93 protein-coding genes, 1 tRNA gene and 1 pseudogene are annotated in these 101,963 nt (G+C 71.6%); 54 read left to right on the top strand and 41 right to left on the bottom strand.

The window, feature by feature from the left end:
- Positions 1-4: 4 nt before the first annotated feature.
- The 7 genes from ACFQS1_RS29695 to ACFQS1_RS29665 form a co-directional block, all read right to left on the bottom strand.
- Positions 5-901, bottom strand: coding sequence for a ThiF family adenylyltransferase (locus tag ACFQS1_RS29695; RefSeq protein ID WP_378974736.1), 897 nt, complete (start codon positions 899-901; stop codon positions 5-7).
- Entirely contained in the window at positions 898-1,455 is a 558-nt protein-coding gene (locus tag ACFQS1_RS29690; RefSeq protein ID WP_378974734.1) for a ubiquitin-conjugating enzyme family protein, read from the bottom strand. The genes ACFQS1_RS29695 and ACFQS1_RS29690 overlap by 4 nt, the downstream gene beginning before the upstream one ends.
- A gap of 2 nt (positions 1,456-1,457) precedes the next feature.
- Positions 1,458-2,432, bottom strand: coding sequence for a hypothetical protein (locus tag ACFQS1_RS29685; RefSeq protein WP_378974732.1), 975 nt, complete (start codon positions 2,430-2,432; stop codon positions 1,458-1,460).
- A 162-nt stretch (positions 2,433-2,594) separates the two neighbouring features.
- Positions 2,595-3,674, bottom strand: a complete 1,080-nt coding sequence (locus ACFQS1_RS29680) for an SAVED domain-containing protein (RefSeq protein ID WP_378974730.1) — start codon at positions 3,672-3,674, stop codon at positions 2,595-2,597.
- Between the two features lie 400 nt (positions 3,675-4,074).
- Positions 4,075-4,146, bottom strand: a tRNA-Arg gene (locus tag ACFQS1_RS29675).
- A gap of 49 nt (positions 4,147-4,195) precedes the next feature.
- Positions 4,196-4,861, bottom strand: coding sequence for a DUF305 domain-containing protein (locus ACFQS1_RS29670; RefSeq protein WP_378974727.1), 666 nt, complete (start codon positions 4,859-4,861; stop codon positions 4,196-4,198).
- Positions 4,861-5,658: a DUF3105 domain-containing protein gene (locus ACFQS1_RS29665; protein WP_378974725.1), complete on the bottom strand. Its 798-nt coding sequence runs from the start codon at positions 5,656-5,658 to the stop codon at positions 4,861-4,863. The genes ACFQS1_RS29670 and ACFQS1_RS29665 overlap by 1 nt, the downstream gene beginning before the upstream one ends.
- A gap of 86 nt (positions 5,659-5,744) precedes the next feature.
- Between ACFQS1_RS29665 and argS the strand changes: the two genes are divergently transcribed.
- The 5 genes from argS to thrC all read left to right on the top strand — a co-directional run bounded on the left by argS (position 5,745) and on the right by thrC (position 11,605).
- Entirely contained in the window at positions 5,745-7,409 is a 1,665-nt protein-coding gene (gene argS / locus ACFQS1_RS29660) for an arginine--tRNA ligase (RefSeq protein WP_378974722.1), read from the top strand.
- A 3-nt stretch (positions 7,410-7,412) separates the two neighbouring features.
- Entirely contained in the window at positions 7,413-8,798 is a 1,386-nt protein-coding gene (gene lysA, locus ACFQS1_RS29655; protein ID WP_378974720.1) for a diaminopimelate decarboxylase, read from the top strand.
- A gap of 14 nt (positions 8,799-8,812) precedes the next feature.
- Entirely contained in the window at positions 8,813-10,105 is a 1,293-nt protein-coding gene (locus tag ACFQS1_RS29650; protein ID WP_378974754.1) for a homoserine dehydrogenase, read from the top strand.
- A 3-nt stretch (positions 10,106-10,108) separates the two neighbouring features.
- On the top strand, positions 10,109-10,480 hold the full coding sequence (locus ACFQS1_RS29645) for a VOC family protein (protein WP_378974717.1): 372 nt from the start codon (positions 10,109-10,111) through the stop codon (positions 10,478-10,480).
- A gap of 75 nt (positions 10,481-10,555) precedes the next feature.
- Positions 10,556-11,605 carry a threonine synthase gene (gene thrC, locus ACFQS1_RS29640; protein ID WP_378974714.1) on the top strand — a complete coding sequence of 350 codons (1,050 nt, stop codon included), beginning with the start codon at positions 10,556-10,558 and terminating at the stop codon, positions 11,603-11,605.
- Here the strand turns inward: thrC and ACFQS1_RS29635 are convergent.
- Positions 11,591-12,043 carry a MarR family transcriptional regulator gene (locus ACFQS1_RS29635; protein ID WP_378974711.1) on the bottom strand — a complete coding sequence of 151 codons (453 nt, stop codon included), beginning with the start codon at positions 12,041-12,043 and terminating at the stop codon, positions 11,591-11,593. The two genes, thrC and ACFQS1_RS29635, sit on opposite strands and share 15 nt — an antisense overlap.
- A gap of 121 nt (positions 12,044-12,164) precedes the next feature.
- Here ACFQS1_RS29635 and ACFQS1_RS29630 point away from each other — a divergent pair, with 121 nt between their 5' ends.
- The 6 genes from ACFQS1_RS29630 (at position 12,165) to ACFQS1_RS29605 (ending at position 22,107) form a co-directional block, all read left to right on the top strand.
- On the top strand, positions 12,165-15,413 hold the full coding sequence (locus tag ACFQS1_RS29630) for an efflux RND transporter permease subunit (RefSeq protein WP_378974708.1): 3,249 nt from the start codon (positions 12,165-12,167) through the stop codon (positions 15,411-15,413).
- Between the two features lie 70 nt (positions 15,414-15,483).
- Positions 15,484-16,725, top strand: a complete 1,242-nt coding sequence (locus ACFQS1_RS29625) for an MFS transporter (protein WP_378974706.1) — start codon at positions 15,484-15,486, stop codon at positions 16,723-16,725.
- Between the two features lie 17 nt (positions 16,726-16,742).
- Complete coding sequence (thrB, locus tag ACFQS1_RS29620; RefSeq protein ID WP_378974704.1) at positions 16,743-17,654, top strand: homoserine kinase; 912 nt, start codon at positions 16,743-16,745, stop codon at positions 17,652-17,654.
- Between the two features lie 331 nt (positions 17,655-17,985).
- Positions 17,986-19,995 (top strand): transcription termination factor Rho, encoded by a 2,010-nt coding sequence (gene rho, locus ACFQS1_RS29615; protein ID WP_378974701.1) that lies wholly within the window; start codon positions 17,986-17,988, stop codon positions 19,993-19,995.
- A 134-nt stretch (positions 19,996-20,129) separates the two neighbouring features.
- Positions 20,130-21,296 carry a nitric oxide synthase oxygenase gene (locus ACFQS1_RS29610; protein WP_378974699.1) on the top strand — a complete coding sequence of 389 codons (1,167 nt, stop codon included), beginning with the start codon at positions 20,130-20,132 and terminating at the stop codon, positions 21,294-21,296.
- Between the two features lie 418 nt (positions 21,297-21,714).
- On the top strand, positions 21,715-22,107 hold the full coding sequence (locus tag ACFQS1_RS29605; RefSeq protein WP_378974696.1) for a VOC family protein: 393 nt from the start codon (positions 21,715-21,717) through the stop codon (positions 22,105-22,107).
- Here ACFQS1_RS29605 and ACFQS1_RS29600 read toward each other — a convergent pair.
- The 3 genes from ACFQS1_RS29600 to ACFQS1_RS29590 form a co-directional block, all read right to left on the bottom strand.
- Positions 22,097-22,810: a class I SAM-dependent methyltransferase gene (locus ACFQS1_RS29600; protein ID WP_378974693.1), complete on the bottom strand. Its 714-nt coding sequence runs from the start codon at positions 22,808-22,810 to the stop codon at positions 22,097-22,099. The two genes, ACFQS1_RS29605 and ACFQS1_RS29600, sit on opposite strands and share 11 nt — an antisense overlap.
- A complete protein-coding gene (locus tag ACFQS1_RS29595; RefSeq protein WP_378974691.1) occupies positions 22,810-23,331 on the bottom strand; it encodes an RNA ligase family protein in 522 nt (173 codons plus the stop codon). The genes ACFQS1_RS29600 and ACFQS1_RS29595 overlap by 1 nt, the downstream gene beginning before the upstream one ends.
- Before the next feature lie 98 nt (positions 23,332-23,429).
- Positions 23,430-24,323 carry a phosphatase domain-containing protein gene (locus ACFQS1_RS29590; RefSeq protein ID WP_378974688.1) on the bottom strand — a complete coding sequence of 298 codons (894 nt, stop codon included), beginning with the start codon at positions 24,321-24,323 and terminating at the stop codon, positions 23,430-23,432.
- A 231-nt stretch (positions 24,324-24,554) separates the two neighbouring features.
- On the opposite strand from ACFQS1_RS29590, the gene rpmE reads away from it, so the two are divergent.
- Entirely contained in the window at positions 24,555-24,779 is a 225-nt protein-coding gene (gene rpmE / locus ACFQS1_RS29585; RefSeq protein WP_378974685.1) for a 50S ribosomal protein L31, read from the top strand.
- Positions 24,780-24,848: 69 nt separating this feature from the next.
- Entirely contained in the window at positions 24,849-25,940 is a 1,092-nt protein-coding gene (gene prfA, locus ACFQS1_RS29580) for a peptide chain release factor 1 (protein ID WP_378974683.1), read from the top strand.
- On the opposite strand, the gene ACFQS1_RS29575 is transcribed toward prfA, so the two are convergent.
- From ACFQS1_RS29575 to ACFQS1_RS29565, 3 genes are read right to left on the bottom strand one after another with little or no spacing between them, the layout of a single operon-like run.
- Positions 25,924-27,246, bottom strand: a complete 1,323-nt coding sequence (locus ACFQS1_RS29575) for an outer membrane protein assembly factor BamB family protein (RefSeq protein ID WP_378974680.1) — start codon at positions 27,244-27,246, stop codon at positions 25,924-25,926. The two genes, prfA and ACFQS1_RS29575, sit on opposite strands and share 17 nt — an antisense overlap.
- A complete protein-coding gene (locus ACFQS1_RS29570; RefSeq protein ID WP_378974678.1) occupies positions 27,243-28,535 on the bottom strand; it encodes an outer membrane protein assembly factor BamB family protein in 1,293 nt (430 codons plus the stop codon). Before ACFQS1_RS29570 ends, ACFQS1_RS29575 begins: the two co-directional genes overlap by 4 nt.
- Positions 28,532-30,037: a GGDEF domain-containing protein gene (locus tag ACFQS1_RS29565; RefSeq protein WP_378974676.1), complete on the bottom strand. Its 1,506-nt coding sequence runs from the start codon at positions 30,035-30,037 to the stop codon at positions 28,532-28,534. Before ACFQS1_RS29565 ends, ACFQS1_RS29570 begins: the two co-directional genes overlap by 4 nt.
- A gap of 80 nt (positions 30,038-30,117) precedes the next feature.
- On the opposite strand from ACFQS1_RS29565, the gene prmC reads away from it, so the two are divergent.
- Genes prmC through ACFQS1_RS29545 form a run of 4 tightly spaced genes read left to right on the top strand, consistent with a single transcriptional unit; the run spans position 30,118 to position 33,211 of the window.
- Positions 30,118-30,987: a peptide chain release factor N(5)-glutamine methyltransferase gene (prmC, locus tag ACFQS1_RS29560; RefSeq protein WP_378974674.1), complete on the top strand. Its 870-nt coding sequence runs from the start codon at positions 30,118-30,120 to the stop codon at positions 30,985-30,987.
- Between the two features lie 37 nt (positions 30,988-31,024).
- The gene (locus ACFQS1_RS29555) at positions 31,025-31,669 is read left to right on the top strand and encodes an L-threonylcarbamoyladenylate synthase (protein WP_378974751.1); all 645 of its coding nucleotides are present in this window, start codon (positions 31,025-31,027) and stop codon (positions 31,667-31,669) included.
- Position 31,670: 1 nt separating this feature from the next.
- Complete coding sequence (locus ACFQS1_RS29550; protein WP_378974672.1) at positions 31,671-32,264, top strand: arsenate reductase/protein-tyrosine-phosphatase family protein; 594 nt, start codon at positions 31,671-31,673, stop codon at positions 32,262-32,264.
- Positions 32,261-33,211, top strand: coding sequence for an L-threonylcarbamoyladenylate synthase (locus ACFQS1_RS29545; protein WP_378974670.1), 951 nt, complete (start codon positions 32,261-32,263; stop codon positions 33,209-33,211). The genes ACFQS1_RS29550 and ACFQS1_RS29545 overlap by 4 nt, the downstream gene beginning before the upstream one ends.
- Here ACFQS1_RS29545 and ACFQS1_RS29540 read toward each other — a convergent pair.
- Positions 33,204-34,655, bottom strand: a complete 1,452-nt coding sequence (locus tag ACFQS1_RS29540; protein ID WP_378974668.1) for an SDR family oxidoreductase — start codon at positions 34,653-34,655, stop codon at positions 33,204-33,206. The genes ACFQS1_RS29545 and ACFQS1_RS29540 overlap by 8 nt on opposite strands.
- Positions 34,656-34,731: 76 nt before the next feature.
- Here ACFQS1_RS29540 and ACFQS1_RS29535 point away from each other — a divergent pair, with 76 nt between their 5' ends.
- The 14 genes from ACFQS1_RS29535 to ACFQS1_RS29470 all read left to right on the top strand — a co-directional run bounded on the left by ACFQS1_RS29535 (position 34,732) and on the right by ACFQS1_RS29470 (position 46,483).
- Positions 34,732-36,021: a serine hydroxymethyltransferase gene (locus ACFQS1_RS29535; RefSeq protein WP_378974666.1), complete on the top strand. Its 1,290-nt coding sequence runs from the start codon at positions 34,732-34,734 to the stop codon at positions 36,019-36,021.
- Positions 36,018-36,434, top strand: a complete 417-nt coding sequence (locus ACFQS1_RS29530) for a hypothetical protein (RefSeq protein WP_378974664.1) — start codon at positions 36,018-36,020, stop codon at positions 36,432-36,434. The genes ACFQS1_RS29535 and ACFQS1_RS29530 overlap by 4 nt, the downstream gene beginning before the upstream one ends.
- Before the next feature lie 210 nt (positions 36,435-36,644).
- A complete protein-coding gene (locus ACFQS1_RS29525; protein WP_378974662.1) occupies positions 36,645-36,878 on the top strand; it encodes an AtpZ/AtpI family protein in 234 nt (77 codons plus the stop codon).
- Between the two features lie 30 nt (positions 36,879-36,908).
- The gene (gene atpB, locus ACFQS1_RS29520; RefSeq protein ID WP_378974660.1) at positions 36,909-37,685 is read left to right on the top strand and encodes a F0F1 ATP synthase subunit A; all 777 of its coding nucleotides are present in this window, start codon (positions 36,909-36,911) and stop codon (positions 37,683-37,685) included.
- A gap of 91 nt (positions 37,686-37,776) precedes the next feature.
- The gene (locus ACFQS1_RS29515; protein WP_378974748.1) at positions 37,777-38,001 is read left to right on the top strand and encodes an ATP synthase subunit c family protein; all 225 of its coding nucleotides are present in this window, start codon (positions 37,777-37,779) and stop codon (positions 37,999-38,001) included.
- A 35-nt stretch (positions 38,002-38,036) separates the two neighbouring features.
- Positions 38,037-38,600 (top strand): F0F1 ATP synthase subunit B, encoded by a 564-nt coding sequence (locus tag ACFQS1_RS29510; protein ID WP_378974657.1) that lies wholly within the window; start codon positions 38,037-38,039, stop codon positions 38,598-38,600.
- Complete coding sequence (locus ACFQS1_RS29505) at positions 38,600-39,421, top strand: F0F1 ATP synthase subunit delta (protein WP_378974655.1); 822 nt, start codon at positions 38,600-38,602, stop codon at positions 39,419-39,421. Before ACFQS1_RS29510 ends, ACFQS1_RS29505 begins: the two co-directional genes overlap by 1 nt.
- A gap of 87 nt (positions 39,422-39,508) precedes the next feature.
- Entirely contained in the window at positions 39,509-41,158 is a 1,650-nt protein-coding gene (gene atpA, locus ACFQS1_RS29500; protein ID WP_378974653.1) for a F0F1 ATP synthase subunit alpha, read from the top strand.
- 2 nt (positions 41,159-41,160) lie between these two features.
- Positions 41,161-42,090 carry a F0F1 ATP synthase subunit gamma gene (locus tag ACFQS1_RS29495; protein ID WP_378974650.1) on the top strand — a complete coding sequence of 310 codons (930 nt, stop codon included), beginning with the start codon at positions 41,161-41,163 and terminating at the stop codon, positions 42,088-42,090.
- Positions 42,090-43,532, top strand: coding sequence for a F0F1 ATP synthase subunit beta (gene atpD / locus ACFQS1_RS29490; protein ID WP_378974648.1), 1,443 nt, complete (start codon positions 42,090-42,092; stop codon positions 43,530-43,532). The genes ACFQS1_RS29495 and atpD overlap by 1 nt, the downstream gene beginning before the upstream one ends.
- A 114-nt stretch (positions 43,533-43,646) precedes the next feature.
- On the top strand, positions 43,647-44,762 hold the full coding sequence (locus tag ACFQS1_RS29485) for an LCP family protein (protein ID WP_378974645.1): 1,116 nt from the start codon (positions 43,647-43,649) through the stop codon (positions 44,760-44,762).
- Positions 44,763-44,864: 102 nt separating this feature from the next.
- The gene (locus ACFQS1_RS29480; protein WP_378974643.1) at positions 44,865-45,146 is read left to right on the top strand and encodes a F0F1 ATP synthase subunit epsilon; all 282 of its coding nucleotides are present in this window, start codon (positions 44,865-44,867) and stop codon (positions 45,144-45,146) included.
- A gap of 9 nt (positions 45,147-45,155) precedes the next feature.
- Positions 45,156-45,626 (top strand): DUF2550 domain-containing protein, encoded by a 471-nt coding sequence (locus tag ACFQS1_RS29475; RefSeq protein WP_378974640.1) that lies wholly within the window; start codon positions 45,156-45,158, stop codon positions 45,624-45,626.
- 62 nt (positions 45,627-45,688) lie between these two features.
- The gene (locus tag ACFQS1_RS29470) at positions 45,689-46,483 is read left to right on the top strand and encodes a PhzF family phenazine biosynthesis protein (RefSeq protein ID WP_378974638.1); all 795 of its coding nucleotides are present in this window, start codon (positions 45,689-45,691) and stop codon (positions 46,481-46,483) included.
- Between the two features lie 84 nt (positions 46,484-46,567).
- On the opposite strand, the gene ACFQS1_RS29465 is transcribed toward ACFQS1_RS29470, so the two are convergent.
- Positions 46,568-46,975 (bottom strand): VOC family protein, encoded by a 408-nt coding sequence (locus ACFQS1_RS29465; protein WP_378974635.1) that lies wholly within the window; start codon positions 46,973-46,975, stop codon positions 46,568-46,570.
- Positions 46,951-47,523, bottom strand: a complete 573-nt coding sequence (locus ACFQS1_RS29460; protein WP_378974633.1) for a cob(I)yrinic acid a,c-diamide adenosyltransferase — start codon at positions 47,521-47,523, stop codon at positions 46,951-46,953. The genes ACFQS1_RS29465 and ACFQS1_RS29460 overlap by 25 nt, the downstream gene beginning before the upstream one ends.
- Positions 47,524-47,565: 42 nt before the next feature.
- Here ACFQS1_RS29460 and murA point away from each other — a divergent pair, with 42 nt between their 5' ends.
- Positions 47,566-48,852, top strand: a complete 1,287-nt coding sequence (murA, locus tag ACFQS1_RS29455; protein WP_378974746.1) for a UDP-N-acetylglucosamine 1-carboxyvinyltransferase — start codon at positions 47,566-47,568, stop codon at positions 48,850-48,852.
- A 17-nt stretch (positions 48,853-48,869) separates the two neighbouring features.
- On the opposite strand, the gene ACFQS1_RS29450 is transcribed toward murA, so the two are convergent.
- The gene (locus ACFQS1_RS29450) at positions 48,870-49,226 is read right to left on the bottom strand and encodes a hypothetical protein (protein WP_378974630.1); all 357 of its coding nucleotides are present in this window, start codon (positions 49,224-49,226) and stop codon (positions 48,870-48,872) included.
- Positions 49,227-49,354: 128 nt separating this feature from the next.
- Between ACFQS1_RS29450 and ACFQS1_RS29445 the strand changes: the two genes are divergently transcribed.
- Together ACFQS1_RS29445 and ACFQS1_RS29440 are read left to right on the top strand one after the other, a co-directional pair.
- Entirely contained in the window at positions 49,355-50,203 is an 849-nt protein-coding gene (locus tag ACFQS1_RS29445; RefSeq protein ID WP_378974628.1) for a 3-hydroxyacyl-CoA dehydrogenase family protein, read from the top strand.
- A gap of 91 nt (positions 50,204-50,294) precedes the next feature.
- Positions 50,295-50,606: a hypothetical protein gene (locus ACFQS1_RS29440; protein WP_378974626.1), complete on the top strand. Its 312-nt coding sequence runs from the start codon at positions 50,295-50,297 to the stop codon at positions 50,604-50,606.
- 1 nt (position 50,607) lies between these two features.
- Here the strand turns inward: ACFQS1_RS29440 and ACFQS1_RS29435 are convergent, their stop codons facing one another.
- Genes ACFQS1_RS29435 through ACFQS1_RS29410 form a run of 6 tightly spaced genes read right to left on the bottom strand, consistent with a single transcriptional unit; the run spans position 50,608 to position 57,550 of the window.
- Complete coding sequence (locus ACFQS1_RS29435; protein ID WP_378974623.1) at positions 50,608-51,423, bottom strand: ABC transporter permease; 816 nt, start codon at positions 51,421-51,423, stop codon at positions 50,608-50,610.
- Positions 51,413-52,246 carry an ABC transporter ATP-binding protein gene (locus ACFQS1_RS29430; RefSeq protein WP_378974620.1) on the bottom strand — a complete coding sequence of 278 codons (834 nt, stop codon included), beginning with the start codon at positions 52,244-52,246 and terminating at the stop codon, positions 51,413-51,415. Before ACFQS1_RS29430 ends, ACFQS1_RS29435 begins: the two co-directional genes overlap by 11 nt.
- 22 nt (positions 52,247-52,268) lie before the next feature.
- Positions 52,269-53,033, bottom strand: coding sequence for a hypothetical protein (locus tag ACFQS1_RS29425; RefSeq protein ID WP_378974617.1), 765 nt, complete (start codon positions 53,031-53,033; stop codon positions 52,269-52,271).
- Entirely contained in the window at positions 53,020-55,566 is a 2,547-nt protein-coding gene (locus tag ACFQS1_RS29420; RefSeq protein WP_378974743.1) for an FtsK/SpoIIIE domain-containing protein, read from the bottom strand. The genes ACFQS1_RS29425 and ACFQS1_RS29420 overlap by 14 nt, the downstream gene beginning before the upstream one ends.
- Before the next feature lie 35 nt (positions 55,567-55,601).
- On the bottom strand, positions 55,602-56,927 hold the full coding sequence (locus tag ACFQS1_RS29415) for a hypothetical protein (RefSeq protein WP_378974615.1): 1,326 nt from the start codon (positions 56,925-56,927) through the stop codon (positions 55,602-55,604).
- An 8-nt stretch (positions 56,928-56,935) separates the two neighbouring features.
- The gene (locus tag ACFQS1_RS29410; RefSeq protein WP_378974612.1) at positions 56,936-57,550 is read right to left on the bottom strand and encodes a DUF4126 domain-containing protein; all 615 of its coding nucleotides are present in this window, start codon (positions 57,548-57,550) and stop codon (positions 56,936-56,938) included.
- A 47-nt stretch (positions 57,551-57,597) separates the two neighbouring features.
- On the opposite strand from ACFQS1_RS29410, the gene nucS reads away from it, so the two are divergent.
- On the top strand, positions 57,598-58,257 hold the full coding sequence (nucS, locus tag ACFQS1_RS29405) for an endonuclease NucS (protein ID WP_378974610.1): 660 nt from the start codon (positions 57,598-57,600) through the stop codon (positions 58,255-58,257).
- A gap of 378 nt (positions 58,258-58,635) precedes the next feature.
- Here nucS and ACFQS1_RS29400 read toward each other — a convergent pair whose 3' ends face one another.
- From ACFQS1_RS29400 to ACFQS1_RS29390, 3 genes are read right to left on the bottom strand one after another with little or no spacing between them, the layout of a single operon-like run.
- A complete protein-coding gene (locus tag ACFQS1_RS29400; RefSeq protein ID WP_378974608.1) occupies positions 58,636-60,141 on the bottom strand; it encodes a DUF6297 family protein in 1,506 nt (501 codons plus the stop codon).
- Complete coding sequence (locus ACFQS1_RS29395) at positions 60,138-60,782, bottom strand: ABC transporter ATP-binding protein (RefSeq protein WP_378974606.1); 645 nt, start codon at positions 60,780-60,782, stop codon at positions 60,138-60,140. Before ACFQS1_RS29395 ends, ACFQS1_RS29400 begins: the two co-directional genes overlap by 4 nt.
- Before the next feature lie 9 nt (positions 60,783-60,791).
- The gene (locus ACFQS1_RS29390) at positions 60,792-62,285 is read right to left on the bottom strand and encodes an aldehyde dehydrogenase family protein (RefSeq protein WP_378974604.1); all 1,494 of its coding nucleotides are present in this window, start codon (positions 62,283-62,285) and stop codon (positions 60,792-60,794) included.
- Between the two features lie 52 nt (positions 62,286-62,337).
- Here ACFQS1_RS29390 and ACFQS1_RS29385 point away from each other — a divergent pair, with 52 nt between their 5' ends.
- Positions 62,338-62,661 carry a hypothetical protein gene (locus ACFQS1_RS29385; RefSeq protein WP_378974601.1) on the top strand — a complete coding sequence of 108 codons (324 nt, stop codon included), beginning with the start codon at positions 62,338-62,340 and terminating at the stop codon, positions 62,659-62,661.
- Between the two features lie 50 nt (positions 62,662-62,711).
- Positions 62,712-63,539 (top strand): alpha/beta hydrolase, encoded by an 828-nt coding sequence (locus ACFQS1_RS29380; protein WP_378974599.1) that lies wholly within the window; start codon positions 62,712-62,714, stop codon positions 63,537-63,539.
- Here the strand turns inward: ACFQS1_RS29380 and ACFQS1_RS29375 are convergent.
- The 4 genes from ACFQS1_RS29375 to mce form a co-directional block, all read right to left on the bottom strand.
- Positions 63,499-64,734, bottom strand: coding sequence for an AI-2E family transporter (locus ACFQS1_RS29375; RefSeq protein WP_378974741.1), 1,236 nt, complete (start codon positions 64,732-64,734; stop codon positions 63,499-63,501). The genes ACFQS1_RS29380 and ACFQS1_RS29375 overlap by 41 nt on opposite strands.
- Positions 64,680-66,095: a coiled-coil domain-containing protein gene (locus ACFQS1_RS29370; protein WP_378974597.1), complete on the bottom strand. Its 1,416-nt coding sequence runs from the start codon at positions 66,093-66,095 to the stop codon at positions 64,680-64,682. The genes ACFQS1_RS29375 and ACFQS1_RS29370 overlap by 55 nt, the downstream gene beginning before the upstream one ends.
- A gap of 242 nt (positions 66,096-66,337) precedes the next feature.
- Entirely contained in the window at positions 66,338-67,627 is a 1,290-nt protein-coding gene (locus ACFQS1_RS29365; protein ID WP_378974595.1) for a DivIVA domain-containing protein, read from the bottom strand.
- Between the two features lie 231 nt (positions 67,628-67,858).
- On the bottom strand, positions 67,859-68,338 hold the full coding sequence (gene mce / locus ACFQS1_RS29360) for a methylmalonyl-CoA epimerase (RefSeq protein WP_378974592.1): 480 nt from the start codon (positions 68,336-68,338) through the stop codon (positions 67,859-67,861).
- A 47-nt stretch (positions 68,339-68,385) separates the two neighbouring features.
- Between mce and ACFQS1_RS29355 the strand changes: the two genes are divergently transcribed.
- On the top strand, positions 68,386-69,567 hold the full coding sequence (locus tag ACFQS1_RS29355; RefSeq protein ID WP_378974590.1) for an acetyl-CoA C-acetyltransferase: 1,182 nt from the start codon (positions 68,386-68,388) through the stop codon (positions 69,565-69,567).
- A gap of 52 nt (positions 69,568-69,619) precedes the next feature.
- Positions 69,620-70,573, top strand: coding sequence for a methylmalonyl Co-A mutase-associated GTPase MeaB (gene meaB, locus ACFQS1_RS29350; protein WP_378974588.1), 954 nt, complete (start codon positions 69,620-69,622; stop codon positions 70,571-70,573).
- A gap of 6 nt (positions 70,574-70,579) precedes the next feature.
- Here the strand turns inward: meaB and ACFQS1_RS29345 are convergent, their stop codons facing one another.
- Positions 70,580-71,188, bottom strand: coding sequence for a PadR family transcriptional regulator (locus tag ACFQS1_RS29345; RefSeq protein WP_378974586.1), 609 nt, complete (start codon positions 71,186-71,188; stop codon positions 70,580-70,582).
- A 53-nt stretch (positions 71,189-71,241) separates the two neighbouring features.
- Between ACFQS1_RS29345 and ACFQS1_RS29340 the strand changes: the two genes are divergently transcribed.
- From ACFQS1_RS29340 to ACFQS1_RS29325, 4 genes and pseudogenes are all read left to right on the top strand, one after another.
- Positions 71,242-72,441, top strand: a complete 1,200-nt coding sequence (locus ACFQS1_RS29340; protein ID WP_378974584.1) for an FAD-dependent oxidoreductase — start codon at positions 71,242-71,244, stop codon at positions 72,439-72,441.
- A 42-nt stretch (positions 72,442-72,483) separates the two neighbouring features.
- Positions 72,484-74,157 carry an acyl-CoA mutase large subunit family protein gene (locus ACFQS1_RS29335; protein ID WP_378974582.1) on the top strand — a complete coding sequence of 558 codons (1,674 nt, stop codon included), beginning with the start codon at positions 72,484-72,486 and terminating at the stop codon, positions 74,155-74,157.
- 158 nt (positions 74,158-74,315) lie between these two features.
- Positions 74,316-75,263 (top strand): tetratricopeptide repeat protein, encoded by a 948-nt coding sequence (locus ACFQS1_RS29330; RefSeq protein ID WP_378974580.1) that lies wholly within the window; start codon positions 74,316-74,318, stop codon positions 75,261-75,263.
- A 12-nt stretch (positions 75,264-75,275) separates the two neighbouring features.
- A pseudogene (locus ACFQS1_RS29325) lies at positions 75,276-76,200 on the top strand (arginase family protein); the annotation flags it as partial.
- A 791-nt stretch (positions 76,201-76,991) separates the two neighbouring features.
- Here the strand turns inward: ACFQS1_RS29325 and ACFQS1_RS29320 are convergent.
- A complete protein-coding gene (locus ACFQS1_RS29320; protein ID WP_378974578.1) occupies positions 76,992-78,920 on the bottom strand; it encodes a penicillin-binding transpeptidase domain-containing protein in 1,929 nt (642 codons plus the stop codon).
- Positions 78,921-79,104: 184 nt separating this feature from the next.
- Between ACFQS1_RS29320 and ACFQS1_RS29315 the strand changes: the two genes are divergently transcribed.
- Positions 79,105-84,087: an NAD-glutamate dehydrogenase gene (locus ACFQS1_RS29315; RefSeq protein ID WP_378974575.1), complete on the top strand. Its 4,983-nt coding sequence runs from the start codon at positions 79,105-79,107 to the stop codon at positions 84,085-84,087.
- A 37-nt stretch (positions 84,088-84,124) separates the two neighbouring features.
- Positions 84,125-86,452 (top strand): heavy metal translocating P-type ATPase, encoded by a 2,328-nt coding sequence (locus ACFQS1_RS29310; RefSeq protein WP_378974573.1) that lies wholly within the window; start codon positions 84,125-84,127, stop codon positions 86,450-86,452.
- Between the two features lie 373 nt (positions 86,453-86,825).
- Here the strand turns inward: ACFQS1_RS29310 and ACFQS1_RS29305 are convergent, their stop codons facing one another.
- The 4 genes from ACFQS1_RS29305 to ACFQS1_RS29290 all read right to left on the bottom strand — a co-directional run bounded on the left by ACFQS1_RS29305 (position 86,826) and on the right by ACFQS1_RS29290 (position 90,116).
- The gene (locus tag ACFQS1_RS29305; RefSeq protein WP_378974571.1) at positions 86,826-87,536 is read right to left on the bottom strand and encodes a TetR/AcrR family transcriptional regulator; all 711 of its coding nucleotides are present in this window, start codon (positions 87,534-87,536) and stop codon (positions 86,826-86,828) included.
- Positions 87,517-88,101, bottom strand: coding sequence for a thiol-disulfide oxidoreductase DCC family protein (locus ACFQS1_RS29300; RefSeq protein ID WP_378974568.1), 585 nt, complete (start codon positions 88,099-88,101; stop codon positions 87,517-87,519). Before ACFQS1_RS29300 ends, ACFQS1_RS29305 begins: the two co-directional genes overlap by 20 nt.
- 40 nt (positions 88,102-88,141) lie before the next feature.
- The gene (locus tag ACFQS1_RS29295) at positions 88,142-88,582 is read right to left on the bottom strand and encodes a hypothetical protein (RefSeq protein WP_378974566.1); all 441 of its coding nucleotides are present in this window, start codon (positions 88,580-88,582) and stop codon (positions 88,142-88,144) included.
- 85 nt (positions 88,583-88,667) lie between these two features.
- The gene (locus tag ACFQS1_RS29290; RefSeq protein WP_378974563.1) at positions 88,668-90,116 is read right to left on the bottom strand and encodes a glycoside hydrolase family 3 N-terminal domain-containing protein; all 1,449 of its coding nucleotides are present in this window, start codon (positions 90,114-90,116) and stop codon (positions 88,668-88,670) included.
- 175 nt (positions 90,117-90,291) lie between these two features.
- Here ACFQS1_RS29290 and ACFQS1_RS29285 point away from each other — a divergent pair, with 175 nt between their 5' ends.
- The 3 genes from ACFQS1_RS29285 (at position 90,292) to ACFQS1_RS29275 (ending at position 93,450) form a co-directional block, all read left to right on the top strand.
- Positions 90,292-91,482 (top strand): ROK family transcriptional regulator, encoded by a 1,191-nt coding sequence (locus ACFQS1_RS29285; RefSeq protein ID WP_378974561.1) that lies wholly within the window; start codon positions 90,292-90,294, stop codon positions 91,480-91,482.
- A gap of 35 nt (positions 91,483-91,517) precedes the next feature.
- A complete protein-coding gene (locus ACFQS1_RS29280) occupies positions 91,518-92,336 on the top strand; it encodes an ABC transporter ATP-binding protein (RefSeq protein ID WP_378974558.1) in 819 nt (272 codons plus the stop codon).
- 202 nt (positions 92,337-92,538) lie between these two features.
- Positions 92,539-93,450, top strand: coding sequence for a ribokinase (locus ACFQS1_RS29275; RefSeq protein ID WP_378974738.1), 912 nt, complete (start codon positions 92,539-92,541; stop codon positions 93,448-93,450).
- On the opposite strand, the gene ACFQS1_RS29270 is transcribed toward ACFQS1_RS29275, so the two are convergent.
- Positions 93,447-93,911, bottom strand: a complete 465-nt coding sequence (locus ACFQS1_RS29270) for a DUF6232 family protein (protein ID WP_378974556.1) — start codon at positions 93,909-93,911, stop codon at positions 93,447-93,449. The two genes, ACFQS1_RS29275 and ACFQS1_RS29270, sit on opposite strands and share 4 nt — an antisense overlap.
- Before the next feature lie 138 nt (positions 93,912-94,049).
- Here ACFQS1_RS29270 and ACFQS1_RS29265 point away from each other — a divergent pair, with 138 nt between their 5' ends.
- The 4 genes from ACFQS1_RS29265 to ACFQS1_RS29250 all read left to right on the top strand — a co-directional run bounded on the left by ACFQS1_RS29265 (position 94,050) and on the right by ACFQS1_RS29250 (position 99,054).
- Positions 94,050-94,823, top strand: coding sequence for an enoyl-CoA hydratase/isomerase family protein (locus tag ACFQS1_RS29265; protein ID WP_378974553.1), 774 nt, complete (start codon positions 94,050-94,052; stop codon positions 94,821-94,823).
- A gap of 40 nt (positions 94,824-94,863) precedes the next feature.
- Positions 94,864-95,673, top strand: coding sequence for a hypothetical protein (locus tag ACFQS1_RS29260; protein WP_378974551.1), 810 nt, complete (start codon positions 94,864-94,866; stop codon positions 95,671-95,673).
- Positions 95,674-95,700: 27 nt separating this feature from the next.
- Entirely contained in the window at positions 95,701-97,338 is a 1,638-nt protein-coding gene (locus ACFQS1_RS29255) for an Hsp70 family protein (RefSeq protein WP_378974549.1), read from the top strand.
- A gap of 78 nt (positions 97,339-97,416) precedes the next feature.
- On the top strand, positions 97,417-99,054 hold the full coding sequence (locus ACFQS1_RS29250; protein ID WP_378974546.1) for an acetolactate synthase: 1,638 nt from the start codon (positions 97,417-97,419) through the stop codon (positions 99,052-99,054).
- On the opposite strand, the gene ACFQS1_RS29245 is transcribed toward ACFQS1_RS29250, so the two are convergent.
- The 3 genes from ACFQS1_RS29245 to ACFQS1_RS29235 are packed head-to-tail and all read right to left on the bottom strand — an operon-like array spanning position 99,051 to position 100,151.
- Positions 99,051-99,395, bottom strand: coding sequence for a PLD nuclease N-terminal domain-containing protein (locus ACFQS1_RS29245; protein WP_378974544.1), 345 nt, complete (start codon positions 99,393-99,395; stop codon positions 99,051-99,053). The two genes, ACFQS1_RS29250 and ACFQS1_RS29245, sit on opposite strands and share 4 nt — an antisense overlap.
- A gap of 38 nt (positions 99,396-99,433) precedes the next feature.
- Positions 99,434-99,733 carry a DUF202 domain-containing protein gene (locus ACFQS1_RS29240; RefSeq protein ID WP_378974541.1) on the bottom strand — a complete coding sequence of 100 codons (300 nt, stop codon included), beginning with the start codon at positions 99,731-99,733 and terminating at the stop codon, positions 99,434-99,436.
- Positions 99,734-99,764: 31 nt separating this feature from the next.
- Complete coding sequence (locus ACFQS1_RS29235) at positions 99,765-100,151, bottom strand: YidH family protein (protein WP_378974539.1); 387 nt, start codon at positions 100,149-100,151, stop codon at positions 99,765-99,767.
- 352 nt (positions 100,152-100,503) lie between these two features.
- Here ACFQS1_RS29235 and ACFQS1_RS29230 point away from each other — a divergent pair, with 352 nt between their 5' ends.
- Positions 100,504-101,280: an electron transfer flavoprotein subunit beta/FixA family protein gene (locus tag ACFQS1_RS29230; protein WP_378974536.1), complete on the top strand. Its 777-nt coding sequence runs from the start codon at positions 100,504-100,506 to the stop codon at positions 101,278-101,280.
- Positions 101,281-101,293: 13 nt separating this feature from the next.
- On the top strand, positions 101,294-101,963 hold a 670-nt coding region (locus tag ACFQS1_RS29225), incomplete at its 3' end, for an electron transfer flavoprotein subunit alpha/FixB family protein (protein WP_378974533.1).

Below are 101,963 nucleotides of genomic sequence, written 5' to 3'. Positions count from 1 at the left end.
CCGCCTACGCGCAGCACCCCGACCGGTTCACCCGCCGGCCCCGCGCACCCCAGCTCCCCGAAAAAGCCTGGATCAACCAGCCAACAACCGAGGCACAAACCGTCTCAATTTGACTTGACAAATTCCGGTCGGCTTGATCGACGACGTCAAGATGGTGAGCCTCAATGGAGGTGTCAGGGTGGCGTTCGCCGAGAAACTCGCGCATTCCGTCAACTTTGTATTGACCGACGTAGAGATCCGGCAACACGTGGCGGACGAGGTTGTGCCACATCAGACGATCGGGGTCTAACAGCCGTAGCCGGCCCACGCCGTACCCGGCTAGCGAGCGGGCGGCCGCCCCGCCAATACTTCCCACCCCGATCACGGTGACCGTCACCTTCGACAAGTCCTCCACCGGCCAGAATGGTCGAATCTGGTCGATGCCTGTTGTCTCGGGCTCGACAGCCACCCGCGCCGGCTCGGCGCCTTGTCGGGTGACGAACCAGGCCGCGAACACTGGAATTGGCACCTCGTTGTACGGCGCGGCGGCGGCTTCCGGGGCGTACGTCAGCACGACATATCCGGTGTTCCCCGGATCCTTCAGCGTGATCGGGAGCATGCCCTTGAAGGCGTCGAGCGTGGTCATCGTCGCGTGGCGTCTGGCGATGTCGTACCAGGCGAGGTGAAGGTCGGCCGGCACCTTGCACCAGAGGCCATCGCCGCCCGGGGTGGCGCAGTTCATCGGATGGTGCTTCGGTCGCAAGCTCACCTGGTAGCCGGCAGAGCCGTTGTGGACAAAGCTGACAACCGCCGACTTGTCACTGGACGAGTGCCTGAACCGGATGACTCCGTGACGACCGGCGCCGGCGGCCTCCAAGTGGCGGGCGGCATCTCGCGGCAACAGCAGCAGCGGGCCGATCATTCGACCTCGGCAATCGGCTTCGGCGCCGTGTTACCCGACGTGGCGGTTTGGGTGATCAGGTGGTCCTGCGCGTCGTCGCTCACGATACCGTTGAGTGTCATCACGGCCATGGCTCCGGCCTTGACGAGGGCGTACTCCACGCGCCACGCCGCGGCCTTGATGATCAGGTCACAGATCGAGTCGTTCGGGTCCCAAGCGGTCTCGGTCTGGTACAGGCAAAGGCTCCCATCGCCCAGCACATGCCAGCGGTGTTGCGTGCACTCGAGCGGCTCTGGTCGCGGGTCGACAGGGTAGATGCGTGGGGGAACCATCGGATATGCCTGCCGGTACAGGATCGCGACTGTCATCCCCTGTCCGCCGAGCAGGTCGGGTAATCCCCGAGGCTCCGGCCGGGCGAGCGGCCACATCGGCAGCCGCCCTTCCCACCGGCCGGCACCCTCCGGCGCCCAGCGAAGGTCCGGAAATTGCGCCGACACCTCCGCTTGATCTTGAGTGAGACGGTCCGGCTCGGCGTCCCACCAACTGATCGGCTCGATGCTGCGACGATTCGTCACGATCAGCCCTGCGGGGCATCCTTGATCCGACGAGGTGCCACCGCCGGCACGATCAGCGCCGGGCCGGTGCTGACCTTCCCTCTCGGGGCCGGGAAGTCGCTGCCAAACACATCACGCCACAGCCGCTTGGCGTCATCGGTGTGGCCCTGGTCGGCCGCCTCGCATGCCTGGTCGGCAAGGTCCGCTGCCTTGAGCAACGACTTGCGCAGGCCCACATAGTCAAGATCCAATTGGATCTCACCGCAGAGGCCCGCAGGGTCGACCACCGGACCGTTGCCCACTGCGATGGCCGCGGCCGTGAAGAACCGCCTCAGCGCTTCCGGTCGGGAGTAGCCGGCGGGCAGGTACTGAAGCCCCAGAACCTCCATGACCAGCTTCTTGACCTTGCCGTCGACCTCGGCGCGGCGCGCCCATCGCCTCAGCACGCGGATCATGCGGAGGTAGTAGGTCCACTCCGCGCTGCGCTTGGCGATCTCCTGTACGAGGTACATCGGGTCGGCCGGCACCCAAAGGTTCGATTTCTTCTCGGGAATCAGCAACGCCCCGTTGTGCCTCAACGCGGGCATCGAGTCTACGGTGAAGCCGTCCTTGTCTCCGGGCAGATCGATGAAGCACTTCACCGCGTGGTTGCGAGGGTCCGCGAGGCGGACCAGCTTCTCGAAGGTGCCGTTCGTCTTGCCGAGCAGCCTGTTGACCTTCCCGCCCAGCACATCCAGTGCCTCGGCGGCCGAATCCCCGGGCTGCCCCCACTCCGGGTACTGAGCCGAGTCGAAGATCACCACGAGGTCCAAGTCGTGGATCTTCGGCCCGATGTGGGTGCTGCGCCGCAAGGACCCGGAACCCCAAACCTCGTCGACGTCGTCCTCGCCGCCGAGCGCGGTCTTGAACGTGTCGCGGCGTGCGCGGGCCTCCGTTACCTGCGTTGGGTCCGCGTCGACCTTCTCCTGGAAGGCGTCGAACGCCTCGCTCAGACTCACCAAACCCCCTCGTTGCGGAATACGCGGCGGCACCGCCGATCACCGGGTCATGAGCAATGCCATCACCCGGCCCCCTGACCGGGAGCCGCACCTCGTCACAACAGTAGGGCGGGGGTATGACATTTCCGCGCCGCTGGTCGCCGATCAGGAGCTGGATCCCGATCAAGGGGCAGGGGTCGGCGGAAACGGCTCATAGGTGCTGGTCGCGCTGTCGAACGTGAATGCGGTCCACTTGTTCCTCTCCGGGGACGCGAGGCGGGCACCGAGTGCCACCGCGATGGCGACTGGCCCGCTGAGGAAGATGGCGTGATCGCCGGTCCGAGCCTCGGCGGGCAGCGGGGCGGCACGCCAGGCGCGGCAGGTCTGCTCTACAACGCCGGTGAACGTCTCGCCGTTCTCGGTTAGGCGAGCCGTCGCGGTACGCAACCTCAACACGTAGCCGATGCCGTGCTGGCGGCACGCTGCGACGACCTGGTCGGAGAACTGGTCTCCGAATCCCTGGAGATCAAGTGCGAGCGCGACCTTGGTCCGATCGCCGCCGTCAACCGCCTCCAGGCGCTCCAGAATCAATGGCTCGGCGGTCGACTCCACCGCGCGGAGGGACGTTGCCGGGAAGTATGGCGGCGATCCATCGGCCTGACGGATGGCGTGCACGGTCACCTCGCGGGCGTGGGTGTAACCCAATCTCGCGCCCAACCAGAAGGCCGAATTCAACGGCATCGTGGGGATCAGGTTGATACGGGACGCATCGGGCGTCAGGCGCTCCGCCATCATGATCGCCACGAGCGTCTCGTCCGCCAAGCGATCGATCAGATTGCGATCACGTGTGCCGTCGCCAGACATCTCGGCGTCCGTCTTCAGGGTGACCGAGCAGGTATCCCGACTGAACGTCTCGGCCTGCTGGTCAAGCTGACGTGCCCGCGCCAGCCCTCGCCGGGCGTCCATCGCCGTTACCACGATGCCTACCCGCACCTGACGCCGCGCTTGACCTCGAAGCCAGAACCCGAGAACAACTAGCCCAAAACCGGCAGCACACCCGAGGAAGAACCACCAGCGCCCGGCGCCCTCACCCGTCATCAACGACTTGAGCGCCTCGATACCGAACCCGCCAGCGACGATACCGCCGACCGTTGTCGCGGCCGTCCCATCGAGCAGCGTCGCCCAGATCCCCTGTCCGCCGCGCGCCGCATTCCCGGACCCGACCACGGTCAGCCGGGGCGAGCCCTTGGTTCCCTGTCCCATCAGATGAACCGCCCACCTAGTACGAAACTCTCGCATTGCAACAGGTGCTGGCCCACACCCGCCAGCCGGTCACTCTACGTGTCAGAGCGCCACCGCCGGAGAACGGGTGGCGCCACGCCCGGAACGGCGAGAATCCACCGAATGGGGCCACGGGTGCCGCCGAGGCATGGCAACTCGATGACACACACGCGCCAGCGGCCACACCGCGACCCCCGGCATACTTCAACCATCCCGGGGCGACCACGAGCTCGCGCCGGCCTCGGCGCTGGCGGTCGGACGAACGAGAACGGCCCAGGGCATCTGCCCGGGGCCGTTCTCGGAAGCTACCTAGGTCAGTACGAACTTCGCCTCTACGCGTAGTCGTCGACCGATCACGGTGCGATTTTGCAGATCTACAGCGTGCCCCCGGCAGGATTCGAACCTGCGCTTTCGCCTCCGGAGGGCGACGCTCTATCCCCTGAGCTACGGGGGCTCAGTGGTTCCAGAGCCTAGCAGGCCGCCCGGAACCACTGCCAACGGGGTTACGACGACTGGATCTTCTTGAGGAGATCGTCGATGAGGTTGATCTCGCCCTGCTGGGCGGTGACCATCGTGCCGGCCAGCCAGTCGACGTCCTCGTTGCCGGAGAGGTCGATGGCCTCCTGGGCCATGTGGATGCCGCCCAGGTGGTGCTGGCGCATCAGGGTGAGGAACTGGACGTCGAGGTCCTTGCCGGTGGCCTTGCGCAGCGTGGTCAGCTGCTCGGGCGTCGCCATGCCGGGCATCAGGCCGTTGACCAGCGAGCCGGCCGAGTTGGGCATCCAGCTCATGGCGGGCTTGGATCCGGTCGGGCTGAGTTTCCAGCCGCGCAGCCACGCCTGCATGTAGCCGATCTGGGCCTGCTGGGTGGTGGCGATGTCGGCCGCGAGGGTGACGACGCCGGGGTTGTCGGAGGCGGCGTGGGCGATCATCGCCATCTCGACGGCCTGGGCGTGGTGGGTCGACATGTCGCGCAGGAAGCCGGCCTCGACCGAGTCGTCGCCGGGGGTGGACAAGCGCGGGGCCAGCAGGCCGACGCCGAGGCCGAGCAGCGCCCCGACCACGATCGCGGCGACCACGAGCAGCCAGCCCCGGCCGGTGCGGGGCCGGCTGCCGTTGATCGACGCGGCGGCCTCGGCCGCCGCGTCGGGGTCGGTGGAGACGGTCATCAGCTGCCGGTCATCGTCGAGCCGTTGCCGGCCGCGGTCACCGGGCCGGTGGTGGTGTTGCCGCTGGAGCAGGCCGCGCCGGGCTCCATCGAGGCGTTCACGCGGGCGTCCTTGATGAACGCGTCGATGCGGCTGTCGTTCACGTCGTCGGTCTTGAGCTGGTATCCCCAGACCTGGACCGACACGTTCTTGTCGAGGCCGGCGTAGGGCGACATGAGCATGTAGTCCTGGCCCTGCACCTTCTTGGCCAGCGTGGCCACCTGGTCGGCGGGCAGGCCCTGCTTGTACGTGATCCACACGGCGCCGTGCTCGAGGCTGTGCACGGCGTGCTCGTTGGCGATCGGGGCGTCGTACACGTCGCCGGAGCAGTTCTGCCAGGAGGCGTTGTGCGCGCCGCCGACGGGCGGGCTCGTCACGTACGTCAGCGTGCCGTCCTTGTGGTCGCGGGCGTCGATCTGCGGGTTTTTCTGCGCCCGGTAGTCGACCACGCCCTTGATGTCGGCGAGTTTGTCCTCCCACGTGCGGGAGCCCTTGACGACACTGAACACGCCGAAGCCGATGATGCCGAGGGCGATGAGCGCCACCAGGCCGATCACCGCGATCGGGCCCCAGCTGCGGCTGCCGGAGACCTTGACCGGGGCGACGGGCTTGCGACCCTTGCCCTTGCCGGGAGCCGCCTTCTTCGCCGGGCCGGAACCGGGCTTCTTGGCGGAGGCGGGCGGCTTGCCCTGGCCGGTCGTCTTGCCGACCTTGACGGTGGACGGGACCCGCTCGGGTCCCGGCGTGCTCATGCTCATCGTGCCTCGTCGATTCGTTAAGAAGCGGAAGGGCGGGGCTCGGGTGGCCGCCGAGTGCGAAAGTCTACCCCCGATAGCATGGTTGAGTGACTCCCGCCAACCTTGCTGCCACCGTTCTCTCAGCTGCTCGTGCCGTCTTCGAGACCCGCGGTCTCGACGTCACGGCGCTGCCGGAGACGACGTCCTTGGAGCGACCGCGTAACCCCGAGCACGGGGACTACGCCTCCACGCTAGCCCTTCAGCTGGGCAAGAAAGCCGGGGTGGCGCCCCGTGAGCTGGCCGCGGGCCTGGCCGAGGAGCTCGGCCGGCAGCCGGGGATCAAGTCGGTCGAGGTGGCCGGCCCGGGCTTCCTGAACATCCGGGTGGACGCCGCGTCGGTCGGCGTGCTGGCCCGGGACATCGTGCTCGCCGGTGCGGATTACGGGCATACGGACACGTTGCGGGGCGAGCGGATCAACCTGGAGTTCGTCTCGGCCAACCCGACCGGTCCGGTGCACATCGGTGGCGTGCGATGGGCCGCGGTGGGCGACGCGCTGTCGCGGCTGCTGCGCGCGGCCGGCGCCACGGTCGGCACGGAGTACTACTTCAACGACGCCGGGTCGCAGATCGACCGGTTCGCCAAGTCGCTGTACGCGAGCGCCAAGGGCGAGCCCGCCCCCGAGGACGGCTACGGCGGCGCGTACATCGCCGAGATCGCCACGGCGGTCCGCGCCGAGGCGCCCGCCGTGCTGGAGCTGAGCGAGGCCGGGGCGCTCGAGGTGTTCCGCCGGGTGGGCGTGCAGCTGATGTTCGCCGAGATCAAGCAGTCGCTGACCGAGTTCGGCGTGCACTTCGACACCTACTTCAACGAGAAGGACCTGCACGACCGGGGCGAGCTGCAGGAGGCGCTCGACCGGCTGCGCGAGCAGGGGCACGTCTTCTCCGCCGACGGCGCGACCTGGTTGCGGACGACGGAGTTCGGCGACGACAAGGACCGGGTGCTGCGCAAGTCGGACGGTGACTGGACGTACTTCGCGGCCGACTGCGCCTACTACCTCGACAAGCGCAAGCGCGGCTTCGACCGGGTCGTGATCATGCTGGGCGCCGACCACCACGGCTACATCGGCCGGATGAAGGCGATGGCCGCGTGCTTCGGCGACGACCCGGCGCGCAACCTGGAGATCCTGATCGGCCAGCTGGTCAATCTCGTCCGCGACGGCGAGCCGGTGCGGATGAGCAAGCGCGCCGGCACGGTCATCACGCTGGAGGACTTCGTCGACGCGCTGGGCGTCGACGCCACCCGGTACGCGCTGGCCCGCTACTCCTCCGACTCGCCGATCAACCTCGACATCGCGGTCTGGACCAGGGCCAGCAACGACAACCCGGTCTATTACGTGCAGTACGTCGCGGCCCGTACGGCGAGCGTGGCCCGCAACGCGGCCGAGGTCGGCCTGACCCGGGGCGAGGCGGCCGGCTTCCACCCCGAGCTGCTCAAGCATGAGAAGGAGAACGAGCTGCTCAAGGCCCTGGGGGAGTATCCGGAGACGGTGGCCCGGGCCGCGGCGCTGCGCGAGCCGCACCACGTCGCGCGGTACCTGGAGGAGGTGGCGGGGGCGTACCACCGCTTCTACGACAAGTGCCGGGTGCTGCCGCTGAGCGACGAGGAGATCACGGATCTGCACCGGGCGCGGCTCTGGCTCAACGACGCCACCCGTACGGTGATCGCGAACGGTTTGGGCCTGCTCGGGGTCTCGGCCCCCGAAAGGATGTAGGGCATGCGAGCTCATGAGGCCGGGGCGCTGCACGGCGACCTGGGACAGCGGGGGCCCGCCTGGCTGCGTACGCCCGAGGACGTCAACGCCCTCGTGCCGCAACTCTGGCCACGCACCGTGCGCCGCACGGACGCCGGGTCGTTGGAAATAGGCGGCGTGAGCGTCGCCGATCTCGCGGCCGAGCACGGCACGCCCGCCTATCTGCTCGACGAGGCCGACCTGCGGTCGCGGTGCCGGGAGTTCGCGGCGGCCTTCGGCGACGCGGACGTCTATTACGCGGGCAAGTCGTTCCTGTGCAAGGCGGTCGTCAAGATCATCCACGAGGAGGGCCTCTTCCTCGACGTGTGCTCGGGCGGCGAGCTGGCGGTCGCGCTGAAAGCCGGCTTCCCCGCGGAACGCATCGGCTTCCACGGCAACAACAAGTCGATGGCCGAATTGTCCCGGGCGATAGAGGCCGGCGTGGGCCGCATCGTCGTCGACTCCTTCGACGAAATAACCCGCCTAACCGATTTGTCCGAGAAAACGGGCAAAAGGGCAAAGGTTCTCGTACGGGTGACCGTCGGTGTCGAGGCTCACACCCACGAGTTCATCGCGACCGCCCACGAGGACCAGAAGTTCGGCTTCTCGCTGGCCGGCGGAGCGGCGTTCGCGGCGGCCGTCAAGATCCTCGACGACGGCGTCCTCGACCTGCGCGGCCTCCACTCCCACATCGGGTCGCAGATCTTCGACACCAGCGGCTTCGAGGTGGCGGCCCGCCGGGTCCTCGAGCTGCAGGCCCAGATCCGCGATGCCCGCGGCGTGGAGCTCGAGGAGCTCGACCTCGGCGGCGGGTTCGGCATCGCCTACACCACCCAGGACGACCCCTCCACTCCCGGTGACCTGGCCAAACGGATCAACAAGATCGTCGAGGGCGAGTGCGAGCTGGCCAACCTGCGCAAGCCGCGGCTCTCGGTCGAGCCGGGCCGCGCGATCGTCGGCCCGGCGGTCTTCACGCTCTACGAGGTCGGCACGGTCAAGGACGTCGACGGCATCCGCACGTACGTCAGCGTCGACGGCGGGATGAGCGACAACATCCGCACCGCGCTCTACGACGCGTCCTACTCGGCCACGATGGCCGGCCGCGCCAGCGTCGCCGAGCCGATGCTGGCCCGCGTCGTGGGAAAGCATTGTGAAAGCGGGGACATCCTCGTGAAGGATGAATTCCTGCCCGCGGACGTGCGGCCCGGAGATCTTCTCGCCGTGCCGGGCACCGGTGCGTATTGCCGGAGCATGGCCAGCAACTACAACCACGTGCCTCGGCCGCCGGTGGTGGCGGTGCGCGACGGCGCCTCGCGCGTGATCGTGCGTCGCGAGACCGAGGACGACCTGCTCGCATTGGATGTTGGATGAGCGTGCGTAAACCGATCCGCCTGGCCCTGCTCGGCTGCGGCACCGTCGGCTCGGAAGTGGTCCGCCTGCTGCACCATCAGGCCGCCGACCTGACGGCCCGGATCGGCGCGCCGCTGGAGATCGTCGGCATCGCGGTCCGGCGGCTCGGCCGCGCGCGCGGTGATCTTCCGGTCCCGGCGGGCCTGTTCACCACCGACGCGCTCGGTCTGGTCAAGCGCGACGACGTCGACGTGGTCGTCGAGGTGGTCGGCGGCATCGAGCCGGCCCGCACCTGGCTGGTCGAGGCGCTGCGCGGCGGCAAGAGCGTGGTCACGGCCAACAAGGCGCTGCTCGCCGAGGACGGCCCGTCGCTGCACGACGCGGCCGCCGAGGGCAACGCCGACCTCTATTACGAGGCGTCGGTGGCCGGCGCCATCCCGCTGCTGCGCCCGCTGCGCGAGTCGCTGCACGGCGACCGGGTCACCCGGGTCACCGGCATCGTCAACGGCACCACCAATTTCATCCTCTCGTCGATGGACGCCACCGGCGCCGGCTTCAGCGAGGCGCTCGAGGAGGCCACCGAGCTCGGGTACGCGGAGGCCGACCCCACCGCCGACGTGGAGGGCTTCGACGCCGCCGCCAAGGCCGCCATCCTCGCCTCGCTGGCGTTCCACACCCGGGTCACCGCCGAAGACGTGTTCCGCGAGGGCATGACCGGGGTGACCGCCGGCGACATGGCCAGCGCCAAGGAGATGGGCTGCACGATCAAGCTGCTCTGCATCGCCGAGCGCGGCCCCGGCGAGACCGGCGCCGAGTCGGTCAGCGTGCGGGTGCACCCCGCGATGATCCCGCGCAGTCACCCCCTGGCCAGTGTCGGCGACGCGTTCAACGCGGTGTTCGTCGAGGCCGAGGCGGCCGGGCAGCTGATGTTCTACGGCCGCGGCGCGGGTGGCACGCCGACCGCGAGCGCGGTGCTCGGCGACATCGTGGCGGCCGCGCGCAACCGGCTCTCCGGCACCCGGGCGCCGAGCGAGAGCAACTACGCCCACCTGCCGGTCCGCCCGATCGGGGCGGCGGTGACCAGATATCACATCAATCTCGACGTCGACGACAAGCCGGGCGTGCTGGCCGCGGTGGCGGGCGTGTTCGCGCGGCACGAGGTCTCGATCGCGACGGTCCGCCAGTCCGGCCGCGAGGAGGACGCGAAGCTGGTCATCGTGACCCACGGCGCCCCGGACGCGAATCTGGCCGCGACCGTCGACTCATTGTCGCAACTGGACATCGTGCGATCCATCGCCAGCGTGCTGCGCGTCGAGGGAGGAGTCTGAGCCGTGCTCGACCACGTGGGGTTTCAGTGTGCCGATCTCGCCGCGAGCGCGGCGTTCTACGACGCCGTGCTCGCGCCGCTGGGCGGCAGCCGGCTGATGGACGTCAAGGTCGCGATCGGGTACGGCACCGGCGGCCATGCCAACTTCTGGATCAGCGAGCTGGCCGAGGGCGACGGCTTCCGCGAGTCGCACATCGCGTTCGTGGCGCGGTCGCGTGCCGAGGTCGACGCGTTCTTCGACGCGGCCGTGGCCGGCGGCGCCGAGGTGCTGCACGAGCCGCGGATCCACGAGGAGTACCACGAGAACTACTACGGCGCGTTCGTCCGCGACCCGGACGGCAACAACGTCGAAGCCGTGAGCCACCGTCCCGAGTAGTGGGCATTCGGTCCCAAGATTCGGCGCCCTCGGGCACCCTGGGACAGTCTGAGCAGCACGAGTGAGGAGTCGGCCATGTATCGGGGTTTGATCGAGCGCTATCGGGACCGCCTTCCGGTCACCGACGCCACCCCGGTGGTCACGCTGCACGAGGGCAACACGCCGCTCGTGCCGGCGCCGGTGCTGTCCCAGCGGGTCGGCGCCGACGTCTACCTCAAGGTCGAGGGCGCCAACCCGACCGGCTCCTTCAAGGATCGCGGCATGACCATGGCCGTGTCCAAGGCGGTCGAGGAGGGCTCCAAGGCGATCATCTGCGCCTCCACCGGCAACACCAGCGCGTCGGCCGCGGCGTACGCGGCCCGCGCCGGCCTCACCTGCGCGGTGCTCGTGCCGCAGGGCAAGATCGCGCTCGGCAAGCTGGCTCAGGCGCTCGTGCACGGCGCCAAGCTCCTGCAGGTCAACGGCAACTTCGACGACTGCCTCGCGCTCGCCGCCAAGCTGTCGCAGGACTTCCCGGTGGCGCTGGTCAACTCGGTCAACATCTTCCGCCTGCACGGGCAGAAGACCGCCTCCTTCGAGATCGTGGAAGCGCTCGGCGACGCTCCCGACATCCACTGCCTCCCGGTGGGCAACGCCGGCAACATCTCGGCGTACTGGATGGGTTACCTCGAGGACAAGGAGTCGGGCAACGCCTCGAAGCTTCCGAAGATGTACGGCTTCCAGGCCGCCGGCGCCGCCCCGATCGTGACCGGCAAGGTCGTGCCCGAGCCGTCGACGATCGCCACCGCCATCCGGATCGGCAACCCGGCCAGCTGGACCAAGGCGCTCGACGCCCGGGACGCGTCGGGCGGCCTGATCGAGGCGGTGACCGACCGCGAGATCCTCACGGCGTACCGCCTGCTCGCCCGCGAGGTCGGCGTCTTCGTCGAGCTGGCCAGCGCGGCCAGCGTGGCGGGCCTGCTGCAGCAGGCCCAGGCGGGCCGGGTGCCGGCCGGCTCGACCATCGTCTGCACGGTGACCGGTCACGGCCTCAAGGACCCGGAGTGGGCGATCTCGACCGCGCCGTCCCCGACGACCATTCAGAACGACGTGCTGGTCGCGGCCCGCGAGCTAGGCCTGGCCTGACTCCTCCTGCTCGGCCGCCTTCACCAGCAGCAGCGACGCCCGCGCCACGAGATCGAGCTCCTCGTCTGAGAGGCGGCTGAGGAGCGAGCGCATCTTCGCCTCCCCGGCGTTGAGGATGCTCCCGATGAGCTCGGCGCCCTTTCTGGAGAGCCCGATCCGGCGCACCCGCCGGTCGTGCAGGTCCTCGCTGCGCACCACCAGGTCCTGCTGCACGAGCCGGTCGACCATGCCGCTGAGCGCGGCCAGGCCGACGCCGAGCAGCCGGGCCAGCTCGCCGCCCGATACATTGCCGTGCCGGGAGAGCAACAAGAGGATCTTGAATTGCGACAGCGTCAGGTGGGACGAGAAGAGCGGATCCGAGCGGTCGTACCCGAACATCTGCTGGAGCCGCTCCTGAGCGCCCATAATGTCCGCGATGAGCTGTTCGTTCCCGGTCAAATCCGACCCTTCTTCGTGACGCTCTGATGGCCGGACGGTATCAAAACGACCCGGCGGAAAACCATTTGTTCGCGTCAGGCAAACTATTCATGCAGGCCGAACTTTAACGGGGGGAGCGCCCATGTCATTCCTGACCCGGCTCAGTCTTGCCAACCGAGGTCTCGTCGCCCTGATCGCGATCGTGATCACCGGCTTCGGGCTGTTCGCCATCCCATCGCTGAAGCAACAGCTGTTCCCGTCGATCGAGTTCCCCGCCGCCTTCGTCGGCGCGGCGCTCCCCGGGGCCGGCCCCGAGATCATCCAGAACCAGGTCACCGAGCCGATCGAGAACGCGGTCAAGGGCGTCGACGGCATCGAGAGCGTCCTGTCGACCACCTCCGAGGGCTCGGCCACGGTGACCGTGCTGTTCGTCTACGGCACCGACCTCGACCAGGCGGTCAACCAGCTGACCACCGCGGTCAACCGGATCCAGCCGACCCTGCCGGACAACGTCGAGCCGCAGATCTTCGCGGGCAGCACCGACGACATCCCGGCGATCGTGCTGGCGGCCTCCGGCGGCGCCGACGAGAGCGATCTGCTCGCCAAGCTCAACCAGACCGTGGTGCCCGAGCTCAACTCGATCGAGGGCGTCCGCGACACCACGATCACCGGCGCCCGCTCGAAGCAGGTCGTCGTCACGCCGGACGTCGCGAAGCTCACCGCCGCCGGGGTCAACCCGCAGTCGATCGGCACGGTGCTGCAGGCCAACGGCGCCTCGATCCCGGCCGGCTCGGTCACCGAGGGCGACAAGTCGCTCAACGTGCAGGTCGGCAACCCGATCACGTCGGTCGACGACCTCAAGGGCCTCTACCTCACCGGCAGCCGCGGCCCGGTCAAACTCGGCGACGTCGCCACGGTCGAGAGCAAGCTGCCCGCCGCCACCTCGTACACCCGCACCGACGGCGTGGACAGCCTCGGCGTGATGGTCACCGCGAAGCCGAACGGCAACCCGGTGCAGATCTCCACCGAGGTCCGCGACAAGCTCGACCAGCTGCAGAAGGACACCGGCGCCAAGCTGACCGTCGTGGTCGACCAGGCGCCCTACGTCCAGAGCTCGATCAAGAGCCTGACCACCGAGGGCCTGCTCGGCCTGGTGATGGCGGTGATCGTCATCCTGGTCTTCCTGATGTCGGTGCGCTCGACGCTGGTCACGGCCGTGTCGATCCCGCTGTCGGTGCTGATCGCGCTGATCGCGCTGTGGACCGGCGACTACACGCTCAACCTGCTCACCCTCGGGGCCTTGACGATCGCCGTCGGTCGGGTGGTGGACGACTCGATCGTGGTCCTGGAAAACATCAAGAGACATCTCGAGTACGGCGAGGAGAAGAGCCACGCGATCATCACGGCCGTCCGGGAGGTGGCCGGCGCGGTGACCGCGTCGACGCTCACGACGGTCGCCGTGTTCCTGCCGATCGCCCTGGTCGGCGGCCTGGTCGGGCAGATCTTCTCGTCGTTCGCGATCACCGTCACGGTCGCCCTGCTGGCGTCGCTGCTGGTGGCGCTGACCGTGGTGCCCGTGCTGGCGTACTGGTTCCTCCGGCCGCCCGGGGCCGGCTCCGATCCCGGGGCGATCCGCCGCGCGGCCGAGGAGAAGGAACTGCGCAGCCCGCTGCAGCGCGCCTACCTGCCGGTGATCCGCTTCGCCACCAAGCGACGCTGGACCACGCTGGCCATCGGCGTGCTCGTGCTGTTCCTCACGCTCGGCCTGGGCAGCCAGCTCAAGACCAACTTCCTGGACGAGTCCGGGCAGGACTCGCTGAGCATCACCCAGGAGCTGCCGGTCGGCACCAGCCTGGCCGCCACCAACGAGGCGGCCAAACAGGTCGAGGCGGTGCTCGCGAGCGACAAGGACGTGCAGACGTACCAGGTCACGGTGGGCAACGGCGAGTTCAACCCGTTCGCCGGCTCCTCCGGGGCCAGCACGGCCAGCTTCCAGGTCGGCCTCACCGAGGACGCGGATGCCGAGGTGGTCAGCGACGACCTGCGCGCCCGGCTCGGCAAGATGAGCGGCATCGGCGAGATCACCGTCGGCGCCGACAGCTCGGGCCTCGGCGGCAGCGAGCTCTCGGTCGACGTGCAGGCCGCCGACCAGAAGGTGCTCGAGACGGCGACCAAGCAGGTCCAGGAGGCGATGACCGGGACCACCGGCGTCACCGACGTGACCACCACGCTGGCCGCCAGCGTTCCGCGGCTCGACGTCTCGGTGAAGCGCGACGTCGCCGCCCAGTACGGCATCACCGATGCTCAGGTCGGGCAGACCGTCGCCGCCGCGTTCCGGGACGCGCCGGCCGGGAAGATCACGGTCGACGGCGCGAGCCAGGACGTGGTGGTGTCGTACGGCGCCGCCCCCGCCGACCCGAACGCGCTCAAGGCCCTGCCGGTGACCACGCCGAAGGGCGTGGTGCGGCTCGACCAGGTCGCCGACGTCCAGCAGGTGGCCGGCCCCGAGCAGGTCACCCGGGTCGACGGCAACCGCAGCGCCTCGGTCAAGGGCACGGCCACCGGCTCCGACCTCGGCGCGGCCACGGCGGAGCTGCGCAAGAAGCTGGACGCGCTCACCCTGCCGGCCGGCGCCTCGTGGTCGATCGGCGGCGTCAGCGAGGACCAGGCGAAGGCGTTCAAGCAGCTCGGCCTGGCCGTGCTGGCCGCGATCGCGATCGTCTTCATCATCATGGTGGCGACGTTCCGCAGCCTGATCCAGCCGATCATCCTGCTGGTCTCGATCCCGTTCGCGGCGACCGGCGCGATCATCCTGCTGCTGGTCACCGGCACCGCGCTCGGCGTGCCCGCGCTGATCGGCGTGCTGATGCTGGTCGGCATCGTGGTCACCAACGCGATCGTGCTGATGGATCTGATCAACCACTACCGGGCCCAGGGCATGGGCGTGCAGGAGGCGGTGATCGAGGGTGGCCGGCACCGGCTGCGGCCGATCCTGATGACCGCGATCGCGACCATCTTCGCGCTGCTGCCGATGGCGCTCGGCCTCACCGGCGAGGGCGGCTTCATCTCCCAGCCACTGGCCATTGTGGTCATCGGCGGCCTGGTCAGCTCGACGCTGCTCACCCTGGTGCTGGTGCCGACCCTCTACACCATGGTGGAGAACCGCAAGGAGAAGCGGCGGGCCAAGCGGGCCGCGAAGCGCGCCGCCAAGGGCCTGCCGGACGACACGCCCAAGCACGCCGCCGACGAGCCGGCCGTCGACGAGGTCCCGGTCGCGATGGCGCCCGACTCCAGCGGCGGTGCGCACGAGGCGCCCAGCGGGGCGCTGCGCGGCTACACCGACCAGTTCGAGGTGCTGAAGGTGCCGCGGCGGCCGAACCAAGCGAAGTGATCGGGGCGAAATGATCATGCCGGGGCCGGCCCGGACGGGCCGGCCCCGGCACGCGCGTTAAGTTCCTTACGTGCCAGCAATCTTCTCGGTCGTCGCGCGCAATCGGGACTTCCGCCGCCTGCTCGGCGCCGAGCTCGTGGTCTTCGGGGCCGACTGGTTCGTCATCGTGCCATTGCTGGTGCTGCTGCCCGAGCTCACCGGCAGCGGCGCCTGGGGCGGCCTGGTGCTGGCCGCCGACACCGGGATCAACGCGCTGCTGCTGCCGTTCACCGGCACGATCGCCGACCGGTTCGACCGCCGCAAGATCCTGGTGATCGCCAACGTCTGCGCGTTCCTGGCGGCGCTGTTGCTGTTCGCCGTCCGCTCGGCGGCGACCGCCCCGCTGGCCCTGGTCGCGATCGGCGCCATGTCGGTGGCCAAGGCGTTCTACACGCCGGCCGCCTCGGCCGCCCTGCCCAACGTCGTCGACCCCGTCGACCTGCCCGCCGCGAACGCGATCTCCGGCTCGGCGTGGGGCACGATGACGATCGTGGGCGCGTCGCTCGGCGGCGTGGTCGGCGCGGCCGCCGGGGCGTACTGGAGCTTCGCGGTCACCGCCGGCCTGCTGCTCGCCGCCGCCGTGCTGAACTTCTCGGTGCGCCGTCCGCTGCAGGCGGCCCGTGCCGCCGGCCAGTCACCACCGACCTGGCACGCGCTGCTCGAGGCGCTGCGCTACATCGGGGCCCGGCCGCGCATCCGCGCGCTGGTCACCGTCAAGTCGGCGGCCGGCCTCGGCAACGGGGTGCTGACCGTCTTTCCGCTGATCGCCACGCTGCACGGCGTCGGCACGCTCGGGGCCGGCCTGCTCTTCGCGGTGCGCGGCGTCGGCGCGCTGGTCGGCCCGCTCGCGCTGACCCCGGTGCTGCATCGGCGAGGCTGGCTGCTGCGCGGCCTGGCGCTGTCGATGGCGCTCTACGGCGCGGGATATCTCACGGTGTCGGTGACCCCGTGGTTTCTGCTGGTGCTGGTCCTGGTCTTCGTGGCGCATTGCGCCGGCGGCGCCAACTGGACGCTGTCGAACTACGCGCTGCAGGGCGAGGTGCCCGACCAGCTGCGCGGCCGGGTCTTCGCCACCGATCTGATGCTGGCGACGCTGGCCATCACGGTGAGCCAGCTGATCGCCACCTCGGTCGTCGACCGGGTGGACGAGCGGTGGATCCTGGCCGGCTGCGGCGCGCTCACCCTGACCTACGCGATCGGCTGGCGGATCGCCACCCGCAAGCTGACCTTGACCGAGGAGCCGTCAACCGTCGCTGTCTCCGGTGAATCATGACCGCTTAGCATGTGCCGATGGGCCTGACCTTCGCGACCGACCCGGTCACCGTGCGCACGCCGGCCACCAGCGCCAACCTCGGTCCCGGCTTCGACTCCCTCGGTCTCGCGCTGACCCGGTACGACGACCTCGACGCCCGCGTCACCGACGGCGGCTTCACGGTGACCGTCGAGGGCAAGGGCGCCGGCGAGCTGCCCGGCGACGAGGAGCACCTGGTGGTCCGCGCGATGCTGGCGACCTTCGACGAGATGGGCGAGCGACCCCGCGGGCTGGCCGTGCGCTGCGTGAACCGCATCCCGCAGGCACGCGGCCTCGGCTCCTCGTCGGCGGCCATCGTCGGCGGCGTGCAGCTGGCGCGCGGGCTGGTGAAGGACGGGATGAATCTGATCGGCGACGACGACGCGCTGCGGATCGCGGCACGGCTCGAGGGGCATCCCGACAACGTCGCGCCGTGCCTGCTCGGCGGGTTCACGATCGCCTGGACCGAGGGCTTGGGTGCGCGCGCCGTGCGGTTGGGTGCGCACGAAGGCGTACGTCCGAAGGTTTTCGTGCCCGCGGAGCGTGGGTATACCGCGTCGGCTCGCGCCGCGCTGCCCCCGAACGTGCCGCACGCGGACGCGTCCTTCAACGCCGGGAGGGCGGCCTTGTTGACCCATGCGATCACCAGCGATCCGCGCCTGCTCTTCGCGGCCACCGAGGATCGGCTGCACCAGGGGTACCGCGGCGAGGCGATGCCCGGCACCGCCTCGCTCGTGGCGTCGCTGCGGTCGGTCGGCGTGGCCGCCGTGGTCAGTGGCGCCGGTCCGGCGGTTCTGGCGTTGTCCGAGGTCCCGGCCGACTTCCACCCGGGAACAGAATGGCGCGTGCAGACGTTGGGCGTGGATGCGCACGGTGCTCTTGTCAAAGGGAGTATGGTGGAACTCGCCTAGCGGGGCCCTGTTGCCGCAGGTCGTGCGAGTTGACTACGCTCGAGACCAAGCACAGCCGCGAAGCAAGCGATCACTGCGGTTCGGCGCGCACCCCCAGAGATTTTCTGGCCGCTCAGGCCGTCTCATTCTCAGCAAGGCACACGCCGAGCAGCAGATCTCCCACATCGCTGCACTCGCCGAGACCTACTCGTCAACGTAGGACGGGCAGGGACACCGTCGAGCTGCCGTGCTGCACAAACTCCCGCGTCGCCTCGGCGAGGCGGGTTCCGAGCCACCCGGCCACCAGGCTGCAGATCGGGCGTCTCGGGCTTTTTCCGACGGAAGGAATCCATTGAGCGACACCACCGACGTGACGTCGGGTGTTTCTGACGTCGCTGACGGCGCCGGCACCACCGCGACCGCCACGAAGCGCCGCCGAGGCGGCACCGGGCTGTCTGCGATGCTGCTGCCCGAGCTGCAGAGCCTCGCCGCTTCCCTGGGCATCTCGGGCACGGCCCGGATGCGCAAGGGTGAGCTGATCACCGCCATCTCCGAGCGGCAGCAGGGCTCCGAGCGGCCGAGCGGCGGCGCTGCCGCCGCCGAGTCCGCGCCGCGCCCGCGCACCAGTGAGGTAAAAGCCACCGAGTCGAAGGTGGCGCCGGTCGAGGCCCCCGCCGTCGCGGCCGAGGCCCCGCAGACCGGGCCGGCCACCCAGCAGCCGGAGGCCACTCCGGCCGCCGAAGGTGGCAGCCGGTCCCGCCGTGAGCGTGTCCGGCGCGAGCCCGCGCCCGAGCGCGAGCAGGCGCCCGTCGTCGCCGAGCAGACGCAGGTGACGGCGCCGGCCGCGCAGCCCGAGACGGCCGAGCGCACCGACCGTGGCGAGCGCACCGACCGCCCCGAGCGCGGCGAGCGCAACCGGGACCGCGGCGACCGCCAGCGCAACAACCGCGACGACCGCGGCCAGCGGGACGACCGTAACCAGCGGGACGACCGTGGGCCCCGCGACGACCGCGGCCCGCGCGACGACCGCAACCAGCGGGACGACCGTGGTCCGCGCAACAGCGGTGATCAAGGTCACGATGACGACGACAACGACTCGGGCGAGGGCGGCCGGCGCAGCCGCCGCAGCCGCTTCCGGGATCGCCGGCGCGGCCGCGACCGCGACGGCGACCAGCGTGACGGCCAGCGCGACGGTGGCCGCGAGCCGCACGTGAGCGAGGACGACGTGCTGGTCCCGGTGGCCGGCATCCTCGACGTGCTGGACAACTACGCGTTCGTGCGCACGACCGGCTATCTCTCCGGGCCGAACGACGTCTACGTCTCGATGTCCCAGGTCAAGAAGTACGGCCTGCGCCGCGGCGACGCGGTGACCGGCGCGGTGCGGGCGACCCCGCGCGACGGTGGCGGCGACAACCGGCGGGACAAGTACAACCCGCTGGTCCGGCTCGACACCATCAACGGGATGGAGCCCGAGGAGGCCCGGCGCCGCCCCGAGTTCTACAAGCTCACCCCGCTCTACCCGCAGGAGCGCCTGCGGCTGGAGACCGAGCCGCACATCCTCACCACCCGGGTCATCGACCTGGTCATGCCGATCGGCAAGGGCCAGCGCGCGCTGATCGTCTCGCCGCCGAAGGCCGGCAAGACGATGGTGCTGCAGGCGATCGCCAACGCGATCACCCACAACAACCCCGAGTGCCACCTGATGGTCGTGCTGGTCGACGAGCGGCCCGAAGAGGTCACCGACATGCAGCGCTCGGTCAAGGGCGAGGTCATCGCGGCCACGTTCGACCGCCCGCCGCAGGACCACACCACGGTCGCCGAGCTCGCCATCGAGCGGGCCAAGCGGCTGGTCGAGCTGGGCCACGACGTGGTCGTGCTGCTCGACTCGGTGACCCGCCTCGGCCGGTCGTACAACCTGGCCGCACCGGCCTCCGGCCGGATCATGTCGGGTGGTATCGACTCGACCGCGTTGTACCCGCCCAAGCGGTTCCTGGGCGCGGCGCGCAACATCGAGAACGGTGGCTCGCTCACCATTCTCGCGACCGCGCTGGTCGAGACCGGCTCGATGATGGACACGGTCATCTTCGAGGAGTTCAAGGGCACGGGCAACGCCGAGCTCAAGCTCGACCGCAAGATCGCCGACAAGCGCGTCTTCCCGGCGATCGACATCGACCCGTCCGGCACGCGCAAGGAAGAGATCCTGCTCGGCAAGGAAGAGCTGGCGATCATCCACAAGCTCCGCAAGGTGCTGCACTCGCTGGACTCGGGCGCCGCGCTCGACCTGCTGCTCGACCGGCTCAAGCAGACCCGCACGAACGTCGAGTTCCTGATGCAGATCGCGAAGTCGACCCCGGGCGAGTAATCCCGGCTGTCACTGGACGCGGTCCCGCCTTCGGGTGGGGCCGCGTCCTTTTTGTCGCACACGGTGTGTGATCGACGTGCCTTCCCGTCGGGCAGGTTGCGAGGACACGTCGCTCTCACCGTGGAGGCGCCTTCATGACCGTGCCCGGGTATCGGGACAATCCGACCGAGAAATGGGATCCGGTCGCGCCGGTCGACCCCGCCGAGGCCGAGGACTTCCTGCGGCGGTGCTACGTCGAGAACCCCCGGCTGGGCCCGGCCGAGCCCCGGCTGGCCATCGTCCGGGCGCAGATCGCCGCGACCGGCACCTACGCGCACACCACCGAGGAGCTCACCCACGGCGCCAAGATGGCCTGGCGCAACGCCTCCCGCTGCATCGGCCGCCTCTACTGGAAGAGCCTGCTCGTCCTCGACCGCCGGCGGGCGCGCACCGCCGACGAGATCTTCTCGCTGCTCGTCCACCACCTGCGGACCGCCGGCGACGGCCAGATCCGCCCGGTGATCAGCATCTTCGCGGCCGCGCAGCCCGGCCGCCCCTTCGCCCGGGTGTGGAACGAGCAGCTCATCCGGTACGCCGGCTATCGCGACGAGCAGGGCCGCACGGTCGGCGACGCCCGGCAGGTCGACTTCACCGCGGCGATGCGCGGCTTCGGGTGGCGGGGCAAGGGCGAGCAGTTCGACGTGCTCCCGCTGGCGATCGAGACACCGGCCGAGGGCGTACGGCTCTATGAGCTGCCCGAGCGGGCCACCCGCGAGGTCCCGATCAGCCATCCCGAGTACGCCTGGTTCGCCGAGCTGGGGCTGCGCTGGCACGCGGTGCCCGCCATCGCCAACATGCGCCTGACGATCGGCGGCGTGCACTATCCGCTGGCGCCGTTCAACGGCTGGTACATGGGCACCGAGATCGGCGCTCGCAACTTCGCCGACGCCGACCGCTACGACATGCTGCCCGCGGTGGCCGCCCGCATGGGCCTGGACAGCAGCCGGGAGTCGACGCTGTGGCGCGACCGGGCCCTGCTCGAGCTGAACCGCGCCGTCCTGTGGAGCTTCGAGCGGGCCGGCGTGAAGATCAGCGACCACCACACCGAGTCGGCCCGCTTCCTCGCCCACCTGCGCAACGAGGAGAAGGCCGGCCGCCCCGCCCCCGCCGACTGGACCTGGATCGTCCCGCCGATGTCCGGCTCGCTGACCCCGGTCTTCCATCGTTACTACGAGGAGCTCGACCTCAGGCCGGCCTTCTACCTCGACGACGAGGCGGCCGCCATCGCGCGCACCGGCTCGAACTGTCCGTTCCCCCACTGAGCCCGGCCGTTCGCTTCCGGTCTGAGCTCGAGGGCCCGGTGAGTGCCCGGCATTCCGCGATGTGGTACGTGTTTCCAGTTAGGTGGGACGCTGTGGTTGGGCTTGGGCAAGGGGTGGTGAGTTCCTGCGCGCGCTGCACCGGAAGTTATCAAGGTCTCGCGATGACGGGTCGCCGGGGCGGGCCGGGGGCCGAGCGCAGCTCGCGGCGCGCCTCCGCGGCGGAAAATCACGCACGGTTGCGGCGATGCGGCGATTGCGGCGGGCGCGGCAGGCGGTCGAGTGCGGTGACTGCGACGAGGCCGAGCCGCGGTGACCGATGAGCGCGAGGGGCGATGAGCGCGCCGTACGGATGAAAGGCCGCGAGAAAGCCGGGTGGCGCAAGCGGAACGAGCACGCCCCTGCGTGGGAGCATGCGCGAATGACTTCCTACATCTCGCACACCACGGTGGACTGTGCCGACGCCTACGCGCTCTCCAAGTGGTGGCAGGGTGTGCTCGACTACGTCGAGCTGCCCGACGATCCCAACCTGCCCGGGCACGAGGAGTGCATGATCATGTCCCGGGATCGGGCGCACAAGGTGCTGTTCATCGAGGTGCCCGACGTCAAGCAGGGAAAGAACCGGCTGCATTTCGACCTGCGGCCGGCCGCGGGCACCCGGGACGAGGAGCTGGCCCGGCTGGTCGACCACGGCGCCAAGCCGATCGACGACCTGCGGCGCCCGGACGGAAGCGGCTGGGTGGTGCTCGCCGACCCCGAGGGCAACGAGTTCTGCATCCTGCGCAGCGAGGCCGAGGTGGCCGCTACGGCTTGACCACGGTCACCAGGGCGGTGGGCAGCCACGGACCGCCCCACCACATGCGCCAGCCCAACGGGCGGGTGGTCGCCGACAATCCAAGAGCATCGAGATGAGACGCGTACGCCTTCGTCGCGCTGATGTCGGCGATCACCAGCCGCCCGCCCGGCCGCAGCACGCGCAGCGCCTCGTCGACCGCGGTGAGGCGGCCCGCCGCCGGGTGGATGTTGTGGATCGCCATGCTGCTGACGACCAGGTCGAAGGACTCGTCGGGGTACGGCAGCGCCGTCATGTCGGCGGTGTCGAGGGAGACCCGCACCCCCTCGGCGGTGGCGTTCGCCTCGGTGACGGCGGGGGAGTTGCCGGACTGGTCGACCGAGCGCCACAGGTCGACGCCGGTGGCCTGCCCGGCGGGGAGGCGGCGGGCCACGGCGATCAGCACGGCGCCGCGGCCGCAGCCCAGGTCGAGGGCCCGCTCGTCGCCGCGCAGGGCCAGGCCGTCGAGGATCTCGCGCCAGACCGCGAACTTCCCGCGCTTGGTGGTGTGCAGGTAGAGCGACGCGCTCGCCACGAAATACAGGGCGAGCAGGCCGGGCAGGATCGCCACCCAGCCGGCCAGCACCGCGGTGACGACGGTGGCGGCGATCAGGAAGACGGCGGCCGACGCGAGGCCGACGAGAACCGGCGGGGCGTCGACCCCGTAGCGGGCGCGGGCCGGCATCAGGCGAACTCGTTCACGGGGAAGTCGTCGCGGTGCCGCCACGCGTCATCGGTGCGCACGTGCTCCGCGCGTACCCATTTGAGGACCTTGCGGGAGAACTCGGCCGCGGGAATCCGCCCGGCCGCACGCACCACGAAGCCCTCGGAATCCGCCGGCGTGCGCTGCGCCGCCCAGGCGGCGCGCGCCTCGGAGAGACTGCCGCCGCGATAGAGCACCGGCACCACCGGCAGCTCGAGGCGCCGCGCCCAATCGACCGTGTCGTCCCACCCCAGCAGCGTGTCGGTCTCGTCCCAGATGCCGAAGACGATGAAGACGCCCGGCAGGTCGGAGTACGCGATGCTGCGCCGGGCCCACATCGACTCGCCGCACACCCGCCAGTCGTCGGGGATCCGGTATGCCGTCATCGCCCACAGCGCCTTGGCCGGCCTGTCCCATGGCTGGGTGCCCGAGTCGACCGACCGGCCGAACATCATGTCGCGGGTGAACGTCAGGTTGCCGCCGTCGAGCTTCTCGGTCACCACCAGCTCACCATCCAACCAGGACAGATCATGCTGCACCTTATCGTCGGCCGACGCGCCGGGTGAGTCCGGGAGGTGGAAAGTGCGCGGGTACTTCAACGTCAGAAGTCTCCCTCCGCGACCTGGAAAACGGTGAGGCCGAGCGCTCGCCACATGCGTACCACTTGTTGACGGTCGTCGAAAACCCCGATGATCCGCCAGGCGTCCCGGATTTCCCGATCGAAGATCTCGCGCTTGACCACGGCGTCCTTGCGGCCGTCGCCCTCCGGGCGCATGAACAGCGCCTCGTACGGGACGCCGACGAACAAATCGAGCCACGCCTCGGTCTCGGCCCGGGCGACCTCGTCCCGCCCGGAGCAGAAAATGATCGCGTTGCCGGCGTCGTGCATCGCGCGCACCGCCGTGATCACCGCCGGGTTGGGCAGGTCCTCGCCGACCCGATGCCAGTCGTACGGGCTGCGCTCGCCCATCAGCGCCACGGTCCCGTCGATGTCGACCAGCATCGCGGGCGGTAGGTCGGGGTCCGGTTCGTAGGATAAAGGCGAAACATCCGGAATGTGTGGTACGGGCAGTGGCAGGTTGCGGCCCGCCAGGTAACGCGCGTGCATCCGCCGGATCGCCTCCTCGCCCACCCGGTCGTCGGCCGGACGCGACACGTCGCGCCGGATGCACTCCTCGAGCGGCACGTCGGTGAAGTCGTGCACCTCGAAGCTCGCGCCGAGCCGGGCGGCCAGTTCGGCCCACTCCCGCACGGTCTTGGTGCGCAGGTTGGTGTCGTCGACGATTACGTCGGCGTGCGCCCGCAGCAGCGCCTCGACCGCGGCCCGCTGCGCGTGGGTCACCTGCGACTCGGACCACTGCGTGTAGAGCCGCTCGCCGTGCAGCATGCGCCGCAGGTCGTCGCGGTTGACCCGGACCACCCGGGGTTGCAGCTTCCGCGCGAACGTCGTCTTGCCGGACGCCGGCAGCCCGCGAGTGATCAGCAGTCTGGTCATTTGTATCCGTTTGTCGAGTAATATCCGAAGCGGGAACAGGCCGTAGGGCCCTCACGTTATCGACTGCACACCAGGAAAGCGGCGCCGATTTCGCGGCACGCACGGCGGCATGGCAGACTGGTCCATCGGCCAGTAAAAGGTTCCGGTTCACGCCCGAGCCCACCGTCCTGGCGGGGCGGCGCGGTGCTGACAGCGACCCGGCGACCAAGTCATCGAGAGGGACCGAGAACCATGAAGAGCGGCATCCACCCGGAGTACAAGACCACCGAGGTCATCTGCTCCTGCGGCAGCACCTTCACCACCCGCAGCACCGCCAAGAGCGGCGAGATCCGCGTCGAGACCTGCAGCGCCTGCCACCCGTTCTACACCGGCAAGCAGCGCGTTCTGGACACCGCCGGCCGGGTTGCGAAGTTCCAGGCCAAGTACGCGAAGGTGAACGCGGCCAAGAAGAAGTAACTGCTTCGACGGCGCCCGCCATCCCTGGACACAGGGGGGCGGGCGCCGTTCGCGTGGGGAGAAAATACTGTGAGTAACGACAGGTTGACCACGCTTCTCGAGGAGTACGCGGAACTGGAGAAGCGTATGGAGGACCCCTCCATCCACGCCGACCAGGCTCTCGTGCGCCGGGTCGGCCGTCGCTTCGCCGAGCTGGCCCCGATCTACGCGGCCCACGCCGAGCTCGAGGCCGCCCGCGCCGACCTGGCCGCCGCCAAGGAGCTGGCGGCCGAGGACCCGGCGTTCGGCACCGAGCTGGAGGCGGTCGCCGCCACGCTCGCGCCGCTGGAGGAGAAGCTCGGCGAGATGCTGATCCCGCGCGACCCGAACGACGCCAAGGACGTGATCGTCGAGATCAAGGCGGGCGAGGGCGGCCAGGAGTCGGCCCTGTTCGCCGGCGATCTGCTGCGCATGTACACCCGGTACGCGGAGCGCCGCGGCTGGACCGTCGAGGTGATCGACTCCCAGGAGTCGGACCTGGGCGGCGTCAAGGACATCTCGGTCGCGGTCAAGACCAAGGGCGTGCCCGAGGGCGGCCACGGCGTCTGGTCGCGGCTGAAGTGGGAGGGCGGCGTCCACCGGGTGCAGCGGGTGCCGGTGACCGAATCGCAGGGCCGCATCCACACCTCGGCGGCCGGCGTGCTGGTGCTGGCCGAGGCCGAGGAGGTCGACGTGCAGATCGACCCGAACGACCTGCGGATCGACGTGTTCCGCTCGTCCGGCCCGGGCGGCCAGTCGGTGAACACCACCGACTCGGCGGTGCGGATCACGCACATCCCGACCGGCACCGTGGTGAGCTGCCAGAACGAGAAGAGCCAGCTGCAGAACAAGGAGTCGGCGCTGCGCATCCTGCGGTCCCGGCTGCTGGCGATCGCGCAGGAGGAGGCGGACGCCGCGGCGGCCGACTCCCGCAAGGCGCAGGTGCGCACGGTGGACCGCTCGGAGCGGATCCGCACGTACAACTTCCCGCAGAACCGGATCACCGACCACCGGATCGGCTACACCGCGTACAACCTCGATCTGGTGCTCGGTGGCGAGCTGGACGGGGTGCTGGACGCGCTGGCCGAGGCCGACCGGCAGGCCCGCCTGTCGGGCGAAACCGAGATCACCCGACGCCCATGACGTGCAGCCCGTCGTAGCGCGGGCAGGCCAGGTATCCCGGTGAGCTGAGGCAGACGGCCTGGTCGCCGCTCGGCCCGAACCGCCCCAGCGGCGTCTGCCGGCCGTCGGCGAGGTCGACCCGGGTGACCACGAGCTGGCCGAGCGGGTCGCGGCTCGGCCGGGTGACCAGCACGCTGCCCGCCTCGCCCGACACGGCCGCCGCGAGGCCGGTGATCGGCCGGCCGAGCAGCTTGCCGGTGCGGCTGTCGACCAGCCGGAGCCGGTTGTTGGTGCGATCGGCGCCGACCAGCATGCGATCGGCGCCGACCTGCCAGCCGTCGTGGATGGCCGGCAGGTTCCAGACCACCCGGCCGGTGGACGGGTCGCGCGCGGAGAGCCCGTCGGAGGAGCTCGAGCAGGTCAGGGCGCCGCAGGCAGCCACGTAGTCGGCGAGCCAGAGCGCCTCGAACGTGCCGGAGTCGTAGACGGTCGTCGTGGCGCCGCCCTCGGCCACGTCGCGGCTCACCGCGAAGTTGGGGCCGGCGGGCTCGATGCTGGTCACGACGCCGGGGCCGGCCCCGGGCAGCCGGCCGGTCCGGCGGAGCTCGCCGCCGGCGAAGCCGTAGACGGCGACCGTGCCGTTCGCGGTGACCGTGGCGATCGCCTCGGGGTGGTCGAAGCTGGGCAGCGGGGTCCAGCCGGCCAGCGGTGGCAGGGCGAGGCGCCAGAGCTCGGCGCCGTCGCGGAGCCTGATCGCACGCAGGCCGACCACGTGGTTCTGCTTGTCGTGGTCGGCGACCAGCGCCGTCCCGGTGGGCACCGACGGCCGGGCGTCGCCGTCGACGCGCCACAGCTCGTGGCCGGTGGCGGCGTCCAGCGCGATCGTGGTCTGGATGGCGATGTAGAAGTACCGGTCGCCGTTCTCCTCGTTGTGGACGACGGTGATCGGGTCGACCGGCGCGAGCACGATGTCGCCGGCCGGCCGGGGCGTGTACCCCGCGAGCCGGGTTCCGACCGGCGCGGACCAGCGCATCGCGCCGGTGTCCAGGTCGTAGGCGGCCACGGTCGGCCTAGCGCCGATGTCGTCGCCGGTCCGGGCGACGTACGCGGTGCCCCGGTCGAGCGCGACCGCGTCCCTCTCCATGGCGAACGGCGCGATCCACAGCGGGCGCAGCCCGGGCCGGGCGCCGGGCGCCGAGCCGCCGACCGCGAGCACGCCCGCGGCCGTCAGGAGCGCGAGCAGCGCCCGCAGCAGGCGCCGGTGGTCGAGCGGAACGGCCGGCCCCGACTGCTCGTGGGTGACCTCGCCGAGGTCGATCATCGTCATCGGCCGACCGCCGTGACCGAGTACGCGTCGTTCTGGTAGCAGCCGAGGTAGTGCGCGATCGCCTGGCAGCGGTTGACCGGGATCCGGTCGATCGAGCCGAGCACGTCGCGCCGCCCGGTGGCCAGGTCCCACCGGGCGATCGAGGTGCGCCCGCTCGGCTTTGCCGTCGGTTTGAGCACGAGCAGCGCCTCTTGGGGGTCGGTGTTCCAGACCGTTTCGCCGGGGCTGTTCGCGCCGACGCGCGCGCCGGTGCCGGCATCGATCAGATATTGCTCGCCGACCTCGCCCGGCTGGTCGACCACCACCCGGTCGGCAGTGGCGGCCCAGCTGCCGCCGGTGCCGATGTCGGTGATGCTCCAGCGCCGGCGGCCGGTGTCGGCGTCGTACGCGAACAGCCCCTGCCCGTTGTTGACGCAGATTCCGTCGCCGCCGCAGGGGAACGCATACCCGTCGGTGCCGTCGGTCTGCCACAGCGCGGCCAGCGTGTCGAGGCGGTACACGTTGAGCTCGGCGTGGCCCTGTTCGTTGCGGTTCACCACCAGATGGTCGCGGCTCACCGCAAGATCGTTGAACTGGCCCTCTTCCGGGTCGCCGCGCGCCCAGGGGATGCGGGCACTCGCGAGCAGGCCGCCGTCGGCGAAGCGCAGCACCGCGACGAGCCCGTCGTCGGTGACCGTGACGACCTGGATCGGCCGCGCGCCGTCCGTGGCCAAGGCGAAGCTGACGACCCCGGCGGTGTCCCGCTGCCAGACCGTGCCGCGGTCGCCGAGCCGGATCAGCCGCAGCCGGGCGAACTGGCCCGTCCTGGTGTAGTCGGCCATCAGCACCGTGCCGTCGGCGATGGCCATCGGCTCGCCCGGCGCGGTCCACAGCCGCTCGCCGGTCTCGGCGGAGAGCGCGACCGTCGAGCGGACGAACTGGGCGTACCGGCCGTCCGCGCGCCTGGCCTGCGGATCGGCCGGCAGCAGCAGGAACGGGCCGGCCAGCTGGGCGTACCCGAGCGCGTCCGCGGCCGGGGCACGCCACCGCACCGCGCCGGTGGCCAGGTCGTACGCGATGAGCTCGCCGGCGTGGTGCAGATAGAGCGCCTCCGGGCCGAGCGTCGTGCTGTCGACGTCGGAGGCCGGCACGCTCCACAGCGGACGGACGGCGTTCGGCGCGGGCCGGGCCGACGCGGCGCAGATCAGGCAGAGCAGCAGCGCCGCGGCCAGCCCGAGCCGGCGCCAGGGCAGGTGGTCGAGCTCGGTGCCGGGTGCCGAGGAGATCTCACCGAGCTCGATCGTGCTCATCGCGTGGGGGAGCGATTCGCGGCGGCCGCCGCGAGGGCGGCGCTGAGCGTGCGCCCGTTCGTGCCCACCTCGGACCAGCCCGCCGCCAGGCCGATCGGCGTGCCCGGCACCAGAACCTGCCAGTTCTCCGCGTTCGTCGCGGCCGTGATGCGGCGGGACACCTCGGCCGCCTGGGCCTGCCCGGCGCCGGGCAGCACCACCACGAACTCGTCGCCGGCGAACCGGGCCACGAAGTCGCCGCGCCGCATCACCCTGTTCAGCACGCCGGCGATCCGCTGGAGCACCAGGTCGCCGCAGTGCCGGCCGTGCCGCACGTTGACCGCGGTGAACCCGATCAGGTCGCAGACGCCGATCGCGGCCCGCTCGCCGCGCTCGAGCATCGAGTGCACGTAGCGTTCGAGCTGGCGGCGGTTGGGCAGCCCGGTCAGCGGGTCGGTGAGCGTCTCGTCGCCGTACCGGTCGGCGTCGCGCTGGGTCTCCTGGGCGTCCAGCCGGGCCGCCACCCCGTCCAGGTAACCGTCGCGCAGGCGGTCGATGCGCTGGGCGGCGAGGCGGAAGGCGTACCGGTCGGCGGTGTGCGCGGCGGCGTGGTCGCCGGCCGCGGCGTGGCAGATGCTGCGCAGCCGGGCCGGCTCGGCCGCGCCGAGGATCTCGGGGGCGACCGGCACCGCGTCCAGCAGGGACAATGCCTGTTCCGGCTTGCCGGCCGCGATGGTCAGGCAGACGTGGCCGAGGTGGTGCAGGTCGCGGGTGCGCACGCTGTCGCCGCCGCCGGTCAGCCACTCGGCCGCGTTCGCCTCGGTCTCCTCGCCCAGCGCGGCCCGGCGGGCCAGGGCGTAGCCGTACGCGGCGCGGCTGCCGGGCCGCATCTGGTCGGCGCCGATCGCGATGTAGCGGGTCAGCTCGGCGTCGATGTCGCGCAGCACCCGCAGGCAGCCGTCGGTGTCGCCCTGGTGGTCGAGGGAGACCGCGTTGCGCAGCCGGATGCCGGGGGCCGCGAAGATCTCGGGGGCCAGCCCGACCGCGGCGCCGACCTGCCGGGCCTGCTCGATCGAGGTCAGCGCGTGCCCGTGGAAGCCGAGGTACGAATACGCCATCGCGAGGTCGTGCCAGCCCCACGCGGTCTCGTAGTCGTTCTCCGGCACCGCGGCCAGCGCCCGGGACGCCTGCACGAGGTGGGTGACGCCGCGGTCGATGTTGCTCTGCAGATGCGATCCGAGGGCCGCGAAGGCGTGCATCTGCCCGCGCAGATAGGGATCCGGGATCTCGCGGACGGCGTTCGCGGTCGCGGTCATCGCGGTGGACAGCTCGGCGATGCGACCGAGGTTGATCAGCGCGCCGAAACGCTGGACCAGCGCGTACGCCCGGGTCGTCGGGTCGGTCGCGGTCGCGAGCACCCCGTCGAGGATGGGCAGCGCCTCCGCGGATCGGCCGTTCTGCTGCAGCCGCCCGGCCCGCTTCAGCTCCTCGATGTGTTCAGGGAGCTGGTCCAACCAACTCACCGGGCGCCTCCCACGCGTGTCGCGCATCGATCCGCCGACCCGGCCGGCCGGCGTCGCACGTGACGTTTGATGATTATGCCGTGGACCCGGACGACGAACACCCCTGGCGACCCGTGGCGCGGGCGCCCCTTTCTCCGGCGCTGGCCACGGCGGTCGCCGAGCTGGCCGCGGCGGGCGTGGCGTCGCCCCGGGTGGACGCCGAACTGCTCGCCGCGCACGTTCTGGAGATCCCGCGAGGACGGCTGCTGCTGGCCGGCTCGATGCGCGCGGACGAGTTGCGCCGATTCCGGGTGCTGGTGGCCGAGCGGGCCCGCCGGATCCCGTTGCAGCACCTGCTCGGCACGGCGGCGTTCCGGCATCTGGAGTTGTCGGTCGGCGACGGCGTCTTCGTCCCCCGGCCGGAGACCGAGCTGCTGGCCGGCTGGGGCATCGCGCGGGCGCACGCGGGCGACGTCGTGGTGGATCTCTGCAGCGGGACCGGCGCCATCGCTCTGTCGCTGGCCGATGAGGTCAAGGACATTGACGTGTACGCCGTGGAGCGGTCCCCGGTCGCGTTGTCGTTCCTGCGCCGCAACGCCGCCGCGTTCCCCCGGGTCCGGGTCGTCGAGGGCGACGTCACCGACCCGGGACTGCTGGCCGGGCTGCGGGCCGGCCTGGTGCTGTGCAACCCGCCCTACGTGCCGGACGGCACCGCCGTTCCGCCCGAGGTCGCCGAGCACGATCCGGCCGACGCGGTGTTCGGCGGCGCCGACGGCCTCGACGTGATCCGCCCGGTGATCGCCGTGGCCGCGCGGCTGCTGCGCGCCGGGGGATATTTCGGGATCGAGCACGATGACGCGCACGGCTCGGCGGTCCCCGCGCTGCTCCGCGCGGACGGCCGGTTCACCGAGGTGACGGCGCACGACGACCTCACCGGCCGGCCGCGGTTCGCGACGGCACGCCGCACCTGATCGGCGGGCCGCGACACATGGCAGACTGCACGGTGTGATGCTCTACGACTGCCGTACCACCGCGGACCGGGATCGCGGCATCGCCGCCGCCGTCGAGGCGGTCAAGAGCGGTGAGCTGGCCGTGCTGCCCACCGACACGGTGTACGGCATCGGTGCGGACGCGTTCACCCCGCACGCCATCACCGCGCTGCACCACGCCCGCGGCGCCACCAACCAGGTGCCGCCGCCGGTGCTGATCGGCTCGCGGCACACCCTCGACGGGCTGACCTATTCGCTGTCCAAGGCGACCCGCGAGCTGGCCGACGCGTTCTGGCCGGGCGCGCTGACGCTCTACGTCGAGCACACGCCGAGCCTGCAGTGGGATCTCGGCGAGACCGGCGGCAAGGTGGCGGTCCGCATGCCGTTGCACCCGGTGGCGCTCGAGGTGCTGCGCGAGGTCGGCCCGATGGCGGTGACCACGGCCAACAAGGTGGGGCAGCCCGCGCCGACCACCGCCGAGGAGGCGCGCGACCAGCTGGAGTACGCGGTGCGGGTCTACCTCGAGGCGGGCCCCGCCCTCGATCCGGCGCCCAGCACGATCGTCGACGTCAGCGAGGACGTGCCGCGGGTGCTGCGGGCCGGGGCGATCCCGTTGGAAAAGCTGCGCGACGTCGTGCCCGACATCCTCGGACCGGAGGGCTGAGGTGGCGCCGTTCACCGTCCTGCACGTCTGCATGGGCAACATCTGCCGCTCCCCGATGGCCGAGCGCCTGCTCGCCCGGGCCGTACGCGATCGAGTCGGCGACCTCGGCGACGAGCTGGTCCGCAGCGTCAGCGCCGGCACCGGCGGCTGGCACGAGGGCGAGGAGATGAACCCGCCCGCCGCCCGCCAGGTCCGCGCCCGCGGCGGGTCGGCCGACGGCTTCGAGGCCCGCAAGCTGCGCGGCGACTTCATCGACGAGGCCGACCTGATCTTCACGGCCACCGCCGACCAGTACGACTACGTCGTCGCCCTGCGCCCGGACGCCGCCGACCGCACCTTCGTGATGGGCGAGTTCGGCCGGCTGCTCGGCGCCGTCGACGCCTCCCGGCTGCCACCCGCCGCCGGCGACCCCGACCAGGTGCGGGCCCGCGGCCGGGCCATCGTCGAGGCGGTCCACCGGCTGCGCGGTCCCGAGGGCCCGTTGCCCGGCGACGACCTCGACGACCCGTGGGGCCGCGGCGACCAGACGTTCCAGCGCATCGGCGACGAGATCGAGGACACCACCGTCCCGTTCGCCAAGCTCCTGCTCTCGTGACCGGCCGCGTCGTCGCTCCGGACGCCGCGGGCATCGCCGAGGCCGTCGAGCTGCTCCGGGCCGAGTCGGTGGTCGCGTTCCCCACCGAGACGGTCTACGGCCTGGGCGCCGACGCGTTCTCGGCCCGGGCGATCGGCGAGGTCTACCGCCTCAAGAACCGCCCGTCCTGGAACCCGCTGATCGTGCACGTCGCCGGCGTGCCCGCCGCCCGGGCGCTCGCCGCCGACTGGCCCGCCGTCGCCGACCGGCTGGCCGCGGCGTTCTGGCCCGGCCCGCTCACGCTGGTGCTGCGCCGCGCCCCGCACCTGACCGGCGTCGGCGCCGCCAACGACACGATCGCGGTGCGCGTCCCGGCCCACGACGTCGCCCTGCGCCTGCTCGCGGCCGTCGGCCTCCCGCTCGCCGCGCCCAGCGCCAACCGCTCGGAGAGCATCTCGCCGACCACCGCCGAGCACGTGCTGCGCAGCCTGCCCGACGTGCCGCTGGTGCTGGACGGCGGCCCGTCGTCGTGGGGGATCGAGTCCACGGTCCTCGACCTGACCACCGCCGTGCCGACGCTGCTGCGTCCCGGCGCCCTCGGTCTGCGCGCCCTGCGCGAGGTGACCGGCGCGATCGCCCTGCGCGACGCCGAGACGGCCGACGGCGCCGCGCGTCCCTCGCCGGGAATGAGCCGCCGCCACTACGCCCCGCGAGCCACCCTGCACCTGGTGCCCGACGTGCGCTCGGCCGAGATCCCGGAGAAGACCGGCGTTCTCACGTACGAGGGCGCGGACGTGCCCGACGCCGAGGTTCTCTCCGCCGACCCGCGCGAGTACGCCGCCGACCTCTATGCCGCCCTGCACCGCCTGGACGACTCGGGCGTCGAGACGATCCTGGTGCAGCAGCCGCCCGAGACCGAGGACTGGCTCGCCATCCGCGACCGGCTCGGCCGGGCCGCCGCTAAGTAGCCGAGGCGCGGTCGGCGATGTTGCGGGCCATGCCGCTGAAGACGATGCCGTGGAACGGCAGCACCGAAGCCCAGTACGCGTGCCCGGCCAGCCCGCGCGGCAGGAACACCGCCCGCTGCCGGTAGACGCTGCGGCCCTCGCCGTCCGGGACCGCGCTCATCTCCAGCCAGGCGCGACCCGGCACCCGCATCTCGGCCCGCAGCCGCAGCAGCGAGCCCGGCACGATCTCCTCGACCCGCCACCAGTCCAGCGCCTCGCCCACCCGCAGCCGGTCGCGGTCGCGTCGTCCCCGGCGCAGCCCCACGCCGCCGGCCAGCCGGTCCAGCCAGCCGCGCACCGACCAGGCCAGCGGGAACGAATACCAGCCGTGGTCGCCGCCGACCCCCTCGATCACCCGCCACAGCGCCTCGACCGGCGCGTCCACCGGGCGGCTGCGCTCGTCGACATAGACGCTGCCCCCGGACCAGTCGGGGTCGCTCGGCAACGGCTCGGCGGCGGCGTCCCGGCCGGCCGCGCCCGACCACCGGGTCTCCACGTCGGCGTTGCGCACCTTGCTGAGCGCGAGGCGCACCGCCTCGTCGAAGCCCATCGGCTCGACGCCGGGCACCAGCCGGCGGATGTCGTGCTCGCGGGCCACCGCCTCGTGCACCAGGCTGGCCACCAGCGGCCGCGCGATCGCGTTGGGCACGGGCGTGACCAGCCCGACCCAGAACGCGGAGAGCCACGGGCTGAGCACCCGGGTCGGCAGGATCACCCGGCGGGCGAGGCCGGCCACCCGGGCGTAGCGCCGCATCATCTCGGCGTAGGTGAGGACGTCGGCGCCGCCGAGGTCGAAGCCGCGGCTCTCGGCGAGCGGCATGGTCGCGGCGGCGATCAGATAGGCCAGGACATCGCGTACGGCGATCGGCTGGATCCGGTTGCGCACCCAGCGCGGGGTGACCATGACCGGCAGCCGCTCGCTGAGGTAGCGCAGCATCTCGAACGAGGCCGACCCGGACCCGATGATCACCGGCGCCCGCAGGACCACGGTGGGCACGCCGCTGCCGAGCAGGATCGTCGCCACCTCGCCGCGGGAGCGCAGGTGGGCCGAGGCGCGCTCGCCCGGCGGCGGCTCGGGCCCGCCCAGATAGACGATCCGTCGCACACCCGCCGCGCGGCAGGCGGCGGCGAAGTTCGACGCGGCCCGCCGGTCGAGCTCCTCGAAGTCGGGCCGGCCCAGCGAATGCACCAGGAAATACGCGACGTCGATCCGGTCCAGCGCGGCGCGCAGCGACGACGGGTCGGTCAGGTCGCCCTCGGCGATCTCGACCCGGCCGTGCCAGGGCGCGTCCCGCAGCCGGGCCGCGCTGCGCGACAGGCAGCGCACCTCGTGCCCGTCGGCCAGCAACCGGGGCACCAGCCGGCCGCCGATGTATCCGGTCGCGCCGGTCACCAGAAATCGCATAACCGCAGAGTGTTCCCTTTCGCTGGGCTTTCAAGCCATATGCTGGTTTTGGGCGGCGCCGACCCGGGGAGGGCACGTGGAGAGCTTCTGGGGGCCGGACTTCGCGTGTCTCGAGCGCGAGGATCCGGAGATCGCCGATGTCCTCCTCGACGAGCTGGCCCGCCGGCGCGGCGGCCTCCAGCTCATCGCGAGCGAGAACTTCACCTCCCCGGCCGTGCTCGCGGCGCTCGGCTCCACGCTGCACGACAAGTACGCCGAGGGCTACCCGGGCGCGCGCTACTACAGCGGGTGCGCCGAGGCCGACCGGGCCGAGACGCTGGCGATCGAGCGGGCCCGGGCGCTGTTCGGCGCGGAGCACGCCAACGTGCAGCCGCACTCGGGGGCGTCGGCCAACCTGGCGGCGTACGCGGCGCTGGCCGAGCCGGGCGACACCGTGCTGGCCATGGAGCTGCCGCACGGCGGGCACCTCACGCACGGCAGCCGGGTCAACTTCTCCGGGAAGTGGTTCCATCCGGTCGGCTACCGGGTCAGCCCGGCCACCGAGGAGATCGACTACGACGAGGTGCGCGACCTCGCGCTGGCCCACCGGCCCCAGCTGATCATCTGCGGCGCGACCGCCTACCCGCGCCGGATCGACTTCGCGCTGTTCCGCGAGATCGCCGACGAGGTCGGCGCGTACCTGCTGGTCGACGCCGCGCATTTCATCGGGCTGGTGGCCGGCCGGGCCGTCCCGTCGCCGGTGCCGTACGCCGACGTGGTCACCTGCACCACGCACAAGGTGCTGCGCGGGCCGCGCGGCGGCATGATCCTGTGCCGGGCCGAGCTGGCCCAGCGGGTCGACAAGGCGGTCTTCCCGTTCAGCCAGGGCGGCCCGATGATGCACGCGATCGCGGCCAAGGCGGTGGCGTTGCGCGAGGCGTCCGGTCCGGCCTTCCAGGCGTACGCGCGGCAGGTGGTCGACAACGCCCGGGCGCTGGCGGTGGCCGTGGCCGCCGAGGGGATGCGGCCGGTCACCGGCGGCACCGACACCCACCTGGTGCTGGCCGACCTGCGGGAGCTCGGCATCAGCGGGTGCGACGCCGAGGCGCGCTGCGGCCTCGCCGGGATCACTCTGAACAAGAACGCGATACCGTTCGACCCGCGGCCGCCGTCGGTGGCGTCCGGCATCCGGGTGGGCTCGCCCGGCGTGACCACCCAGGGCATGCGCGCGGGCGAGATGCGCCGGATCGGCGCGCTGATCGGCGCCGCGGTGCGCTGCGACCCGGGCACGCCGGCCGGGGCGTCCCGCCTCGCCGACGTCGCGACCGAGGTGTCCGCGCTGGTGGGACAATTTCCGGCATACCACCGGGAGAAAGTGATGGCATGACTGAAGTAGAGGCGAAGACGCTGCCGGCCGATCCTCGGTGGAAGGTCGCGCACCTGCCGTTCCTGACCGCGGTGTCGTTCGCCCTGCTGCTCTGCGCCGCCTCGGTGGGGTACCTGTCGGGCGGGTCCGCCGCGGCGCTCGGGGCCGGCCTCGGCGTGCTGATCGTGACGGTGAGCTACACGATGTCCACGCTGGTGGTGGCGTGGGCCGACACCGTGCGGCCGGCCCTGCTCATGCCGCTGGCCCTGCTCACCTACGTGCTGAAGTACAGCGTGCTCGGCGTCGTGCTGGTCTACGGTCTGTCCACCGCGTGGACCGGGAAGGACGCGCTCGGCTGGGGCATCGTGGCCGGCGTGGTGGTGTGGACCGGCGTGCAGGCCTGGTGGTTCACGGTGGTGCGTCGCCCGAAGTGATCTTCCGCACGCTGTTTTGCCACCTCGGAGGCCCCATTCGTGGTTGGTTGACCACGAAACGGTGATCTGGTGGCACGTGGCGCGTCCCGTTCTGGCGAAGGAGGAGTACCGTGTCGTTCCAGTTGCGAGACCCCTGACGCCTGGACAACTGCGGTTGTGCGGGGGGTCTCGCTTAGCCTCGTCTTTCCTGCTGATATCGTTCGGGCCGTCATGACCGGTCAGGAACCTCCCAAGAATCCCCATGGGGATGACGGTCAACAGCCGCCCGACACGGGCATGGGCATGACGGCCGTCTCCTACCTCCTCACGGGCATGTTGGTATGGGGCGGGATCGGTTGGCTGGTCGACCATTGGGTCGGGACCAGAGGCATCTTCGCCGGAATCGGCGCGGTCGTTGGCATGGCCGGCGGTGTCTACCTCATCGTGCGCCGTCTGGGCGCCTGACAGGAAAGGGCTTCGGTGGCCGTTCAATCGATGGTCCTCGCAGACGTTCCGTTCCCGCCGAGCGTCGAGGACTTCTACCTGCCCAGCATCCTGCCGTGGGGCGAGCACGACAACTACTGGTTCACCAAGATCACCGCGCTCGTCTGGCTGACGACTGCTTTGATCATTATCTTTTTCCTGGTGTCGTACCGGAAGCCGCAGCTCGTCCCGACCAAGAAGCAGTGGCTCGCCGAGAGCGTCTACGGCTTCGTGCGGAACAACATCGCGGTCGAGATGATCGGCCCGGCGGGGGTGAAGTTCGCGCCGTACCTGACGACGCTGTTCGCCTTCATCCTGCTCAACAACTTCTGGGGAATCGTTCCGTTCGTCCAGATCTCGCCGAACTCGCACATCGCCTTCCCGGCGTTCCTCGCCGTGCTGAGCTACGTGATGTTCATCTGGGTCGGCATCCGGCACCACGGCTTCGTGAAGTACTTCAAGATGTCGCTGGTCCCGCCGGCGCCGTGGTTCATCCTGCCGCTGCTGATCCCGATCGAGTTCTTCTCGACCTTCCTGGTCCGGCCGTTCTCGCTCGCCGTCCGGCTTTTCGCCAACATGTTCGCCGGCCACATGCTGCTGCTGGTGTTCACACTCGGCGGCTTCGCGATGCTGAACGCCAACGCCTGGTTCATCCCGTTCTCGATCGTGTCGTGGGTGATGACCATCGCCCTGACCTTCCTCGAGTTCCTGGTGATCTGCCTCCAGGCCTACGTCTTCACGGTGCTGACCGCGAGCTACGTCCAGGGCGCGCTCGCCGACGAGCACTGAGCACCACCCCCTTCGCACCGCCGGTAACACCCCGTTGTCGTCCCGCGTGAAAACCGATTCACGCGAGATACCTGGAGGAACTGAACACATGTTGGACATCGCTGCAGTCACCGGTAGCACCGCTGCCATCGGCTACGGTCTCGCCGCCATCGGCCCCGGCATCGGCGTCGGCCTGGTCTTCTCCGCCTACATCCAGGCCACCGCCCGTCAGCCCGAGTCCTCGCGCCTGACGCTGCCGTACGTCTGGATCGGCTTCGCCGTCGTCGAGGCGCTCGCGCTCCTCGGTATCGCCTTCGGCTTCATCTGGGCCGGCTGAGCACCACTCCTCCGCCTCGAAGGAGGTCCTGTTAAATGACCAATTCTCTTGTCGTGCTCGCCGAGGCAGCCACCGAGACCGAGCACAACCCGATCGTCCCGATCTGGCAGGAGATCGTTCTCGGCGTCATCGCCTTCGGCATTCTCTGCTTCGTGCTGATGAAGTTCGTCTTCCCGCAGATGGAGAAGACGTTCGCGGCCCGGGTGGACGCGATCGAGGGTGGCATCAAGCGCGCCGAGGCCGCTCAGGCCGAGGCCAACCAGCTGCTCGAGCAGTACCGCACGCAGCTGGCCGAGGCCCGGACCGAGGCCGCGCGCATCCGCGACGAGGCCCGCGCCGACGCCGAGGGCATCCGGCAGGACGTGCTGGCGAAGGCCCGCGAGGAGTCCGACCGGATCATCTCGGCCGGGCGTGAGCAGCTCGCCGCGCAGCGCGAGAGCATCGTGCGTGACCTGCGTGCCGAGGTCGGCACGCTGGCGGTCGACCTGGCCGGCCGGATCGTCGGGGAGTCGCTCGCCGACGAGGCGCGCAGCCGCGGCACGGTCGAGCGGTTCATCGCCGAGCTCGACGAGGCCGGCTCGACGGGCGGACGGCGCTGATGGCGTCGAGCGTCAGTCAGCAGGCCTACAACTCGGCGGTGGAGAAGCTCGCCGCCGGGACCGGCTCGGCCACGGCCGCGCAGCTCGCCACGATCGCCGACGAGATCCTGTCGGTGGCCGGGCTGCTGCGGGCCCAGCCGCGACTGCGCCGGGCGCTGACCGACCCGTCGCGGGCCGGTGCCGGGCGGGCCGAGCTGCTCCGCTCGCTGCTTTCCGGCAAGCTGTCCGAGGTGACCGTCGACACGCTCACCACGCTGGTGGCCGGCCGGTTCAGCACGCCGACCGAGCTGCTCGACGTCACCGAGCGTCTCGGCGCCGAGGTCGTGCTGCGGTCGTCGGAAAAGGCGGGAACCCTCGCCGACGTGGAGGACGAGCTGTTCCGCTTCGGGCAGATCGTCAGCGGCAACGCCGAGCTCGCGGTCACGCTCAGTGACCCGGGTGCGCCCAGCTCGCGTCGCGTTAAGCTGGTGGAGGACTTGCTCAAGGGCAAGGCCCAGCCGGCCACGGTCCGTCTCGTCGAGGTGGCGCTCGAGGGCTTCCTGGGCCGCAGCTTCGACTCCTCGCTGACCCGGCTGGTCGAGCTCACCGCCGCGAAACGCGACCGCGAGGTCGCCTACGTGACGGTGGCGAAACCGCTCAGCGACGCCGACGAGCAGGCGCTGGCTGCCAAGTTGTCCGATCTCTACGACCGGCCGGTCTCGCTCAAGATCGACGTCGACCCTTCGATCATCGGCGGGGTCGCCGTCCGAGTCGGCTCCGACCTCTACGACGGCACGATCCTGCGGCGGCTCAACGCGGCACGTCAGGCGTTCGCCAAATAGCTTTGATTCCCCTCGATCGGCGGCAACGCCGATCGAGCAGGCCCCTCGGTGGCGGCGACGTCCCGAGCTAGACAGAGAAGGCAGAGGATGGCCGAGCTGACCATCTCCTCGGACGAGATCCGGGGGGCGCTAGAGCGCTACGTCTCGTCCTACACGCCCGAGGTCTCCCGCGAGGAGGTCGGCATCGTCTCCGATGCGGGCGACGGCATCGCGCACGTCGAGGGACTGCCCTCGACGATGGCGAACGAACTGCTCGAGTTCGAGGACGGCACGCTGGGTCTCGCCCTGAACCTCGACGTCCGCGAGATCGGCGTCGTGGTCCTCGGCGAGTACGAAGGCATCGATGAAGGCCAGCAGGTCAAGCGCACCGGGCGAGTTCTCTCGGTGCCGGTCGGCGACGGCTTCCTCGGTCGCGTGGTCGACCCGCTGGGCCGGCCCATCGACGACCGGGGCGAGATCGAGAACGAGGGCTTCCGCGAGCTCGAGCTGCAGGCGCCCAACGTGATGGCCCGGCAGCCGGTGAAGCAGCCGCTGCAGACCGGCATCAAGGCGATCGACGCCATGACGCCGATCGGCCGCGGCCAGCGCCAGCTGATCATCGGGGACCGCAAGACCGGCAAGACCACGGTCGCGATCGACACCATCATCAACCAGAAGGCCAACTGGGAGTCCGGCGACCCGGACAAGCAGGTGCGCTGCATCTACGTGGCGATCGGCCAGAAGGCGACCACCATCGCGTCCATCAAGGGCACGCTGGAGGAGCAGGGCGCGATGGCGTACACGACCATCGTGGCCGCCCCCGCCTCCGACCCGGCCGGTTACAAGTACATCGCGCCGTACACCGGCTCGGCCATCGGCCAGCACTGGATGTACGCGGGCAAGCACGTCCTGATCGTCTTCGACGACCTGACCAAGCAGGCCGAGGCGTACCGCGCGGTCTCGCTGCTGCTGCGCCGCCCGCCGGGCCGCGAGGCCTACCCGGGCGACGTCTTCTACCTGCACTCCCGGCTGCTGGAGCGCTGCGCCAAGCTCTCCGACGAGCTCGGCGGCGGCTCGATGACCGGCCTGCCGATCATCGAGACCAAGGCCAACGACATCTCGGCCTACATCCCGACCAACGTCATCTCGATCACCGACGGCCAGATCTTCCTGGAGACCGACCTGTTCGCCTCGGGCGTCCGCCCGGCGATCAACGTCGGCACCTCGGTGTCCCGGGTGGGTGGCTCGGCGCAGGTCAAGGCGATGCGCTCGGTCTCCGGCCGGCTCCGCCTCGACCTGGCCCAGTTCCGTGAGCTGGAGGCGTTCTCGGCGTTCGCGTCCGACCTGGACCGGGCGTCGCGCGCGCAGCTCGAGAAGGGCGTGCGCCTGGTCGAGCTGCTCAAGCAGCCGCAGTACTCGCCGTACTCGGTGGTCGACGAGGTCGTCGTGATCTGGGCCGGCACCACCGGCCAGCTCGACGACATCGCGGTCGGCGACGTCCGCCGCTTCGAGGGCGAGATGCTGCAGTGGCTGCACCGGCACCGCAGCGAGGTGCTCACCTCGATCGAGTCGACCGGCCAGCTGTCCGACGACAACATCGAGAGCCTCAAGTCCGGCCTGGACGAGTTCAAGGAGCTCTTCAAGCAGGGCGAGACCGGCATCAAGCTCAACGAGCCCGACGCCGAGGCGATGGCCGAGGGCCGCGAGACCCGCGAGACGGTGACCCGCGAGGTTCCCCGTCCGGCTCCCGGGAAGTAGTCATGGCCGGTCAGGTACAGGCCCTCCGGCGGCGCATCCGCACCGTCCGGTCGACCAAGAAGATCGCCAAGGCTCAGGAGCTGGTGGCGACCAGCCGGATCGCCAAGGCCCAGGAGCGGGTGGCGGCCTCCAAGCCGTACGCGGAGGCGATCACCCAGGTCCTGACCGCCCTGGCGTCCAACGCGACGATCGACAACCCGCTGCTGATCCCGCGCGAGCGGGTCCGGCGCGCGGGCGTCCTGCTGATCACCAGTGATCGCGGGCTGGCCGGCGCCTACAACGCCAACGCCATCCGCACCGCCGAGCAGCTGATCCAGAAGCTCAAGGCGGACGGCAAGGACGCGGTGCTGTACGTGGTCGGCCGCAAGGGGGTCGGCTACTACCGGTTCCGCAACCGGCCGATCGAGGCCAGCTGGACCGGGTTCTCCGAGCGGCCGTCGTTCCCGGACGCGAAGGCGATCGGCGACGCCCTGCTGGAGGCCTTCGTGGCCGGCGCGGACGACACCGACACGCACTACGGTCCCGACGGGATCCAGGGCGTCGACGAGCTGCACATCGTCAGCACCCAGTTCAAGTCGCTCATGACCCAGAGCGCCGAGGCGCACTTCCTGGCCCCGATGCAGGTCGAGGAGCGCGAGGTCGAGCCGGGTCTGCGGCCCGCGTACGAGTTCGAGCCGGACGCCGACGAGCTGCTGGACGCGCTGCTGCCGAAGTACCTCAACACGCGGATCTACGCGGCGTTGCTGGACTCGGCGGCCAGCGAGTCCGCGTCCCGCCGGCGGGCGATGAAGAGCGCGTCGGACAACGCGGACGACCTGCTCAAGCGGTACACGCGCGAGATGAACTCCGCGCGGCAGGCTGCGATCACCCAGGAAATCAGTGAGATTGTCGGCGGCGCCAACGCGCTGGCCGCGGCGGGAAGTGATGTGTGATGACTGCAGTTGCTGAGCCCACCAAAGCGGAGACGGGCGTCGGACGCGTCGTCCGGGTCATCGGCCCGGTCGTCGACGCCGAGTTCCCCCGCGACGCCATGCCCGGCATCTTCAACGCGCTGCACGTGGAGGTGACCCTCTCCGAGGGCACCAAGAAGCTGACCCTGGAGGTCGCCCAGCACCTGGGCGACAACCTGGTCCGCGCCATCTCCATGCAGCCGACCGACGGCCTGGTGCGCGGCGCCGAGGTCGTCGACACCGGCGCCGGCATCTCGGTTCCGGTCGGCGACGTGACCAAGGGCCACGTGTTCAACGCCCTCGGCGACGTGCTCAACGCCGACCCGTCGACGCTGGACATCCAGGAGCGCTGGGAGATCCACCGCCAGCCGCCGGCGTTCGCCGACCTCGAGCCGAAGACCGAGATGCTGGAGACCGGCATCAAGGTGCTCGACCTGCTCGCGCCGTACGTGCGCGGTGGCAAGATCGGCCTGTTCGGCGGCGCGGGCGTGGGCAAGACGGTGCTCATCCAGGAGATGATCATCCGGGTCGCCCGCAACTTCGGCGGCACCTCGGTGTTCGCCGGCGTCGGCGAGCGCACCCGTGAGGGCAACGACCTCATCCTGGAGATGGCCGAGGGTGGCGTGCTCGACAAGACCGCCCTCGTCTTCGGCCAGATGGACGAGCCGCCGGGCACCCGCCTGCGGGTCGCCCTGACCGCGCTGACCATGGCGGAGTACTTCCGGGACGTGCAGAACCAGGAGGTGCTGCTCTTCATCGACAACATCTTCCGGTTCACCCAGGCCGGCTCCGAGGTGTCCACCCTGCTCGGCCGCATGCCGTCGGCCGTGGGTTACCAGCCCACGCTGGCCGACGAGATGGGTCAGCTCCAGGAGCGGATCACCTCGGTCCGGGGCAAGGCGATCACCTCGATGCAGGCGATCTACGTGCCTGCCGACGACTACACCGACCCGGCGCCGGCCACCACGTTCGCCCACCTGGACGCGACGACCAACCTCGAGCGGTCGATCTCGGACAAGGGCATCTACCCGGCCGTGGACCCGCTGGCCTCCAGCTCGCGGATCCTGGCGCCGGAGTTCGTGGGCGCCGAGCACTACGCGGTCGCCCGCGAGGTGCAGCGCATCCTGCAGAAGTACAAGGACCTGCAGGACATCATCGCGATCCTGGGCATGGACGAGCTGAGCGAGGAAGACAAGGTCACGGTGCAGCGGGCGCGCCGGATCGAGCGCTTCCTCTCGCAGAACACGTACGCGGCCGAGCAGTTCACCGGCGTTCCCGGCTCGACGGTCCCGCTGAAGGAGACCATCGAGGCGTTCAAGAAGATCAGCGAGGGCGAGTACGACCACTTCCCCGAGCAGGCCTTCTTCATGTGCGGCGGCCTGGAGGACCTCGAGCGCAACGCGCACGAGCTCATGAAGGGTTAAGAAGCGCAACCGGAAGCCGCGCGCACCGCATCGGTGGGCGCGGCTTCCGCGTTTCCCCATCAGGTTGGGCTTTTGTGGCCTGGGTAACCTGAGAGACCGACGAGGGGAGTGGCCGTGGCCAAGGACGGCAAACGCCGGGCGCCGCTGTGGGCCCGGCTCTGTGCGATCTTCGGCTGCGTCCTCATGGTTCTCAGCGGCGGCGCGCTCATCACCGGCCAGGTCATGATGGCCCGCTACGCCGGCGCCGTGGAGAACAAGGACCTGTTCGGCAACGAGGCGAGCCAGACCAAGGTCTCCGACATCAAGGGCCCGCTCAACATCCTGCTCGCCGGCATCGACCCGCGCACCGACGAGCAGACCCCGCTCTCCGACTCGATCATCGTGGCGCACGTGCCGGCGAGCATGGACCAGGTGTATCTGTTCTCCATCCCGCGCGACCTCGTGGTGGACATCCCGCCGTTCGGCAAGACCGGCTTCCGCGGCGGCCGCTCCAAGATCAACGCGGCGATGGGCTTCGGCAGCGCGATCGGCAACGGCAAGCACGACCCGGCCCAGGGCTTCGACCTGCTCGCCAAGACCGTGCAGCGGCTCACCGGCATCGCCAAGTTCGACGCCGGCGCGATCATCAACTTCGGCGGCTTCAAGCAGATCGTCGACGCCATGGGCGGCGTCACCATGAAGATCGACCAGAACGTGAAGTCGGAGCACCTCCAGCCGAACGGCAAGCCGCGCCCGCGGTACGCGCGGTGCGCCGACAACACCTGTGCCCATCCGTACTACGGGCCGCAGGCGGAGTACAAGGTCGGCACCTACCACCTCAAGGGCTGGCAGGCGCTCGACTACGTCCGCCAGCGGTACGGCCTGCCCAAGGGCGACTACGACCGCCAGCGCCACCAGCAGCAGTTCATCAAGGCCATGGCCGGGCAGGCGCTCGGCAAGGACGTCGTCACCAACCCGGTCAAGCTCGACCGGGTGCTCAAGGCGGCCGGCAAGGCCCTGATCTTCGACGGCAACGGGCACAGCGTGGTCGACTGGGGCTTCGCCCTCAAGAACATCCGGGCCAACAACATGACCTCGATCAAGCTGCCCGGAAAGTCGCTCTTCGACGGCGGCAAGTACGTGGGCGAGGGCCTGGACCCGAGCGCCGCCGACTTCTTCGCCGCGGTGAGCCAGGACCGGCTGCCCGCCTTCCTGCTCCAGCACCCGGAGTACATCAACAAGAACTCGTGACGAACCGGCGGCCGGTGTGGTGGTCACCACCCCGGGCCACGACGCGCAAGTACGCCGTTTAGACTTCACCCCATCGGTAACGAGCCTGAACAGGGAGACTCCGTGGCCAACCAACTGCCCGTCAAGGTCGTCGCCGTCGAGCAGCGCGTGTGGTCCGGCGAGGCCGAGATGCTCGTCGCGCGCACGACCGAGGGTGAGATCGGTGTGCTGCCCGGTCACTCCCCGTTGCTCGGCCTGCTCAAGGAGCCGTCCCAGGTGCGGGTCAAGCTCGCCGGCGGCGAGCAGCTGACATATGACGTGGCCGGCGGCTTCCTCTCCATCGACGCGGACGGGGTGACCGTTCTCGCCGAGAGCGCGACGCCCGCCACGCCCGAGTCGCACTGACGCCCGGCGATGCGGATTCTCGAATTCCTCGGGATCTGCGTCGTCGCGCTGCTCGCGCTGCTCTTCGTGATCTTCTTCCGCCTCCGGCTGCTGATGTCCGGCGGCGGCACCATCCGGCTGCAGGTGCGGGTCAGCACGATGGTCCCCGGTCGCGGCTGGTCCACCGGCATCGGCCAGTTCGTCGGCGACGAGCTGCGGTTCCACCGCATGTTCAGCCTCGCGTTCCGGCCTAAACGGGTGCTCGACCGCATGGTCCTCGTCGTCGAGGAGCAGCGGGCGCCGGACGGTCCCGAGCGGCTGACCATGCCGGCCCACTGGTCGATCCTGCGATTGGGCAACGGCAGCGCCGGCGAGATCGAGATAGCGATGGCCGAGTCGACCGTCACCGGCTTCCTCTCCTGGCTCGAGGCGGGACCGCCCGGCCAGCCCGGCAGCATCGCCCCCCGGCCCACGATCCGCCCCCGCCCCGCCGACCACTGAACGCCCCCTATTTGGCGGGAATCCGCTCGTCCCGCGGCCGCCCGGCGCTCTAGCGTCGGGGGATGCGCATCCAGATCGTCGACGCCTTCACCGCCCAGCCCTTTGCCGGCAACCCGGCCGGCGTGGTCGTGCTCGCCGAGTTCCCGGACGCCGAGTGGATGCAGCGGGTCGCCGCCGAGGTCAACCTCTCCGAGACCGCCTTCCTGCACCCGCTGACCGGCGGCGACGCCGACTACGCGCTCCGCTGGTTCACCCCGGCCGTCGAGGTCGCCCTCTGCGGGCACGCCACCCTCGCCACCGCGCACGTCCTGGGCCGCGACAAGACCAGCTTCGCCACCCGCAGCGGCGTCCTCACCGCCACCTCGGCCGGCGACGGGTGGTACACGCTCGACTTCCCGACCGCCCCGCTCACCCCGGTCGACGCCCCGCCGTGGCTGGCCGGCGTGCTCGGCGCCGAGGTCGTCTCGGTCCACCACACCGGACCCCACACCGACGACCTGCTGGTCGAGCTGCGGGATGAGGCGACCGTGCGCGGCCTGCGCCCCGACCTCGGCGCGCTCGCGACCAAGGAGAGCCGCGGCGTCGTGGTCACCGCCCGAGCGGCCGACGGCGAGGCCGGCTACGACTTCGTCTCGCGCTTCTTCGGCGCGGCGGCCGGGGTCGGGGAGGACCCGGTCACCGGCAGCGCCCACACGGCCCTCACGCCGTTCTGGTCGGCCCGCCTCGGCGGCCGCACCGAGCTGACCGGTTACCAGGCGTCCCCGCGCGGCGGCTACGTCCGCGTCACCCTGGCCGGCGACCGCACGCTGCTGACCGGCCAGGCCGTCACCGTGATCGAAGGCGAGCTGCACGCCTGACCGGTCCGGGCGGCCACGGTGATCGCCGGCGAGCGGCACGCCTGACCGGCCGGCGGTCACGGTGATCGACGGCGCGCGAAACGCTCAACCCACCTGCAGCTCGACCTCGTAGCCCCAGTTGTCCTCGAGGTAGGCGGCATAGCAGTCCGGCCCGCCCGCATACGGGTGCCGGTCGGGAAACAGCAGCGACCAGCCGTTCTGCTGCGCGGCCAGGGTCAGCCGGTCGACGTCGTCCCGCCCGCCGGCCGTGAACGCCAGGTGGTTGAGCCCGGGCGCCAGGCGGTCGTGCACGCCGCCCGACAGCGCCGGCGACTGCTCCAGCACGAGGTAGACGTCGCCGAGGCGCCACGAGCGCCCGGATGGCCACTCCTGAAACGGCTCCCAGCCGAGCGCGCCCAGCAGCCAGCCCCAGGGCCCGCACGACCCGGCGAGGTCGGGGACCCAGAGCTCGACGTGATGCAGGCCGCCTACCGGCCCCCGCCCGGCACCCACTTGACGTCACCGCCCGGGTTCGCCACCCGGCCCAGGATGAACAGCAGGTCGGAGAGCCGGTTCAGGTATTTCGCCGGCAGGTCGCCCGTACGCCCGGGGTCGTCCTGGAAAAGAGCCCAGGCCGCACGCTCCGCGCGTCGCGCCACGGTGCGTGCCACATGCAGCAAGGCCGCGCCCGGGGTCCCGCCCGGCAGAATGAAGCTGTCGAGCGGCTTCAGCCGCTCGTTGAACTCGTCACACCAGCCCTCGAGACGGGTGATGTACTCCTCGGTGATCCGCAGCGGCGGATAGGGCGGATCCTCGGCGATCGGGTTGCAGAGATCGGCGCCGACGTCAAAAAGATCATTCTGTACGGCGGTGAGCACCGCGCGCACGTCCTCGGGCAGGTTGCCCAGCGCCAGCGCGACGCCCAGCGCGGCGTTGCACTCGTCGGTGTCCGCGTACGCGACCAGGCGCGGATCGGTTTTCGCCACGACCTCGTTGTTGCCCAGGCGGGTCTGACCGGCGTCGCCGGTACGGGTGTAGATGCGGGTGAGGTGAACGGCCATAGCAACACCCTACGGAGGCGCGGTTGGGTCGTGACCCATACCATGGCCCGCGTGGATGTGATCAGGGTGCACGGCGGGGCGCGACTCACCGGTGATGTCACCGTCGGCGGCGCCAAGAATTCCGCGCTCAAGCTCATGGCCGTGTCGCTGCTCGCCCCGGGCCGCAGCGTCGTGGCGAACGTCCCCCGGATCACCGACATCGCGATCATGGCCGAGGTGCTGCGCCGGCTGGGCTGCCAGGTGACCCTCGAGGGCGGCCAGGCCACCATCGACGTGCCCGCCGAGCCCGGCAGTGCGGCCGACTACGACCTGGTCCGCCGTCTGCGCGCGTCGATCTGCGTGCTCGGCCCGCTGCTGGCCCGCCGCGGCTACGTGCGGGTCGCCCTCCCCGGCGGCGACATGATCGGCTCGCGCGGCCTCGACATGCACTTCTCCGGCCTGACCCGGATGGGCGCCGAGATCTCCGGCGAGCACGGCTTCGTGATCGCCTCGGCCCCGCACGGCCTGCGCGGCGCCAAGATCTGGCTGGACTTCCCGAGCGTCGGCGCCACCGAGAACATCCTGATGGCCGCCGTCATGGCCAAGGGCGTCACCGAGATCGACAACGTGGCGCGCGAGCCCGAGATCGTCGACATCTGCGAGATGCTGGTCGCGATGGGCGCCCGCATCGACGGCGCGGGCACGTCCACGCTGACCATCGAGGGGGTCAGCGAGCTCGCCCCGGTGGTCCACCGCACGGTGGGCGACCGCATCGTGGGCGGCACCTGGGCGTTCGCCACCGCGATGACCCGCGGCGACGTGACGATCCACGGAGTCCGGCCGGAGTTCCTGGACGTCGCGCTGGACAAGTTGGTCACGGCGGGCGCGCACGTCACCCCGGGTGACGATCAGTTCCACGTACGGATGGAGGACCGTCCCCGCGCGGTCGACATCGTCACGCTGCCGTATCCCGGTTTCGCCACCGACCTGCTGCCGATGGCGATCGGGCTGGCGGCGGTGGCCGAGGGCTCGTCGCTGATCACCGAGAACATCTTCGACGGCCGCTTCATGTTCGTGAACGAGATGGTCCGCCTCGGCGCCGACATCCGCACGGACGGCCACCACGCGGTCGTGAACGGCCGCGAGCGCCTCTCCGGCGCGCCGGTCCGGGCCACCGACATCCGGGCCGGCGCCGGCTTGGTGATCGCGGGCCTGTGCGCCGACGGCGTCACGGAGGTGGGCGAGGTGCACCACATCGACCGCGGCTACCCCGACTTCGTCACCGACCTGGCCAAGCTCGGGGTTGAGGTCGAGCGCGCCGACGTCCCCGAGCCGACCTTCGACTTCTGAGCCGGTCGCCAGGCCCCTTACAAGGCGGGGGAGCCGCCGACCAGGCGGCGGGCCTCCTCGACCTCCTCGGCGAAGACCAGCACGGCGGTCCGGCCCTCGCGGTCCACGGCGTGGGTGGCCCGGATGCCGGCGTCGCCGAGCAGTCGCCTGATCTCGTCGGCCACCTCCGCGTCGTCGGTGACCGCGGCCGGGCAGAGCAGGCCGTAGTCGTCCGGCTCGCCGAAGATCGTGAGCCCGGCGGCGCACCGGTCGCCGGCCTCCTCGCGGGCGACCGTCGCGTGCAGTCCCATGCGCCAGAACACGGCGCCGAGCAAGCCGACCAGACCGACGGCAACCAGCGGCCCGATGAGGTACCAGCCGGTGCCTGAGGCCATGGGCACAGTCTGGCACCGCCGCGCGGCCGTTTCGCGGGAATTGCCCCGATCGGGAGGGTGGCCGACCTGAGTCTCCGTTAAGTAGCGACGGTAGGGTGAGGCATCGGTTTCGGCAGAGGGAGAGGCACATGGCGGGTCGACTCGCGGTCATCGGCTCCGGGTTGATGGGTTCCGGCATCGCGCAGGTCTCGGCGCAGGCGGGCTGGCAGGTCACCATGCGGGACGTCGACGACGCCGCGACCAGCCGGGGGATGGCGGCGATCCGGAGCTCCCTGGACCGCTTCGTGAACAAGCAGAAGCTCACCGCCGAGGAGGCCGAGGCCACGCTCGCGCGCATCACCCCCACCACCGACCTGGACGCCGCCGCCGAGGCGGACGTCGTGGTGGAGGCGATCTACGAGAAGGTCGAGGCCAAGCACGAGGTCTTCCGAGCCCTCGACAAGATCTGCAAGTCCGGCGCGGTGCTCGGCACCAACACGTCGGCCATCCCGATCACCCAGATCGCCACGGTGACCGAGCGCCCCGAGTCGGTGGTCGGCATCCACTTCTTCTCGCCGGTGCCGATGATGAAGCTGGTGGAGCTGGTCCGCGGCTACCAGACCTCGGACGACACGCTGGCCCAGGCCCGCAACTTCGCCGAGGAGGTGGGCAAGACCTGCGTCGAGGTGAAGCGCGACGTGGCCGGCTTCGTGTCCAACCGGCTCTTCTCGGCCCTGCTGGTCGAGGCGATCAAGCTGGTCGAGTCGGGCGTGGTGAGCCCCGCCGACCTCGACACGGTCATGAAGCTGGGCTTCGGCCACGCGATGGGCCCGCTGGCCACCGTGGACCTCACCGGCCTCGACGTGATGCTGAACGCGGCCGGCAACATCTACCGCGACACCGCCGACGAGAAGTTCTTCCCGCCCGAGCTGCTCCAGCGCATGGTCACCGCCGGCGACCTGGGCCGCAAGACCGGCAAGGGTTTCTACACCTACTGACGCGCCGGCCGCCGGGCCCGGGTTTGGCCGTTCGGCCACGGGCCCGGCGCTTCCCCTCTAGATTCTGTGTCGACATGGGGGAGGGGACGACATGCGCGTGGCACCGTCTCCGGAAGAGACGCAATGGGCCCTCGCCGAGGCGAGCGCGCAGGCCCTGCCGGTGGCGCCGGGCTGGTTCCGCGCCTGGCAGAGCGGCATGGAGAAGTGGTCGGCGGTGAACATCCGCTCGGCCACCCAGGTGATCGTCCGGCAGAGCCGGGAGGACGACCGGCACCCCGACAGCTGGGCGGTGCGGGCCCTGTTCGGCGCGCACTCGGTCGAGCTGCACGTCGGACCGTACGAGACCAAGGCGGAGGCGATCCTGGTCGCGCACGCCGTGCTGACCCTGGCCTACCGGGACTGACTCAACCGTCGCGCTTGGTGGTCCAGCGGAAGGTGGTCAGGCACAGGGCCAGCGCCAGCACGCACCACAGGCCCAGCACCAGGGCCACCATCGGCAGGTCGAACGAGCCGCCCGGCTCGCGCGCGCCGAACGACGCCGGCAGGAACACCGCGCGCAGCCCCTGGCACATCCATTTCAGCGGGAACAGCGACGCGACGTTCTGCATCCACGCCGGCAGGCTGGTGAACACGAAGAACACGCCCGAGATGAACTGCAGGACCAGCGCCACCGGGGTCACCACCGCGGGAGCGCTGCGCCCGGTGCGGGCGAGCGACGAGAACGCCACCCCGCACAGCGTGCACGCCGTGATGCCGAGCAGCGACACCCACAGGAACGTCAGCCACTTCTCCGGCGTGCCGGGCAGGTGCAGGTCGAACAGCAGCGACGCCACGGTCAGCAGGATCACCGTCTCGAGCAGCGCGATGACGCCGACCATCTGCACCTTGCCGGCGAAGTAGACCCATTTCGGCATCGGCGTGCCTAGGAAGCGTTTCAGCACCCCGCGGTCGCGTTCCATCGGGATCTGGATGGCCAGGGCCTGGAAGCCGGCCGTCATCAGGCCGGTGGCGATCATGCCGGTCACGAAGTACTGCGTGAATTTCACGCCCTCGCCGATCGTGCCCTTGAAGATCGATCCGAACACCAGGATCATGATCGCCGGGAACGCCAGCGTGAACATGACCTGCTCGCGGCTGCGCAGGAACTGCCGGACCTCGAGCCCGCCCTGGGCGACCGCGAGCGCCACCGGCCCGGCCTGCCTCGCAACGTCAGTGGTCACCGATCATCTCCAGATAGACGTCTTCGAGGGTGGGTCGGGTCACGGTCAGGCCCGGCACCTCGCCCGCGAAGCGCGTGGCCAGGTCGGTCACGACGGCCGTCGGCGTCGCGCTCCGGGTGCGTTCCCAGGCGCCCTCCGGCGTACGCCAGGAGACGGTGGCCAGCGCCGAGTCGCGCCGCCCGAGCGACCGGGGCGTGTCCACCGCGATGAGCCGCCCCCGGGCGATCACCCCGACCCGGTCGGCCAGCGCCTCGGCCTCCTCCAGGTAGTGGGTGGTCAGCACGATCGTCGTGCCGCTCGCCCGCAGGTCGCGGATCAGTTGCCAGAACTCGCGCCGGGCCTCGGGGTCGAAGCCGGTGGTCGGCTCGTCGAGGAACAGCAGCTCGGGCCGGCCGATGATGCCGAGCGCCACGTCCAGCCGCCGCTTCTGGCCGCCGGAGAGGGTGTGGGTGCGGGCCCGGACTTTGTCGGCCAGCCCCACCCGCTCGATCACCGCCGCCGGGTCGTCGGCCGCCGGATAGAACCGCGCGAAGTGCCGCACGACCTCGCCCACGGTCAGCTCGTCGAACTCTCCGGTGCCCTGCAGGACGATGCCGACCCGGTCGCGGAGGCCGTGCGCCGCCGGATCGGAGCCGAGGACGCTGACCTCGCCGGCGTCGCGGCGCCGATAGCCCTCGAGGATCTCCACCGTGGTCGTCTTGCCGGCGCCGTTCGGCCCGAGCAGGGCGAACACCTCGCCGTGGGCCACGTCGAGGTCGACGCCGTCCACCGCGACGTTGTCCCCATAGGCCTTACGCAGTCCCCGCACCCGGATCGCGTCCATGCCAAGACCCTAAGGCAGGGCCTCAATGGGCGGCGGCGAAGGCCAGGGACATCAGCGTCGCCGCGATCATGCCGCCCAGCAGGGTCAGCCCGATCCCGCCGATGTCCAGCTTGGCCTCCAGCCATCGATGCGCCGACATGGCCGCCACCGGCACCCCGGCTGAGGGCGCCGCCAGAAAGGCGAGCCACCCGAGGCCCCGCAGCACCGGGCCGCCCCAGACACCCGTACCCCCGAACGTCACCAAGCCGGAGGCGACCAGACCCGCCAGCGCCGCCACCAGCGCGCCCACCACCGGAAGCAGCGGCAGCGCCCAGCGCGGCAGCGCCCGCCGCCCGGCGGGCGAGACGGTCACGTCGATCCTGGACGCCGCCCGGGCCAGCAGCACCCGCGGCGAATCCGCCGCCGGCACCGACGGCAGAACCGTGGAATCGGCCGGTGCCGGCGTGCGTGGCAACGCCACCCGGGGCAGCGCTTCCATCGGAACCGGCTCCGGCACCTCGCCCAGCGAACGCATCCGGATCCCGCGCGCCCGTCGCAGCTGGTCCCACAGCCGCGCCGCTTCGCGGTCCACGTCGAGCACCTGGGCCGCGGCGGCGCCCGCCCACCGATCGGCCGACTGCGCGTCCCCTTCGGCCCGGGCCAGCTCGCCGGCGGCCTGCGACGCGTTCTCCTGGTAGGCCCGCTCCGCGCCGCTCAGCTCGGCCTCGCGCCGCCGGGACGCCTCGGCGAGGGCACTGACCATCAGCTGGTAGTCGCGGCCGATGGGGTGCCGGTCACGTGTGGTCACTGTTCACCTCGTACGGGATGATCACTTCCGGCGTGCGGTGCACCGACCGGTCGAAGAACAGGGCCCGGCGGCTGCGCGGATACCAGGCCGGCCCGCCGGGCTGCGGGTACAACGGCGCCAGGTCGGCGCCCTGCACGTCGAGCGCGACCCAGGCGCCGATCGCGTCCAGCCGGCTGGCCGGCCCGCCCAGGCTGTCGCGCAGCCGCGACACCGATCGCCACCAGCCGAGAACGTGCGTGCGTTGCTCCGGACCGTCGGTGAGCAATCGCCGCAGCGTGCCCGCGTCCACCGCGGCGTCCAGCGCGTACCCGATCACGTAGTGCGGAATGCCGAGGCCGGGCGCTTCCACCAGGGCGTCGAACCAGTCGGCCGACGGCAGCTCGGCGATCAGCCGGGCCGCCGGGCCGGCCGCGTCCGGATCGAGGCAGACGATGCTGAAGTGCGCCGGGCCCTGCGCGGCCAGCGACAGCGCCGCGGCCGCCAGCACGTCGCACGCCTCGTCGGTGCGGGTGCCGAGCACCGCCAGGTTGCGCCCCGGCATCCGGCCCAGGCGCAGCCGCGCCGGCCGGGCCGCCACGTCGATCCGCTCGCCCAGCACCGCCCCCGGCGAGGAGCCCACCGGCGTCGCGGCGTCCGGCACCAGCCCGGCCGGGCGGCAGGACGCCGGCAGCCGCGGCACGGCGTCGCCGTCGAAGAGCCGCGGCTCTTCGCACCCCTCCGGGCGCAGCCGCCAGAGCCGGCGTTGCAGCGTCCGCCAGATCAGCCGGTCCCCGGCGTCCGGCAGCCGGACCACGACGTTCGCCCCGGCGGTGCCCGACTCGGTGTTGACCACCGCGTGGTGCCGGGGGATGACCGCCGCGGCCAGGTTGTTGTCGGCCAGGATGCGGCGCGCCTTGGGCAGGGCGATCCGCAGGGTGAACTGGCCGATCAGCCCGGAGCGCCCCCACAGCGCCTCGATGCCGGAGACGTCCTGCGAGGCGAGGATCAGGTGGATGCCCTGCGAGCGGCCGCGCCGGGCCAGGTCCTCGAGCAGGGTGACGGCCTCGTCGGCGACCGCGTCCCGGCCGCCGAGCAGCACCTGGAACTCGTCGACGACGGCGACGATGCGCGGCCACACGCCGGCGGGGTCCTCGGCGCGCAGCTCGGCGAGCTTGGTGGCGTCGTGCCGCTTGGCGGCCTGGGCCCGGGTGCGCAGTTCCTCGCCGAGATGCCGCAGCATGGCGAGCCCGAACTCGCGGTCGCCGTTGACGTTGATGCCGGCCAGTCGCACCTGCGGCAGCCAGCTCGGGTCGCGCGGCCCCGGCACGAACCGGGCGAACGACACGCCCTCCTTGAAGTCGAGCAGATAGAGCGCGAGCTCGGACGGGCCGTACCGGGTGGCGAGCGCGGCCAGCCAGGCGTAGATGAGGTTGGTCTTGCCCGAACCGGACGGGCCGCCGATCAGCGCGTGCGGCGGGTCGTCGCCGAGCGGCACCTCGATGAGCGAGCCGTCGGTGCTGTCGCCGATCGGCGCGGTCAGGCCGTGCGCCGACGACTCGGCCCAGAACGTGGCCGGGGAGAGGTCGGCGAGCTGGGCGGGCGGTGGCCCGGCCCGCATCCGCTCGGCCGTCTCCCTGCAGAACGAGACGACCCGATCGGCGGGCGGCGGCGGATCGAAGGAGATCTCCAGCTCGCCGGTGATGTCGCACTTCTTCGCGTCCAGGTCGATCCGCACCACGGTCTCGTGGTCGGCCAGCCGTGCCCCGCGCACGATCAGGTGCACCCCGCAGGTCACGCCGGTCCGGGTGATCCGATCGAGCTGGGCCCGATGGCCGGCCGCGAGCTCGGGCGTGTCGCAGAGCAGCACCACCACGCGCCAGGGCGCGGGCAGGGCGTTGCCGGCCAGCACGGTCTCGTTCACCCGGCAGATGTGCTCGACCAGCTCGTCGAGCATCGCGCCGAGCCCGCCCGGCCCGACGAAGCTGATCCCGAGCGGCGCGAACGCGGCCAGCGTCCCGCCGAGGTGCTCGGGGTCGTAGACAGTGAGCTGGACGTCGCCCGGCCGGGTGCTGCCGAGCGCCCGCAGGAGCAGCCCGGTGATGAGGCCGTCGGCCGCCGGCGCCGGGCCCGCGAGGTCGAGGTGGGCCGCGTCGAGCAGGGGGATCAGCGCGGGCAGCGGCGCCGCGTCGTCGAGGGCGAGCGTGCCGATCCGCAGCAGGCCGGGGCGCCCGCCGCGCTCGGGCTCGCTGGGCGCCCAGAGTCGCCACGGCGCCGCGGCCGCTCCGGTCGCGCTGAGGGCGGCGACCCGGCGGACGTTGCCGGCCAGCTTCGCGGTCTCGTACTGGAAACGGCGCTGGATGTCGCGGCGCGCGGTCTCGCGTGCCTCGGCGAGTTGGTTCAGGCAGGTGCCGTACGCGTCGCGCACCAGCTGCCGCCGCGTCTGCGCCTCGCCGCGGGCGGTCTCGGCCGCGGCCAGCACCGCCCGCGCGGCACCGCGCGCCTCGGCCAGCTCCTGCCGGACGGCGGCGACCAGCGCGTTGCGGTGACTCACGATGGGGGATTTTACCGATTTTGCCCCGAGTGTGGCGATTATGTGCTGCGTGTCGTGACCCGGGTAAGCCAGCGCGGATCCGTGTGGGTCAGCTCGTCCCACAGCCGGCGGGCCACGATCGCGGACGCCTCCTCCTGCCAGCGCCGCAGCGAGCCCCGGGGCACATAGCGGCGCATCCAGTCGAGCGCCCGCCGCGACTCCCGGTCCAGCCCGTCGGTGCGGTGCTTCCGGGCGTACGGATCCAGGCCCAGAATGACGCAGAAGTGCAGCGCGTTGTAGTGCCGCCACTCGTCGGTGGTCGCGAACTCCCCGGCCGGCCGCAGCCGGTCCACACCCTCCTGCAACACCGCCCGCAGCTCCATGGCCCGTGCCAGCGGCTGCTCGATGGTCAGGCCGGACAGCCGCCGGTCGACCGCGGGCAGGCTGGTGAGCGGGCTGCGCATGAGCCGGCCGAGCCGCCCGTAGTTGTCCAGCGCCTGCCGGGTGAAGCGCAGGAACTCGGGCTTCCGGACGTCGATCAGCCGGTGCCGCGACCGCCGCCGGGGCAGCGCCTCGGTGAGCGCCAGCAGCGCCGCGCGATCTTTCCGCAGCCGCTTGTCGTGCCGGAACGCGATCGCGTCCAGCCACCAGCGCAGCTGCCCGATCAGCCCGATCGCGGTCATCACGCCGGCGACCAGCACGAACTGCAGCACCGTCACGGTCGTGCCGGGCGCGGCCAGCATTGTCAGCGTGGCCGGCGCCCCGACCGCGACCACGCCGAGCAGCGCCGCGGCCAGCGAGCGGATCAGGTCGGGCCGCAGCCGCTCGCCCACGTCGAGCGCGTCGGCGATCGCGACCAGGAAGCCGAGCGTCAGTAGGTCGACCCCGAGCGCCACGATCACCAGCTCGGGCGCGCCCACGTCGACCAGCAGCAACGCCGCCAGCCCGGCCGAGTACAGCGCCGCCACCACGGCGAGGGCGGCCGGCAGGATGGTCGGTTCCACCTGATCGCGGAACCGCCAGAGCAGCACCACGCCGCCGGCCAGCGGCGCGATCACCACCAGCCGCCCGGCCGACGGCAGCGCCACCAGCATCAGCAGGAACGGCACGGTGAGGATCAGCCAGCCCAGGTCGATCTGGCGGCGCTCCGGCACGAGCTTGGGCAGCAGCGCGACCGCGGTGCCGGCCCAGCACAGCGCCGGCACGCAGAGCAAGATCTCGGCGGTGGCCGAGCCAGGAGCGAGGGTCCAGGTCAAGACCCCGATCGCGTACGCCAGGAGCGCCGCGGCCGCGCGGGCGGACGGACCGCGCGCCGGATCGCGGCCGATCAGGTAGCAGGCCGCCCACCAGGAGATGGCGAAGACGGGCACGGCGACGGCGGGCACCGGAGAAGTCAACCAAACAGTCGTGCGCCACCGGAAGCCGCGATCTGCCGCCGCCGCCGGCGCCGGCGCACGATCAGGACCACCACCCAGACCAGCAAACCGAGTCCGACCAGGACCAATATCGGCATGAGGATGGCCAGGACCGACATCAGAACGCTGCCGATGTCTTCCACCGTCGACGCCACCGGCGCCCCGAATCCGGCCGTGCTCACGTTGACCACCGGCCGGGCCGCCGCCTTGATCCCGTGCACGCCGAGCGCGATCAGCACGCCGGCCACCACCGGCACCCACTGGTGCGAGGTGAAGAACGAGCCCGGGTCGCTGACCGTCACCGTCTGCGCCCCCGACCCGGCGCCGAACACAAGCCCGCCGGCCGTCGGCCGCACCACGGTCTGCACCACGTCGTTGACGTGGTCGACCACCGGCACCTTGTCGGCCACCACTTCGACGGCGAGCAGCACGGCCAGGATGGCGAGCACCCAGCCGTTGCCCAGCCAGGTCCAGCCGGTGGGAAGGTCGATCAGATCGGTGTAGCGGGCCAGCAGGCCCATCACCATCAGGGGGATGTAGGCATTCAGCCCCGCCGATGCGGCGAGACCCGTGCCGGTCAATGCTTCGAGCACAACCCCAGCATGTCATCCCCTCGCGAGCTCTCCGGTACTGTCGCCGGGTGCGCCTGGTCATCGCGAAATGCTCGGTCGACTATGTCGGCAAGCTCTCCGCCCATCTGCCTCCCGCCACCCGGCTGCTGATGGTCAAGGCCGACGGCTCGGTCTCGATCCACGCCGACGACCGCGCCTACAAGCCGCTGAACTGGATGAGCCCGCCCTGCAAGCTGCACGAGGCCCCCGGCGTGTGGAAGGTCGTCAACAAGGCCGGCGAGGAGTTGCGGATCACCCTGGAGGAGATCCTGCACGACACCTCGCACGAGCTGGGCGTCGACCCCGGCCTGGTCAAGGACGGTGTGGAGGCCCACCTCCAGGAGCTGCTGGCCGCACACCCCGACACCTTCGGCGCGGGCTGGACCCTGGTGCGCCGCGAGTTCATGACCGCCATCGGCCCGGTCGACCTGCTCTGCAAGGACGCCGACGGCGGCTCGGTCGCCGTCGAGATCAAACGCCGGGGCGAGATCGACGGCGTCGAGCAGCTGACCCGCTACCTCGAGCTGATGAACCGCGACCCGCTGCTGGCCCCGGTCCAGGGCGTCTTCGCGGCCCAGGAGATCAAGCCCCAGGCCCGGGTCCTGGCCACCGACCGAGGCATCCGCTGCGTGGTCGTCGATTACGACAAGCTCCGCGGCATGGCGAAAGACGAGCTCACCCTCTTCTAAGCTCGCCTCGCCCCTCGCGTCGCCCCGCCCTCGCCGCCTCGCGTTGCCGCCTCGCCCCGCGTTGCCGCCTCTCCCCGCGCGTCGCTGCCTCTCCGAGCTCGCTCGCGCTTGTCGCACCGGATCTTGATAAGTGGGTGCGAGGGTTGCGCGGCAACTCATCATTCTTCGGCGCCGGGCGCGATCACCCTTCCGGAATAGGCGGATAAGTCGGGCGGCCATCGGTGGAGTTTCCCGCATTGTGGCGACGAAGGTTCAGCACTGAGGACGGCCGGCCAGCATGCGGGAGCGGTCCCATTCTGCGGCCGCCGGCGCCACATGGTGGGAGCCGCATCAACTGAACCAGCACCGCGACAGCAGGGCCCCGGCGCCGCGGTGCCGCTAACGGGCGCTCAGCTCGACGCGCTCGTTCGACGTGGTGCCGGTGATGTAGGCGCGGGCGCCGATCCCGCCGACGACGGCCTGGATCAGGACGGTGTTCCAGGACAGCGGGTGGCCCTGGGCGATCTCGACCAGGGCCGGCAGGCCCAGCAGCAGGGCATCCGGGCCGATCGCGGCGTTCACCAGCGGGCCGGTCGACACCGTCCCCATCGGAGTGTCCAGGGGGAGCAGCTCGTTGCGGACGAAGCCGACCCGAGCCCGGCGGACCGCCGCCACCGCGCCGACCGGGCCCACGGCCAGGCCCAGCGCCCACCACTGGCCGGCGGGCAGCTCGCCCAGGGCGGTGAGCAGGCCGAGCGCGAGAGCCGACCAGAGCGCGGCGAGCACGCCGGGCACCCACAGGCGCTGGCTGATCGCCCGGCGCGAGCTCAGGCCGAGCAGGCGCAGCAGGACGGGGTTGCCGGCATCCGTCTTGACGTTGCCGGCCGAGGTGGAGGCGGCCAGCAGGGCGCCGATCAGGACGGCCACGCCGATCAGCCAGTGCGGGGCGTGGCCCAGCAGGACCGGCAGGGCGGCCAGAAGTGCCAGCCAGAGGAGTCGCTTGCGGCGTCGTACGACCAGCAGCACGTCCTGGGTGACCAGCACGGGCAGGCGGGCGGGGAAGCGGACCGAGCGCAGGCGGCGGTGGGCCCAGTAGCGTCGCTCGATCATGTCGGTGAGGAAGGACGGCTCGACGCCGAAGGCCGTGTCGAACAGGGTGCCGGCGGTCTTGGCGGCCTCGAGGATGCGCTCGTTGGGGGTGCGCGCGAGTCCGCGTACGGAAAAGGCGAAGAGTGAGCCGACGGCCAGCGCAAGCGTGCCCACCAGCGGAAGCAGCACCGGGGCCGGCGGCCACCCGATGGCCGGGACGTCACCGCCGGAGGTCGAGTCGGCGATCAGGCCGGCCAGGCCGGCGGCCAGCAGCAGCGAGACCAGCGCGTCCACCCGGTCGCCCCAGCGGCCACCCGCCTGCGCGGCCAGCGCGACCAGCAGCAACGCGATGCCGATCAGGGCCGCGCCGGTCGCCAGCAGACAGACCTGCGGGCCGCCGAGGGTGCGCGGTGCGGCGTGGCCGACGATCGCGAGGCCGGCCAGCGCGCCCACGATGGCGGCGACGATCGCGGTCAGTCGCAACGACGGAAGTAACAGGCGGCGACGGCTCACCGGCGCGGGCAGCAGCCAGGAAGCGGCCGGACGGCTCAGCGCCAGCGGGCCGAAGCGGCGCAGCGCCAGGTAGAGCAGGCCGAACAGGACCGGAACGAGGGAGGCAGCGGCCAGGCGGGAGGCGTTCGGGGCGGTCGGCCAGAAGACCACGGCGAGTTGTTTGTGCACCATGCCGCCGACCACGGCCACGAAGAGCAGCGCGAAGTAGATGTTGCCGGCGGTCGCGCCGCGCTCGCGGTGGGCGGATTGGCGGCGGCTGATCCAGCGGCGGACCGGGGCCAGCGGAACGGTTGCCGAGGTCATGCGCTCAGCGACTCCATCGTGGTCACCTCGGCGCCGGAGGCGGCCGCGAACTCCTCGTCGTGACTGGCCATCAGCAGCGAACCGCCGCCGGCCACGTAATCGGCGAGCAGGGCGGCCACCTCCTTGCGGCCGTCCGGGTCGAGGCGTTGCTCGGGCTCGTCGAGGATCAGCAGCGAGCTGGGGCGGATCAGCGCGACGGCCAGCGTGAGCCGCTGCTTCTGACCGGACGAGAGCGACGGCGGGATCGCGTCGGCGTGGCCGGTCAGCCCGAACCGCTCGAGCGCCTCGTCGATGCCGGCCTGCTCGGGATCCTGGCCGTTGGCGCGGCAGACCAGCTCGACGTGCTCGCGCACGGTGAGCCCGGGATACCAGGTCGGGGGCTCGACGGTGGTGACCACGGCCCGCCAGAACTCGGGGGTCGCGCCGGGCGCCCCGCCGAAGACCCGGATCTCGCCGGAGTCGGGCTGCTGGAGGCTGCTCACGCAGCGCAGCAGCGTGGACTTGCCGATGCCGTTCTCGCCGGTCACGCAGACGCCGCCGCCGGCCGGGACGGTGAGCGCGACGCCGGTCAGCACCGGCGTGGCGCCGTAGCTGACGTGCAGGTCCTCGACCTCGACGGCCGCGGGGTGATGATCTACCACCCCGCCAGCTTACGAGCGGCGTCCGTAGAGCAGCTTCACGGCCTTGACGATTTGGCGCACCTGGGCGGGCGTGCGGTCGAAGGTCGTCGAGGGGAACAGCGACCGGGCCCGCCGGACGGTGATGGACTTGGGGATGGCGAACTCGCGCAGGCCGTCCTCGCCGTGGATGCGGCCGAAGCCGGAGTCGCCGACGCCGCCGAACGGCAGGTTGCCCATGCCGACGAAGGTCAGGGTCGAGTTGACCGAGACCATGCCGGAGCGCAGCCGGCGGGCGATGCGGATCGCGTCGCGCTTGCCGAAGACGGCGCCGCCGAGACCGTACGCGGTGTCGTTGGCCAACCGGATCGCCTCGTCGGCGTCGGCGACCTTGGTGATGGTCAGGGTCGGGCCGAAGGTCTCGTCGCGGATCTCGGACGAGTCGGCCGGCACGTCGACCAGCACGGTCGGCGCCACGTACGGCGGCTGCACCGCCCCGGCCCCGCCGAGCACCGCCTTGCCGCCCTTGGCCAGGGCGTCGTCGATGTGCTCGCGGATGACGTCGATCTGGCGCGGCATCGTGATCGGGCCGATCTCCTCGCCCGTGCGCAGCTTGCCGGCCCTGGCGACGATCTCGTTGACCAGGCTGTCGTAGATGGGCGCGACCGCGTACACCCGCTCGATGCCGATGCAGGTCTGCCCGGCGTTGGTCATGCCGCCCCAGACGGCGGCGTCGGCGGCCGCGGGGATGTCGGCGTCGGCGTCGACGATCAGCGCGTCCTTGCCGCCGGCCTCGATCACCACCGGGACCAGATTTTCCGCGCAGGCGGCCATTACCTTCTTGGCGGTGGCGGTGGAGCCGGTGAACGCCACCTTGCCGACCTCGGCGCGGCAGAGCGCGGCGCCCACGTCGCCCAGGCCGTGCACCGCCTGCAGCACCGGCTGCTCGGGCGCCACCTCGGCGAACGTGTCGACCAGCCACTGACCGACGATCGGGGTGTACTCGCTGGGCTTGAAGACGACCGCGTTGCCGGCCGCGAGGGCGCCGCAGATCGGGCCGACCGGGGTGACGATCGGGTAGTTCCAGGGGCCGATCACGCCGACCACGCCGTACGGCTGGTATTCGAGGTGTCCGGTGTGCTCGGCGAGCAGCACCCGGGTCCGGGTGCGCCGGGGGCCGAGAACCTTCCGGGCGTGGCGGGCGGCCCAGTCGAGGTGCTCGATCGCCGCGACGGTTTCCATGATCGCGTCGGCGTCCGGCTTGCCGGTCTCGAGGCTGGTGAGCTGGGCCAGCTCGTCGATCCGCTGGACGATCAGCGAGCGCCAGCGCAGCAGGCGGTCCTTGCGCCCGTCGTACCCGAGGGCCTGCCACCAGGTGGCGGCCTCGCGCGCCCGCCGGACGGCGTCGGCGATCGAGGTGGGCGAGGCGACCGGCACGCGGCCCGCTTCCTCGCCGGTGGCGGGGTTGGTGGAGATGAGCACGCCGTCTTCGATCGCCGGCACGCCGGGAACGCGAGTAGCCGTCATGTGCGGAGTCTACGGCGCTTGTTACTGCCCAGTCACTACGTACTCTTGACGCGTGCCGCGCCGAAATCATCCCCGCCGCCATGCCCCGGAGCCGTTGGAAGAGGAACGGGTCCGCAGGGGCATCGACGGCGTGCAGCAATGGCAGGACGGCGAGTGGACGGTCCGCTCGGTTTTCGGCGGTTCCGCGGCCAAGACGTACCGGTGCCCGGGTTGTATGCAGGAGATCCGGCCGGGCGTGGCGCACGTGGTGGCGTGGCCGGCCGACGAGCGCGGCGACCTCACCGACCGCAGGCACTGGCACACCGGCTGCTGGAGGGCACGTGACCGGCGCGGCCCGGGGGTGGAGCGCTCGCGCAACGCCCCCCGCTATGGGTAAGCCCTCCGACCGCCCCGCCCACCGCCCATAAAAGGACTGAAGACTTGCCCATGAGCACCAATCAGATCCGTGCGAACTCGATCCTGCCGGCTGTACGGGAGGACATCGAGCTGCACACCGCCGACGGTCTCCGGCTGGTCGGCGAGCTGGCCCGCCCGCTTGACCGCGACCCGGTCGCGACGCTGGTGTGCCTGCATCCGCTGCCCACGCACGGCGGCATGATGGACAGTCACGTCTTCCGCAAGGCGGCGTGGCGGCTGCCGGCCCTCGCCGGGATAGCTGTGCTGCGCTTCAACACGCGCGGGACCAGCAGCGTGCGCGGGACCTCCGAGGGCGCCTTCGACGGCGCGGTCGGCGAGAAGTACGACGTGGCGGCCGCCATCGAGTTCGCCGAATTCGCGGAGCTGCCGAACATCTGGCTGCTCGGCTGGTCGTTCGGGACCGACCTGACCCTCATGCACGGCCTCGACCCCGCGGTGGCCGGCGCCATCCTGCTCTCGCCGCCGCTGCGCTTCTCCGACAAGTCCGACTTGATCAAGTGGCAGGCGAGCGGCAAGCCGGTGACCGCCATCGTCCCCGAGTTCGATGACTATCTGCGGCCGCCCGAGGCATATGAACGCTTTGCCGGCCTGGCGGAAGTCGTCCCGGTGGACGGCGGCAAACACCTCTGGGTCGGCGACGCCGAGACCGTGCTCGACGAGGTGGTGAAAAGGGTCGCTCCGGGCGTCCCGGTCCCGCTGCCGCGGACCTGGGACGGCCCGATGGAGAACGGCGACATGAACGCGTACGCCGACCGCACGGTCGCCGCGTTCGCCGACGTGCCGGTGCCCGGACCGCTCAGCGGCTCTCCTGACTCGGCACCACGACCTCGCGAATGATCAGCTGAATGCCGGCCACCATCGGGATCGCCACCAGCGCGCCGATCACGCCGAACAGCGCCACCCCGAGCAGGGCCGCCACCACGGCCGCGACATCGCTCACCTTCACCGACCGGCGCATCACGTTCGGGTAGATCAGGTAGTTCTCCACCTGCTGGTAGATGATGAAGAAGATCACGCAGACGATGCCGGCGCTCAGCGACGAGGCGAAGCCCACCAGACTGACCACGATCGCGCCGAGGGTGGCGCCGATCTGCGGGATCAGGTCGCACACGGCGACCACCACGGCCAGCGCGAACGGATAGGCCAGCTCGAGGATCATGGCCAGCACGAACGAGCTGAAGCCGGCCAGCACCGCGATCGCGAGCGCGCCCACCATGTAGGCGCCGACCTTGGTGAGGATCTCGTCGGTGAGCAGCCGCACCCGGTCCCGCCGCGAAGCCGGCACCAGCGAGTACGCGCTGTTGCGCATCCGGTCGAAGGCCGCCATGAAGTAGATCGTCAGCACCAGCACGGTGAGCGTGTTGAAGATCGTGCCGAACAGCAGCTTGGCCCCGCCCACCACGCCGCCGACGGCGTTGCCGACCGTGCCCGCGTTGACCGCGCTGGTGACCTTTTCCATGATGTCGTAGCGCTCGACCAGGTCGTTGACCGTCTGGTTGCGCTGCAGCTGCTGGAGGTAGTCGGGCACGTTCTTGATCAGCTCGTTGGTCTGGGTGACCAGCGGCGGTATCAGCGCGATGAGCCCGCCGACCAGCAGAGCGAGCACGGCCAGCGCCACGATCGCGACCGCGCCGGCGCGCGGGATGCCCCATCCCCGCAGCCAGCTCACCGCCGGGTTGAGCCCGATGGCGAGGAAGGCCGCGATGAAGATCAGCACGAGGATCGACGCGGCGTTGCGGACGCCCAGAAAGATCGCGTACGCGACGATGAGGCCGAGCCCGCCCAGCAGGCCGATCATGAACGGGTTGCGCCGGTCGATCGGCGGCCCGGGGTGCCCGAAACGACCATCGTCCTCGGCCTGCTCGACGGCGTCCTCGGCGGGCGCTTCGATCTGCGTCTCGTCGTCTGCGGTCACCCGGGTGATTCCTCCCCGCCGATCTGGCCGGCGGAGATCGACGCCGATCGGCGCCGCACATATTAGTCGGCGTCCGCACCCACCCGGGTCGCGGGCGGCACCGTGACCTTCGCCGATGCGCTGACCTTGGCCGCGTGCTGGCCGGTGGGCTCGGTGGCGGCGTGCGCGCCGACCGGGCCACCCGCGTCCGGCTTGTCGCCCGCGTCGTCCTTGTCGTCGCTGTCGTCCTTGTCGTCGGGCGAGGCAGCGGCGGCGAGCACGGCGGCGGCGGCCAGCTCGGCCACCCGTTTCGCCTCCCGCTGCACCTGGCGGCGCACCCCGGCGGCGTGCCGCTCGGCGGCCTCGCCGGCCCGCTTGGCCTCGGCCACCCGCTCCAGCTCGGACTCCAGCTCCTTGCGCACCCCGGCGAGGCGCTTCTCGACCTGCACGGCCTCTTCCTCGCCGGTGCGCGCGCGGTCCTGCGCCGCCGCGAGCTGACGCTCGGCGTCGGCGACCTTGGCCTGGGCGGCCTCGAGACCGGCGGCGGCCTTGGCCATCTTGTCCTGCTGCGCGGCGACCTCCTTGCGTACGGCGGTGGCCTGCTCGTCGGAGCGGCGCAGCACCTCCTCGGCGTACTTGTCGGCCTCGCTGCGCAGATCGGCGCACTGCTTCTCGACGGCGGCCCGCTGCTGGGCCAGCTCCTGCGCGGCGGCCTGGCGGCGCTGCCCGAGCTCCCGCTCCACACCGGCGCGCAGCTCGGCGTGCTCCCGCTCGGCCTCGGCCCGGCGGGCGTTGATCTCCTGCTGGGCCCGGTCGCGGAGCGCCTTGACCTCCTGGTCGGCCTGCATCCGGGTGGACTGGGCGTAACCCTCGGCCTCCGCGCGCACCCGCTGCGCGTCGCGGGCGGTCTGCTCGGTGAGCTGCTTCGCCTCGGCCCGGGCCCGGCCCAGCGTGTTCTCGGCCTCGGCGCGCATCTGCTCGGCCGACTGGCGGGCGGCGGCCAGCGCCTTCTCCGAGGCCGCGCGCTTGGCGGCGTCGGCGCGCTCCTCGTCGGCGCGCCGGGCGGCCAGGGCGATCTCGAAATCGCGGATGCCCTCGTGGGCGTGCTTCTCGGCCTCGGCCCGGATCCGCTCGGCCTCGGCCAGCCGGGCGGCGATGTCGTCGGTGGCGGACGCCTTGATCGCCTCGGCCTGCTCCTCGGCCAGCGTGAGGATCTGCTCGACCCGCGAGCCCAGGTGGCGGAAGGAGACCTCGGGGCCGATGCCGCCGTTGCGACGGACCTGGGTGATCTCCTGCTGCAGGCGCTCGATCTGCGCGGCCATGCCCTGGATCTGGGCGTACGCCTGTTCCCGCTCGGCGGCCAGCGCGGCTATCTCGTTCTCGGCCCGCGCCACGTACCGCTCGACCTGCTTCTTCTCATAACCCCGCAGGGCGGTCTCGAAGCTGGGCTCGGTGGCCGCGTCCCCGCCGAGACCGAAGATTTCACCGCCGTGCGACATGCTGTCCATCCTCACATACGCATCGTCCCGTCAAGGACGGATACACACCGTCCTGGGCGGAGTATGCGCCTAGTTGTGATTTGTCTGAGCCGGCCTTCGCCAGAGCTAGGCTACGCGCGCAAAACGAGCCAGGCCGCACCGGAGAAACTCCGATACGGCCCCGATCGATGTGTAGCGGCCGACCAATCAACCGTGGCGTACCCGCGACAGGTACGCAACCGCAGCGGTCAGTGGCGAACGACTCAGGAGTTGGACTTGGCTGCCACCGGCTTGTCTGCTGCCCCGTTCTTGTCGGCGTCGGGAGTGCGCTGGGCCGGCGTCTCGGCGGCCTTGGCGGCCTCGGCCGGTTTCGCGGGGGCGCCGGGCACCAGGCCCGACAGGCCGGACAACATCTGCCCGAGCTGGTTGGTGACGGCGTCCTTCTGCCGGGTGAGGTCTTCCACCTCGCGGCGGGCGGCCTGGGTGGTCAGCTCGGCCTCGGTGCGGGCCTCGCTCATCAGCCGCTGCGCCTCGGCGCGGGCCTCGGACACCGTCTTTTCCGCGAGCGCGCGGGACTTCTCGGTGGTCTCGACCGCGTTGCGCTCGGACTCGACCCGGCGCTGCTCGGCGCGCTGCTCGATCTCCTTGGCGCGGTCCTCGGCGGCCCGGGCGCGCTCCTCGGCCTCGGCCACCATCTTCTGGGTCGCGTTGACCTGGGCGGCGTGCCGCTGCGACTCCTCGCGCTCGGCCTTTTCCCGGCGCTCGGCGATCTCGAGGGCCAGGGCCTGGAGGTCCTTGTCGCGCTTGTCGCGCGCGTCGGTCAGCAGCTTGGTCGCCTCGGCGCGCTTCTCCTCGGCCTCGCGGGACGCCTTGGCGCGCAGCTGGGTGATCTCGCGCTCGGCGGTCGCGCGCAGCGACGCCACCTCACGCTCCACGGTCGACTTGAGCTCGGCGACCTCGTGCGCGGTGACCGTGCGCAGCTGCTTGGTCTCGCGGTCGGCGTCGGACCGCAGCGTGTCGGCCTCGCGCCGGGCCTGGACGCGGGCCTCGGCCGCCTCCCGCTCGGCGTGCGTGCGCACCTGGCCGGCCTCGCGCTCGGCGGACGCCTTCATGGCGGCGGCCTCGGCGCGCGCCTTGTCGGTGATCTCGCGTGCCTCGAGCCGGGCCGCCGAGAGGATGCCCTCGGACTCCCGCTTCGCCTCGCTGCGGTGATCGTTCGCCTGTTCCTCGGCCAGCCGCAGGATCTGCTCGACCCGGGTGCCCAGCCCGGAGAGCGTCGGCCGGTTGTTCTCCTCCAGCAGCTTGTTGCTGTCGGCCAGCTTTTGCTCCACGGCGTTGAGCCGCTGCTCGGCCTGGCGCAGACGGCGCTGCGCGTCATTCATCCGCTGCTCGGCCTCGCCCTGGGCCTGCTGCGCCTGATTGAGCGCGGCGATGAGCCGGCCCAGGTGGGCATCGACCTGTCCGCGGTCGTAGCCGCGGAGGACGACGGTGAAGTCGGTCTGGGAGTTCGCACCGTCGAAAAATGCCAAGTTCTGATCCTGCTGCTGAGGCATTGGGCCATCCTGGCGAAGACGCACCAGCCACGCAAGAGCGGACCGGCATCGGAAAAGACACGTAGATCAGCTTTGAGCTGCCCTTCGACGAGGCCGTCCGCCGTTCGGGCAGCGCAGGCAAGCCGCCCGTCACCTGCTGTATCCGAGGTTCGGGCATCTCGCCGGGCTCGATGCCACCGATCCTGCCAGGCCACGCGCCGCTCCGTCAGGATGATTCACCCGGAAGACGGATCAACGGGGCGGCTCCACCAATTCCACCAGAACCCCGCCCGCGTCCTTGGGGTGCACGAAGTTGATCCGCGAGCCGGCCGTGCCCCGCCGCGGGGTGTCGTAGAGCAGCCGGAGCCCCCGGGCACGCAACGCCGCCGCGGTCGCCTCGACGTCGGCGACCGTGTACGCCAGTTGCTGGAGGCCAGGCCCGCCGCGGTCGAGGAACTTGGCGATCGCCGAGTCGGGCCGGGCCGGGGCGAGCAGCTGGACCCGCGGGCCGGCGCCGTCGCCGACGGCCAGCATGGCCTCCCGCACGCCTTGCTCCTCGTTCGTCTCTTCATGCACCACCCGCATGCCGAACGTCTCGGCGTAGAACCTCTTCGCCTCGTCGAGATCGGCGACGGCGATCCCGACGTGATCGACGCGCAGCAGCTCGACGTCGGGCAGTCGAGGCCGGCTCGTTGTGACATTCGCGGGGGCGCTGGATGGGGCCTCGGTCATGCCACTAGTCTTACTTGAACCACCGTTCAGGACGAAAGCGACCAGCCGTGACCTCCTCGGTAATCGTCAGCGGCGCCCGCACCCCGATGGGCCGCCTCCTCGGCAACCTGAAGTCCCTCACCGGCACCGCCCTCGGCGGCCACGCGATCCGGGCCGCGCTCGAGCGCGGCGGCGTGCGCCCCGATCAGGTGGAGTACGTGATCATGGGCCAGGTCCTGCAGGCCGGCGCCGGCCAGATCACCGCCCGGCAGGCCGCGGTCGCCGCCGGCATCCCGATGACCACGCCGGCCCTCACGGTCAACAAGGTGTGCCTCTCGGGGCTCGACGCGATCGCCCTGGCCGACCAGCTCATCCGGGCCGGCGAGTTCGAGATCGTGGTGGCCGGCGGCATGGAGTCGATGACCAACGCGCCGCACCTGATCAACCAGCGCCAGGGCACCAAGTTCGGCGACGTGACGGTGCGCGACCACATGGCGTACGACGGGCTCACCGACCCGTGGGACGGCATCGCGATGGGCGAGTCCACCGAGCGCAGCGGCGCCCAGCTCGGCATCACCCGCGAACAGCAGGACGAGTTCGCGGCGCTGAGCCACCAGCGCGCCGCCGCCGCGCAGAAGAACGGCCACTTCGCCGAGGAGATCGCGCCGATCACCATCGCCCAGCGCGGCGGCGACATCGTGGTCGACACCGACGAGGGCGTCCGGCCCGACGCGACCGCCGCGTCGCTGGCCAAACTGCGTCCCGCGTTCGCGAAGGACGGCACCATCACGGCCGGCAGCGCCTCCCCGATCTCCGACGGCGCCGCCGCGGTCGTGGTGATGAGCCGGGCCAAGGCCGAGGAGCTGGGTCTGACCTGGCTCGCCGAGATCGTCGCGCACGGCAACGTGGCCGGCCCCGACTCGTCGCTGCAGTCCCAGCCGGCCAACGCGATCAAGCACGCGCTGCGCAAGGCGCAGCTCGCGGTCGCCGACCTCGACCTGATCGAGATCAACGAGGCGTTCGCCCAGGTCGGCATCCAGTCGACCCGCGAGCTCGGGGTCACCAGCGAGATCGTCAACGTCAACGGCGGGGCGATCGCGCTCGGTCACCCGATCGGCATGTCCGGCGCCCGGCTGGTGCTGTCGCTGGCACTCGAGCTCAAGCGGCGCGGCGGGGGCCTCGGCGCGGCCGGCCTCTGCGGCGGTGGGGGCCAGGGCGACGCGCTCATCATCAAGGCGCCCGCCGCGTGAGCCTGGGCCACGTGCGTCCGGGCCGGCGCCGCTCGGCTCCGGAGGCGCGTTCGTGAGCCGTCGCCATGACGTGCCCACCCTGGTCGCGCGGGCCCGCGAGGGCGACGCCCGCTCGGTGGCCCGGCTGATCAGCCTGGTGGAGAACGGCGATCCGGCGCTGCCCGAGGTCGCCGCGGCCCTCGCGCCCTACGCCGGGCACGCCCAGATCGTCGGCCTCACCGGCTCGCCCGGGGTGGGCAAGTCCACCACGACCAACGAGCTGGTGCGGGCGCTGCGCGCCGAGGGCCGCCGGGTCGGGGTGCTCGCCGTCGACCCGTCCAGCCCGTTCACCGGCGGCGCGATCCTCGGCGACCGGGTGCGCATGCAGGAGCACACCGTCGACCGCGGCGTCTACATCCGGTCGATGTCCAGCCGGGGCCAGCTCGGCGGCCTCTCCGCCGCCACGCCCCAGGCGGTCCGCGTGCTCGAGGGCGCGGGCTGCGAGGTGATCCTGGTCGAGACGGTCGGCGTCGGCCAGGCCGAGGTGGAGATCGCCTCGCTCGCCGACACGACCCTGGTCCTGCTCGCTCCCGGGATGGGCGACGCGATCCAGGCGGTCAAGGCCGGCGTCCTCGAGATCGCCGACGTCTTCGTCATCAACAAGGCCGATCGTCCCGGGGCCGACGCCACCTATCGCGACATCCAGGGCATGCTGGGCCTGGCCGAGCGGGCCGCCGGCGAATGGCGTCCCCAGGTGGTGCGGGCGACGGCGGTGCGCGGCGAGGGCATCGACGACGTCGTGACGGCGATCGGCAAGCACCGGGCGTGGCTCGAGTCGAGCGGCAATCTCACGACCCGTCGCGAGCGACGGGCGGCGGTGGAGGTCGAGGCGATCGCCTTGGGCACGCTGCGTGCCCGGATCGGCAACCTCCGCGAGGGTACGGCGCTGAGCACGCTCGCGGCGGCCGTCGCGGCCGGCGAGCTGGACCCGTACGCGGCGGCCGACGAGCTCATCAAGGGCCTCTGAGACCCGTCACCCGAACGCCTGCAGCGTCCGCTCGATCAGCTCCCGGTCCCAGGTGAGCCGGCCACCCTCGAGGTCGGCCACGACGGAGCGCAGCCACTCGATCTCGGCGGTCAGCATGGCCGCGCGGTACTCGTCCTCGATCAGGAACAGCCGCGGCAGGCCCGGCGGCGCCTGCTCCCGGATCGCGGCCAGGCGCTCCTCCTGCGCTTCCATCCGCGCCATCAGCAGGTCGCGCACCAGCGCCGGCGCCAGCGGGGGCAGGAAGGCCAGCGCCGCCGGGAACTCGGGGAACTCGCGCGCCGGCGTGGGCAGCATCTCGGTGATCCAGCGGTGCATGGCCGCCGCGCCGGCGTCGGTGATCTCGTAGACGGTGCGCTCGGGGCGCCCGGCCTCGCGGGCGACACCGGCCGGCCGGGCCAGGCCGTCGCGCACGAGCCGATCGAGCGCCTGATAGACGCTGTTTCGCTGGGCCACGTTGACCAGCTGGTCCTGCCCGCGCTCCTTGATCACCTGCTGCATCCGGTACGGGTGCATCGGCGCCTCGGTCAGCAGCGCCAGCAGCACCAGGCCGAGCGTCGAGCGGCGCGGCTCCGGCCGGGGCGGGTCTCCCTGCATTTGATCAGCTTACGGGGTTGACATCGCATAGTCATGGTATGAATAGTCATCACATGACTACTGAGGCCACCGCGAAACGAGCTCTCGTGGCCGGCGGGGGCGTCGCCGGCACCGTCGCCGCCATCGCCCTGCATCGCGCCGGCTGGCAGCCGCGCCTGCTCGAGTCCCGCGCCGAGGGGGTCGCCGACGAGCGCGGCGCCTTCCTGACCGTCGCGGTCAACGGCCTGGCCGCCCTGCGCGCCCTCGACCTCGACCCGGCCCGGGTGCTCGCGGCCGGCTTCGCCACCCCGACCCTCGCCATGGTCAACAACGCCGGTCGCCGCCTGGCCCTGCTCCCGCTGGGCGGCCCTGCCGCCGACGGCACGGTCACCACCACCATCCGGCGCGCCGATCTCTATGCGGCTCTGCGCGCCGAGGCCGCCGCCCGCGGCATCCCGATCGAGTACGACCGCAGGCTCACCGGCTACGCCGAGCACCGCGACGGCGTCGCCGCGTCCTTCGCCGACGGCTCGACCGCCGAGGCCGACCTGCTGGTGGGCGCCGACGGCCTGCGATCGCGCACGCGTGAGGTCCTGAATCCGGACGGCCCGGCGCCGACCTATCTGGGCTTGCTCAACGCCGGCGGTTTCACCGACCGCCCGGTCGGGGCCGAGCTCGACCGCACGCCCGGCCTGATGCACATGGCCTTCGGCCGCCGGGCCTTCTTCGGCTGGTCGGTGGCCCCCGACGGCGCGGTCTGGTGGTTCGCCAACCCGCCCAGCAAGACCCTGGTGCGCCCCGGCGACTTCACCCCGGAGTCCTGGCGGGCACACCTGATCGACCTGTTCGCCGGCGACGCCCTGCCCGCAGCCGCGATCATCCGCGCCACCGACGTGGCCATCGGCCCGTGGAACACCGACGACCTGCGCCGCGTCCCGGTCTGGCACTCCGATCGGGTGGTGCTGGCCGGCGACGCGGCCCACGCCGTGGCACCGTCCTCGGGTCAGGGCGCCTCCATGGCGATCGAGGACGCGGTCGTGCTGGGCCGCTGCCTGGCCGATTGCCCCGGCGACCTGCCCGGCGCGCTGGCCGCTTACGAGCAAGCTCGCCGCGCCCGGGTGGAAAAGGTGGTGGCGGTCGGGCGCCGCAACGGCAGCGGCAAGACCGCCGGCCCGATCGGCGCGGCCATCCGTGACGCGCTGCTTCCGCTGGTCATGAGGATGCTCTACCGCAAGGGCAACCCCCAGGCGTGGATCCTCGACCACCGGGTTTGAGTCGGCCTTAGGGATCGTTCAGGTTTGCCTTACGATGGCTGCATGGATGCTGCCGACATCGCCGCCGGCCGGGAGCGCTGGCAACGGCGCTTTGACGCCTCTCGCAAGCGGGACGCCGATTTCACCACACTTTCCGGCTCGTCAGTCGACCCCGTCTACGGGCCGCCCGAGGGTGCGGGCTACCCGGGCTTCGAGCGCATCGGGTGGCCGGGCGAGTTCCCGTACACCCGGGGTCTCTATCCGACCGGATATCGCGGACGCACCTGGACCATCCGCCAGTTCGCGGGTTTCGGCAACGCGCAGCAGACCAACGAGCGCTACAAGATGATCCTCGCGGCCGGCGGCGGCGGGCTCAGCGTCGCGTTCGACATGCCGACGCTGATGGGCCGCGACTCCGACGACCCGCAGTCGCTCGGCGAGGTGGGCCACTGCGGCGTGGCGATCGACTCGGCCGCCGACATGGACGTGCTCTTCGACGGCATCAAGCTGCAGGACGTCACCACCAGCATGACCATCTCGGGGCCGGCCGTGCCGATCTTCGTGATGTACCTGGTGGCCGCCGAGCGGCAGGGCGCCGATCTCAGCAAGCTGGACGGCACGCTGCAGACCGACATCTTCAAGGAGTACATCGCGCAGAAGGAGTGGCTCTTCGCGCCCGAGCCGCACCTGCGCCTGATCGGCGACCTGATGGAGTACTGCGCCCGCGAGATCCCGAAGTACAAGCCGCTGTCGGTGAGCGGGTACCACATCCGCGAGGCCGGATCGACCGCCGCGCAGGAACTGGCGTACACGCTGGCCGACGGCTTCGGCTACGTCGAGCTCGGGCTGTCCCGCGGCCTCGACGTCAACCAGTTCGCGCCGGGGCTCAGCTTCTTCTTCGACGCGCACATCGACTTCTTCGAGGAGATCGCCAAGTTCCGCGCGGCCCGCCGCATCTGGGCCCGCCACCTGCGCGACGACTACGGCGCCACCAGCGAGAAGGCGCTGTGGCTGAAGTTCCACACGCAGACCGCGGGGGTCAGCCTCACCGCGCAGCAGCCGGTCAACAACGTGGTGCGCACCGCCGTCGAGGCGCTGGCCGCGGTCCTGGGCGGGACGAACTCGCTGCACACCAACGCCCTCGACGAGACGCTCGCGCTGCCCACCGACGAGTCGGCCGAGATCGCCCTGCGCACCCAGCAGGTGCTGATGGAAGAGACCGGCGTGGTCAACGTGGCCGACCCGCTCGGCGGATCGTGGTATCTGGAGGCCCTGACCGACCGGATCGAGGCCGAGGCCGAGGAGATCTTCGCCCGCATCCGCGAGCTGGGCACCGACGGCAGCATCACCTCGGGCATCCTGCGCGGCATCGAGGACGGCTGGTTCACCGCCAACATCGCCGAGGCGGCTTTCGTCTACCAGCAGGCCCTGGAGAAGAACGAGAAGCGCATCGTCGGCGTCAACGCGCACACCGGCACGGTGGCGAAGGATCTGGAGATCCTTCGCGTCTCCCACGAGGTCGAGCTGGTGCAGCGGCGCGAGCTGGGCGAGCGCCGGGCCGCCCGGGATTCCGTACGGGTGAAAGCGGCGCTCGACCGGCTCGTGGCCGTCGCGCGGACCTCGGAGAACATGATCCCCGCCATGCTCGAGGCGGCGCGGGCGGAGGCGACACTCGGCGAGATCTGCGGCGCCTTGAAGGGGGAGTGGGGCATCTACCGGGAGCCCGCCCGCTTCTGAACCCCCATAAACCGGACGGCATGGTCCGTGCGGCTCGTGGGATCTTGCGCAAGTGCGCGGCGGCGTCGAGTATCGGGACATCGTGCGGTTGTGACGTCCGATATCGGCCGCCCCGCGGCACGGCGAACCGCCTTGTCAGCGTGCGAGACTAGGTAACCATGAGCGACCCACGGACCACTCCGTCGATCTTCACCCGCGGCGCGGTCGATCTCAGCGCGCTGCGCACCCCGGCCTCCACCCCGGCGGCGGCCCCGAGCCGCCCGGCCGCGCCGACCGGCGGCACCGCGCCCACCGGCGCACCGGCCGGCGCCCCCGCGGGCTTCCCGGGCGGCGCGCCCGAAACGATCATCGACGTCACCGAGGCCAACTTCCAGCCGGCCGTCCTCGAGCGTTCCCTCAGCACCCCGGTCATCCTCGACTTCTGGGCCGACTGGTGCGAGCCGTGCAAGCAGCTCTCGCCGATCCTCGAGCGGCTCGCCCAGGCCGGCGGCGGCTCGTGGGTGCTGGGCAAGGTCGATGTGGACGCCAACCCGCGGCTGGCCCAGGCGCTGCGCGTGCAGGGCATCCCGATGGTCGTCGCGGTGGTGAACGGGCAGCTCGTCGAGGGCTTCACCGGCGTCCTCCCGGAACAGCAGGTCAAGCAGTACGTGGACGCCGTCCTCAAGGCCGGCGGCGTGTCGGTCGAGCCGGCCGCCGACCCGCGGCTCGACGCGGCCGACGACGCCCTGATGGTGGGCGACCTCGACGCGGCCGAGGCGGCGTACAAGAAGATCCTCGCCGAGTCGCCCGCCGACGCGGCGGCCGAGTCCGGCCTCGCCCAGGTCGCCCTGTATCGCCGGGTCGACGGCCACGACCCGGCGGCCGCGCTGGCCGCGGCGCAGGCCGACCCCGACGACCTCGACGCCCAGACGCTCGCGGCCGACGTCGAGGTGCTCTCGGGCCAGGCCGACAAGGCTTACGAACGGCTGGTCGCGCTGGTCAAGCGCACCTCCGGGGACGACCGGGACGCCGTACGCAAGCACCTGCTCTCGCTGTTCAGCGTGGCCGGACCGGACGACCCTGCGGTCGCCGGCGCCCGGCGGGCGCTGGCCAGCGCGCTCTTCTAGGCGGGAGGCTCCGTGCGCCGGATCGCAGTCCTCGACGCACCGTCCAATCTCGGTCTGCGCCCGCCGACCGCGACCTCGGTGCCCGGCTGCGCGAAGGCGCCCGGAGCCCTCCGCGACCACGGACTGCTCACCAAGCTCGGTGCCCGCGACGCCGGCTGCCTGACCCCGCCGCGGTACGACCCGGGCGACTGGCGCCCCGGCGACGGCGTGGCCCAGGCGGCACAGATCGCCGAATACTCCCGCCGGCTCGCCGACCGGATCGGCGGGATCCTCGACGCCGGCGAGTTCCCGGTGATCCTCGGCGGGGACTGCTCGATCCTGCTCGGCTCGGGCTTGGCCATGCACCGGCTGGGCGAGGCGGTCGGCGGCCGGATCGGGCTGGTCTTCGTGGACGGTCACTCCGACTTCCGCCACCCCGGCAACGCGTCCTATGTGGGCGCGGCGGCGGGGGAGGACCTGGCGCTGGTCACCGGCCGCGGGCAGGCCGACCTGGCATCGATCGAGGGCCGCCGGCCGTACTTCCGGGACGTCGACGTGGTGGTCATGGGCCTGCGCGCGCAGGACGAGTACCGCCTCGACCTGCAGGCCGCGGGCATCGTGACCCGCGCCGTCCCGGCCCTGCGCGCCGAGGGTGCTGCCCGCAGCGCCCAGTGGGCCCGCGAGCAGTTGGTCGACTGCGCCGGTTACTGGCTGCACGTCGACGTGGACGTCCTCGACCCGGCCGTGATGCCGGCCGTCGACGCGCCGTCGCCCGGCGGCATCGCGTTTCCCGAGCTCGAGATCCTGCTGGCCGGGCTGGTCGAGTCGCCGCATTGCCTGGGCGTCGAGATCACCGTCTTCGACCCCGACTACGACCCCGACGGCCTCTACGCCGCCGAGATCGCCGGCACGGTCGCCGCGGGTCTGGCGGCCGCCCGCACGGTGACGCTCCGCCCCGATCTGATCGCGGCCCGGGCCGACCTGGCCGGCCCGACCGCGCCTGCCGGCCCGACCGCGCCGCGCGCCGAGGCGATCGCGGACACCGCGCCCCTGTCCCGGCCCGCTTCGGATGCCGACGCCATTGCCGACGCCGACCTCGACCCTGACGCCAGTGCCGATGCCGACCAGGATGCCGATGCCGCATTGCTGACCGACCCGGATGCCGATGCCGATGCGCGCCCGGATGGTCCAGATGCCGATGACCCGTCGGAGCCGGCCGATGAAGCGTCCGCCGAGACTGTCGACGATCCGCTCACCGAGGCGGTTTCCTCGAAGCTGTCTGCCAAAACCGAAATTTCGGATTTGTCCGACCCGGGCGTGACGGGTGGCGAGATCGACGATGTTGCCACGCCGGAGGCGGCCGTCGAGACCGGCGACGACAGTGTTGAGACCGGCGACAGTGTTGAGACCGGCGGCGACAATGTCGAGACCGGCGACGACAACGTCGACGAGCTCGCGACGGCCCCGGAGACGCCGGAGCCCGAGCCGACCGGCGATCCGGTCGCGTTCGTCACCCGCCCGCTGGGTCAGGCGCCGCTGCTCGATTCGAAGCCCCTGCCGGCCACGCGCCCCGGCATGCTCCGCCCCCGCGCGGCGGACGACCATCCCCGCCCGGCCGACGAAGGCTTCTCGCTGCCGGCCCAGCGCCCGGCCTTCGACGTGGGCTCCGGCTCCCCGGCCGACATCGCCTGACCGCCGCCCGCAGCGGCGGCCCGGCCCGGCCGTTACTCGTTCGGCGCGTCCGAGCCCTTACTTGTTCAGCGCGTTCAGGAAGGTCTCCACGATCGGGACCGCGGCCTCCGAGCCCGCCCCGCCCTTCTGCACCATCACCGCGAAGGCCACGTCCCCCTGGTATCCGATGAACCAGGAGTGCGTGTCCTTCAACTTCTCGTCGAACTCGGCCGTGCCCGTCTTGCCGAAGACCGGCTTGCCCTTCACGTCCTTGAGCGCGGTGCCCGTACCCCCGGTCACGACCTCTCGCATCATCGAGCGCAACGCGGCCGCCGCGCCCTCGTCCAGCGGAAGCCCGTCGTCGGCCGGCTTGGCCGGCGCCGGGTCCAGCAGGAGCTTGGGCTGCTTGAACTGACCGCGCGCCACCGAGGCCGCCACCGACGCCATCGCGACCGGGCTGACCGCCGTCGCGCCCTGGCCGAACGTCGCCGCGGCCAGCTCGGTCGGGGTGCCGGCGGCCGAGACCTTGCCGCTGAATGCCTCGACGCCGAGGTCCCACTTCTCGCCCAGGCCCAGCGCCGCCGAGGCCTCCCGCAGGCCCTCGGCGCCCAGTTTCGGGGCGAGCCCGACGAACGCGGTGTTGCAGGATTTCGCGAAGTCCACGTGGAACTGGACGTTGCCGAGCACCTCGCCGCCCGAGTTCTTGAACTCCCGGCCGTCGACCGTCGCGGTCTTGGGGCAGGCGACGACCGAGGTGGCCGTGACCGCCTTCCGCGACAGCAGGCCATACGCCGAGACGGTCTTGAACGTCGAGCCGGGCGGCACCTGGCCGGTGAGCGCGGTGTCGACCGTGCCGCCGTCGGGACCGTTGGCGACCGCCAGCACCGCGCCGTCGCTGACCCGGATGGCGACCAGCGAGCTGGGCTGCTTCTGCGTGGCGAGTGCCGCGTCGGCGGCGGTCTGGGTCTTCTCGTCGATAGTGATCTTCACCGGCTTGCCGTCCACCGGCTTGGTGCTGAACAGCTGAGTGTCGCTGACCGTGCCGTCCGCCGCCTCGCGGGCGATCACCACGGACACCCCGGGCGTGCCGCGCAGCGTCGGGTCGTACCGCTGCTGGAGCCCGCCGTGACCCACCACGTCGCCCTGGGCGATCGTCTCCGGGCTGGCGTCGATGTCCTCGCGGGTCGCCTGGTCGGCGGTGCCGAGCAGCGCGCGGGCGAAGGCCCGGGTCGGCGCGAGGTCGCGCGTCTCCTCGCGGAAGACCGTCCCGGGCAGCGGGCGCACCGCGTCACGGATCTTGTTGTAGTCGGGGCGGCGCAGCGTGACGAGGTCGATGAACGCGCCCTCGTCGGCGTTCTTCACCCGGTCGGCGAGGTTGGACATGTCGACCGACACGTTGATCTTCTTGAAGGCCGCGGCCAGGTCCTTCCGCAACTGTGCCAAGTTTGTGATCTTGGAGGGGGTGATCCCGACGGTGACCACCTCGCGCGGGGTCACGATCGGCTTGCCGGACGCGTCCTGAATCGGCGCCCGCTTCGACGCCACCCGGCGGACGCCCAGCTTGTCGCCGCTCTGCAGCTCGCTCTGCACGATCGCCGGCTCCCACACCACCCGCCAGCCGTCGCTGTTCTGCTTGGTGAGGCGGACCGTGCTGGTGTACGACCACGGTGCGCCGCCGGGCAGCGTCCAATCCAGCTTGATCGTGCTGGAGGCGATGTCCCCGGTGGTCTTGGGCTCGCCGACCGTGGTCAGCACCAGCGACTGCTTGGCCAGGTCGCCCGAGAGCGTGTGCAGCTGGTCGACCACGTCGTTGGCGCTGATCTTGCTGCCGTCGGCGGCCACGAAACCCACCGAGCTCAGGTTGCCGCTGCGCCAGCCCTCGAGGAAGTCCTTGACCGTGTTCTGCGGCCCGTCCTTGGAGCAGGCCGCCAGGCCGCCCACGAGCAGGGTCGATGCGGCCGCGAGGGCCACCGCGCGGCGGCGGCTCGGGTCACGGCGGTCAAGCATGAGGTCCCCTCTCCTCGGGTAACGCCGAAGCGATGCTACGGAACGGTACCCATCAGTAGCCACCCCGCCCGGATGCGAGACCGCCCGATCCCGCACGCGTGTGATCCGATGTCGGTGGGTCGTTCTAGGCTGTTGTTCGACACGTTCGAACCCACAGTGTCGTGGGTGAGGGGAGCACCAAGCCATGGCTGTCGCCGATGAGGCAGCGCCGGAATCCGACCCGACAACCGACCCTGAGCTGGACTTTTCCGCAGGTCCCGGGCTCGCCCTGACGGGCAGCCTGGGCACCTCCGCCGATGACGGCGAGCTCGACGAGCCGCTGCCCAACGGCGAGCGCCTGGTGGCGCAGGCGGTCGAATTGGCCGGTGCCGATCATGCGACGGCGTCGCTGGTCGGCCGGTACTGGCGATTCGCGCCGGACGAGGAATTAGTCGGTTTCACCGCGCAGGAGATGTACGACGCGGCGATCGCCCACCGCGAGCTGGCGGCGGTCCGGCTGCCCGGCGAGCTGAAGCTCGCGATCACGGCGCCGAGCGGCCCCCAGTGCCACACCGTCCTGCAGATCGTCACCGACGACATGCCGTTCCTGGTCGATTCCGTGATCGCGCTGCTCACCGCGCACCAGCTCCAGGTGCATCTGCTGGTCCACCCGCTGATCGTGGTGCGCCGCGAGCCGCTGGGCGCGCTGGCCGAGCTCGCCGCCGACGTCGAGCCCGACGACGCGATCGACGGCGACCTGGTGGAGAGCTGGATCCGCATCGAGATCGACCCGATCCGCCGCGAGGAGGCCCGCGACCAGCTGCACAACGAGGTGCGCCGGGTGCTCACCGACGTGCGCGACGCGGTCGAGGACTGGCCGCGGATGCGTCAGCGGGCCCTGGTGATCGCCGACGAGCTGGCCGCCGCGCGCGGCTCCGACGCCAAGCTGCCGGTGCCCGACAAGGACGTCACCGACTCGATCGAGCTGCTCAAGTGGCTGGCCCACGATCACTTCACGTTCCTGGGGTACCGCGAGTACCGCCTCGACGGCGACGTGCTCAAGGCGCTGCCGGGCACCGGCCTGGGCATCCTGCGCGGCGGCTCGACCCCGCGCCGGCTCGCCTCGATGACCACCGAGGCCTACCAGCGCGCCCTGGAAAAGCGCCTGCTGGTGATCACCAAGGCCAACTCCAGGGCGACCGTGCACCGCTCGGCATACCTCGATTACATCGGCGTCAAGGTCTTCGACGACCGCGGCGAGGTGATCGGCGAGCGCCGATTCCTGGGCCTGTTCTCCTCGTCGGCCTATCGCACCAGCGTGCGCGAGCTGCCCGTGGTCAAGCGCAAGGTGATGGAGGTGCTCGACCGCTCGGGCCTGTCCCCGCGCGGCCACTCGGGCAAGGATCTGCTCCAGATCCTGGAGACCTACCCGCGTGACGAGCTTTTCCAGATCAAGACCGATGATCTGTACGAGGCGGTGATCGGCGTTCTCCGCATGGCCGGCCGCCGCCAGCTCCGCCTCTTCCTGCGCCGCGACGGGTACGGCCGGTTCATCTCGTGCCTGATCTACATGCCGCGCGACCGCTTCACCACCGGCAACCGGCTGCGCATGCAGGAGATCCTGCTCCGCGAGCTGAACGGCATCGGCGTCGACTACACGACCCGGGTCACCGAGCGGATGCTGGCCCGCATCCACTTCATCGTGCGCACCGACCCGAGCGACCCGCCCGGCGTGGTCGACCCGAACGCGCTGGCCGAGCTGCTGGCCGACGCGACCCGCATGTGGGACGACGACTTCTCGCTGGTGCTCGAGCGCAAGCTGGGCGAGGAGCCGGCCCGCGAGCTGTTCAACCGGTACGCGAACGCGTACCCCGACAGCTACAAGGACGGCCACACGCCGTACGAGGGGATGCAAGATCTCGCCAAGCTCGAGCTCCTCGAGGAGGAGGGCCAGCTCGAGATGCACCTGTACCGCAAGCGCCGGCCGGGCAAGGGCGGCGAGCCCGAGCCCGACGACCACGACGTGCGGTTCAAGGTCTACCGGTACGGCGAGCCGATGATGCTCTCCGCGGTGCTGCCCGTGCTGCACTCGCTCGGCGTCCAGGTGGTCGACGAACGGCCGTACGAGATCCGCCGCGACGACGGCACGATCTACCTGTACGACTTCGGCCTGCGCCCGCCGACGGAGCACCGCGAGCTCTCCGAGGTCCGGCCGCAGGTGGAGAACGCGTTCGCGGCCGCCTGGCGGGGCGAGGCCGAGGTCGACGGGTTCAACGAGCTGGTGCTGCGGGCCGGGCTGACCTGGCGCCAGGTGGTGGTGCTGCGGGCGTACGCGAAATATCAGCGCCAGGCCGGGAGCGTCTTCTCGCAGCGCTACATCGAATCGACCTTCATCGCCTATCCCGCGATCGCCCGTCTGCTGGTCACGCTCTTCGAGACCCGCTTCTCGCCGGCGCTGGAGGTCGGCACCGACGAGCGCTCGCGGATGGCCGACGAGATCGTCGAGCGGGTCACCACCCTGCTCGACGAGGTCGACAGCCTCGACCAGGACCGGATTCTGCGCTCGTACCTCACGCTCGTGCGCGCGACCCTGCGCACCAGCTTCTTCCAGCGCGGTCCGGACGGCCGGCCGAAGAACTACGTGGCGTTCAAGCTCGACCCCAAGGCCATCCCCGACCTGCCCGAGCCCCGGCCGAAATACGAGATCTTCGTGTACTCGCCGCGGTTCGAGGGCGTGCACCTGCGCTTCGGCGCGGTCGCCCGGGGCGGCCTGCGCTGGTCGGACCGCCGCGAGGACTTCCGCACCGAGATCCTCGGCCTGGTCAAGGCGCAGACGGTGAAGAACGCGGTGATCGTGCCGGTGGGCGCGAAGGGCGGCTTCGTCCTCAAGCAGAAACCGGGCGATCGCGACGAGGCCGTCGACTGCTACAAGCGCTTCATCACCGCGATGCTCGACGTCACCGACAACATCCACGCCGGCAAGATCATCCCGCCGCACGACGTGGTCCGGCACGACGGCGACGACCCCTACCTGGTGGTCGCGGCCGACAAGGGCACGGCCACGTTCTCCGACATCGCCAACGAGATCTCGGTGGCCAAGGACTTCTGGCTCGGCGACGCGTTCGCCAGCGGCGGCTCGGCCGGGTACGACCACAAGAAGATGGGCATCACCGCCCGCGGCGCCTGGGAATCGGTCAAGAAGCACTTCCGCGACCTGGGCGTGGACACCCAGACCGAGGACTTCACCGTGGTCGGCATCGGCGACATGTCCGGCGACGTCTTCGGCAACGGGATGCTGCTCTCCGAGCACATCCGGCTGGTGGCCGCGTTCGACCACCGGCACATCTTCCTCGACCCCGACCCGGACGCGGCGTCGTCGTACGCGGAGCGCCGCCGCCTCTTCGATCTGCCCCGGTCGTCGTGGGCGGACTACGACACGTCGCTGTTGTCCGCGGGCGGCGGCGTCTATCCCCGCTCGGCCAAGTCGATCCCGGTGACCCCCGAGGTGCGGGCCGCTCTCGACCTCGGCGACGCCACCGCGATCAGCCCGGTCGAGCTGATGCGGGCCATCCTGCGGGCGCCGGTCGATCTGCTGTTCAACGGCGGCATCGGCACGTACGTGAAGGCGGCGTCCGAGACGCACGCCGACGTCGGCGACAAGACCAACGACCCGATCCGGATCAACGGATCGCAGCTGCGGGTCAAGGTCGTCGGCGAGGGCGGCAACCTCGGCCTCACCCAGCGCGGGCGCATCGAGTTCGCTCGTGCCGGTGGGGTTCCCGGCGCCGATGGCCGCACAGTCGGCGGTCGCATCTTCACCGACTTCATCGACAACACGGCCGGCGTCGACTGCTCCGACCACGAGGTCAACATCAAGATCCTGCTGGGCGGGGCGGTCACCGAGGGCGAGCTCAGCGTCCCCGATCGCGACGCGCTGCTGGCGCAGATGACCGACGAGGTCGCGGCGCTGGTCCTGCGCGACAACTACGAGCAGGCGTTCGCGCTGGGCAACGCGCGGGCGCAGGCCCACTCGCTGCTCCCGGTGCACCGGCGGATGCTGACCGCGCTGGAGGAGAGCGGGCAGCTCAACCGCGAGCTGGAGGCGCTGCCGACGGACGCCGAGCTGGCCGCGCGCTACGAGGCGGGCGTGGGGCTCACCGCGCCCGAGTTCGCGGTGCTCCTGGCGTACGTGAAGATCTCGCTCGAGCGGGAGGTGCTCGCCGACGAGTTGGTCGACGAGCCCTGGACCAACGACGTGCTCGCGCGCTATTTCCCGACGCCGCTGCGCGAGCGCTTCGCCGGCCGGATGGCCGGCCACCGCCTCCGCCGCGAGATCATCTCGACCGCGCTGGTCAACGAGGTGGTCAACCACGGCGGCACGTCGTTCGTCTATCGCGCCATGGAGGAGAGCGGCGCGTCGGCGGCCGACGTGATGCGGGCCTACGTGGTGGTTCGCGAGGCGTACGGGCTGCGGGAGATCTGGGCGGCGGCCGAGGCGCTGGACAACAAGGTGCCCACGTCGGCCCAGACGCTGGTCTTCCTGGAGTCGCGGCGGCTGCTCGACCGGGCCGTGCGCTGGCTGGTCAGCACGCGGCGCTCGCCGATCGACGTGACCGGCGAGATCACCAGGCTCGGCTCAGGCGTGCGCGACCTGCTGCCGCAGCTGCCGTCGGTGCTGGTCGGCATCGAGCGGCGGTCGATGGACGAGCACGTCGCCACCCTGGTCGACCGGGGCGTGCCGATCGACCTGGCCGAGCGGGTGACCTGGGCGAACTACGGGTTCGGCCTGCTCGACGTGCTCACCGCGAGCGCGGCGACCGGGCGCGACGCGATCGAGGTGGCGCGGGTCTACTTCGTGCTGTCCGAGCGGTTCCAGATCGATCAGCTGCTCTCGCACATCTCGAAGCTCCCGCGTGGCGACCGCTGGCAGACGCTGGCCCGCATGGCGCTGCGCTACGACCTGTACGCGGCGCTGGCCGCGCTCACCGTCGAGGTCCTGGAATCGACGCCGGCCGCGTCGACGGCCGAGGACCGGGTGTCGCAGTGGGAGCGGGTCAACGCGGCCTCGATCGCCCGCGCGTCCAACGCGATGGGCAAGGTCGACGACACACCCGCCGAGCTCGCCGCGCTGTCGGTTCTGCTGCGGCAGATCCGCACCCTGGTCAAGACCTCGTCCGCCACGTCTTAGGAGGCAGCAGTACCCCTAAGGGGTATAGGGTGGAAACGTGGAACACGTCATCGAGCTGGAGATCGGCGGCATGACCTGCGCGTCATGTGCCAGCCGCATCGAGAAGAAGCTGAACCGGCTCGATGGCGTGACCGCGACGGTCAACTACGCCACCGAGAAAGCTCGCGCGACGGTGCCGCCGTCCCTCAGTGCTCAAGATCTGATCGCCGTGGTGCAGAAAACCGGCTACACGGCCGCCGAGAAGATCGCCCCGGTCGCCGCCACGTCCGATCCGCTGCGTGACCGGCTGCTGATCTCCGTCGCGCTCAGTGTTCCGGTCATCGTGCTCGCGATGGTGCCCGCGCTGCAGTTCACCTCCTGGCAGTGGCTCTCGCTGGTGCTGGCCGCGCCGGTGGTCGTCTACGGCGGCTGGCCGTTCCACCGGGCCGCCCTGGTCAACCTGCGGCACGGCGCGGCCGGCATGGACACGCTGGTCTCGGTCGGCACCCTGGCCGCCTTCGGCTGGTCGGTGTGGGCACTGTTCCTCGGCGACGCCGGCATGCCCGGCATGACCCACCCGTTCTCGCTCACCGCTCGCGACGGCGACGCCATCTACCTCGAGGCCGCCGCCGGCGTGACCACGTTCCTGCTCGCGGGCCGTTACCTGGAGGCCCGCGCCAAGCGGCGCGCCGGTGACGCGCTGCGCTCCCTGCTCGAACTGGGCGCCAAGACGGTCACCGTGCGGCGCGACGGCCACGAGCAGCAGATCCCCGCGTCCGGCCTCCGGGTGGGCGATCTTTTTCTGGTACGTCCCGGCGAGAAGGTCGCCACCGACGGCGTGGTGGTCGACGGCGTCTCGGCGCTCGACCTGAGCCTGCTGACCGGCGAGTCGGTCCCCGCCGAGGTGCGCCCCGGCGACCCGGTGACCGGCGCGACCGTGAACGCCGGCGGCCGCCTCACGGTCCGCGCCACCAAGGTCGGCGCCGACACCCAGCTCGCCCAGATGGCCCGGCTGGTCGAGGAGGCGCAGACCGGCAAGGCCGCCGTCCAGCGCCTGGCCGACCGCATCTCGGCGGTCTTCGTGCCGGTCGTGATCGCCCTTGCCATCGGCACGCTCGGCTTCTGGCTGGGCACCGGCCACGACACGACCGAGGCCTTCACAGCCGCTGTGGCCGTCCTGATCATCGCCTGCCCGTGCGCGCTCGGCCTGGCCACGCCGACGGCCCTGCTGGTCGGCACCGGCCGCGGCGCCCAGCTCGGCATCCTGATCCGCGGCGTCGAGGCCCTCGAGTCCACCCGCCGGGCCGACACGGTCGTCCTCGACAAGACCGGCACCGTGACCACCGGCCGGATGTCCGTGATCGCCGCCGTGGCCGACGACCCCGACGCCGTCCTGCGCCTGGCCGGAGCGGTCGAGGCCGCCTCCGAGCACCCGCTGGGCCGCGCGATCGTCGCGGCCGCCCGGTCCAACGGCGAGCTGCCGCCGGTGACCGACTTCCACGCCACAGCCGGGGTCGGCGTCCGCGGCCGCGTCGAGGGCGTGCTCGTCGAGATCGCGGCCGGCGCTCCCGCCGAGATGTCGCCGTTGTTCCACGTCGACGACATCGCGACTGGCTCGGGCGACGTCGCGACTGGCCGGGGTCACGCCGCAACCGCCTCGGGCGACGCCGCGACTGGCTGGGGTCACGCCGCAACCGCCTCGGGCGACGCCGCAACCGTCTCGCTCGGGGCCGCGACTTTCCCGGGCGATGGCGTGACCGCTTCGCTCGAGGCCGCGACGTGGGTCGAGGTCCGGGCCGACGGCGCGGCCGTGGGGTGGCTCGCGCTGGCCGATGCCGTACGCCCGACGAGCGCCGCCGCGATAGCCGCGCTGCGGCGCCTGGGCCTCGAGCCGATGCTGGTGACCGGGGACGCTCCCGGGGTGGCGTCGGCGGTTGCGTCCGAGGTGGGCATCGCCTCGGTCTTCGCCGGCGTCCTGCCGTCGGGAAAGGTCGACGTCGTCAAGGGCCTGCAGGCCGAGGGCCGCACCGTGGCGATGGTCGGCGACGGCGTGAACGACGCCGCCGCCCTGGCCCAGGCCGACCTCGGCCTGGCGATGGGCGCCGGCACCGATGTGGCGATCCAGGCGTCCGATCTGACGCTGGTCCGCAACGACCTGACCGCCGCGGTCGACGCCGTGCGTCTTTCCCGCCGCACGCTGGCCATCATCCGGGGCAACCTGTTCTGGGCCTTCGCCTACAACGTGGCCGCCCTGCCGCTGGCCGCGGCCGGCTTGCTGAACCCGATGATCGCCGGGGCCGCGATGGCGCTGAGCTCGATTTTCGTGGTCCTCAACAGCCTGCGGCTGCGCAACTTCCGCCCCGCGGCGGCCGCGTCCGGCAGCTAAGCGGAGGTGGCCACGCCAGGCCAAGCGGAGTGCCGCGCCCGACAGCCAAGCGGCGGCCGCGCCCGGCCCGACGGTCCGGTGGCGTGAGCCGGGTGGCGGGGGAATGCTCCCGTAGACCCGCGCGACCCGGCTCACCGACCTTGTTGCGAGGACTCGGGCCGGTCCCGAAGCCCGAGACCTCGCAACGTCCCCAGATCCACCTGCGGGCATAACGCTACGTGCCGGCGTGGTCGGCCCGGAAGCTCCGCGTGGGCAAAATGACCGTTCGGCCAGCCCAATCCAGGCGACAGATCCGGAAATTTCCGGGCAGGGTGCTATTTAGGGCGCGACAGCATTACGCAGAGTGACCAAGCCGGAATATCACGTACGGTGATCAATCGTCCCGGCGGACGCTCTCGATCAGCGCGAGAATCTGCCGGAGGGCCGGCCGCAGCACTCGCAGCCGCGAGAGCGCCACCAGCCGGTCGATCAGCGGAACGGCCCCATCGATCAGGCGGCGGGTGCGGCGCTGATCGGGCGACTTGTCGTAGACCCAGAACAGGATCACGCCCATCCACCCGAGCCACAACAGCTCGGGCAGCTCCTTGCGAAGCTCCGGGTCGATCTTGGCCGAGGACCCCTCGACCACGTCCCGGAAGAGCCCGATCGAGGCGTCCCGGGCCGGCGACGACTCCCGCGAGAACGGGCTCAGCGGCGACGACGGCTCGGCCGCGCTCTTGAAGAACGTCGCCGCGAACGAGTGGTACGGCGCGTTCACGTCGATCCCCGCGTGCAGCACCCCGCGCAGCCGGTCCGCGAAATCCGCCGAGCCGGCCAGCGCCGGCCCGGACGCGGCCCGGTGATCGGCCTGGTTCCGGTCGTAGAACCCCTGGATCAGGTGTTCCTTGGAGTCGAAGTAGTAGTACGCGTTCCCGACTGCGACCCCCGCCTCCTTGGCGATCGCCCGCATGGTCGTCTCCGCATACCCCCGCTCCCGGAACAGGCGCAGTGCCGTCTCGAGGATCAGCTGCCGCGTCTGCTCGCCGCGGGCCCGCCGCGCGGGCGGCGTGGGCTCGTCGCCGGACTCAGTGGCAGCGGTCGTCACATTGGTCACCGTAGTCGTCGTCGCCGGCCCCCGTCGGCACCGGCGGCCGGACGCCCCTCATCGATTCCGAAGAGCCCTCAACCGTGCCCGGCCCGGCGACGCCACCTGCGCCGACCGGCCCGGCCGCGCCACCTGCGCCGACCGGCCCCGGCCCGGCCCCACCGTCCGTCCCCGTCGGTTCGGGCGAGCGGACGGCCTCCCGTACCGCCGAGGCCGCCGCGATGAACCGCCGCGCCGCCGGCAGCATGCGCGGCGTGGACAGCCGCAGCGCCATCGCCCGATAGTCCGCGAGCGCCCACAGGCAGGCGAGCCAGGCCCCGTCTCCCATGTAGTAGGTGCCGTCGTCCGCGATCACCGTGAGATCCCGCAGCGTGGCCGCGTGGTCGAGCCCCGGGAACAGCGCCCGCGCCTCCGCCGACCCGGCCGGCGCGAAACTCAGCGGCACGAGCTGCGCCCGCGCGGCCAGCCATCGCCGCGCCGCACGGCACAGCGGGCACCGGGCATCGAAGAGAACGGTGAAGGATGCGACCGCGGCCGCCCCGGAGCTGGTGTCCCGCGGCGGCACCGCCCGGCCGCCCCCGTGTGCGGCCGGGCGGTGAGCCCCGTCATGCCTGCGCCGGCGGCGGCATCTGCGGGTGGATCGGCCGTTGCGGGTGCATCGGCAACCGCCCGGTGGGCGGAAGCGGCGGCTGCCCCTGCTGCTGCCGGATCCGACTGCGCCGGTAGCGGCCGAGGAAGTAGACGTTGCAGAAGTGCAGGACGCCCAGCACCAGCAGCACCAGCCCGATCTTCATGGAGAAGACCTCGAGTGCCTCGCCGGCGTCGGCCACCGTCGCGCTCGATCGCATCGCGAACGCCACGTAGCCGAGATTCAGCAGGTAGAAGCCCATGACCAGGAGCTGGTTGACGGCGCGGGCGAGTCGTTCGTCCTCGAAGACGTCGGCGAGGAAGACCAGGCCGTTGCGGGCGAGCGTGGTCGCCACCCACACGGTCAGCGCGACGCTGACCGCCAGATAGAGCAGGTACATCCAGACCTTCGGGTCCATCGGACCGCCCTTTCTCGAACATGTTCAACTTATGCTCTCAGCCTAGGGCACAACTTTGAACGCGTTCAAGTAGGGCGGGAGTGACTCAGGACGCAGTCAGGCCGAGCGCCTCGGCCGCCGCCCGCCCGTTGGCCAGGCTCGCGCCGTGCGTGGTGACGAAGGCCCGGCATCCGGCCGGCCGCCACAACGAGGGCCAGCCCATCTCCACCACCCCGACCGGGTGTGCCGTGGCCAGCTTCTCGACGAGCGAGCGGCTGTCGCCGGAACGATGCAGATGCCGCCCCACCACCACGATCGGCCGTCCCGCCGCCCGCTCGATCAGCGCCGCGGGTGAGGTTGCCGCGGCCGCGACCTCCACCTGCTCGGTTCCGCCGAGATGCGGCCGCAAGCCCCACGGCACCCGGCCCTCGGCGATCGAGTGACCCGAGCTCAGCTGCACCACCAGCGGCGATGCGAGCGCGGCCGGCGAACCTTCCACCCGCACGGCGCGCCTGGCGGCCGCGATTCCCAGGCCCGCGTCGTGGTCACCCCGGGCGTGGGGCGTCGCGCTCCACCGAGCCAATTCCGCCGTACGGGACACCGCGGCCTCGAGCCTGCTCCTGGCGAGCCGTCCGTCCCCGACGCCGGCCACGATCTCGTCGACGATCGCCGCGACCAGCTCGGCGTCCACCCGCGCCCCGATGCACAGCAGGTCGGCGCCCGCCGCCAGCGCCCGTACCGCGGCCCGCGGGATCCCGCCGGCCACCAGCGCCGCGCCCTTCATCTCCAGCGCGTCCGTGACGATCGCGCCCCGGAAGCCGTACTCGCCGCGCAGCACGTCGGTGAGCGCGAACCGGCTGAACGTCGCCGGATCGTCCCCGGTCAGCGCCGGCACCCGGATGTGCGCCGTCATGATCGCCCGAGCCGAGAGGGCGGCGGCGAACGGCGGCAGGTCGCGCTCGCGCAGCACCGGCAACGGCGCGTCCACGGTCGGCAGCTCGAGATGCGAGTCCGCGAGCGTCGCGCCGTGCCCGGGGAAGTGCTTGGCGCAGGCCGCCACCCCGGCCGACTGCAGTCCTTCGACGGCGGCCCGCGCGTGCCGCGCCACCAGCGGCGGCGACGCCCCGAACGACCGGGTCCCGATGATCGGGTTGTCGTCCGCCGTGTTCACGTCCACGGTCGGCGCCAGGTCGAGGTTGACGCCCGCGGCGGCGAGGTCGGCCCCGATCGCCGCGTACACCCGGGTGGTCAGCTCGACGTCGTCCACCACGCCGAGGGCCGCGTTCCCCGGGTACGGGCTGCCGGTCCGATGGCCCAGCCGGGTGACGTCCCCGCCCTCCTCGTCGATGGCGATCAGCGCGTCACCCCGCGCCGACCGCAGCTCGGCGGTGAGCTTGGCGACCTGCGTACGCGAATCGATGTTGAATCCGAAGAGGGTGTGTCCCGCGAGCCCGTCGCCCAGCAGCTCGAGCGCCCAATCGGGCGCCTCCAAGCCGGGAAACGCGGCGAGCAGGGTGCCGAGGGCGAGACGGCGCAGTCCGTGGTCGGTCGCCATGGTTGTCCTTCCGGTGACGCAACTCTGGCTCAGGGTGCCCGCGAGCTGCCATGATCGCTCCGAGTCGATGGCGTGTGCTGCGGACGGCGACGATGCCGACCGTTACGCTGCGGTCACGACTTCGGGGGCTCGGTAACCTAACTGGAAACAATCCTAAATACTAGGGGTAGTAAACATGGCCGCCACCCGCCTTCCGGGCACACCTCGGCTGCTGCGCGCACTCAACGACCGCGCGGCCCTGGAGCTGCTGCTCGCGCGCGGTCCGCTGACCCGAGCGCAGCTCGGCGAGATGACCGGCCTCAGCAAGGTCACCGCCTCCCAGCTCGTCGAGCGCCTCGAGCAGCGCGGCCTGGTGCGCCGCGTCGGCGAGCAGGCCGGCGGTCGCGGGCCCAACGCTCAGCTGTACGCCGTCACTCCGGGTAGCGCGCACGTGATCGGCGTCGACGTCGGCCCCGAGCGGGTCGTCGCCGCCTGCGCCGACATCACCGGCGCGATCGTCGGCCGGGTCGAGCAGTCCACCAAGGACACCGACGACCCGGTCGGCGTCGTGCACAACGCGGTGGTCCAGGCGGCGGCCGAGGCCGGCACCGACATGAGCTCGGTGCGCCGGGTCGTGCTCGGCACCCCCGGCCTGGTCGACCCGGAGAGCGGCGAGATCTCCTTCGCCTGGGATCTGCCCCGGTGGCACCGCGGCCTGCTCGACGACCTGCGCCGCGACCTGAGCACCCCGGTCGTCTTCGGCAACGACGTCAACCTGGCCGCGCTGGCCGAGCGGAGCACCGGCGCGGCCAAGGGCGCCACCGACTTCGTGCTGATCTGGATCGGCCGGGGTGTCGGCCTGGCCAGCGTCATCGGCGGCAAGCTGCACCAGGGCGCCACCGGCGCGGCCGGCGAGATCGGATACCTGCCGGTGTCCGGCGCCGAGGTGCCCCGCCACCAGGGCAAGCGCTCGCAGAAGGGAGGCGTGCGCGGCGGCTTCCAGACGGTGGCCGGCGCCGACGCGGTCAAGGCGATCGGCAAGAAGTACGGCTTCCGCGGCAACGAGGCGTCCGACGTGATCCGCTCGGCGGTGGCCGCGGGCGAGGCCGGTGACCAGGTCCTCGACGAGCTGGCCGAGCGGCTGGCCCTCGGCGCGGCCGCGACCTGCGTGGTCCTCGACCCGCCGCTGGTGGTGCTGGCCGGCGAGGTGAGCCAGGCCGGCGGCCCGGGCCTGGCCGAGCGGGTCGAGCGCGAGGTGGCGGCGATCACCCTGGTCAGCCCGAAGGTGGTCATCACCGGCGTGGAGTCGGAGCCGGTGCTGCACGGCGCCCTGCATACGGCCCTCGACGCCGTGCGTGACGAGGTGTTCGGGTCGACCACCGGGTGACCGGGCCCGACCCGTACACGTGATTTGATGGTCCCGTGCTCGAACCTGCCGTGCGAATCCCGCCCCACGACGACACCGTCATCGCCTTCGACCGGGTCAGCGTGATCCGGAGTGGCAACTTCCTGGTCCGCAGTCTCTCCTGGCAGGTGGAGCTGGACGAGCGGTGGGTCGTCCTCGGGCCGAACGGCGCCGGCAAGACCACCCTGCTCAACCTGGCCGCGGGCCGGCTGCACCCGTCCCGCGGCACGGCGTACGTGCTGGGCGAGCGCCTCGGCCGCACCGACGTCAACGAGCTGCGCACCCGCATCGGCCTGTCCACCGGCCAGTTCGGCGAGCGGGTGCCGCCCAGCGAGCGGGTGATCGACGTCGTGGTCACCGCCGCCTGGTCGGTGGTCGGCCGCTGGCGCGAGGAGTACGACCCGATGGACCTCGCCCGGGCCCGGCAGCTGCTCGGGCAGCTCGGCATGGGCTCGCTGCTCGAGCGCGAGTTCGGCACGCTCTCCGAGGGCGAGCGCAAGCGCACGCTGATCGCCCGCGCGCTGATGACCGACCCCGAGCTGATGCTGCTCGACGAGCCGGGCGCCGGCCTCGACCTCGGCGGCCGCGAGGACCTGATCGCCCGCCTCGCCGGCCTGGCGCTCGACCCCGACTCGCCGGCCATGGTGCTGGTCACCCACCACGTCGAGGAGATCCCGCCCGGCTTCACCCACGGCATGCTGCTGCGCGAGGGCACGATCGTCGCCGCCGGCCCGCTCGGCGAGGTGATGACCGCCGACAACCTCACGAAGACCTTCGGCATGCCGCTGACCGTCGACCGCTTCGGCGACCGCTACACCGCGCGGGCCGCGTCATGACCGGCGTCGATCGCCGCGAGGCCGGGGCGCCCGTCAAGGCCAACGCCCGCGAGGACGGGACGCCCATGGGGCCCGGGGCGCACGAGGCAGGGTCGCCGCCCAGAGCAGGGTCGCCCCGAAGGGCTGGGGCGCGCGGCGCGGGAGTGCCCCTCAAAACTCGGGACCGCGGGACTGGGCCGTGCCGCGCCGGGCGGGTGGCGGCCTGATGGCGCCGCGCATCGTGGTGGCCGGCAGCGCCAACATGGATCTGGTCGGCATCGCCGAGCGGCTGCCGCTGCCCGGCGAGACCGTTCTCGGCGACGACTTCGTGATGATGCCCGGCGGCAAGGGCGCCAACCAGGCGATCGCCGCGGCCCGGGCCGGCGGCGACGCGGTGTTCCTGGGCGCCATCGGCTCCGACTCGTTCGGCGTCACGCTGAACGCCCGGCTCAACGCCGCCGGCGTCGACACCGCCCACGTCCGCACCGTCTACGGCGCCTCGGGCGTCGCCGTCATCATGGTGGACCGGGGCGCGGAGAACTCGATCCTGGTCGCCCCCGGCGCCAACCGCACGTTCAGCGATCTGACCGCCGCCGAGGAGCAGGTCATCGCCGGCGGCGACGTGCTGCTCTGCCAGCTCGAGATCCCGATCGACACGGTGGTCGCCGCCTGCAAGGCCGCCCGCGCCGGCGGCACCCGCACGATCCTCAACGCCGCGCCGGCCCGCGAACTGCCGGCCGACCTGCTGGCCAACGTCGACCTGCTGGTGGTCAACGAGGTCGAGGCCCGGACCATCGCCGGTCAGACGATCACCGGCTCGGAAACCCCGGACATGGCCGCCCTGCTGGCGCTGGTGCCGCGGGTCGTGCTCACCCTCGGCGGGGCCGGCTCCCGCTACGCCGAGCGCGACGGCCGCGACGAGACCGTGCCCGCGTTCGTGGTCGAGGCGACCGACACCACCGCGGCCGGCGACGCCTTCACCGCCGCCCTCGCGGTGGCGTGGGGCGAGGGCCGCGACCTGATGGAGGCGGTGCGCTGGGCGAACGCGGCCGGCGCCGCCTGCGTACGCAAGCTCGGCGCCTCGAGCGCCCTGCCCACCCGAGCCGAGATCGACGAGCTCTACCAGGGCCTCTAGCGATCAACTCGCGACGGTTCGAGGGCACGCTGCAACGCCCGGTAGATCCGGCCGAAGCGGGCCGCGTCGGCCGTGCTCAGCAGCAGGATGTCGCCGCGCCGGGTGCGGGCCCAGATCTCCCGCCGCCGGCTGCCCCGGTCGTAGGAGCGGTCCACCCGTTCCAGCAGCATGTCGGCCAGCGGCGCGGTGGCCAGCCCGATCAGGATCCCGCCGCCGATCAGCCCGGCCGTCAGCCCGGCCGAGGCGTGTGCCACCAGCGCTGTCCCCACGCCGAGCGCGCCGACCAGGATCGGCAGCAGGATCGCCGCGCCGAGCACGCCCCGCCCGGCGATCGTCGCCCAGGATCGGCGCCCGCGCGTGTGCCAGACCTGCCGCAGCTCGGCCAGCGGGTATTCGCGGCCGTGCGCCCGGACTCCCGCCGAGGTGACGACGACGTCACTGTCCCGGTAGTAGGTGGTCATTCACTCTCCGTACCCGTCGTAGGCTTCGGCTTAACCGATGAGGGTTGTTCAGGGCGGTGGAGACGGGCCTTTGACCTGCGGCTTGGTGCAGCTCAAGGTAGGCCCTGAACAACCCTCAAGATTAGGGAGGCGTGCTTCGTGGGCGAGTTCGTGACGCTGGAGACCACCGACGGCATCGGCACCATCCGGATCGACCGGCCCCCGATGAACCCGCTCAACACCCAGGTACAGGAAGAGCTTAGAGAGGCCGCGCATTCCGCCGCCGGGTCGGCGGAGGTCAAGGCGGTCATCGTGTACGGCGGGGAGAAGGTCTTCGCGGCCGGCGCCGACATCACCGAGTTCACCGAGCTCAGCTACCAGGACATGACCCTTCGCGCCGGCGCGCTCTCGGGCGCGTTCGACTCGATCGCCCAGATCCCCAAGCCGACCGTGGCCGCGATCACCGGATACGCCCTCGGCGGCGGCTGCGAGCTGGCGCTGGCCTGCGACTGGCGGGTGGTGGCCGACGACGCCAAGCTCGGCCAGCCCGAGATCCGGCTCGGACTCATCCCCGGCGCCGGCGGTACCCAGCGGCTGGCCCGGCTGGTCGGCCCGGCCCGCGCCAAGGACCTGGTCTTCTCGGGCCGCATGGTCGACGCCGAGGAGGCGCTGCGCATCGGCCTGGCCGACCGCGTCGCCCCCGCGGCCGAGGTCTACGCCACCGCCGAGGCCCTGGTCCGGCCGTTCGTGACCGGCCCGTCGCTGGCCCTGCGCGCCGCCAAGCAGGCGATCGACGGCGGCCTGAGCATGGATCTCGCCTCCGGCCTGGCGCTGGAGTCGCAGTTGTTCGCGTCGCTGTTCGCCACCGACGACCGGATCGAGGGCACCACCGCGTTCGTGGCGAAGCGTAAACCTACGTTTACCGGCCGCTGATCCTCGCTTCCATCGATCAGGTGCCATAAAGTCCGTCGTTGTGGAGTCGTTACCCGCCGCGGGCACGGTGCGCCGCACCGTGCGCGTGGCGGTCGCTCTCGTCGTCGGCCAGGCGCTGCTCTGCGCGCTGATCGGCTGGCTCATCCTCGGCCGCGGCACCGGCTCGACGGCTCCGCCCGACCAGATGGCCGCGCCGCCGATCGCGCCACCCGCCGACGCCGGCCACCACACCCTGCCCACGCCGTCCGCCGCCCGGCCCGTGACCCCGCCGGCGACGACCCCGGGCCACCGGGCCGTCGGCCGCGAGGGCGATCCGGGGCCGGCCCGCACCGGCCGACCCGCCCCGCACCCATCCGCGCCGAACTCACCCGGCCCGAACCCGCCCGCGCCGGCTCCGCCCGCCACGCCGGGAGCCGGCTCCTCCGCCCCGCTCGCGGCCGCCGCGCCCCGCCTGTCCGTGCCGCCCAGCCTGTCCGTGCCGCCCAGCCTGTCCGTGCCGCCCAGCCTGTCCGTGCCGCCCAGCCTGTCCGTGCCGCCCGGCCTGTCCGTGCCGCCGGGAGGGCCGGGCCCCGGTGCCGGCCTGGCTCCGCTCCCGACCGCCGCCCCAAAGCTGCCCGGGGTGCCGGAGCCGACGATCGTGGTGACCACGACGACGGTCCCCGGGTGGGCGCCGCCGATGCCGTGGCCGACCCGCACCCCGGCGCCCGGCCCGATGGGTCCGATCGTGGGAGGCCCGGTCACGGTCGGTGACCACTGCCTGCCCGCGAGGGCCTTCGCCCGCACCGCCGACGGTGACCTGGTTCGCTGTGTGCGCACGTGGCATTACCGCCCGCGCTGGAAGATCGTCTAGCGGACGGCACCCCCTAGACTCTGCGTCATGGCCGCTGACCCTGGGAGCCCGAAGCGGCACGCCCTCGGCGTGGACTTCGGGACGTCCAACACCGTCGCGGTGGCTCGCTGGCCCGACGGCCGGGCGCGCCCGATCCTGGTCGATGGCTCGCCGCTGCTGCCGTCGGCCGTGTTCGCCGAGGCCGGCGGCACCCTGGCCGTCGGCCGCGACGCCGTGCACAGCGCACGCCTCGACCCGGCCCGCTTCGAGCCCAACCCCAAGCGGCGCATCGACGACGGCCTGGTGCTGCTCGGCGAGCAGGAGTTCGCGGTCGTCGACCTGATCGCGGCGGTGCTGGCCCGGGTCGCCGAGGAGTGGCACCGCGCGGTCGGCCCGGTGCGCCCGGAGGTCACCCTCACCTGCCCGGCCACCTGGGGCGCGGCCCGCCGCACGCTGCTCGCCGAGGCCGCGGCCCGGGCCGGGCTCGAGGGCGCCCGCCTGGTCGCCGAGCCGGTCGCGGCCGCCACCTACTTCGCCGAGATCCTCGGCCGGGACGTGCCGATCGGCTCGGTCGTGGTGGTGCACGACTTCGGCGCCGGCACGTTCGACGCCAGCGTGGTCGCCCGCAACGCCGCCGGCTTCGAGGTGATGGCCGTCGACGGCCGCGACGACATCGGCGGCCTCGACGTGGACGCGGCCATCGTCGAGCACCTGCGCACCGACGAGTGGCAGCGCATCCTCGAGCCCACCACGGTCGAGGAGCGGCGCGCCCGCCGCCAGCTCTGGGACGACGTCCGCATCGCCAAGGAGCGGCTCTCCCGCGCCCAGGCCGCCGACTTCGTGGTGCCGCTGCTGGAGACCGAGGTCCACCTGACCCGCGACGAGCTGGAGAAGCTGGCCCGCCCGGTGCTCGACCAGACGGTGCGGGTCACCAAGAAGCTGATCGAGTGGGCCGATCTGCCCGAGGGCCGGCTGGCCGGGGTGTTCCTGGTCGGCGGCGCGAGCCGGATCCCGCTGGTCGCCACCCTCCTGCACCGCGAGCTCGGCGAGGCCCCGGTGGCGATCGAGCAGCCCGAGCTGGTGGTCGCCGAGGGCAGCATCCTGGCCGACGCCGCCATGCTGACGACCGGCGCGGCCGCGCCCGGCCCCACCGCCGAGCTGAAGCTGGTGTCGCACGGCCGTCCCGAGGCGGAGACCGTGCGGGTGGCCCGGGCGACGCTCCACCTGCCCGGCACGACCGGGTTGCAGCCCGCCGTCGACCCGTGGCCGGATGCCGATCACGGGCACTGGGCACCGGACCCGCAGGCCACGGTCGCGACCGCAAAACCGCGGTTCGACGGTGCTCCACCCGTACCGAAAAAGCCGGAAATGCCACCGCGGAGCGACACCCGGGCGATGTCGCCGGTGAAGGCAGTCAGCCGGCCCGTTTCCCCGCCGCCGCAAGCGACGCCGCCGCCTCGCACCCGGCCGGCCGCGCGGCGGCCGGCGCCATCGAAGCGCAAGCCACGACGGCGCCGCGGACGTTTCGTGCGCTTCCTTCAGATCATGCTGAGCATCCTCGTGATGATCCTGGTGCCGCTGGTCGCGCTGGTGGTGGCATATGGGTACGGCAACGCGGAACCGCTGACGGTGGACGCCGAGAACCTCGTGCGGGATCTCGCGGACCTCCTGGGGATCAGAGACTGACTGGGGATCAGAGACTGATTCACCTTTGTGGTACCGACCGGTAACGTGCTGGCGACGGGCACGGCGACGGAGGCGGGCATGGCAGAAGTGATCGATGGCTCCACGGTGGAAGGACACGGCGGCGACCTGGCGCTGGCCGCGCTGCGGTCGTTCGGGGTGCGCGAGATGTTCACGCTGTCCGGGGGCCACGTGTTCCCGCTTTACGACGCCGCCCACAAGCAAAACTTCCCGATCCATGACGTACGCCACGAGCAGAGCGCCGTGTTCGCCGCCGAGGCGGTCGCCAAGCTGCAACGGCGGCCCGGCCTCGCGGTGCTCACCGCCGGTCCCGGCGTCACCAACGGCATCTCCGGCCTGACCAGCGCGTTCTTCAACGCCTCGCCGGTGCTCGTGCTCGGCGGGCGGGCGCCGCAGTTCCGCTGGGGCTCGGGCAGCCTGCAGGAGTTCGACCACGTGCCGCTGGTCGCCCCGATCACGAAGTACGCCGGCACGGTCACCGACACCAACGCGATCGCCGGCGAGATCCGTGCGGCGCTCACCTCGGCCCTGACCCCGCACCGCGGGCCGGCCTTCCTCGACCTGCCGCTCGAGGTGGTCTTCTCGAGCGGCGAGGCGGCCACGCCGGGCGAGCTGGCGGTGCCGGTGCTGGAAGCCGACCCGGACGAGGTCGCGCGGGCGGCCGCGCTGCTGGCCGGCGCCGCCCGGCCGGTGATCATCGCGGGGTCCGACGTCTGGGGCGGGGACGCGACCGCCGCGCTGCGTGCCGTCGCCGAGGCGCTGCAGATTCCGGTCTTCGCCAACGGGATGGGCCGGGGCGCGTTGCCGCCGTCGCACCCGCTCGCCTTCGCCAAGGCGAGGCGGCCCGCGCTCAACGAGGCCGATGTGGTCTGCGTGATCGGAACGCCGTTGGACTTCCGCCTGGGTTTCGGGGAATTCGGCGAAGCCGCGGTGGTGCACATTGTGGACGCCCCTTCGCAGCGGGCCTCGCACGTGTCGCCGGTCGTGTCGCCGGCGGGGGATCTCCACCGGATTTTGACCGAAATTTCAGGATACGGTGGCGCCGTCGTCGACCATGCCGAGTGGATCGCTGGGCTGCGGTCGGCCGAGGACGCGGGCAAGGCCCGCGACGCCGAGGCGATGGCCGCCGAGACCGACCCGATCAAGCCGGCCCGCGTCTACGGCGAGCTGCGCAAGGTCCTGGCCGCCGACGCGGTGACCATCGGCGACGGTGGCGACTTCGTGTCGTACGCCGGCCGCTATCTGGAGCCCGCTCAGCCCGGCACCTGGCTCGACCCCGGCCCGTACGGCTGCCTCGGCACCGGCATGGGCTACGCCATGGGGGCCCGGGTCACCTATCCCGACCGGCAGATCTGCGTCTTGCTCGGCGACGGCGCCGCCGGCTTCTCGCTGATGGATGTGGAGTCGCTGGTCCGGCAGCAGCTCCCGGTCGTCATGGTGGTCGGCAACAACGGCATCTGGGGCCTCGAGAAGCACCCGATGAACGCCATGTACGGCTACGACGTGGCCGCCGACCTGCAGCCCGGCCTGCGCTACGACGACGTCGTGCGCGCGCTCGGCGGTGCCGGCGAGACCGTCGAGAAGGCGTCGGAGATCGGTCCGGCCCTGGCCCGCGCCTTCGACTCGGGCGTCCCGTACCTGGTCAACGTGCTGACCGACCCGGCGGACGCCTATCCCAGGAGCTCGAACCTCGCCTAGCTCTCCTCTTCCCGCTTCTTGAACTCCTTTTCCCACTGGGCCAGCGTCTCGCGGTCCTTGCGGGACTGCTCGGTGTCCATCGAGCGCAGGAAGTCGGGGTCGTCGTCCGGTGAGGAGGGGCGCGCCTTGGTCCGGCGGATCGGCGTGCCCTCCCGCGGCGCGGCCGCCGGCCGGCCCCACAGGAAGTAGGCGATCGGCCCCGCGAGGGGAATCACTAGGATCAGCAGAATCCACACCAAACGGGGCGCGTTGCGCACCCGCTCGGCCGACAACGCGCTGATCAGCGCCAGCACAAAGAGGACCAGCTGCACGGCAGCCAGAAAGATGAACAACCGGACCATAGGGCAATGATGACTCGGTCCGGGCGTCCCGGCGACGATCAGAGCATGACAACCAGGCCACCGAGGGCCGCGAGCGCGGCGGCGAGCAGCGCGTAGGCCGGAATCATCCGCCGGGCGGGCCGGGGCGGGAGGCGGCGCAGGCCGCGGGAGCGGCGGTAGGCGAGGGCGATCATGGCGACCCAGCCGGCCATGACCGCCGCGGCGGCCAGCCAGGCGACGACGCCGGCGTCGGGTTGGACGGCGGGTCGTGCGGCGAGCAGGGCGACGGCGGTGGCCGACAATCCGGTACGGCGCCAGGCGAGCCGGGTGCGTTCGGCGGACGCTCCCGGGTCGCTCATCGGGCGGCCCTCGCCGGCTTTTCCGCCGCGTTCACCGGGCGGCCTTGATGATCACCGCGACCGCCAGCAGCAGGGCGCCGGCCGCGACCGCCAGCGCCAGGATCGCCGGGAACTTGGAACCCGGCAGCTCCTGGCCCAGCCGCATGGCCCGCTCGGTGCGGGCCCAGTGGTCGACCGCGCGCAGCGCCACGACGCCGCCGAGCAGGATCAGGGCGATCGCGATGACCTCGCGCAGGTGCGCCACCCCGAGCGGCGGCAGGAACTGGGCGCAGGCCAGGCCGCCGGCGATCAGCGCGAGGCCGGTGCGGATCCAGGCCAGGAAGGTGCGCTCGTTGGCGAGCGAGAAGCGATAGTCGGGCGTACGGCCGACGGTCGGCTGCTTCTCGGGGTCGAACCATTGCCGCAGCGCACCGAACACCGCTCGATTATCGGCCCGATCGGTCCGGCAGGCAGGCCCAGATCATGCGGACTTCGTCACTGACGCAGGCCTCGCGAAGGTGACCGCAGGCGCACCACGGCGAGTCGGGACCGCAGCGACGGTGGGAGTCCGGCCCGGGCGCGGACATTCGTGGTGGAGTATGGGTGGCGGGCGCCTTGAGCCCGTCGAGCAGCGTGGTTGGCTGGCCGGACATATGCGACACCTCCTCAGCCCATCATGGTGAGGTGTGTCACTCCGGGTGGCCGTCACCCGTAAGCTACTGACGGGTAACCTTCGGGTTGGCGGTCCGACCGCAACGGTGCGTTCACAACAGGAGGGTCGAAGTAGCGCGATGAACATCGTCGTTTTGGTGAAGCAGGTGCCCGATTCCGGTGCGTCGCGCTCGCTCGGCGCGGATTTTTCGGTGGACCGGGCTTCGGCGAGCAACGTGATCAACGAGATGGACGAGTACGCCATCGAGGAGGCCTTGAAGATCAAGGAGGCGCACGGCGGCGAGGTGACGGTGCTGACCATGGGTCCGGCGTCGGCGGCCGAGTCGATCCGCAAGGCGCTGTCGATGGGCCCCGACAAGGCTGTCCACGTGCAGGATGACGCGCTGCACGGCTCCTGTGCGGTGGCCACCTCCAAGGTTCTCGCGGCCGCCCTGGGCACGCTGAACGCCGATCTGGTGCTGTGCGGGTCGGAGTCGACCGACGGGCGGGTGCAGGTGATGCCGCACATGCTCGCCGAGCGCCTGGGCATCGCGGCTCTGACCGGGGCCCGCAAGCTGACGGTCGACGGTTCGCAGCTGACCGCGGAGCGGCAGACCGATGAGGGGTACGAGGTGGTCACCGCGGCCACCCCGGCGATCGTGAGCGTGTGGGACACGATCAACGAGCCGCGGTATCCGTCGTTCAAGGGCATCATGGCCGCCAAGAAGAAGCCGGTGCAGACTCTGTCGCTGGCCGACCTGGGCGTGTCCGCCGACGAGGTGGGCGCGGCCGGCGCGACCAGCCAGGTGCTGTCGTTCGCCCCGCGCCCCGAGCGCAGCGGCGGCACGAAGGTCACCGACGAGGGCGACGGCGGCGCGCAGTTGGTCGCGTTCCTGGCCACCGAGAAGTTCGTCTGAGAGGGAGGCTGTCATGGCAGAAGTTCTGGTTGTGGTGGAGGCCTCCGCGTCCGCCGGGGTCAAGAAGGTCACGCTCGAGATGCTGACCCTCGCCCGCACGCTCGGGTCGCCGTCCGCCGTGGTGTTCGGCGAGGTTTCCGACCAGCTCGCCGAGTACGGCGCCGAGAAGATCTACGTCGCCGCGGGCGAGGACGTCGAGGGCTACCTGGTAGCGCCGAAGGCGACCGTGCTGGCCTCGCTGGTACGCGAGAAGCAGCCGGCCGCCGTACTGCTCGCCTCCACCCAGGAGGGCAAGGAGATCGCCGGCCGGCTGGCGGTGAAGCTGGACAACGGGCTGCTCACCGACGCGGTCGCGGTCGACGCGGACGGCACCGCCACCCAGGCGATCTTCGCGGGTTCGGCCACGGTGACGTCCAAGGTCACCCGCGGGCTGCCGATCATCACGATCCGGCCGAACTCCACCACCCCCACACCGGCGCCGGCGTCGGCCGCCGTCGAGCAGCTCTCCGTCGCCGTCTCGGAGGCCGACAAGCTGACCAAGGTGGTCGAGCGGGTGGCCGAGAAGAAGGGCTCGCGCCCCGAGCTGACCGAGGCGTCGATCGTGGTCGCCGGCGGTCGCGGCGTCGGCAACGCCGACAACTTCAAGCTGGTCGAGGAGCTGGCCGATCTGCTCGGCGGCGCGG

The organism is Paractinoplanes rhizophilus (genome assembly GCF_042664765.1).
GTDB classification, from domain to species: domain Bacteria; phylum Actinomycetota; class Actinomycetes; order Mycobacteriales; family Micromonosporaceae; genus Actinoplanes; species Actinoplanes rhizophilus.
Note: the sequence above shows the minus strand (reverse complement) of the source record. Positions and strands in the feature narration are given on the sequence as shown.

Coding starts and splice junctions, on each gene's coding strand:
- ACFQS1_RS29695 (WP_378974736.1), bottom strand. CDS start 901: ATGATCGGCCCGCTGCTGCTGTTGCCGCGAGATGCCGCCCGCCACTTG.
- ACFQS1_RS29680 (WP_378974730.1), bottom strand. CDS start 3,674: ATGGGACAGGGAACCAAGGGCTCGCCCCGGCTGACCGTGGTCGGGTCC.
- ACFQS1_RS29670 (WP_378974727.1), bottom strand. CDS start 4,861: ATGACCGTCTCCACCGACCCCGACGCGGCGGCCGAGGCCGCCGCGTCG.
- ACFQS1_RS29665 (WP_378974725.1), bottom strand. CDS start 5,658: ATGAGCATGAGCACGCCGGGACCCGAGCGGGTCCCGTCCACCGTCAAG.
- lysA (WP_378974720.1), top strand. CDS start 7,413: ATGCGAGCTCATGAGGCCGGGGCGCTGCACGGCGACCTGGGACAGCGG.
- thrC (WP_378974714.1), top strand. CDS start 10,556: ATGTATCGGGGTTTGATCGAGCGCTATCGGGACCGCCTTCCGGTCACC.
- ACFQS1_RS29630 (WP_378974708.1), top strand. CDS start 12,165: ATGTCATTCCTGACCCGGCTCAGTCTTGCCAACCGAGGTCTCGTCGCC.
- thrB (WP_378974704.1), top strand. CDS start 16,743: ATGGGCCTGACCTTCGCGACCGACCCGGTCACCGTGCGCACGCCGGCC.
- ACFQS1_RS29610 (WP_378974699.1), top strand. CDS start 20,130: ATGACCGTGCCCGGGTATCGGGACAATCCGACCGAGAAATGGGATCCG.
- ACFQS1_RS29605 (WP_378974696.1), top strand. CDS start 21,715: ATGACTTCCTACATCTCGCACACCACGGTGGACTGTGCCGACGCCTAC.
- ACFQS1_RS29600 (WP_378974693.1), bottom strand. CDS start 22,810: ATGCCGGCCCGCGCCCGCTACGGGGTCGACGCCCCGCCGGTTCTCGTC.
- ACFQS1_RS29590 (WP_378974688.1), bottom strand. CDS start 24,323: ATGACCAGACTGCTGATCACTCGCGGGCTGCCGGCGTCCGGCAAGACG.
- rpmE (WP_378974685.1), top strand. CDS start 24,555: ATGAAGAGCGGCATCCACCCGGAGTACAAGACCACCGAGGTCATCTGC.
- ACFQS1_RS29575 (WP_378974680.1), bottom strand. CDS start 27,246: ATGACGATGATCGACCTCGGCGAGGTCACCCACGAGCAGTCGGGGCCG.
- ACFQS1_RS29570 (WP_378974678.1), bottom strand. CDS start 28,535: ATGAGCACGATCGAGCTCGGTGAGATCTCCTCGGCACCCGGCACCGAG.
- ACFQS1_RS29555 (WP_378974751.1), top strand. CDS start 31,025: ATGCTCTACGACTGCCGTACCACCGCGGACCGGGATCGCGGCATCGCC.
- ACFQS1_RS29540 (WP_378974668.1), bottom strand. CDS start 34,655: ATGCGATTTCTGGTGACCGGCGCGACCGGATACATCGGCGGCCGGCTG.
- ACFQS1_RS29530 (WP_378974664.1), top strand. CDS start 36,018: ATGACTGAAGTAGAGGCGAAGACGCTGCCGGCCGATCCTCGGTGGAAG.
- ACFQS1_RS29525 (WP_378974662.1), top strand. CDS start 36,645: ATGACCGGTCAGGAACCTCCCAAGAATCCCCATGGGGATGACGGTCAA.
- atpB (WP_378974660.1), top strand. CDS start 36,909: ATGGTCCTCGCAGACGTTCCGTTCCCGCCGAGCGTCGAGGACTTCTAC.
- ACFQS1_RS29510 (WP_378974657.1), top strand. CDS start 38,037: ATGACCAATTCTCTTGTCGTGCTCGCCGAGGCAGCCACCGAGACCGAG.
- ACFQS1_RS29505 (WP_378974655.1), top strand. CDS start 38,600: ATGGCGTCGAGCGTCAGTCAGCAGGCCTACAACTCGGCGGTGGAGAAG.
- atpA (WP_378974653.1), top strand. CDS start 39,509: ATGGCCGAGCTGACCATCTCCTCGGACGAGATCCGGGGGGCGCTAGAG.
- ACFQS1_RS29495 (WP_378974650.1), top strand. CDS start 41,161: ATGGCCGGTCAGGTACAGGCCCTCCGGCGGCGCATCCGCACCGTCCGG.
- atpD (WP_378974648.1), top strand. CDS start 42,090: ATGACTGCAGTTGCTGAGCCCACCAAAGCGGAGACGGGCGTCGGACGC.
- ACFQS1_RS29475 (WP_378974640.1), top strand. CDS start 45,156: ATGCGGATTCTCGAATTCCTCGGGATCTGCGTCGTCGCGCTGCTCGCG.
- ACFQS1_RS29470 (WP_378974638.1), top strand. CDS start 45,689: ATGCGCATCCAGATCGTCGACGCCTTCACCGCCCAGCCCTTTGCCGGC.
- ACFQS1_RS29460 (WP_378974633.1), bottom strand. CDS start 47,523: ATGGCCGTTCACCTCACCCGCATCTACACCCGTACCGGCGACGCCGGT.
- murA (WP_378974746.1), top strand. CDS start 47,566: ATGGCCCGCGTGGATGTGATCAGGGTGCACGGCGGGGCGCGACTCACC.
- ACFQS1_RS29450 (WP_378974630.1), bottom strand. CDS start 49,226: ATGGCCTCAGGCACCGGCTGGTACCTCATCGGGCCGCTGGTTGCCGTC.
- ACFQS1_RS29445 (WP_378974628.1), top strand. CDS start 49,355: ATGGCGGGTCGACTCGCGGTCATCGGCTCCGGGTTGATGGGTTCCGGC.
- ACFQS1_RS29440 (WP_378974626.1), top strand. CDS start 50,295: ATGCGCGTGGCACCGTCTCCGGAAGAGACGCAATGGGCCCTCGCCGAG.
- ACFQS1_RS29430 (WP_378974620.1), bottom strand. CDS start 52,246: ATGGACGCGATCCGGGTGCGGGGACTGCGTAAGGCCTATGGGGACAAC.
- ACFQS1_RS29400 (WP_378974608.1), bottom strand. CDS start 60,141: ATGACCTCGGCAACCGTTCCGCTGGCCCCGGTCCGCCGCTGGATCAGC.
- ACFQS1_RS29390 (WP_378974604.1), bottom strand. CDS start 62,285: ATGACGGCTACTCGCGTTCCCGGCGTGCCGGCGATCGAAGACGGCGTG.
- ACFQS1_RS29380 (WP_378974599.1), top strand. CDS start 62,712: ATGAGCACCAATCAGATCCGTGCGAACTCGATCCTGCCGGCTGTACGG.
- ACFQS1_RS29370 (WP_378974597.1), bottom strand. CDS start 66,095: ATGTCGCACGGCGGTGAAATCTTCGGTCTCGGCGGGGACGCGGCCACC.
- ACFQS1_RS29365 (WP_378974595.1), bottom strand. CDS start 67,627: ATGCCTCAGCAGCAGGATCAGAACTTGGCATTTTTCGACGGTGCGAAC.
- mce (WP_378974592.1), bottom strand. CDS start 68,338: ATGACCGAGGCCCCATCCAGCGCCCCCGCGAATGTCACAACGAGCCGG.
- ACFQS1_RS29345 (WP_378974586.1), bottom strand. CDS start 71,188: ATGCAGGGAGACCCGCCCCGGCCGGAGCCGCGCCGCTCGACGCTCGGC.
- ACFQS1_RS29340 (WP_378974584.1), top strand. CDS start 71,242: ATGACTACTGAGGCCACCGCGAAACGAGCTCTCGTGGCCGGCGGGGGC.
- ACFQS1_RS29335 (WP_378974582.1), top strand. CDS start 72,484: ATGGATGCTGCCGACATCGCCGCCGGCCGGGAGCGCTGGCAACGGCGC.
- ACFQS1_RS29330 (WP_378974580.1), top strand. CDS start 74,316: ATGAGCGACCCACGGACCACTCCGTCGATCTTCACCCGCGGCGCGGTC.
- ACFQS1_RS29320 (WP_378974578.1), bottom strand. CDS start 78,920: ATGCTTGACCGCCGTGACCCGAGCCGCCGCCGCGCGGTGGCCCTCGCG.
- ACFQS1_RS29315 (WP_378974575.1), top strand. CDS start 79,105: ATGGCTGTCGCCGATGAGGCAGCGCCGGAATCCGACCCGACAACCGAC.
- ACFQS1_RS29295 (WP_378974566.1), bottom strand. CDS start 88,582: ATGGACCCGAAGGTCTGGATGTACCTGCTCTATCTGGCGGTCAGCGTC.
- ACFQS1_RS29290 (WP_378974563.1), bottom strand. CDS start 90,116: ATGGCGACCGACCACGGACTGCGCCGTCTCGCCCTCGGCACCCTGCTC.
- ACFQS1_RS29285 (WP_378974561.1), top strand. CDS start 90,292: ATGGCCGCCACCCGCCTTCCGGGCACACCTCGGCTGCTGCGCGCACTC.
- ACFQS1_RS29270 (WP_378974556.1), bottom strand. CDS start 93,911: ATGACCACCTACTACCGGGACAGTGACGTCGTCGTCACCTCGGCGGGA.
- ACFQS1_RS29255 (WP_378974549.1), top strand. CDS start 95,701: ATGGCCGCTGACCCTGGGAGCCCGAAGCGGCACGCCCTCGGCGTGGAC.
- ACFQS1_RS29250 (WP_378974546.1), top strand. CDS start 97,417: ATGGCAGAAGTGATCGATGGCTCCACGGTGGAAGGACACGGCGGCGAC.
- ACFQS1_RS29245 (WP_378974544.1), bottom strand. CDS start 99,395: ATGGTCCGGTTGTTCATCTTTCTGGCTGCCGTGCAGCTGGTCCTCTTT.
- ACFQS1_RS29240 (WP_378974541.1), bottom strand. CDS start 99,733: ATGAGCGACCCGGGAGCGTCCGCCGAACGCACCCGGCTCGCCTGGCGC.
- ACFQS1_RS29230 (WP_378974536.1), top strand. CDS start 100,504: ATGAACATCGTCGTTTTGGTGAAGCAGGTGCCCGATTCCGGTGCGTCG.